The sequence below is a fragment of the Microbulbifer maximicatervae (SeqCode) genome, assembly GCF_052467815.1.
In genome coordinates, this window is the sequence record NZ_CP174326.1 from 7,501 (window position 1) to 122,843 (window position 115,343).

Consider the following 115,343-nt stretch of genomic DNA (forward strand, 5'->3'; position numbering starts at 1 on the left):
CGCGTCCCAGTGTGGTGATATTGCCGTCGTCATCCACCCCCTGGAAACCAGCCACAACAATGACCTTGCCTTCATCGAGATCGGTGCGCATTCGCTCCACATCGATACTTTGAATGCGAGCTTTGGTATGAGCATTGTCCGTAAGAATTTTTACCTGCCCACCAGTGTAGGAACAGGCGTCATAACCACGCTTCTTCAGGGCCATGCTCAAAAGGGCAATTGTGACTTGCTCTCCCGTGGAAACCAGAACATCCAACTCTCTGGGATCTGGCTTTTCCTGGATTTGATAAGCGAGATCAATCAGACGATTAGTTTCACCACTCATGGCAGACAAAACGACAACCATGTCATGTCCCTGAGCGCGAAATGCGGCGACTTTATCGGCCACAGCTTCAATTCGCTCAATGGAGCCAACTGAAGTCCCGCCATACTTCTGCACGAACAAACTCATAACTTACTGTGTTTCCTTAGCTCCACAATAAGTACGCTTCCTGCCCAACTCGTGCAGGCGCGCACTTAATCACCAAACCTCTGCGAAATCAACTCAACTACGAATTCAGACCACTAATTTGACAAAACTTAACTAGTTTAAGGATTGCTCAATCCAATTTGGCACTTCTTTCAGCATATTAGGGAGTGCGGACACATCGGTTCCACCACCCTGGGCCATATCTTTTCGACCGCCACCCTTGCCGCCCAGCTTCCCGGCAGCAAAGCGCATAAGGTCACCCGCAGAAAGCCGATCTGTCAGGTCTTGGGTAACTGCGGCAACCAAAGCCACCTTTTCGTCGCCCGGAGCCGCCAGCAACACTACGCCGCTGCCCAGCTTGTTCTTCATTTGATCCGCCAGATCTCTCAGTGATTTGGGGTCAGCTCCGTCAATAGAGGTTGCCAGCAATTTAAAGCCTGCCAGCTCAATGGCCTGAGCGGAAAGGTCTCCGCCAGCGCCACTGGCCAACTTGGTTTTTAACTGGGCAATCTCTTTTTCCAGTTTTCGATTGTTAAGCAGCAACTGTTCAACTTTGTCAGCCAAGGAGTCCGGACGCGCCTTAAGCAGAGTCGCTACATGCTCCAGACGCTGCTGTGCCTGATCAAACAGAGACATTGCGTGAGCGCCAGTAACCGCTTCGATTCGACGCTGGCCGGAAGCAATACCGCTTTCCCCAACAATGCGAATCAAACCAATATCACCAGTGCGCTTCACGTGAGTACCGCCACACAACTCAACGGAAAAAGCCTTGTCATCGGTTTTGCCCATGGAAAGTACACGCACAGTATCGCCGTACTTTTCGCCAAACAGAGCCATAGCGCCCATCGCTTTTGCAGACTCAATATCGGTTTCGTGAGTTTCAACTGGGGTATTTGCGCGAATTTGACTATTAACCAGGGATTCAATCGCGTGCAGCTGCTTTGCCGTTACAGCTTCGGGGTGGGAGAAGTCAAAGCGCAGGCGCTCCGAGTCCACCAGGGAGCCCTTCTGGGTAACATGCTCACCCAGCACTTTGCGCAAGGCGGCATGTAATAGATGGGTTGCAGAGTGATTCAGGGCGGTGGATTGACGAACATCTGCAGATACGACTGCCTCAAGGGTTTCGCCCACAGCGATGCCCCCCTTCAACACCTTACCAGTATGCAAATGGTGCGCGCTCTGCTTGGTGCAATCGCGCACTTCAAAGCGGGCAGCAGTGGAACTCAAATAGCCACTATCACCTACTTGACCACCGGACTCTGCGTAGAAGGGGGTCCGATCCAGAACAATTGCACCCTCTTCACCGTCTTCCAGGCGCTCAACCTGCTCACCACCTTTGACGATGGCTAACACTTTGCCTGCTGCCTCGGTCGCGCTGTAACCGAGAAACTCTGTAGCCCCTTCCAGTTCGAGGACGTCGGTATAGTCCTGTTTAAATTTACCGGCAGCGCGAGCTCTCTGGCGCTGGGCTTCCATAGCAGCTTCATATCCATCCATATCCAGGGATAGACCGCGCTCACGGGCAATATCCTGGGTTAGGTCTGTCGGGAAGCCGTAAGTATCATGCAGAGTAAATACCAACTCACCGGGGATCTCACTGCTTTCGAGGGAAGCCAGGGCATCCTCTAGCAGCGCCATTCCCTTATCCAGAGTCTTCGCAAACTGCTCTTCCTCTTTGCGCAGCGCATTCTCAATCACCTGCTGCTTTTCACGCAGCTCCGGGTATGCGTCACCCATCTGCTCGGCGAGCGCTTCTACCAGCTTGTAGAAGAAGATATCTTTGTGCCCAAGTTTGTGGCCATGGCGCACTGCGCGGCGAATAATGCGGCGAAGCACAAATCCACGGCCTTCGTTGGAAGGCATTACGCCATCGGCAATCAGGAATGAACAAGAGCGAATATGGTCGGCGATCACTCGCAAGGATTTCTCTTCCAGGTCGCTGCAGCCAACCACTTCTCCCGCAGCTTTCAGCAGCGCTTGGAACAAGTCAATTTCATAATTGGAGTGTACTCCCTGCATTACGGCGGCAATACGCTCCAGCCCCATGCCGGTATCCACTGAGGGTTTGGGCAGTGGGTGCAGTTCACCATCAGCGGTGCGCTCATACTGCATAAATACCAGGTTCCAGATCTCGATATAGCGATCGAGGTCGTCATTATCGGAACCGGGAGGGCCGCCGGGCACATCGGCACCGTGATCGTAGAAAATCTCAGAACTTGGACCGCAGGGCCCAGTATCACCCATCTGCCAGAAGTTATCCTCGTCGAGACGGGAGAAACGCTCGGCACTCACTCCCATTTCCTTCAGCCAAATATCAGCGGCTTCATCATCGCTGATATGTACGGTTACCCAAAGACGTTCCTCTGGCAAATTCAATACTTTGGTCAGGAACTCCCAGGCAAAGCGAATCGCTTCGCGCTTGAAGTAGTCGCCGAAGCTAAAGTTACCGAGCATTTCAAAAAACGTGTGGTGCCGTGCGGTGTAACCGACATTTTCAAGGTCGTTATGCTTGCCTCCTGCTCGTACACAGCGCTGTGAACTGGTGGCGCGATTGTAGGAACGCTTTTCCTGCCCCAGGAAGGTGTCCTTAAACTGCACCATGCCGGCATTGGTGAATAACAGCGTCGGGTCATTGCCCGGAACCAGGGAACTGGAGGGCACAATGGCATGACCCTGCTCAGCAAAATAATTCAGAAAGGCGTCGCGAATCTGTGCGCTTTTCATCCGGCGTAATTCCACTTCGTTAGTTGAGTTTTATTTGATTGGCGTCAGTGACACGGTGTCACTTCTGTTCCACTACTGTGCCAGCCCCTGTTCGGGCATTCTTTTTTGGGCAAGCAGGTGAACATGCAGGTGAAATACGGTTTGACCTGCGCTTCGACCGTTATTAACTACCAGTCGATAGCCCTCGAGCCCCAGCTTGCGCCCCAATTCTGCCGCCACCCACATCAGGTGGCCGAGCAGAGATTTATCCTCAGCCTGAGCCGCGGATAAATTCACTAGGGGTTTGCGTGGGATAATGAGGAGATGGGTCGGCGCTTGTGGCGCGCGATCCTCAATAACGACACATTGGTCGTCCTCGTAGATCATCTCAGCAGGGATATCTCCCGAGATAATTTGACTGAAAACGCTGGGTTCACCCATTGGTTTACTTTTCCAGCTTTTCCTCGGCTGTCAGCTGCCGCGCTTCAGATTCCAGCATTACCGGTATACCGTCCCGCACCGGATAGGCTAGACCACTGGCCTTGCAGACCAGCTCCTGTGTGTCCTCCCGGTATTCAAGCGGCGCTTTACTCACCGGACATACCAACAGGCTCAGCAACTTTTTATCCATGTTCCACCCCACTATTTTCCCTCGGTAATACTTCCGATGGGCAAAAATGACCGCGTATCATACAATGCTTCATAGGCTTTTACACGGTATTCGCCATAGCTTCTGCTGCGCCACCTGCTGGCTTTGCGCTTTTTTACCCTTATATGACAGAAGCAGTCTCTACTGAAACAGAATTGAGATGGCTAAGTAGCAGCTCCCGGGCTAAACGCCCCTCCTCTATTTCATTAAATACCTCGTGGTAAGACCTTGAGAAACAGTGCAACTGCTTGTTTTTTGACCCCACCTGTCCAAACCACTTGCGGCTGAGTTCCACATCGACAATATGGTCTGATTCCGGCAATAACAGAAGGCAAGGCGTGGATATCCCATCCAACCGGCCAGATAAAAACTCCCGCTCCTGCAAAAAAGTCTTAAACCAGCGCAGAGAGATGCTGTGATGCACAAGTTCATCACTGACATACCGCTTGACCACATCCGGACTACGAGATATCCACTGACTATTTATCTGGCTGGAAAGAGCCAACCCCGGAAGCCAGCGAGCCAAAAATAGCGCGAACCATAGCAGAAGGCCTTTTGGCTCACTTTTACCGCGAAAGCCCGGTGCGGAAAGATTTAAACTGTCGACAGATTTATATCGAATAGCACAGCCACAAGCGATAACAGCTCCCATACTGTGGCCAAGAAGATGCATCCCAAGCCCGGGGTTTCCACTTTTTACCAAAGAGATAAATTCATTTAGATCCTCACTATAAAGTGCAAAATCCTCAATATCCCCGCGCTTCCCATCCGACAATCCATGGCCATAATGATCTAAGGCATAGACACTGTACCCTGCTCGATTGAGATCTTCCGCCAGCTCACTGTAACGCCCACTGTGCTCGCCCAACCCGTGGGATATAACCACTACACCCACAGCTTCTTCTACCCACCAGCGCCGGTAATACAGCGTCACTCCCCTGGTGACAAACTCCATTGCAATCTCCTTATTGATTATTATTTTGCTAGCTAATCGCTATTCCAGGGTTTCGCGGTACCTGCCCAGCATGGCCAAATGATTCATGCGGGACCGTTTAAGTAGCGCTTCCTGGGCTGCTTCAACATTCTCCGGGCGCCCCTGCCAAGCAGCGAGTGCTGGCTCTTGTAGTGCGCGCCCATAGGAAAAGCTCAACTGCCAGGGGCCACCACCTTGCTGATTCATTGCATTAAGATTGGCCGTGGCCTCTTCTGGCCCCTGCCCCCCGGAAAGAAAGTTAATTCCCGGCACTGCTGCGGGGACCGTTCGCCGCAAGCTGCGCAGGGTATATTCGGCCACCTGCTCAGGGTCAGCCGTTTCCGCCCCCGCACCAGGGGTTACCATACTGGGCTTGAGCAACATCAGCTCCAGTATTACCCCGTGCTGGTGGAGTGCGTGGAACACAGAGTGCCAAACCCGCTCATTTACCGCCGCACTGCGCTCTATATCGTGCTCACCGTCCATCAGAACCTCTGGCTCGACAATAGGAACCACCCCTTCGGCCTGGCATACCGCTGCATAGCGGGCCAACATCTCAGCATTTGCGGTAAGCCCCAGGCGCGTGGGGTTGTGATGGCCAATAGGATAGACTTCGCGCCACTTGGCGAAGCGAGCTCCTTGCTTTTTATATTGCTGCAAGCGCTCAGACAACCCGTCCAGCCCGTAGGTGATCATATCCCCAGGCGCTCCAGGCAGAGGGCCCTTGCCCTTATCCACCTTAATGCCCGGCACTATCCCCTGTGACGCAGCCACCTCCGGCAAAGGCTGACCCTCAACATCTTTTTGCCCCAGGGTTTCCTCGAACAAAATAACGCCACTGATACATTCACCCAACCCCTTACAAGACAGCAGCGCGGCACGGTAGTCGCGCCGGTTTTTCTCGGTGGAATCCACTCCAATCGTGGCAAAGCGCTTGGCAATAGTGCCGCCACTCTCATCGGCAGCCAGGATGCCCCTTTGACCATCGACCAAAGTTGCTACAGTTTCCTCCAGCATATCGATATGTGACATCTCTACACCTCCCTTAGGTTATTACGCTAAGAGGATAGGCGGTCCAGCCTAAAAAGCTTTACAGGCTTTTACCGCCCTCCGCCAACCAGCCAACAACTGCTCCCTCTCCGCCTGAGTCATTGCCGGCATAAAGTCCCGTTCAATTTCCTGCAAACACTCCGGTAATTCCTTTGATCGCCAAGTTCCACTGCCAATACCAGCCAGCAACGCAGCACCAATAGCCGTCGATTCAATCTGCTGGGGCCGTTCAACACGCAAAGAGGAAATGTCCGCCTGGAATTGCATCAGGAAATTATTCGCGCAAGCACCCCCATCCACACGCATATGGGTAATCGGCAAGCCCAGGGCCTGCTCCATCAAGCGGGCCAGCTCATCACTCTGGTAAGCTATAGATTCCAAAGTGGCACGCACCACCTCAGCTCGACCAGCCCCCCGACTCAAGCCGCAAATAGTCCCCCGTGCCGATGGGTCCCAGTGCGGCGCACCCAACCCACTAAATGCAGGTACAAGATAAACGCCGCGGGTATGAGGAATACTCTGGGCGATAATTTCAGTATCCACCGCCTGCTGGATCATTCCCATCTCGTCGCGCAGCCACTGTATAGCGGAACCCGCCGTAAAAACTGAACCCTCTACGGCATAGGCCGGATTACCCTGGGCATCACAGGCCACTGTAGCCAGCAACCCCTGGGGAAGCTCCGGGCGATCCTCGCCGGCAAAAGCCAACATAAAGCAGCCGGTTCCATAGGTGTTTTTTATACTACCGGGCTCGGTACAACCCTGGCCAAACAGTGCTGCCTGCTGATCCCCGGCAACACCACAAATCGGAGCCGATGTGCCGAGAAAAGCATGGGGGTCTGTATCGGTAAAGTGGCCAGCCGACGGTAGAATTCTTGGAAGAATGGATTCAGGGCACTGGAAAAAATCCAGCAGCTCACTATCCCAGGCTTTATCTTTTATGTTGTACAGGAGGGTACGACTGGCATTTGTGTGATCGGTGAGATGGGCTTTGCCACCGCTCATTTTCCAGATCAACCAGCTATCTACGGTGCCGAAACACAGGTCGCCATTTTGAGCTCGGGTTAGTAAATCCGGGTTCCGGCGGAACAGCCAAGTCAACTTACTTGCGGAAAAGTAAGCATCCAGCAACAGGCCACTGCGCTCTCGCAACCAATCAGACCTGCCGAGTTCCCCCAACTCCCGGCATACCTCTGCCGAGCGCCGGCACTGCCACACAATCGCAGGGAAAACCGGCTCACCGGTATATCTATCCCAGACGATCGTGGTCTCACGCTGGTTGGTAATTCCCACGGCGGTGATATCCGATGCGCGAACACCTGCGCGCTGGAGTGCTGCGGCACAGACCCGGAGAGTTACCGACCAAATCTCTTCCGCATCCTGCTCAACCCAGCCAGGCTGGGGGTAATGATTGGGAATTTCCGAGTAACTGCGACCAATCAGGTGGCCCTTACCATCGAAGATAAAGGCTGTGGTACCGGTGGTGCCCTGGTCAATAGACAGGATCATAAAGTTCTCGCGCTTATTCTTTTAGTCTCTTTCTGTACCTGAAAATACGGCCGAAACCTATCGACCAGTCATTCAGGCAGTAGTCAGAGTATAAGCCCGATTAATTGCCGTCCAGCGCCCAGCTAATCGCATCCGTGGGGAAGCCCCGGTAAGCCAGGTATCGCTGGCGCCGCGCTCGCTCCTTCATCCACTGATCCCGTGGAAGCTCTGCGCTCATAGGGACCCGGTATTTTCTCTGAAGCATTTCCGCAGCTAACTCAAACCAATCCACTTCCAACTGATCCAGCGCCTGGGCAATTAGTTCACCGCGTACGCCGCGCTGCTGTAGCTCCTGGCGAATACGCATCGGCCCCTGACCGCGCTGGACACGGGAGCGGGCAAAAACTTCGGCAAAGCGTTGATCGGATTGATAGTTGAGTTCGTGTAGGCGCTCAAATAGCGTGTCGAAATCGGCGCTGGGGAATTTTGCCGCGAGCTTTTGCCTCAATTCATGGCGGGAGTGCTCGCGGCGGGTCAACAGCTCAAGCGCCGCGCTGAAAAGCGCTTGAGCTGGATCAACGGAAAAATCCGCTTTTGAGTACGGCATTTACTCTTCCGGTAATTCCGCAGCCTCTTCAGGGGTCGCAGGCACTAAATCACCGAGCAGCTGCGCACGCAACTGGCCTTCAATCTCGTTGCGAATATCGGGGTTATCGCGCAGGAACTTGGTAGCGTTCGCCTTGCCCTGGCCAATTTTGTCGCCCTTGTAGCTGTACCAGGCTCCGGCTTTATCCACCAGCCCCATCTTCACGCCGTAATCGACGACCTCACCAATCATGTTAATGCCTTCGCCATACATGATCTGGAACTCGGTCTGCTTAAACGGAGGAGCTACCTTGTTCTTAACCACTTTCACTCGGGTTTCGTTACCTACCACCTCATCGCCATCTTTAACGGAACCGATACGACGGATGTCCAAGCGCACAGAAGAGTAGAACTTGAGGGCATTACCACCAGTGGTGGTTTCAGGGCTGCCGAACATAACACCGATCTTCATGCGGATCTGGTTGATAAAGATCGCCAGGGTGTTGGTGTTCTTGATATTACCAGTGAGCTTACGCAGAGCCTGGGACATCAAACGAGCCTGCAAGCCCACGTGGGAATCACCCATCTCACCTTCGATCTCAGCGCGCGGGGTCAAGGCCGCAACGGAGTCTACTACCAGCACATCAACGGCACCGGAGCGCACTAGCATATCGGCAACTTCCAGCGCCTGCTCACCGGTATCCGGCTGGGATACGATCAGCTCATCGACGTTAACACCCAGTTTTTCAGCGTAGATAGGGTCGAGGGCGTGCTCTGCATCCACGAAAGCACAAGTGCCACCCTTGCGCTGGGCCTCGGCAATCACCTGCAAGGTGAGGGTGGTCTTACCGGAGGATTCTGGTCCATAGATTTCAACGATACGGCCACGCGGCAAGCCGCCTATACCCAGGGCCACATCCAAGCCGAGGGAGCCGGTGGAGATCGCAGGAATACGCTCGCGCTCCTTGTCTCCCATACGCATCACAGTGCCTTTACCGAACTGACGTTCAATCTGAGATAGCGCCGCCTTTAATGCCTTGTCTTTATTGGAATCCATGACCATTCCCGTATTTCTGAGCTGAATTGAGTGGTGGCAAGCTTAACGAAGGATTACTGTATAGGCAACCAGTAATTCCATATACTGAGTACCAGCTTCAGACTGAGTGAGCCTCACTTCAAAAAGAAGTCTGAAGCCGGGGCAAACGAACAAAGATTGACCCAGCGGACAAGTTCAAACCGGGTGCTCACGGACAACCTTTAACATTCCCTTCAGCGCCTCAATGACCGTCTGCGATTGCACCTCTGCCCGGTTACCACTGAACAGAAAACACTTCGCATCAATCTGCACTGGCTCTTGCCCCTCCGCATGGGCCCAGGCGATCCAAACTGTACCTACCGGCTTCTCGGCAGTGCCACCATCAGGCCCCGCGATACCACTGACCGCAACGGCGAGATTGGCATCCATCATCGCCAGAACCCCACAAGCCATCTGTCGAGCGACCGGCTCACTCACTGCCCCAAACTGCTTGAGATCATTGCTGTCGACACCCAGAACACCGTTCTTGATACGATTCGCATAGCTCACGATCGATCCATCAAACCAATTCGAAGCACCCGCTATAGAGGTAATAGCCGCCGCAATCGCACCACCGGTGCAAGATTCTGCCGACGTCACGCACCAATCTCTCTTTTCCAGCTCCCCGCCCAACTCTCTGGCAAGCTCAGTTATCTCTCTGTATTCCACCGTTTCTTCCTGTTCAACCGCTCCTGGGCCACAACCGAATATTACAGCACAGAAGCGGGCTCTTATTCTGGGTGCCGACCTGCAGCAAGCTTACAAATTCCATTTTAAGTAAGATGCCCCATACCGAATATACAACCGTCCTGCAGTGGTGAAGCCGCAAACCCTTAAAAAACTCAATCCACGCCGGCTGCACACCGGCGCCGACACCAAAAGATAAATCTCACGCTGTCGAAGCGCTCGCAAGCGGCGGCAGCACTCTAGAAAATAAAACTACCTATGGGAACCAGGCTGCCAATTCTAATTTCCGCCGCCGGCCCACCTTCAAATTAGAATTTAAATTTTAAAAGGGGTCTTAAATCAGCAAATAATTTCAGGCGGGCAATCCAATAAGCAACAACAAATTTAAAAATAAAAACGTAAACAATGTAAAAACACATTAATACGCACTGGCTGTCCCCAATTTCAAAGCAAAAAAATTTTGCATATGCGACAAGTTGGACCAGTCTTACGATAAAAAGCCCGGACTTTCTCTATGCAACAATCGGCTTTTTGTTAGTCTGTTACTGCTGTACTGAATATATAAATATCAAAATAAAAAGCAGATAAGTCCCCAAGCCCAACAAACATTAATCATCGTGGCAGATCACCGCCATTATAAAAACACAATGAAGTTGGCACCCCATAGATAATTAAAGAAAGACAAAATCATGAATTTGAAAAAATCAGCGATCACGGCTGCTATTGTAGGCGCCTGTGTGTCCTCACTTGCCAATTCAAAAACTTTGGTCTGGGAAGATAATTTCGACGGCGACAGTATTGATAAGTCCGTTTGGACTTACGATGTGGGCAACTCAGGCTGGGGTAACAATGAGCTGCAAACCTACACCGATGATAGCGCCAATGCCTATGTCGAAGATGGCAACCTTATTATTCAAGCACTGCAAAACGACGACGGCAGTTTTACTTCTGCCCGCCTGAAATCCCTGGGTCGTATGACTTATAAATACGGCACCATTGAAGCCCGCATTAAATTACCCGACCTGGATGCCGGATTGTGGCCCGCCTTCTGGCAGCTGGGTGGCGACTACGGCCAAGTGGGCTGGCCCGCTTGCGGCGAACTGGATATTCTTGAGGCAGGCATGGCAGATGCGCTCAACGCCGGCACGGTCAACTCAGAGGTTTCTGGCGCTTTTCATTGGCAGTATGAATCCGATGAAGGTATAAACTATACAGCGGACTACGGCCTATCAAAAAATCTAGTTGACGATTTCGGCCTCAGCACAGACCTTACCGAGGACTACCATATTTTCGGCATGACCTGGACCCCGGACAGCATCATTATGTGGGTCGACGACGAAGCCAATGAAATCATCAGCTTCAACACTGAACCCGAGGATAGACCCGAGACGCTAGATGAATTCCGCCAGCACAACTTCCTGATTCTAAACCTGGCGGTAGGTGGCAAATTCCCGGGGATTTATGCCAATAGCGACGTCACTGCCCCCATGCCCGCCAAAATGTATGTGGACTATGTTCGCATCTACGATAACGACGACAGCAGCTACAGCACAGAAATCTCCCTGGCTGAAGACACCGCCAAAACAGGTGATATCGGCGTATTTTCCGAGGGCAGCAACCTCTCCGAATCCCTGGAGCTTGGCACCGATACCGAGCTGTATGTCTGGAACCAAAACAGCATGTCAGCTACTGTCAGCGCCGAAGCTGCCGAGGGTGATGAGGCCCTGGAGTTTGATATTACCGCTGGTGAATGGTTCGGCATGGGCTTCTGGATGCACTATGACCTAAACCTAATGAACTACGAAAACGGTCATCTCAATTTCAAAATGAAAACCACCAGCAGCCAGACTATCGGCATTGGTATTTCCAGTACTGGTGGCGGAGATGCCTGGGTAGATCTGGTGGATGGTGATGATACCTACGGCCTGGAGCGCGATGGCGAATGGCATCAGGTCAGTATCCCCCTAAGCAAACTGGGAGTGGACTTCAACACTATCAGTCAGGCGTTTATGATTCGAGGTGATGCCGCCTCTGAAGATTTTGTTCTGTCCATTGACGATATCTACTTTAGCGAAAGTGTTGAAAAAACAGCCCCGACCGGTGTCTTTTCTCTCTACACCGAAACTACAGAGGCCAACTCAACTTTCACACTGGGAACTGATGGCAACCTGTATATTTGGGGCGATACCCTGCTGGAGGCCACTCAAACCCCATTCGAAGGTGAAGAGTCCCTCTCCTATTACTCCTCCGGGGCCGGCTGGTTTGGAATGGCATTTACTGCCGACAGCTACTACGATCTATCCGCCTTCGATAATGATACTGCAACGCTGAATTTCGCCCTGAAAACCAGCTCAGAAACCACCTTTAAAATTGGCATGAAGAGCGGTAGCGTCAGCGATATTGGGCAGCAGTGGATTGAATTTGCCAACGGCTCTGATCCTTACGAATTCGCGCGGGATGGCGAGTGGCACCAGGTATCAATCCCCGTTACTGATTTCAGTAGCGAGGTAGATATGTCAAATGTTATCCAGTTATTTGAGCTACTGGGTGTTGATGGAGATATCAGCGATATTGAGATTGACGACATCTATTTCTCTGGCGGAAGCTCAGACAGCGATAGCAATGGCAACTGCCGTCCTCACTCTCACAAGTGCCACCCTCATCATAAAGGGCACAACCATCGCCATAGAGACTGCAACCCACCCGCACGATGCGCACAGGGACCTCGCAGAAACTAAAAGTACAAGGGCGCTGCCAAATAGCAGCGCCCCTTTCTTTATTACACCACTCAATCTTTTTCACCAATATCAAAACCTGCCTTATTTGCCGACAGATATTACCTTTTAGGATATGACCCGGCGTAAGACAAAGCATAAAAACAATAAATCCAGATTAAATCGCTTACAATTTTATTCAATGCAGTAGGGCCGGAAAAAGAATTTCCACACAAAATATTTGCGAACAAAAACACAAAAAAGAATTTTTTCTTTTTGTAAAAAAATTACAAGAAATTATCTTTCCGATGTATGCGACAAGCAGGACCACAACTACGACGAGAGGCCTAAATTCACTTCCCTGTAGAACAATCGTTTTGCTAGGCTTTGCTCGTGGCCAGCACCCGATTTTCAAATGAATTGAAGGAAATTGCAATTTAAGTATCTAGCATTCACTAGATTTACAAATAGTATTTAACTGTGTCACACCATCACTATCAGGCATTTTATTCTTATAAATAATTAACAACGAAAGAAAATCATGATTATTAAAAAAACAGCGATAGCAGCCGCTATTGTCGGCACAATTGTGTCCTCAATGGCCAATTCAAAAACTCTGGTCTGGGAAGATAATTTTGACGGGGACACGATCGATACTTCCGTCTGGACCTACGACGTTGGCAACTCCGGCTGGGGCAACAACGAATTACAAAACTATACCGATGATAGCGACAACGCTTACATCGAAGATGGAAACCTAATTATTCAGGCCGTAGAGGAAAGTGACGGCAGCTTTAGCTCGGCACGCCTTAAATCCCTTGGCCGCCTAACCTACAAATATGGAACTATCGAAGCCCGTATTAAATTGCCAGATATGGACGCAGGCCTATGGCCGGCCTTCTGGCAGTTAGGCAGCGACTACGGCCAGGTTGGTTGGCCCGCGTGTGGTGAGCTGGATATTCTCGAAGGCGGTATGGCCGAAGCGCTTGAAGCTGGCATTGTAAACTCTGAAGTATCTGGGGCCTTCCACTGGTGGCACGAGTCCGATGATTACACAGGACAAGCAGACTATGGTGAATCCAAGAACCTGGTTGAAGATTTTGGCTCCAGTACCGACCTGACTGAGGATTACCATATCTTCGGTATGACCTGGACACCTGAAAGCATTGCTATGTGGGTAGACGATGAAACCAATGAGGTTATCAGCATTGGCACCGATGACCCTGCATTTGATGAATTCCAACAACATCACTTTTTAATTCTCAACCTCGCGGTTGGCGGCATATTCCCACAACTTTACGCCAATAGTGATATCACTGCGCCCATGCCAGCCAAGATGTATGTAGACTACGTGCGTATCTATGACAACGATGACAGCAGCTACAGCACTGAACTCTCCTTCGCAGCCGATACTGCGAAAAGTGGCAACCTTGGTGTCTACGGTGATAGTAGTGAATTTTCCGAATCCCTAACATTTGGCACTGACTCCGAGCTCTATGTTTGGAACAACATGGAAAGCCAGGACAGCAGTGACGCACTTGAATTTGAAGTGGGTACTGGCGAATGGTTCGGCATGGGTGTATGGATGCAGTACGACCTGAATTTGATGAACTATCAAAATGGTCACCTGAACTTCCTGATGAAAACGACCACCGAGCAGACCATCGGAATCGGCATTGCCAGCACCAGTGGTGGAGATGCCTGGGTAGACCTGAGCGTTGACGGAGACACTTTTGGACTTGAGCGCGATGGCGAGTGGCATGAAGTAAGCATTCCCCTAAGCAAATTCGGAGTGGACTTCAACACCATCAGCCAAGCAATTATGGTGCGTGGCGACGCACCATCAGAAGCCTTTACCCTATCCTTCGATGATATCTACTTTAGTGAAAGCGTCGATAAGACGGCACCAACAGGTACCTTCTCTATATACAGCGAAACTACCGAAGCCGACTCCACTTTCGAGCTGGGTACCGATGGTAATCTGTACATTTGGGGAGATACCCTAATTGAAACCTCCCCCTCCCCCTATGAAGGCTCTGAATCCCTATCCTACACATCATCCGGTGCAGGCTGGTTCGGCATGGCCTTTACCGCTGATTATTACTACGACCTATCAGCATTCGACCACGATACTGCCACACTCAACTTCGCCCTGAAGAGCAGCTCGACAACGACTTTCCAGATCGGCATGAAGAGCGGCAGCGTCGGTGATATTGGACAGAAGTGGATTGAGTTTACCAATGGCTCAGATCCCTACGGCTTTACCCGAGACGGTGAATGGCACCAGATATCCATCCCAGTATCCGACTTCAGTGATGAAGTTGACATGTCCGACGTTATCCAGCTATTTGAACTGCTAGGTGTAGATGGCGATATCAATGATATCGAGATCGACAATATCCACTTCGCTGGCGGTAACGGAAGTAGTGATGACTCTGGAAATGACTCAGATAGCGGCGACGATAGTGACAACAGCGAAGCCGGCGACCAAGACCTAACTGCCCAAGCTATCGTCACCGCCAGCAGTGAGGTCCAATCCATAGCTAATGCCGTTGATGGCAACAGCAGCACCCGCTGGGAAAGCGCCCATGGCGGTGACTCAGTGTGGGTACTTCTGGATCTGGGTGAAGCAGAAGCTCTGAACACCCTGACTATCGACTGGGAAACCGCCAACGCTGCAACCTATACGGTGGAAGGCAGTAACGACACAGCCTCTTGGACTACGCTGGCCAACTTTAGTGGCGGTACCGCCGGAGAGAGAACCGATGAACACGCCCTGAGTGGAAGCTATCGATATGTGCGCCTGTACTTCACTGAGCGCAGCACAAGCTATGGGTACTCCATCTGGGAACTGGGCTTAACTGGTGGCGACAGCCAAGATTCAAGTATCTCTGCAACCTCTGAACTGCAAAGTGCTGAACTGGCAATCGACGGAGACAGTAGCACCCGCTGGGAGAGTGCCCACGGTGTGGACAATGTCAGCCTGACTTATGATCTCGGCTCTGTGCAGTCCATTGGCACCCTCAATATCGACTGGGAAACTGCCAATGCGGCTGCCTACACTCTGCTCGGCAGTACCGATGGCAGCAACTGGACAACTGTTGAGTCATTTTCTGGAATGGGAACCGGTGAACGCACCGACGCAATCACCGTAGAGGGAAACTACCGTTACCTGAAGATTGACTGCACCGAACGCAATACTGTGTACGGCTACTCCATTTGGGAAATTAGCACTTACTAATTGCAGCTGGTAGTAGCAACCTGGGCAGCACTTTTACAGTGCTGCCCTGCCTATAATCTGTCCCTGAAAGAACTAAAATTCCAAAGCTAGAGGTGCTCCACACCTTTGCACAGTAATTCTTTCTAATTCAAATCCAACCCGAAAATAATAATCTTCCCAAGGCTAGCGGTAGACCATCGCTAGAATCGAGCGCCCCTGCTTCACGTAACTGCAGAATAAATCCCCAACAGGACCACTTAGCTCATTCAATTCAACCCTCTCAAACCCCAAAGAGGAGTAAAATGGCTCCAGGTGGTCGTAGGGAAATGTATAGGTGTCACTATCAAAACGTTCAGCAAGGAGCGTCAACAGCTGCCTTGCAACACCCTGCCCTTGATGATCTGGTGCAACAGCAACTCCGGCCAGGAGCTTAAAGCTCTCATAGCGCCGCAAATAACCGCAGGCAATCACTTCCCCCCGTTCACCGCGCACTATCCCGCAGTCCTCATGGCGCTTGGCTTTGCCACGAAATCCATACATGCGATAAAATTTGTTCGCTAGCGGAATCTCTATATCTGCCAGCCACTGAACACTATTAGAAGGCTGCGTTTTCGCCATAAACCTGCCCCTGTACCCCTGAAGTAGAAAAATGCCCAGAGAGACCTGTAGCACCTGCCAGCGCCCGCCCAATGTCTGCTACTGCAGTGCGTTGGTGAGCCTGGCTAATACCATAAAAGTGGTGATCATACAGCACCCACAAGAAGAGAAGCACCCGTTCAATACCGGGCGTATGGCGCACCTGTGTTTAAATAACAGCGAAATGCTTATCTCTGAAACCCTTCCGAATCAACAGTTGGAAAGGCTACTCGATACACCCAGCGCTCTACTCTATCCGTCACTATCATGGCTACCCCAAACACCCCAATTAGCTGAAGAGAATAATACCCCTAGCCACCAGAATCAGCTGGAAACGATTGAACAGCTAATTGTTATTGATGCGACTTGGAAAAAATCTAAAAAGATTCTTCACCTGAACCCCAAGCTACAACAGCTTCCAAGAGTCAATCTCAGTGGGGACTTGAAATCCAACTACGCAATTCGGAAAACCACCGTTGCGGATGGTCTGTCAACCATTGAAAGTATTGCCTTGGCTATGACTCGACTTGAAGATAAAAATGAGTATTCCAAGCTTCTGCAACCATTTGAAAAGATGATTAGCCTGCAACAGCAGAGCTATTCAGCAGAGCCAACTTAGGGCATTTGATACTCACAGTCAGTGAGGCCTCAAGCAAAGAACCTAAACAATTACTCCATCAGGAAATATCAAATTGGAAACCCCCTGATAGGTTAGCACGCACATAAAAATTGATAAGGCATACCGAATAATCGATCGATATCGTTCTTCATCAATCCTCGATTGAAGCTTAAATCCGATAACAAGTCCAAAATATGCAAACACGGTAATTGCAGATAACGACATCAACTCCAAATCATCAAAACCCAAGTAAACTGAAAGCACCGCAAGCTGTATCAGCTTGCCAATCAAGAAACAAATATTGGAAATAAGGATTACTTCCTTTGATGACTTGGCAACTTCTAATAAGTAAATCATCAGTAGAGGCGCAATCGCATTAGTTGCGCCACCAATCACCCCGGCCAAGCCGCCCATAGTGACAGGAAAAAGTACTGGCCGGCTGGAGAATTTGGATAGATAAACCCTTAAACGATTGGAAAACAGGTAGATCAAGATTGATACCGCCAGTAACAACTTGAGAATATCCGGATTTGCCCAGGTTAACAGCCATGTTCCGGTAAGGCTTCCAATAGACACCAATAGTATTACTAAACTATATTTAGAAAGATTAATCCTATAATCTCGGCACTTATAAAGACTGGATATAATTACCAAAAGCGACGGCAAGATGGTTAACACCACTGCCGTTTTCAAATCATAAGCAAGCGCCAGAATAGGCGTCGCAAGCATTGGGAAACCAAACCCCAATGCTCCGTGAGCCATACCTGCTACCAGAATAAGCAACAACCCAACTATAACTATCTCTATGACCACCCGTTAAGCAACCCTCGATATAGCAGGCATATTAAAACGTATTCGTTTAAGGTGCCTTTTCCTATCCTTTATTCCAGTTCTTGCGTGAAGGTATCGTCGATTATCCAACAACAATATCTGATTATTATTCAACCTAACCTTAAACATATTATGTGGCAACGATATTTTTAGCTCCAGCTCACGTAAAGCATCAAGCTCATCTGAAGAGCAATACTCACGCTCGATAATATCATACCTGTATCTGAAACCATGGCTCTCATCAATTAAGGATGCCTCTATAAACTCAGACGACTTGCGAAACTCTTCAGGAACACGCAGTTTAAACTTACTACTTGAAAGCACCTGGAAAGTTTTATCGGAGAGGCTCTCGATTATCCTGTCGGCACAGACAAGAATATTTTCTCCGCCTCCATGCATATCAGCGTGCACAACGAAGAGACCAAAGTAGCCAGGCATCTCCGATTCAAAAGCACCGTCATTGTGCAAGAAGAATTCTCTATCACTATGAGATATAGCCAATGCCTCATCACCTGTCTCACCACCAATCCTCACATCCCAAACCGTTCGCCCCATAGAATCATGCTCATGTACCAACCCAATGGTATTGACAATATCCTCCATCACTTCAGCAGAATCATCAGAAAATTTGAGATGGATAAGCGCAATCCCCTTTTTAAACAGGGCTATCTTATAACTTTCATACTCTATGTCCGAGCAGGACCCAAGTTCAAAGCAGCAGTAACTTGGGACTCTAAGTGGCATGGCATGCGATGAAAAATAGAGTGACGACATTTTCAGCTCCCTTGATGAACAATTCCTTTACGATTCCCACAATATGAACTTCTACCCACAAGATAAAAGGAGCAATCTTTATGCCAAATATCACACATGTACCAAACTCATACGTCTCGAACTTTAGTCCCTGATGGCGTTTAAAGCTCTTTTACATCGAAAAAGTAAATGTCCCCGTGGAAACTCTCTGAATCGCCTATCACAAAGTAACCCAGGCCACCCTAATAAGCCCCCTGTTTATTTCACAAAACAGCAACAATCCCCGGTTCAGGCCAAGATAACCTACCTCCAAGCAGATAAAATTTATCGTAGTACGGTAAAACCACAGCGAAATATCTTTACCATTTAATAAAATCACAACAAATCCCCCTTAAAAAAGAAAAGAAAGCATCGCAAGATAACAGCCAGTATCGGAGACAAGCATGCCCTATTAATTCCCCAACCAGGTGGAATAATAAAAAGTCAGGCGCTAACAATAAAATATATAAAGCGAACTAAGGTCCCACCTATAAGGACCAGTTCTGATTTCGAGCCAAGCCGAGGGGGAAAGTATGGAAGATTTAAAGACACGGGAGCCATTTAAATGCCGTTACCAAACAGCCCCCAAGGAAATATCTAAACAAACCCTCCCCGATGGTAGCCATATAAAGTTGAGCGCCACAACTAAAGTACTCGTCAATTATTCAGAGACACGCAGACGCATACGTCTATTAAATGGGGAGGCCCAAATAAGCATTTGTAAAGAGGTAACCTGGCCATTTATAGTAGAATCACGACAAGCATTGATCCGTACACATAAAGCCACTTTCAATATTGACCAGCGATATGGAATAACAGAAGTCACTGTTCTCGAAGGGAATATCACCGTCAGCCCAATAAGACAAAATAAAAATCGCGCCGAAATAAAGAAAGGGGAGATGCTCAAAGTAACTGAGCACAACACCGGTGCAATCAAAGATTTTGAGGTTTCCAGCTATAAGGATTGGGGAAGTGGATTTACAAAGGCTGATAACATCAGATTAACAGAACTTCTAATATCGCTAAATCGCTTTACAAATACACCACTTGTGACGAGAGACCAGAACACTAGTAGACTACTTGTTAGTGGAGTTTATGACCTGAATCATATAGAAGATACCGTCCTCTGTCTGAGCAAATCTTATAACCTGAAAGTCACAAAAGAAGAGTCTCACACAGTGTTAGAGCTGCTTCCAGAATAATAACCTAGCTTGTTAAATACCAACAAAAGTCGTCTTGTGTACCTAACAATAAAGATACTACCTAAGCAGCAGCAAAGAATACAGTCGACTCTTGAAAAAATGATTTCACAAGTTTTCTATTTTTCTTGATGCTCTGCAAATCTGCTTTTGCACGACTCAGTAGTGTCTCACCTTTTTTCAGCGGCCTCTTTGAAGTCCCTATATTTCTCATATGATTCCAGACCAACTCATCTGGATTTAGGTCTGGTGCATATGGCGGTAAGAACACCATTTCAAGCTTTCCATCCTGTGAATCGACATACTCCAATACCTTTTTCGATTTGTGTACTGGGTGCCCATCAACAATGAGAATCACTGGTCTTTTCTGACTTCTCTGGAAATTTTTGAAGCATTCTACGCACTTTTCTGCCGTGAACTTTCCACTATAAATATGATACCAGAAGCCACCTCTATTCGATAAAGCTGAGATCGCATTGATTGACTGTCTTTGACCACTCGTTTTTACCACTGGAGTTTTTCCTTTTTCTCCCCATGTCCTTTGGAGTGGATCGTCTGATCTGATACTAGCCTCGTCCAGCCAAAATATTTCTGCACCAGTTTTTTTCGCATAAGATTTAATCTTTGGATAGACTTCCTTTACCCATTTATTCACCGCCTTCTCATCTCTCTCGTAAGCTCTTCGTAGAGGCTTTTGTGGCGTCAGGCCCAGTCGATGTAGAAGTGTGCCGACACTAGAAACGCTAAGTTCAATTTTGAATCTCTCAAAAATCAAATCCGATACGATCTGACGTGTCCACAATCCGAAATCAAAGCCATATTGCCTTGGATCGCCACCAATAATCCATCGTTTGACTTCCTCTTCTTCAATAGCTGACAGTTTTCTACCGCGTCCAGGTCTAATTTTTGGAGATAGCGCTTCAATACCTTTCTCCCGAGCAGTCCTTAACCATGGGAAAATAGTTCTGCTCCCCAGCCCTAAGCTACGACTAACCTCCGCCGCAGATTCTCCATCAAATACTCGCTGAACAGCAATTTTACGTATGAGGTGCTGCTCCTCAGTACTAAGTTTTCTGGCATCGTATTTCATGCAGTTTATATTACCAGGGTGTACTGATTATTTCTGCCCCGCTAGTAAAACAGTACTTTTCTGTAATTCTACCAGCAAATACGGTCAATCTTAGGGGCTCAGTATTACTAAAAATACGTAGTTTGCTAGCCTAGTACCCTCAGCTGGCAAGGGGTACCAGGAATTCTCTTTCTGGTCCAGAGACTCCGAACCTTGCCAGCTTTTTTTATCACTTTGACTCAAAGTAAGTGACAGTAGAACCAAAGAAAAGACAGTAAATCCTACTCAACCGTGTCCTTATCTTCTTGCCTCAAATAACCAGCCGCATTTTCATCTTGAGCTAATTGTCCCTGTTCTGTCATTGGCAGAGCACGACTTTGCTGATTAATAGCATGAATATTCGAAGTGTTTTCCAAGTCTCTACTGCTTGTAATGGAGGCAATAGACTCTCTATCTTTCAAGAAACTAATTACGTCATCCCTGATTTCAGATAAGTCGCGTTCAGACTTATGCATTTCAAGTATATGCCTTGGATACTCCAAGTTTCTCATGCCAGAAGCCGCAAATGTACTTGAGACAACCCTGGTTACTATCACCCAAGGCGTAATCGAACTTCTGACTAGTACATTTTCAGAGCGAGTACTGTCATGTATTCCAGTGCCCGTTGAGATCTTAGATTCAGTGAATGTCCCTTCGCATTTAAAATACACCAATAGTGATTCAAACTGCATCTCAGCAAAGAAGATATGTGACGCATTGACCAACAATCGAGCAAATGTATTAAGAATAAATCCTATCAAAAGCAGGTGAATTAGCGTCATACAGAGAGCGCCACCTGCTGAAATATACTGTTCTAGCAGAGCTAAGCGGCCAGCTTCCCCCTCTAAGGCGCCAAACTCCTGCTTAATGGCTGTAATAGATTCCGGCTGAAAAAAGTGAATAACATCAATCAAAGAGTATGCCAGCCAAATAGCTAGCGCAGTAACAACGATATAAAGCGCATTACCTGCGAAAAGACTAATATCGCGAATCAGCCTGAATTTTTCACCCAAATCAACAGGACGAACCGTAGGTTGTACTTCCTGGATCATTTCCCCATTGAATGAACCTTTACCATCCACTTGCTCTTCAAGTTTTGGATCAAGCTCTCTGTAAATACGATTGGGCACTTCCTTATAACGACGATTTGCCATCACAAGGTTATCCAAGTTTATAAAGATTTCCTTCGGGTGAACCGATTCCTGCCAGTTATCCCTTAATTCAGAAACCTCAGTGACTGGGTTTGCTATTTCGCTTCTAAAGCGCAGCATATAGACAACAGCAAAACTACAAGCAGCGCCTACAAATATAACCCCAAGAATATACAAGAACGGGCTAAAGCTCGGTAAAGCCTCAGTCAATACACCGGACACACTGATTATTTCATCTAGGGAAGTAGTACCTTCCCCCTTAAAAGCCTCAACGCCTAAACTTAACCCCAATCCCAGTAACAGGGGCACCACAATCGAGAATAATATCGTTTTTGCAATACTTCCCCCCGTAAGGCTCGCTACACTTTTCTGGGCTTCCCGTGAAATACCTTTACTCGCAGAGTGCCATACAATCAATGTATAAAGTAAAGCGATGGCAGAGTACATCGGGAATAGCTTTTCTCCCATATCACCAGCAAAACCACTGAGACAAATAAAAGCGACAATGACATAAGAGAGCAAGACAGTTAATGTACTTACCCATGCGCCAAACTGTGCCTGAGCCATATTTCGAATGGGGTATGGCATATAAAGCAATTTAGGGAAGATACTGTGTAATACCCGAGCCAAGAAGCCCTTAGGCTCTAGAAAGGTTGGATTCTTCCGGCCAACTAACATCTCTTCTAAGCCGGAAGCGGTATAAGCCACTTCATTTTTCTCTTCTGATGCCGTACTCGTTTCAGATTTAGAATGGTTAAAAGCTAATGATACGGGATGATTTCGACCAACAAAGAAGCGCAATAAGGCCAAAATGCCGCCTGATAGAGCCCTGATACCGCCGACCAGTAGAATTGCCCCCACTACGACAAGCACCCAACCACTTACGGGGTCCGACTTCACTTGGCCAGCAGCGATAAACAGCAAGATTAGGGCAACAAGAAACTGAACTCCCCCCCTAATTGCGGTAACCCGGCCTTCTTTCTTAAAAGGGTTCTTCAGGCCCAAATCAATCGAGCCGTAATCAAACGCCATAGAGTATCCCCTTAGTACTGGTACTTATGCTTAACGCCTTAATCTGCTAAAAGAAGATGTACTTCTCAACTCAATGCAGCTTAAGGCTTTCCTGACTATTTTTCACTCACTTTCTATAAAGATACTTGCTATGCACTAGTAAGCTAATTGCAGCCCTCTATGTGTTGTATGTATTTCTGTATAACTGGGTATTCTTGAAGGCTTGGATAAGGAGTTATAGGCTGCTCGCATATGGCCTGTACAACGCCTAGCCGATAAGTTACCTATACCTGTTCCCACATAGAATCGAGTTAATTCTCTCCGGGGAGTTTGATCTGTTAAATGGCTGCACAGAGTTTAAGATTGCTCGAAAAACGTAATATGCATTTAGCGTATTGGAAACATCTTCCGGCACTCGCATAGTTGGAGCTGATATTAAATATGGCCAATTTTCATGAGAGGTAGGTACTAATACAGCTGATCCTATCGGGAATTCACCATGAAAGTCGGATTTGATCCGTGCTTGCACCCGATCCTCTACTTGAAAACCGAGCCTATCCCTAATTAGCAAATCCAACCCACCATCCATAATTCCGAAGCTATTAGCAGGGCTAACCATTGCGTCAGCTGATTTGGAAAAGAAATCTCCCTCAATAACACCTACAACTCCAAAATCTTCAAATACTTCGCTCCAAGCTTCCACAAGCTCCTTGGGCTTATCAATTAAATAGATTTAATCTGGCGGCATAGGTATCTCAACCTTCAAAAGAACAGAAACATGTAGCAATATATAATCAACAGTATCTACAGCTCATAATTCTCTCACCTGATAATCAACTGTAAAATCCTTTACCCATGTAATTCCAGAGCCACTCATAACTTCATTCCCAAGTTCTATATCGGCAATAAATAGCCCCTTAGGGATTAAACTATTTCGAACTGCGTAATTCAGTAATTCCAAACCAGGAATAGCGGCAATCATGGAAGGTTGCTTGGCCCTAAATGATACATACACCCAATTATTATCATTTACTCCCGACATATCCTTCCAATTCTTATGGTACCAAACCTCCCATACTGAATCATTAATTGATACCTCACTATGTTTTATCCCTGCAGGATTGAAATGTCCGTCAGTAAAATATGTCCAGATCATAATTTCAGCAGCTATTACTGAACGATTTGGTTCACGCCCCCTATAAGCTTCAGAAATTAACCACATCGTCGTAGCCGTATTATAATCCCCACTCGATTTGCTTTCTGTATGATGTGAAATGCCAAGCTTCGCCAGGCTGGATATCTTTAAGGGAAATGCATCATCAAACTTAGGTTCCGGCGCCCAAGGAGAAGACCCTATTTTTATTTGTGGTTGGGAATAAATTACCCGTCGATCTAAAGGCCAAGACCATGACCAACCAAATTGTAACTCACCCTCTACCAGTCTTTTCTCCAAACATTGGGACCAAGGATCATCTTCTGCAGCATATTTATTCCAGACATTATTATTCATTATACCCAGCTTGGTAGCTACATTATGAAAGTCTTCACAGCTAATAGTTGTAGTTTCTGGCTTTACCCAACCAGAACCATTACTAACTTTAGTAGCACAAGAAGCAGTCATAATAATAAAAAACACAATAAAAATCTCAAAACTCCACTTCCCAATAAGTTACCAAATAGCATTTTTACTCTTAAACTACCTAATTCTTTATTTTTGACAAGAAACAAAATATTTATCATCCAATATTAGCCCCAACATTCATGCTTTCGGCAACTGGTACATAACGTATATTGTTATGCCGCAATAGAGGAAAACAATATACGTTTATATACTTACTCTTGCCTAACTCTAATGTTGAAAATCCGTTCCACTCATGGATAAATTGAGCCCACCTTCGGCGGCCACCGAAGGCCTTGTTTGTCACACTTGGTTTGATTGCCAACTCATAACGGTCATTAATACCCAGGAGCGTGACGGACACTCACTAGGCATAGCTCAGATAACACAATGGGCAATGGGCCTCAAGCCAGACTAGCAAGTCAGAGATAGCTTATCTTATGAAACCTACAGAGATCAATATCGATATCGATATCGATATCAGCAGTAAACAACTCAATATTTATGTGAAACCTACTGGCCAATTCTTTAGTGTTGCCAATGATAAAAATTACATTAAGGGCGCCATTAAACAACGACAACCACTTAAACCTCAAAGAGCATTAATAGAGCCTATAGGAGGACTCGAGATAGAGTTTTTTGTGCCGCAGACAAAGCAGGATTACCTGTAGTTTTTTGCAATCGTTCTCAGATAAGAGGCTTTGCCAAATCCGCAGGACATTTTACCAAGGCTGGCAGGCTAGATACTATTGATATCACACAATTTGGCGAGAATATGAAAGCAAGACTATCAGCGCTTAAGCCAGAAAAAATCTGGGAGATCAGTGACTTACTAACTGTGAGAGGTCAGCGTTTAGATATGAGCACAATGCAAAAGAATCGGCTTCAGATTATTGTTGATTGCCAAAGGAGTCGGAAATGTATTGGCTTATACGCTAATTAGTGAACTTCCTGAGCTAGGAAAATTGAATCGTATAGAAATTGCCACACTTGTAGGTATCACCCCGATAAACCATGATAGCAGCAGCTTCCCGGGAAGGAGATATATTCGGGATGGAAGGCATCCTATACGCACGGTTCTGTTTGTTTCCATCACGTCGGCCATACAACATCACCCCAAGTTAAAGTCGATGTATAAGCGATTAGTCGACGCCGGAAAACCTAAAAAGCTTGATCTGATTACGTGCATGAGAAAGCAGATTACGATCCTGAATACGATCCTGAATACGATGGTGAAAAATAGCACCTACTGGGATGAAAGTATGGCTTAAAGACTTTACGAGCAACCATAGTCACTAGTTATGTGTTTTCAATACCTGCCCATGACTGGGCGCTTACTAACTTGACCTCTACAATAATCTCTTCAAATTCTGGAGAAAAGTCTTCAATATGAATAAAGTCATTGGGAATTTTATTACCTGATTCATCTTGAAGTATCAACTCCAGATCATCTCTCTTTTGATAATACTCATCATATTGCTCGCTGGTGAATAACTTAAAAACATTTTTTACTTTTTGATAGCCCGGACCTTGTATAAAACGCCCATGAACCATGCCCATACTTAAATCAGAATACTCCAGTCTCGATTGACCTATGTAAAAATCTTTTGAAAATATATAGTAATTCATATGTTCACATAACGCTCGCAGCTGCAGACGACTTGTAGCGACGAAGTAGTAGAAAGGCGTTCCGACAGTCTGCGTTTGATATGTATTTTATGTGTCCGCATAGATACTGGCCTCTCTGACACTCAATATTTCAGCTTTCTACCAGTTTTTATACTATGAACCTGTAGCTCACCGGTAAGAAGCCCATCCCTATTTTCTGCGCATTAAACTTCTGCGACTTTCTCGGCAGCACTAAATATTTCAACACCCACCTCTGACTCTATATCAGAGATGACGCCATACGACAAAGCCTGGTCGTTTTTTAAGCTCACTCAAGAAGGAAGTCAGTAAAAAGGTTCCCTCCCCTGCGTACCGGTCCATTATATCTTTCGATAAAGGTGTACCTACTTGAACTCTATTCATCTATCAAATCTTTGTTACACATTCCGTTGAGTGAAGGGGAGAAGCACCCAGTGCTTTGTCCCGCTTGCTCGACTTGTTATATGTAATTTTATATGGCTAGAGTGCAACGAACTTTCACCTTGGAAAGATTATTTTTTACAAAATAAAGAGTAATATGCCAATCTGTTTTTTCGGGGCATAATTCTTTACCAGCATCAGTAGAAGCTCCCTGATCCTACCCACCAACGACGGACACTCTCTTAAGCGATAAACTACGCAGCAGAGGTGCTCTATGACAAGATCAAATAAACCAACCAAAACCACTCGTAAACAGTACTCAGAGGAGTATAGAAAGGATGCCCTAGCACTTGCGCTCAAAGTTGGGGTAAGCGTTGCCGCTAAACAGCTTGGGTTACATCCTTCTCAGATTTACGGATGGCGAAGCAAGGCTAAGTTACATCAGAGCCGAGGGGATGCCGAGAGAGAGCTGGCCACAGAGAATGCTCGCCTTAAGCGGCAGCTGGCTGAGCAGGCAGAGGAGCTGGCGATCTTAAAAAAGGCCGCAGCGTACTTTGCAAAGAGCCTGAAATGAGGTACGCCTTCATGCAAATGCACAGGCATGAATTCAGCATAAAAGCGATGGCCAAGGTATTGAACGTATCTCGCAGTGGGTTTTACGACTGGGTGTCAAGATCGGCCGGCCAATCCAGGTACCAGCAGTACCGAATGCAGCTCGATAGCTTGGTACAGCAGCGCTTTATAGCCAGTAAAGAACGTAGTGGCTCTCCTCGCCTGACGAAGGAGTTGGCCAGTGAGGGGAGTAAATATAATCAAAAAACAATTGCTGCCAGCATGCGTCGACAGGGCCTACGGGCTAAAGCCGCCAAGAGATATAAAGCCACAACCTATTCAAAACATGGTCTGCCAGTAGCTCCAAATCTGCTCGAGCAGAACTTCAATGCTGAAGGGCCGAATCAGAAATGGGCTGGGGATATAACCTACCTGAGAACGGAAGAAGGTTGGTTATATCTGGCTGTAGTGATAGACCTATATAGTCGGCTAGTTATTGGTTGGGCGATGTCAGAAACGATGACAGCTACATTGGTCTGTGACGCTCTTCAAATGGCTTTATGGCGACGTAAGAAACCTACGAATGTTATCGTGCATACTGACAGGGGAAGCCAGTATTGCTCTAAAGATTATCAATCTTTGATTACAGCTTATGGTCTGCGGTGCAGCATGAGCGCCAAAGGTAATTGCTATGATAACGCTTGTGCAGAAACATTCTTTCACTCACTTAAGGTAGAAGCAATCCATGGTAACCGCTTTCCCACAAGGTGCCTCATGCGAGAGACCGTATTTGAGTATATAGAGATAGACTACAATCGAAATCGCTTACACAGCGCCAATGGCTATCTCAGCCCTGAGGCGTTTGAGGAACAACTAGTCGCTTAGTGGTGTGTCCGTTGTTGATGGGTAGGATCACCCCATCCACTAGAATCCATTAAGCACTCTCTTTGAATCCTACTCATTTCGTTTACTTTAATCCAGTTTTTCGGACATTCTTTTGAATTGAGCATTGGAGCAAAACTGCTTTTAATATTATTACTTAATGTTTCCGATTTTGTTGCTCCAATAACAAACGTCCCGACGGTTCCCTTTGTAATTTCTAAAATTTTTATTTCATCGCCAGGGAAGGGCTGAAGTAAAATCCAAGTCATGGCTGCAACAAGTAAAAGCAGTAAGAATTGCGCGATATTTTTCATTGCACATCACACTCGCAGCTGCAGATGACTTGTAGCGACGAAGGAGCGGGAAGGCGTTCCGACAGCTTGCGCTTGTTATATGTTTTATGTGCCCACATAGATACTAGCCTCTTTGACACTCAATATTTCAGCTTTCTCCCAGTTTTTCATACTATGAACCTGTAGCTCACCGGTAAGAACCCCATCTCTATTTTCTGCACAATGAACTTCTGCGATCTTCTCGGTAGCACTAAATATTTCAACACCCACCTCTGTAGTGGTCTAATCCTTCCGGACACTTCGTTAAGATGGTAAAACTACCTAGCGAGGTGAAGTATGACAACAAAAGGTACACGCCGGAAATTCAAGCCGGAGTTCAAGAAAGACGCCGTAGCTCTTGTCTCAGAACAAGGGTATTCGATTTCCAAGGCCGCAGAGGCTGTAGGAACCACTGCTAACAATCTGCGACGCTGGATAAAGGAGCTGGAGCAGGAAGAGAGCGGAGTAAGGTTGGATTCGGGCGAACGAGCTGAACTGGATCAACTGCGACGTGAAGTAAAGCAATTGCGGATGGAGAAGGAAATCCTAAAAAAGGCCAGCGCCTTCTTTGCGAAAGAAATGAAATAAAGTACGAATTTATTAAAAAGCAGCAAGGTAGCTTTCCAGTTAGAGTGCTCTGCCGAGTAATGCAAGTAAATAAGAGCAGCTATTACGAATGGTGTCGTCGTAGTGATAGCCCAATAGATGGCCAGATTTGGCAACTATGCCATCGATTGAAGGCCTTATTTGCAGAATCTCGTGAGAGTCTCGGAAGCCGTCGGTTAATGAAGCTGTTGCGCAAAGAAGGCTTTGAAATTGGGCGTTATCGAGTCCGCAAACTCATGAAAAAGCTCGGCTTGGTTGTAAAACAGAAGAAGCGATTTACACTAACCACAAATAGCAAGCACCAACTGCCAGTTGCTGAGAATCTTCTAAATAGGGATTTCTCACCGAGTGCTAAAAATCAAGTTTGGACTACGGATATTACCTATATCTGGACTTTGCAGGGTTGGTTATACCTAGCAGTGGTAATTGATCTTTATTCACGCCGGATTGTTGGCTGGCACTTAGACCGCCAGATGGAGACGGCCCTGGCAAGTCGTGCACTGGTTATGGCTATCAATTTGCGCACCCCAACAAAAGGTCTGCTGCATCACTCTGATCGAGGTAGCCAGTATGCCAGCCATAGCTACCAAGCGCTACTAAAGCAGCATGGAATGGTGTGCTCAATGAGCCGCAAGGGAAATTGTTGGGACAATGCACCTACTGAGCGTTTTTTTAGTAGCCTGAAGCGGGAATGGTTAACAGGAAACCTCTATCCGACAAGGGAGGGTGCGATAACAGACGTGAGGGCCTATATTGCGTATTACAATTCACGCAGGATACATACAACACTGGGGGACGTAACCCCTATCGAATTTGAAAAATGTGCTTAGGAAAGTGTCCGGTTGGAGTTGACCACAACACTCTGACTCTATATCAGAGATGACACAATACGATAAATGTGAGTCGCTTCCTTTAAGCTCATTCAAGAAGAAAGTCAGCAAAAAGGTTTCCTCCTCTGCGTACCGCTTAATTACTTCTTTCGATTGAGGTGTACCTACTTGAACTCTATTCATATCTCAAATCTTTCTTACACATAACGTTGAGTGAAAGGGCGAAGCACGCAGTACCTTGTCCTGCTTGCTCGACTTGTATGGTTGTTCTTGCCCGATTCTGATGTTGAAAATCCTTTTCGCTAACGGGTAAATTGAGACCCACCTTCGACGGCCACCGAAGGCCTTGTTTGTCACAGTTCGTTGCTGCGCCGGTTTATAAAGACCGTTAACAAGTAGGAACGTGACAGACACTCACTAGGCATAACTCGGATAGTCATGTGGGCCTCGAGCCCGAATAGCAAGGCGGAGATAGCTTATCTTATGGAACCTCAAGAGATCAATGTCGGTATCGATACCAGCAGTAAACAACTCGATATTTATGTGAGACCTACTGGCCAGTTCTTTAGTGTTGCCAATGATAAAAATGGCATTAAAGATGCCATTAAACAACTACAACCTCTTAAACCCCAAAGAGTATTAATAGAGTCTACGGGAAGGCTCGAGTTAGAGTTTGTTTGCGCCGCCGACAAAGCCGGATTACCTATTGTTGTTTGCAATCCTTCGCAGATAAGGAGCTTCGCTAAATCCGCAGGGCGCCTCGCCAAAACTGACAAGCTAGATGCAATGGATATTGCACATTTTGGTGAGGCCATTAAGCCAAGACTATCGGAGTTAAATCAGAAAAACTTAGAGAGATCAGTGACTTACTGGCTGTAAGAAGTCAGTGTTTAGAGATTAGTACAATGCAAAAGAATCGACTTCAGAGGATGCCGGAATCAGTACACAAGCCTATCCAGACCATTCTAAACACCATCAAGAAAGAGATACAAGATATCGACAAGCAACTGGATAAACTGGTTAACAGTGTGTCTGAGTGGCGGCAAAGGCGCGACTTATTGTTGAGTGCTAAAGGGGTCGGAAATGTATTGGCTTATACGTTGATGAGTGAACTTCCCGAGCCAGGAAAATTGAACCGTAAAGAAATCGCTGCACTTGTCGGTATCACTCCAATGAACCGTGATAGCGGCAGCTTCCGGGGAAAGGGATATATTCGGCGTGGAAGGCATCGTGTACGAACGGTTTTGTTTGTTTCCATTAAGTCGGCCATACAACATCATCCTAAATTAAAGCCGATGTACAAACGACTAGTCGACGCTGGCAAACCTAAAAAGGTCGCTCTGACTGCCTGCATGAGAAAGCAGATTACGATCCTGAATACGATGGTGAAAAATAACACCTACTGGGATGAAAGTATGGCTTAAAAACTTGACGAGCAACCATAGTCACTTGTTAAATTTTGCCTAGTTCCATATGTAACAAAGGGTATGGCTTTCCTTGACCATCTAGTGGAGAACGGCCTACTACATTGAAACCCAAATACTCATAGAAGCCTAGCGCTTGTTTATTTTGCTCATTAACATCGACTTTGGTAGCACCTTGATTTTTTATGGCGTCTTCCATTAAGTGGAGACCTATGCCTTTTCCCCTGGATTCTGGAGAGATAAAAAGCATTTCGACATTCCCTTCATGGACGCCACAGAAACCATGAATTTTTCCTTCATCATCTTTAGCACATTTCAAGTCCACAGCATCGAAATACTGCTCTAAAATCAGGGGCTTTAAAGTGACTATGTCTTCTTCCTGAAGAAAGTCATGAGTAGCTCGAACTGAGGCCTCCCAAATTTCTATCAGGGTTTCATAATCTTTCTTTTCTGACTTCTCAATTTTCATAGCCAAACTCCAATCGGAAATTTTACGCCAACATAAAGGGCGGCTGCGCAGCAGACGTCCAGCACGAAGTGCGCCTTTGATGTTTTTGTTAAGGGGTTATGACTTCATTTACTGTGCATTCTTCAACAGATTAATTGTGGTTTGTTTCGCTGTAAGCTCCGCCTCTAGCGCTGAAGTTACTTCTTGATACCTGCCTTGTTTAAGATTTTCAATGTGAAGGGATAGCAGTTTTAATTCCGCTTCCTCACTACGAATATCGGATTTTACCCAAGGGATATATATTTGGGAATAAAGATAGGTGGTGGTTGTAACGCCACCCACCAGCATCCCGAGAATGATAGCTGCTCCAGTTTTCATTGAGACCCTTAGCGCTGCCAACAACGGCAGACTTGTAGTTGTAATTTTTGTGCAATAATGGCGTAGCCATGCATAAAAAGCGCGGCTGTAAGGCTGTCCAAGCCACGAAGTGGCTGATGTTGCTTGGCCTTGTTACGTGTTTTCATAGGTCTTTAGTGCCTTGTACTCTTTAATTGATGAAGGCCAAAGAATGACTCTATAAATATCATCCGCGTCTTCCCATTCCTCGGTTATTGAATCGAGGCCTTTAGCTAATGAAAGTGCGGCATAGGCACCCGGTTTGATTTCTATCTTTGCTGCGTCAGGTAGATAGCCTGTACAACCGAACACTGCACAACTACCAGACTTGATAGTGAAGTAACCCATTGATGCATGATCCCACTCTTTTAGATCGATATTGGGCTCACTATCATAGATCTCTACTTCAACTGGCACATCAACATTGCGGAATGTCCCAACTGCGAGAGTATTTGTTAGTACTCCTAGTTTCAGTTCAAGCGCCTCTTCAGTCCATACTTCCGAAGTATCGTCATCTGCCGCAGTATCCATAAGATAGACCTGAAAGTAGTCAGCGAATAATTCAAACTTATAATTCTTCATCGGTGCTTCCGCGACACGTAACGCCAAGCCTGTGTTTTATACACATTATTTAAGTCCATTTAGAGTTTCTGCTGCCTCTATATAATGAAGTAGCTTGGTGTATCCCTGCCAAACGGTTTTAACTCCTGGCTCGCCATCCCCTTTACGCCCCAAAAAACCTCCTAAACCTGCCAACATACGGGTTATCTCCCTCATGCTTGGGGGTTCATTTGGTGGAGTAGTTTTATCTCGCATCATCCATATCATACGCCATTCTTTTTCAGAGTAGGCACTTGTACACGGTGCGTCAGGAACTCTTCGTGCATGCGTAGTTATCGAATGTAGCCGCCATCCAATAATCATATAGATCGCAATGCAGTTCAACATGCGCTGCTCTGTTCTAAAACGGTTACTTTCTATCTGGCATCCGCCTTTCACCACCCGAAAATAGGTTTCAATTTCCCACCGGCTTCGATACCACTCAATGATGACCCTTGCCTGCTTAAAGTCTTCAACTGGAAGATCAGTTAACAGCATCCACTCAATGCCTTTTTCACCCTCTGGTGGGTTTAATTCTTTAGCCAATACAGCATAGAGAGAAAGTGGTCGTTTAGATTTTCCTTTCCCAAGTAGCCGTATCTCAGTAGTGGATACACTGACTTTGGCTTTTCTTCCAGATTCACCATTCCGTTTGGGAATATCTACCGTGTATAGGCCAACAGATTTCTGCTCATTCATATGATCCCAAAGCAAAACCGTTTCTTCTCCATCGAGCTCTAAAGTGCGATTGGCCTTAGCTCGAACGATATAGCTCGCCCGCCGCTGTTCACTTTGATCTTCAGCCAGTTGAAACCACTCATGAATATCACCCTCTCTATCAGCAATACTCACAATTGTACTTTCAGGGCAGCGCTCCTGTATCTGACAAGCCGTTTCGTAATGGTCTAGCCAGCGTCGACTCTCCTTATTCTTTATCGACTTGGTATAACGGGAATTAGAGCTTGATTCCTTGTCTCTCTGCCACATACTACCCTCAACAACACCCAAGTTAACTCTTGATGGCGTTATAGCGATGGAGGTGTGCAAGAGTTGCTGATTGGTCTCTTTCCGCCTAAGTGTTCCCATCTCTTTACTTTCTAAGTCAGTGGCAAAATTTAGAAAGGTGGTATCTTGAGGGATAAGAACAACGGGCTGCGCCTTGATTCTCTCAAGAGTTGCCGATTTATGGCCGCTCATAATAGAATCAAAATTGACTTTATCATTTTCGATAAAGCGATAAGCCGCAAACGTTTCTGCCCAAGTTTTGTTTGCGCAGGGAATACTATTCTTTGGGTCGGAACTTAAATTACTGAGAATATTAGACAGGCGCTTATTCAAGCGTGTATCACCCATAACCTGATTTTTTATTTCGTCCATGACCCAGTCCTGCATAATTATCCAGCCAAATCTATAGTTCTTACTGGGTTAAACTGTAACTTATTGATTTATAAAGTAAAAATGAAAAAACTTATGTATAAAACTTAGCGCTTAGATAACCTGCACTGCAGGCGGTAAAAAAAATGACCTGGCATTGAATTTAGGCCGAACTAAAGAGGCCCATTCCTGCAGTGTCTGGTTCATCGCCATGTTGTACATTCCCGCCGGCGCTATCTTGCCGAGCCGCCCCCTTTATAAAGGAAATTCCTTTTTTCACCTTAGACCACACTCTGCCAGTCAACTTTGTAGATTCATGGCACTGCCCACACTCTACCACCAGATCTTGGATTTGCAATCCAGCTGGGAGTCGTTGATCTTTCATTAAACCCACTTGATTACTACATAGATCGTGCTTTTTCTTATTACACCCAGCATATAATCCATAACTCCGTACCATGTGTTTTCCTATTGGAGGTATGTGCTGCAAGACACGTCTTAAGAACTCTTCAGGCTTTAATCTTAGTCGCTTGCGTCGCTGGTCACGGTGATCAAAATAACGAAATTCCAGCCCCTTATGATCCACGTTTAATATCTGCTTTGGCTTCAGCGGGCCACCTTTGATATATCGTGAAAAATACAGAAGCACTCCTTGTCCATGCTCATATCGATCCTGAATACGAACTGACCATTCTTTGCGATAGCAAGCTTTAAAGAGAATATCAAACTGGCCAATGGGCCAACTGGGAGGGAGCTTGATTAACCCAGCACGATACTGCTCTAGTAACAGCGCTTGAAACTTTCCCCTATAAAGACTCTTAACCACTCGAACAGGTAATAAATACTCACCTGTTTCTTTCCACTTTTCCCTTAAAGTCAAACCACCAGCGGTTATCAAGCAGTGTATATGAGGGTGTAAAGTTAACTGTCTTCCCCAAGTATGCAGAGCCATAAGCATCCCGGGAGTTACTCCGTGATAGTCTTTACTCGCCATTAATTCAAACAGGGTTTCTTTACTCGACAAAAAGAGTATATCTGTAAGCTTCTCTTCGTTGTATTGCCATAACGGCAGATACTCATGAGGTATAGTAAAGACCACATGAAAATGTTCTGTATCAAATAATTTACGACGCTGCTGATCAACCCACTGGAGCTGTTTTCTGCCTGAGCAGAGCGGGCAACTTCTATGCCTACAAGAATGATGCTGTTCAGTGACATGGTTGTGCTTACAACGATAATAACTGCTTCCCATCGATTTTGTACGGCATTCTTGTATCGAGGAGATAGCCTTTAAATTTTTTAGTGGCTGCGCAGTTTTAGATAAATAACCACTGTACGCAGAAAATATATTTTGCAATACCCGGTTATGCATTTTCTAAAATGCCTCTTATAATTTAAAAGTGGCACCACTCCCGCGCAGCGGGTTTGTACAACGTTGCCAGCAAGGGCAGCCGAAGCGGAGCGTAGGCTGTCCAGCCCAGCCCCGAAGGGGTGGGCGAGCTTGACTGGCCTGGTTAATTTTCGGGGCTGGCCGAGGAGTTCTTGCCTGCCTCAATGTATGTTTCTATGTAATCTTCCGTTATACTGTGTGGATATGAGTTGACCATTAGATCAAGCATATCATAGAGCTTTGTATCTTTTGTTGCCGCAGACTCTGTAGCGAGCACTCTTTGAAGGCTGTTGTATGTATCCATGTTCTGGACAATGAACTTTTCGCCCCATTCATACATTTTTTCTTCTTCCCCCCGCCTCGCATATCCGAGAAGAAGAGCAATCATATTTGCTTCATCTACTGACCTTCCCGATGAAGCAAAAACTGCAGAAATTTCTACACCCCGCTTGAACCCCCGATGCTCGCCAACATAGTAAGCAGCAACGACTAAAAAAATCACTACAACAGATCTAATAATATTCTTGTAAGGCATGGCTACTCTTAGAAAATTAACGTTGCCAGCAAGGGCAGCCGAAGCGGAGCGTAGGCTGTCCAGCCCAGCCTCCGGCTGGGCGATCTTGCCTGGCCTGGTTATAGCTGGCGCGCACAGAACAACCTACTTGCTCTTTGCCAGCCAACGTTGGCTGGCCACTGCCCGATAAATTTACTTGGAAAAATACCATACTTTCCCCACCGGTTAACTAACTGACTGGCACTCTACAATGCTGCAGCTAGCTTGCAGAACTTGTTGGCTTTAAACGAAGGCACTTGAACGGAACTGCGGTGCCAACTTGCAGGAAAACTCTCTGAAGAAATGTGCTCAGGAAGAGATTGGTGCTTGCAGCAACTTCAAACCACCTAAAAAATGACCGCCACAATAATCGGGATAGGGAGGCACCTCACGATGCCTCTCCTCCCACACCACCAGGCATACGGGTCACGTACCATGGCGGTTCAATTCTATTCCCTTTCCTATCTGCCAATTCCGGCAGCCCCAAGTTCCTAAAGTATCTATTTGGCAATGCTCTGTAAAGGGCAGGACTTTTGCTTAGCCTCCATGGTCCATGCGCTGATTTGGCCGTGTTCCACGCTAAAAAGCGATCAACACCCAGCCTTCTTAATCTGCGGTAACCACTACGTCCCCATTGCTTCCATAAATAACATCGCAACTTCCGCCTTATCCACTTGTCCAGATCTTTCAGAGGGCTCAGTACTTCACTGATGTCAAAGTACGCTTTCCAACCAAGCAGGGACTTCTTTAACTCTTCTATGATCTGAGTAAACTTGCGGCCTCGTGTTCGGCGGGTGATCATTCTGATCTTTGCCTTCAATTTATTAACCGATGATTCTGATACCTTTATCCGGGCATCCTTCTTCAGCAGTCTAAATCCTAGAAAGCTCCGCTTCCAGAAGCGATCCTCTGCACTCTTCTCAGTATTTACTGTGAGCTTCAGCTTACATTTGATGAAATGCGTAAGGCTTACTTTTATCCGCTCTGCAGACCGACGACTTCCCACCAGAATTTGAAAATCATCGGCATATCGTACAAAACTGAGTTGCCGCTTGTGCAGCTCCCAGTCCAGTTCATTAAGCACAATATTCGCTAGAAGCGGAGATAACGGCCCACCTTGCGGGACGCCTTTTGTTGTAGCTATTACCTTGCCATCGACTACCGTTGGCGCTTTTAGGTATCGGTTTATCAATCCCAGCACATCAGCCGGTATTCCGCTTTGCTTCAGTGTTAGCATGAGCTTGTCATGATTCACTTCATCAAAGAAGGATTTCAAGTCCATATCGATCGTCCAGCGCTTTCCTTGCCGGACAAAGTTTTGGACCTGTCTAATCGCCTGGTGCGCTGATCGATTTGGTCTAAAACCAAAACTAAGAGCATGAAACTTTGGTTCCCATTGCTCACTGAGTATCTGTGCGATAGCTTGCTGGATCAACCTATCTTGCACAGTGGGTATACCCAATGGACGCAGACCTCCATTGCCTTTTGGTATAAAGACGCGTTTCACCGGTTGAGGACGATAGCTACTACTTAACACCTTTTGTCGGGTAGCAATCCAAGTCTGCTTAAGATGTTCCGGCAACTGTTTTACCGTCATACCATCGAGACCTGGCGCACCCTGGTTACGAGAAACTTGTTGTAATGCTCGAAACAGATTATTCCTATCTAGAATTCGCTGCATTAAAAGAGATGGGAAATTGGACAATGTATGATTAAGTTTCCAGTTTGATGTTCATCCAGAAAAAAATATTTTTTTTTCCTGGCAACTAAGTTACTTGTCAGATGCAGTCATCAAGCTCTGCATTAATAATACTGTCCAGAATTGTTCAGGCCTTCAGTAGCACGAAATCTACCTACAATGCCCTCTGCTGACTTCTATGGGTCGGTCAAAACCAATCTCTCAGTTTTCAGTTATTCCATTAACAACCCATAGACCTCCCAGGGTAAGACATTTAACTTTCTTCACGTAGATGCTGGATTTATAAAACGCAGGCCAGTTGTGGATGGAGAGCTTTATGGTCACGTGCCCACTGGCTCCACCTGCGTCACACCTCATATCCAGTTCTTGTTCATCACCCCGTGAATTTGCGTTGGGCTTCCTCCAGCCAATACCTCGCGATATTAACCTTGCCCTTTCGCTAACCTTCGGCTCCACGAATACCTGGTAAGAGGACTTTCACCTCTCTAGTTAAATGCCATGCCTGGCACACACGCCGTGATATGCGGCGGACTGCGCGAAGCGTAGGCCGTCTGGTGGAGCCCCATAGGGGCGGAATGAACATCATCACCTTGTTATGTTTTTACTACACATTTTAGCTTTACGATTTTTGAGAATTCTAAAACTTCGTATCCTGTACCGACTAAACTTAAAAGCATAAGAGTAACAAAAAAAACTAGCGAAAGAGCGGGAAATAATTTACCGAGAGCAAAGACCAATCCCAGCATTATTAGTGCAATCCAGCCAAAGTAGCGACGAAATTCACTTTTCTTTATATCAGGCAATAGAACGCTATTACATACTGGACATTTGTAGATAGCTGGATCGTCACCACGCTCACTTTCCTTTATTGCTACGCCACCACAATTGGGGCAACCTGTATCAATTTTCATAGAGCGATCCCTAGACATAACAGTTAATTCAAAAGAAGCGTCTTTATATCACCCTACTATATAATTCTACCCACTTCTTTCAAGATAACCTCAAAAATCCAATAATATCAAAAAGTTAAGAACTTTGGCATATTTCTCAACAGGTAGATATATAGCAGGCGCTATATATCTACCTGCTTTTTCTGCTCTTTATAACATTACCAACCCTATAAAAATCAAAGAGATAGATCGTCACTCCCAGAAATAGGAGAAGCTTCTCTTGAATTCTGATATTGACAGCAGGACAAAAGAGCAAATACTGTATATAAAAACAGTCTAAGGGCAATATCATGGACGACATTCGCCACAAAATCGCAGGTAAGCCTGAACGATTTATGGACAATCTGCGATTTCATATTCGAAAACAAGGACTATCGTACCGAACAGAGCAAACTTACACCCATTGGATTAAACGCTTCATTCATTTCAATAAAAAGAAGCACCCTAACGATATGGGAGCTGTTGAGATTGAGACGTTTCTCTCTCACCTTGCAGTTCAGGGTCTTTGCTCCGCAAATACACAGCGAATAGCTCTGAACGCTTTGATATATCTGTACAAGAGGTTCTTAGGTAGGGATATTCAGGCTCTGGACTTTAAACTGGCAAAACAACAAAAGTACTTGCCCGTGGTTTATAGCCGTAGAGAAATATCAGCAATTTTGGATCACCTTGAAGGCACCTACAGATTACAGGTTGAGCTAATGTACGGTAGCGGCCTTCGTAGCGCCGAACTGCTTTCTTTGCGTATAAAGGATATAGACTTCGACAGCAATAATATTTTTGTTCGAGGTGGTAAGGGGGATAAGGATCGCACTACGATATTACCTAACGGGTTAATTGTGCAGCTACATAGGCAGGTGGAGTCTGTTTCCCTATTACACCAACAAGATCTTTTGGCTGGTTTTGGTTCGGTTTATTTACCTAACGCTTTGGAAAGAAAGTATCCAAGTGCAAGCCAACAACTCGCTTGGCAATACCTTTTCCCTTCCAGCACCATCGGCCAATGTCCTCGCTCCGGTGAAAACAGAAGGCACCATATGCACGCGTCAACTTTAGCGCGCCAGGTTCGTATAGCTGTCAAGCTAGCGGGAGTCAACAAACCGGCTCGTTGCCATGCATTTCGCCATAGCTTTGCGACTCACTTGCTCGAAGCGGGTTATGACCTGCGCACGATTCAGGAACTGCTAGGGCATTCGGATGTTAGTACTACGGAAATTTATACCCATGTCGTAAATCGGGGAAATAAAGGCGTTTTAAGCCCCTCAGATCGACTGCGCAACATTAATAAAATTGAGGAGGCTGGAGCTAACTATTTTGTTGGGAGCAAAGTAGGGGAAATACAGGGGCTTGGCTTATCGGCTGCATCTTAGTAGCGCGGAGACCGGATACCGGCTTTCGCCGGTACCGCAATAGAAATGGCCGATCGAATTATCCCGGTGTTACATCGCCGTTTTGCGCGCGGTGGCGCAGTGCGTGATCGATCAGAACCAGGGCCATCATGGCCTCGGCGATAGGCGTTGCTCGAATACCAACACAGGGGTCGTGGCGGCCTTTGGTAACGACTTCAATGGGATTGCCGGAGCGGTCAACGCTGCGGCCGGGAATACGCAGACTGGAAGTCGGCTTCAGGGCGATATGGGCAATGATATCCTGGCCACTGGAAATACCACCCAACACACCACCGGCATTATTCGACAGGAACCCCTCTTCCGGAGTGATTTCATCTCGGTGCTCAGTGCCCTTCTGCTCCACGCTGTCAAAGCCAGCTCCAATTTCCACGCCTTTTACCGCGTTAATACTCATTAAGCCGTGGGCCAGATCTGCATCCAGGCGATCAAAAATAGGTTCACCCAGTCCAGCAGGAACGCCGCTGGCATGTACTGAGATACGCGCACCGATAGAGTTCCCCTCTTTGATCAGCTCCTGCATATAGGTCTCCATTTCGGGGACCCGATCGGCATCCGGGCTAAAGAAGGGGTTTTGCTCTACCTGGTCCCAATCCAGTTTTTGTACTTTGATCGGGCCCAATTGTGAGAGATAACCGCGCACTTCAATGCCGTATTTTTGTTTTAGCCATTTTTTGGCGATGGCCCCGGCGGCAACCCGCATGGCAGTTTCACGGGCGGAGGATCGGCCACCCCCACGGTAGTCGCGGATGCCGTATTTTTGCCAATAGGTGAAATCGGCATGGGCTGGCCTTACCTGTTCAGCGATATTGCTGTAGTCCTTGGAGCGCTGGTCGGTATTTTCAATTAACAAACCAATGGGCGTGCCGGTGGTTTTTCCCTCGAAAACACCGGAAAGGATTTTTACCTGGTCGGGTTCGCGGCGCTGGGTGGTATAACGGGAGGTGCCGGGCTTGCGGCGGTCCAGCTCTCGCTGAATTTCTTCTTCACTAATCTCCAGACCCGGAGGGCATCCATCGACGATACAGCCGAGCGCGGGGCCGTGGCTTTCGCCAAAGGTGGTGACACAAAACAGCTTGCCAAAGGTATTGCCCGACATAGACGACTTTTCCAGCTAGTAGGTGGTAAAACAGGATGGCCCACAATAGGGGCGCGCATTATAAATGATCTGCCCGCCCCAGTGCGCAGACTGGGGCAAAAAGCACAAGTGTCCGCAGAACCGGGCTTGTACCCATAACCCAGCAACCGAGATTGCCGGGGAGGCAAAAGGAATTATTCCTTTTCGAAGTAGGGTTGATAGGCGAGCAGTTCTTCCCGGCTGATTGCAAAGACACCGTGGCCACCATCCTCAAACTCGGGCCACATAAACGGCACCTCCGGGAAGGCTTTTTCCAGGGCTTCCCAGCTATTACCCACTTCGCAGATCAACAGGCCGTCGGGCTGTAAGTGGTTGGCAGCCTCGCGCAGCAGGCGGCGGGTAAAATCGAGACCGTCATCGCCAGAGCCCAGGGCTATATCCGGCTCCGCGTGGTATTCCTCAGGCATTTCGGCCAGATCGCGGGCATCCACATAGGGCGGGTTGCACACGATCAACTCATAACTCATACCGTGCAGGCCGGAAAATAGGTCCGACTGCACTGCGCGCACGCGTTCGTTCAACTCGTGACGATTGATATTGATCTGTGCCACTTCGATCGCGTCCTCGGAAATATCGCTCACATCGACACGCGCTTCCGGGAAGGCCTCGGCGCAGGCGATACCGATACAGCCGCTACCACAACAGAGGTCCAGAATCGCCAGGGGCTCAACATTGAGCCAGGGCTGGAAGTTGTGGCGAATCATCTCGCCAATCGGTGAACGGGGTACCAGTACCCGCTCGTCCACATAAAATGTCATATCGCAGAAATGCGCTTCCTTGGTCAGGTAGGCCGCCGGTACCCGCTCGCTAAAGCGCCGCTCCAGGATAGTGAGTACGTCGCGGCGCTCCTCCATGGTCAAACGGGCCTGGAGTATCTCCGGCTTACTGTAAGGGGGGAGATGCAGGGCGTGGGTTACCAGTAAAACGGCCTCGTCCCAGGCGTTGTCGGTGCCATGGCCGTAGTAGAGGTCGGCCTCATTGAATCGGCTGGTCCCCCAGCGGATATAGTCCAAAACCGTGGTCAGTTCGTGGAGGCTTGTTTCACGCCTTTCTATCATCAATCTATCCTTAAGTGCTTTGTATCTTGTCGGGGCCCACTGTCACCTGCGGGTGCCCTCTGTTGTTGCTTCAGAGGGGCCAATCAATGCCCGGGGAGTGTAGTTTGCTCACACCAAATAAGCGACGAGTAAGGTTAAGTGGCCATTTTACAGCTGCTGCCTAAAGGCCCTAAGCCATTTTTCCGCCCAACTTCCTCTGCCCTGCTAACAAAACAGCCTTCGCCAGTGGTCGTCAAATAACAGCTAACAGGCTTCTGGGGCCGCGTGGATCTTTACTCTCGGGTTACAAACGCTTAGGGTAGCGCACCCGCCCTTCGGGCTGAGATGTTGGAAAGAGCAGCATGAACGAACATTACGCGCGAATTATTGAAGCAATCGGCGAAGATCCGCAACGCCCTGGGCTCAAAGACACCCCGGAGCGCGCCGCCAAAGCCATGGAATACCTGACACGCGGCTATAAACAGACCGTGGAAGATGTAGTCAACGACGCGCTCTTCCCGTCCGACTGCAGCGAAATGGTGCTGGTTAAGGATATCGAACTCTACTCCCTGTGTGAGCACCACCTGCTGCCGTTTATCGGCCGCGCCCACGTAGCCTATATTCCCAATGGCAAGGTCGTTGGCCTGTCCAAGGTAGCACGCATTGTGGATATGTTTGCGCGCCGCCTGCAGATCCAGGAGCAGCTGACCGTAGAGATCGCCGAGACCCTGCAAAACGTTACCGGTGCTGCCGGTGTCGGCGTGATCATCGAAGCCAAGCATATGTGCATGATGATGCGCGGTGTGGAAAAACAGAACTCTGTGATGAAGACTTCGGCTATGCTCGGTACTTTCCGCAGCAACCAGGCCACCCGCAACGAGTTCCTCTCCCTGCTGCGCCAGTAAACGCCACAGGTACCCAGCGGCCGCCAGGGCCGCTTTGACCGAGGAGTGACCGCTATGCCTCACCTGATCATAGAGTATGCGAAAAATCTGGAAGAGAAGATTTCTATCGCTGCACTGGTCAGCTCGGCTCAGGAGGCGATGCACCGTTCCGGTTTATTCGCCTCTCACAATATCAAGACTCGCGCCAAGTCCTACGATCAGTTTATCGCTGGGGACAATGGCAACAGCTTTATCCACGCAGAGATCCGCTTGCTTGAAGGGCGCTCTACGCGGGAAAGGGAAGCATTGAGCTCGGCGGTTTTTAACAGCCTGTGCCAATTTGCCGAGGGAGTTCCCGCAGTCTCGGTAGAGGTGCGGGAGATGGATGCCAGCTGCTATTCCAAGCGGGTTCCCTTCTAAGCGGTTTCACCGCGCAAGAAAGGCCCAAACCACTCTGCAATCGCCCGGGCACCACTCTCCTCCAGGTGCAAGTGGTGGCTTCCGGGAATCTCACGTGCCTCAATACCCGGAAACTCTTGCAGCACAGGGCGCAGGCGCTTGAGCATATCTGCGATACCATCTTCAGCGAGAACCAGCTGCACCGGCATCTTCAATCGGGATAAGTAAGCTTTAATCTGTGGCTCATTGAGCTTGGCCGTGGAAGCCGCCATCAGCCTGGGATCATTACTCCACATATAACCACCCTCCACTTCCCGGGTGCCCCGCTCGGTCAATATCTGCGCTGCCCACTCAGTTAGCGGGAACATGCCATTTTTGCGCGCTTCGACCGCCTCTTCGAAGGTACCGTAAACCCTCAGCTTGCGCGTGCCATAACGGGCTCTCTGGGCAATAGCCTTGGCCAGGTTCTCCGGAGCTTTTTCATCTTCGGTGGAGGGGGGCACCAGGCCATCGATCAGTGCCAAGCGCTTTACCCGATCGGGAAAAGCACCAGCGGTAATCACCCCGGCAATAGCACCTCGGGAGTGCGCCACAATGGAGAACTTGCGCCAGCCCAGCGCGTGCACCGCCCCCAAAATATCTTCCGCCTCTTCCCAGATGTTGTAGTTGGCATCGAGTGAGCGGTGATAGCTGCGTCCGTGGCCCGGCATATCTATCGCTACCAGATTAATTCCGCTCAGCAGGGGAGCCAGCCGACTGAAGGTGGCACAGTTATCCAACCAGCCGTGAAGAGCAATTACCGGCTCTCCCGCCGGGTCGCCCCACTGGCGTGCGGCAATCGACTTGTGATCAAACTCAAGGGTGATTTCACGGGGAGTGATTTGATTTGTCGCCAAAGTGATATCCACCGGATAGTGACTAAAAACAGGTGGTGAAATGGTGCGGCCCACCAACAACATCCGCAATGACAGTTGTGATCAGCGCAATAGGGATTTACTGGCAGACACGACCGGAAAAATTACTCTGCGTGCTGCAACCACTCCAGGTCAGCGCAACCATTAGCCCATACATCCGCACTGACACAGGCGAGGCTGGAAGTGCCCATCGGGTGTTCATTACCGCTGCCACAGAGGCCATTGAGCAGGCTGCCCACCAGAGGCTGGTGACTAACCAGGAGAAGCGGGAAGGTATCCTGGGTTTGCAAATGGTCGAGCAGTTGCTGTGGGTGGGTATTGCCGATCAACAGCGGTTCGGTAATAACGGGCAACCCCAGTTGAGCGGCAGCAATCTCAGCGGTTTCCTGAGTGCGTACAAATGGGCTGGCCCAAATAGCCTTTACCGCCGCCAGTTCCTCGGCGCGCTTTTTACAAACCTGTGCAACCTGCCTGCGCCCGCGCTCTGTCAGGGCTCTCTCTGCATCATTGGCGAGCATGGGCTCGGCTTTACCGTGACGCAAAATAAACAGCTGCATGGGGCTTCCTCAAGGGTAGGTTGTTACTTTGTTGATATCTGCGGGAATATTCGTAGGGAGGGCAGCAGATATTTATCCGGTGCCCACGGATAAGGCACCGGATAAATTAGCGATAGGAAAAGCAATTAGTTCTTGTCGACAGGTTTGTCGGCGTCGTCGGCACTTTCCTCAACCAGCTCGGGCTTTTCACTGCTCTCGGGCTCGGAGCTACCCAGGATAATGGCATCCTCGGCTTCGTCTTCAGCCTTGTCCTTTTCACGCTTTACTTCTGTAGAAACCACTTCTGCAGAAACATCTTCGGCGCCCTCGTAACCGGACAAATCCTCTACTTCAGATTCAGGCCACTCGGCAAACGGGAAAGGCTTTTCGTCGGAGTTGTAGATCAGGAACTGGATCGCCTGGTAAACATAGGAGGCGAGCTGATCGCCAAAGCGACGCAGATTATCGTTGGATTTCCCGCTGATAATCGAAAACAGGAATTGCAGTATCACTACCGCCATCAGTAACCACGCGGCAACCTGAAGGCACACTGCAAACAGCACCATATAGATAAGGCGCACCCACTGGTTGCCGGAAGTAAGATTGCGCTTTAGATCGTCATTTTTCATATGAGGCTTCCATTTAAGGCTTGGCCGAGTAGGCCACATCAAAAGTTTGCGCGCCCGACATCAAATTACGAATCACCTCAGGAATCGGCCGCTGTTCAAATAATATGGCGTGAATCGCGGAAACCAAGGGCATGTAGACACCCATTTCGTCGGCTTTCTGTTTAATCAGACGAACCGTATTCACACCTTCGGCCACCTGACCGATTTCTGCGACAGCCTGATCGAGCGGCTTGCCTTTACCGACCATATACCCCACCCGGTAATTTCGGCTGAGATCTGAGGAACAGGTCAAAATCAAGTCGCCAACACCAGCTAGACCGATAAACGTCATGGGATCGGCACCCATCGCTTCGGCAAAACGCATCATTTCTGCCAGGGAGCGGGTGATCAATAAACTGATGGTATTTTGCCCGCGCTCCAGTGCCGCAGCCATACCAGTGACGATCGCGTAGATATTTTTTAGCGCACCGGCAAGCTCTACCCCAAACACATCGTTACTGGAATAAACCCGGAAAGTTTCCGAGTGCAGTGCCGATTGAATCGCTTTGCAAAGCGCCTCGTCTTCACTGGCCACCACCGTTGCAGTGTAGTGCCCCGCAACAATTTCTTTTGCAAAATTTGGTCCGCTCAAGACCCCAACGCGCATGCCGGTGGTTTCCTCGCGCAGGATATCGCTCATTAAGTGGAAGTTGTCGTGCTCGATTCCCTTGGTGGTTGAGATCAGCATGGTACCCGGCGCCAACAGCGGGGCCACTTTTTTTACCACTTCGCGAAAGGATTTACTGGGTATCGCCACAAAGACGATATTGCAGCCATCGACCGCTTGCTCCAGGTCGCTGGTAAGTTGCAATTCCGGGTGCAGGGGCACGCCGGGCAGGTATCTATGGTTTTCTCGAGTGTCGCGACACTCAGCCGCCGTCTCCGCATTGCGCATCCACTGGCGGGTATCGTGGCCGTTGCCCGCCACAATGTTAGCAATCGCGGTTCCGAAACTGCCGCCGCCCAATACGGCAATAGCGAGGGGGTTGGAAGTTTCTTTTTGCATTGTCACACCGATAAAGCTTCTTATAAGACTTGCGGATTATAGAGGCATGACCCGCTGAGCCCAATGGGGTCAATTTGTTTTAAACTTCTGCCAATTGTGCGAAACGGCACAGTAAATAACAAAAACGGCCCTCTGCCGTGACCAACCGATAAAATACCGTTCGATCCGGCAAGGGCCGCTTCTGGGGCCAGCAAAGCCTAAAACAACTCCGCTGGCCATCGCTTAGCACCAATCAATAGCGCTGACTTAGCCGTGCATTTCCAGCAGCAGCGTGTTCAGGCGGCGCACATAATCCGCCGGATCTGCCAACTGGTTACCGGCAGCCAGATTAGCCTGGTCCATCAGGATATTGGTGAGATCCGCAAAGCGATCTTCATCCGCCTCCTGGTCCAGACGCTGTACCAGTGGGTGGGACGGATTGATTTCAAAGATCGGCTTGGCATCTGGCAGGGCCTGGCCGGCCTGTTCCAGGATGCGGCGCATTTGCGGGCCCATATCCTGTTCGCTCACCACCAGACACGCTGGGGAGTCCACCAGGCGAGTGGTGGCGCGTACGGATTCAACGCGACCTTCCAGAACTTCCTGTACCCGCTCAACCAGGGCACCGGACTCCTGCTCAACTTTTTCGCGCTCAGCCTTGTCCTCATCGCTCTCGGCTTCACCCAGGTCCAGCGCACCTTTGGCCACGTCCTGGAACTGATTGCCGTCGAACTCGTTCATATGACCCACGAACCACTCGTCCACCTGATCGGTGAGCAGCAGCACTTCGATACCCTTCTTGCGGAATACTTCCAGGTAGGGGCTGGACTTGGCCGTAGCGAAGTTGTCGGCACACACGTAGTAGATCGCCTTTTGGCCATCCTTCATGCGACCCACATAGTCTTCCAGGGATTGATCCTGCTTCTCGGTATCGGTATGGGTGCTGGCGAAGCGTAGCAGCTTGGCAATTTTCTCTTTGTTGGAGAAATCTTCAGCCGGACCTTCTTTCAATACATTGCCGAACAGGTCCCAGAGCTTCTGGTACTCATCGCCATCTTTCTTCGCCAATTTATCCAGCATATCCAGAACACGCTTGGTCAGCGCGCTCTTGATCGCATCGGTATTGCGATCTTTTTGCAGGATTTCACGGGATACGTTCAGCGGCAGATCGTTGGAGTCCAGAACACCTTTCACGAAACGCAGGTACAGCGGCAGGAACTGCTCCGCATCGTCCATGATAAAAGTGCGCTGCACATACAGCTTGAGGCCGCGAGCCGCATCGCGCTGGTACAGATCAAACGGTGCGCGCGCAGGGATGTAAAGCAGGCTGGTGTAATCCTGCTTGCCCTCTACTCGGTTGTGGCTCCAGGTTAAGGGATCGTCGAAATCGTGGGAGATATGCTTGTAGAACTCCTTGTACTCCTCAGATTTCACTTCCGAGCGAGGACGAGTCCACAGGGCCTGGGCAGCGTTTACTGCTTCAAACTCAGGCGCTTTCTCTTCTTTCGGCTCTTCGCCCTCTTCCGCCGCCGGCATTTCCTCTTTCAACATTTCCACCGGAATGGCAATGTGATCAGAGTACTTTTTAATGATGGAACGCAGGCGCCAGTTATCGGCAAACTCTTTCGCTTCTTCTTTCAGGTGCAGAACCACCCGGGTACCGCGCTGGGGCCACTCTACAGTCTCTACGGAGTATTCCGCTTCACCGTGACACTCCCAGTGCACACCCTGGTCGGAATTCAAACCGGCGCGACGAGTGAATACGTCAACTTTGTCAGCGACGATAAAGGCGGAGTAAAAGCCCACACCGAACTGGCCGATCAGGTGCGCATCTTTTTTCTGGTCTCCGGTCAGCTGCTGCATAAATGCAGAGGTGCCGGAGCGAGCGATAGTACCGAGGTTTTCGATAACTTCATCACGGCTCATACCAATACCGTTATCGGTAATGGTGAGTGTGCCCTCTTCCTTGTCAAACTCGATGCGAATGCGCAGGTCTGCATCTTCACCCAGTAATTCGGGCTTGGACAGCGATTCAAAACGCAGCTTGTCGGCGGCATCAGAAGCGTTGGATACCAGCTCGCGCAGGAAAATCTCCTTATTGGAGTAGAGCGAGTGGATCATCAGGTGCAGTAGCTGCTTGGCTTCCGTCTGGAATCCATGGCTCTCTTTTTGGGCCTCAACGGTCATCTATTCGGTCTCCCCGTAAACGTCAATCGGAACAGGGAGCAAATATTGGGATCAGCCAGCAGGTTTCAAGGGGGGAGGGACAATCACTTACCAGTGGAGATCAGCGATCTCCACTGGTTTGAGCGGTAGCGAGATTGCCTTTGCCAGTAATATCGATCACGAAATTGGCTGTGAGATCTGAGATCACTCGGGACTCCGCATTCATCAGGATGGCAATACCCACTTTCAACTTTTCCGAATAGGCCACCGCCGCACGGAAGCCTGCAACCCAACCGCCGTGGTAAATAATACGGTCATCACCGATGGTGTAGAGGCGCCAGCCCAAGCCGTAGCCTGCATGAGACAGGTAATCTCTCCAGATACGATGGCGCATATGACGCTGGGTAGCGACTCGCTCAGTGGTCATATCGGCGATCACTTCCGGTGATAGCACCTTCGGGTAGTAGCCCATCTGCGCTTTCAGCCACTGGGCCATATCAGAGATACTGGCATTCACTCCCGCCGCCGGTGCAGCAAAGTAGTATTCCTTCTCCACCTTTACCGGGCGCCAGCCGCTGCCTGTTTGAATATGGGGTGCAGCACGGTTGTCGGAGGCCATAAAGCTCTCCCAGCCGACCGATGCGTTCTGCATTTTCAGCGGGACAAAAATTCGCTTTTTCAGCTGGCTGGCAAAGGAGACCCCAGTCGCCTCAAAAATCACATCCTCAATAAGGCTGAACAACACATTCTGGTAGCCGTAGCATTTTCCCGGCGTGCAGCGCGGATCGATATTGGCAAACTTGGGCAATATCTTGCTGAGAGGCTTGTTGTCCTCAAGGTAGTTGTCGTAGGCGTTGGGGGTCAGGCCCGAGGAATGGCTGAGCAGGTGCTCCACCTGAAGCTGGCGAGACAGTGAAGGCGTCTTAAAGCTCAGGTCCGGCACATAGTTGACCACCTTGTCATCCCATTTGAAGCGATCTTCATGCTCCAACATAGTGGCCATACTGGCAGCGAAGGTCTTGGATACCGAGGCCAGACGGAACACCGTGTCCTGATCCACCTTGCCGGATTTACCCCGGACCCTGACGCCATAGGTATCCATCGCGACCACCCGGTTGCCATCCACGATGACATAGGCGCCGCCGGGTATAGATTTACCCGCCATCATCTGTTTGAAGTATCGGCCAAACTGTTTGGCCCTGTCGTCTATATCAGCCGCTTGCGCAGGCAGGGACAGACTCCCCAGAATCACCAGGAAGAGAAAAAAACGTGCCATAGAGGCGCGCATGACGTAGACGATATTTGAAAGAATTGCAGGTCTCATAAGCAAATCGAGCCGCCAAAGCAATCCGGTAGTTGCAGATAAGACTAGCAGCCAGCGGGCAAAAACTCTATTTAGGCGCCACGCAGGACTGACTGCTGAATTCTAGTCTGCACTTTTCTCCGGCGCGGGGACGGCCATGCCAATCAGCGCAGGTCAGCGCAACAAGGCTTGTACAAACAAAAAAACCGCCTTGCGGCGGTTCTTCTTTTTGGGGTCCGGAGACCCCAGCGCAAAAAGCGTCTTACAGCTTCTCAGCGTTCTCGCTCAGGTAAGCCGCTACACCTTCCGGAGAAGCGTTCATACCTTTGTCGCCTTCCTGCCAGCCGGCGGGGCAAACTTCACCGTGCTCCTGGTGGAACGCCAGAGCGTCAACCATGCGCAGCATTTCGTCAACGTTACGGCCCAGCGGCAGATCGTTAACTACCTGGTGACGTACATTGCCTTCTTCGTCGATCAGGAAGGAACCGCGGAAAGCAACACCAGCGTCAGCTTCTACGTCGTACGCCTGGCAGATTTCGTGCTTAACGTCTGCAACCAGGGTGTACTTAACCGGGCCGATACCACCGTCGTTGACGGAGGTGTTACGCCATGCGTTGTGAGAGAACTGGGAATCGATGGATACACCGATTACCTCAACACCGCGCTTTTCAAACTCAGCGAAACGGTGGTCGAAAGCGATCAGCTCAGAAGGACATACGAAGGTGAAGTCCAGCGGGTAGAAGAAAACTACAGCCTTCTTACCTTTGATTGCTTCTTTCAGGTTAAAAGTATCGACGATCTCGCCGTTACCCAATACCGCTGCAGCGGTGAAATCCGGAGCCGGCTTGCCTACCAGAACTGCCATGAAAACCTCCTCAATCCAATGATGGGTTGTTGATGATACGTAGAGTGTTCAATTTATGAGCAACAGCTATAAATCGAATGGGAATTAATAGTGGGCCGCTATGATACACACCCACTTATTTCAGGCCCATAAATTTTTTAAATCAGGCTGATAGCAGAACGGCTATGCGTGAACTAACACCCAAAATAGGATGACCTACCCGCAAAAATGTACAAATAGCAAACAAAGAGGGTGAAATGCGATCATTCCGGAATCTTATTGACACTCATTCTCAATTGCAATAGGATTCCTACCTGACTACTATTGAGTAAGAGTTGAACAGAGCCACCGCCATGTATGTATGTATTTGTAAGGGCATAACTGACCGCCAGATTAAAGAGGCGATCTATGATGGCTCCACTTCGGTGAAGGCTTTGAGACGCCAGCTGGGCGTTTCTTCTCAATGTGGACGCTGTGCCGAGCAGACCAAGGAGATCATCGACGAGACCATGAGCGGTGGGATGGTGTCCTCTGCCAACAGCGGCCTCTTCTACTCCGCCAGCTGACCGCCCAAGATGGCCACCCTCCTCTAGTGGCCTCTTTACCACTTTCATCTCTCCGTAAAACCTTACGAGCCTGTATAAGACCCCCACTCAGATCGAACTTACTTACACCCATTGTCTTTGTCGCCGCTCTCAGCCTGAACATATATTGGCCAACCTTAGACAGCTATAAATCTCAACCTGAAAACACCCCCCGGCTTTACATACCCACCAAACTTTAGCCCTCCGAGTTACTTACCTCTCCGGTCTCTCAGCAATATCCTTTGGATCGGAAGAGCTGAACATTAAGAAAACCTGTTTTAGAGAGCTTCTAAATAATTCCGTGAGGTTTTTGGTTCTTACAGCGCAGAGCATGAATTGCCATGAAAGCCTGTAGGGTGGGTCTTGTTAGACAGGGTACTTGCAACGAAGCACCGAATATCTGCTGACTTCAGGAGCCCGAAAGTATCATGGATTTATTCAGACACCGCTTTGTTAATCCCTTTGTAATCCACGTGACATTCAACAGTGATCAACATCAATTCAGGACATGATTCCATCAACAAAAGATCCCCCAATCACTTTTATATCTCAGGTAGCCATTCAATGAGTCGGTCAGATGGCAAACCATCAAAAGATGGGGTCATTTAATTTATAAATAAAATTAATTATTCAAGCGCCATTCGAATACTGGAAAAGGTTTTGACTCAGCTTATGACTACAAGCGTTTCACCTGCATATATAAATAAGAAGCATTATTAATACCAAACGTGAAAACATTAGCCTCAACTAAAGTACGCAACCTATCAATAACAAGGGTTAATATTCGAAATAAATGACTTATTGCTGCATTGCTCACACAACCTAAATGATAATTATTTTCGTTGCCATTTTCGGCTAAATTTGCGTTAAAACCCTTGTTTTTCCTGCATTCCGCAAGAAAAATTATTTCTTGACTTGCCGCAAATCGCAACGCAAACTCAGCCCCGATTGCAGCTTAAACCCTAAAATAAAATTAGGTAAATCAGGCAGCCGCAGACTTTAGTGACTAATAAACTTTAGTAACTAAAAATATCAACTAATCTCTAGCGACTTACAAATAGGAACTCTCTGCGAACCTTATTGAGTTGGCAGGGCTTCAGGAGCACAGGCTATGAAAGGCGACCCCAAGGTAATTGAGCATTTAAATAAAGTACTGGGTAATGAACTGGTAGCTATTAACCAGTATTTCCTACACGCCCGCATGTACGATAACTGGGGTTTAAAAGAGCTGGGCAAACAGGAATATCATGAATCCATCGATGAAATGAAGCATGCCGATTGGCTGATCGAGCGCATTCTTTTCCTCGAAGGTATTCCAAACCTGCAGCACTTGGGCAAACTTCTGATCGGTGAAAATACCGAAGAGATGCTCAAATGCGACTTAAAAATTGAATCCAAGGCCATCCCCGACCTGCGTGAGGCCATCGCCTATTGCGAGTCCGTTCGGGATTACGGCAGCCGTGAATTGCTGGAGAAAATCCTCGAGTCTGAGGAAGAGCATGTAGATTGGCTGGAAACCCAGCTGGAGCTGATCGACAAAGTTGGCATTCAAAACTACCTGCAAACTCAAATGGAAACTGCAGCCGGCCACTCTGGCAAGTAGTTTAAGTCCTCTCACAGGCATAAAAAAACCGCAGTTTTCGCTGCGGTTTTTTTTGTTCCTACAATATGCCTGCCATCTATAGCGACAGACATATTGGAGCAAAAACGGAAATCAATCCTCGCCCTCGCTCTCCGCTGATGCCTCATCAATCAAGGTTTTCAGCTCACCGTTCTCGTGCATTTCCATAATGATGTCACAGCCACCGATCAGTTCGCCCTTAACCCACAGCTGGGGGAACGTCGGCCAGTTCGCGTACTTAGGCAGCTCAGCGCGGATGTCCGGGTTAGCCAGAATATCAACGTAGGCAAAGCGCTTACCGCAAGCCATCATCGCCTGGGAGGCCCGCATGGAAAAGCCGCACTGGGGGGCATTAGGGCTACCTTTCATATAAAGCAGAATGGTGTTATCAGCGATCTGCTGCTTGATGTTCTCCAGTGTATCCATAAGCGTGAAAAACCTCAGGTGGTCGAAGCAAAAAGTAAGTGTATAGGCACCATACCATCATCTGATATAGCGCGCCGGCATCCATTGTACCCCAGTGGGGCCGGCACACCATCCCCCTGATGAATGCAAGAACTGCAGACCTGAAACACTGCACACAATGTTGAAAATTCAGCCACCCAGGTAGCGCACAGTATATAAATGCTGTGTTAGTATTACCCCAATCAATATTAAGTGCAGATTAAAAGACTTAAACAGAATTTTCTGCGGAAAAGAGATAATCCAGACAGTCAATATCTAAGGAGATGCCTCAGTGGCCACCTCGACACTCATGCAAAACTATGGCGATCGAACCCTCACGCTAGTGCGGGGTGAAGGCAACTATGTGTGGGATGATCAGGGCCGACGATACCTGGATGCAATCTCTGGAATCGCCGTCTGCGGCCTTGGCCACTGCCACCCCAAAGTGACCCTAGCCCTACACGAGCAGATCCGAACCCTGTTACATGTATCCAATCTCTACAATATCCCGGCTCAGGAGAAACTGGCGGACAAGCTGGTACAGTTGTCTGGCATGGACAATGTCTTTTTCTCCAATTCCGGTGCTGAGGCCAATGAAGCAGCGATTAAATTAGCTCGCCGGCTAGGCAATAGCCGCAACATTGAAATCCCTCAAATCCTGGTAATGGAAGGCGCTTTCCACGGCCGTACCCTGGCCACCCTGACAGCAACCGGTAATGAAAAAATCCAAGAAGGCTTCGGTCCTCTGCCTGAGGGCTTCCTGCGTGTACCGTTTAATAACACCGCAACCATCGAAAAGCTCGCGGCTGAACGTAACGATATTGTCGCAATACTGGTAGAACCGATCCAGGGGGAGGGTGGTGTACGTATCCCCTCCCCCAACTACCTAAGTCAATTGCGAGAACTCTGCGATCAGCATGATTGGCTCCTGATGCTGGATGAAGTGCAGAGCGGGAACGGCCGCAGCGGCAAAATGTTTGCCTACCAGCATGAAGGAATAAAGCCCGATGTTGTGACAACCGCCAAAGGGCTCGGGAATGGCGTTCCCATCGGAGCCTGCCTGGCAAGGGGAGTTGCCGCACAGTTATTTTCTGCGGGCACCCACGGCTCCACTTTTGGCGGCAACCCTCTCGCCTGCAGCGCAGCCCTGACAGTTCTCGAAACACTGGAAAATGAATGGCTGGTAGAGCGTGCCGAGGTGTTAGGGCAACGCTTGCTTCATCAGCTGCAACAGCAGTTATCCGATTGCAACCAGGTTAAAGAGGTGCGCGGGCTGGGGCTGATGATCGGCATCGAATTACAGCAGCCCTGTGCCACACTGGTGGACAAAGCCCGCGAGCTCGGATTACTGATCAATGTTACAGCCGGCAATGTAGTTCGCCTGCTTCCCCCACTCACACTCAGCGACGACGAGTGCCATCAATTGGCAAACGATATCAGCTCACTGATTCACCAGTTTGCACTGCAAGCAGTCTGATGCAAAAAAAGGAGAACAGCTTATGGCGATCAGACATTTTCTTACCCTGACAGACTTGTCTTCGGAAGAGCTCAAGCAAATTATTGAGCGCGCGATCGAACTCAAAACACTGCGCACTCAAGGAATAAATACCGACCTTTTTCGCGGCAAAGTGCTGGGGATGATTTTTGAGAAATCCTCTACTCGCACCCGCGTTTCATTTGAGGCCGGTATGGCACAGATGGGCGGCAGCGCCCTCTTCCTATCTCCCCGCGATACTCAGTTAGGCCGTGGGGAGCCCGTTGAAGACAGCGCCCGAGTAATTTCCAGCATGGTGGATATGGTGATGATTCGCACCTTTGGCCACCAGGTACTGGAGCGCTTCTCCGAATATTCAAAGGTACCGGTGATTAATGCCCTCTCCGACAGCTACCACCCCTGCCAGCTGCTCGCAGATATCCAAACCTTTGTAGAGCACCGCGGCAGTCCAGAGGGCAAGGTGGTCGCCTGGGTTGGCGACGGCAACAATATGTGCCACTCCTATATTAATGCTGCCCGCCTGTGCAATTTTGAGCTGCGCATAGCCTGCCCGCCCGGCTACGAGCCCAACGCCAATATCCTCGCTTCGGCAAGTGATCGGGTCACCGTAGTACACGATCCAGTGGAGGCTGTGAAAGGGGCCGATTGGGTGGCTACCGATGTGTGGGCTTCCATGGGACAGGAAACTGAACAACAGATCCGCCTGAAAGCCTTCGAGAACTTCCTCGTGGACCACGAGCTGATGAGCCATGCCAATAGCGATGCCATCTTTATGCACTGCTTGCCCGCCCACCGTGGAGAGGAGGTGAGTGCCGAACTTTTAGAGGATGGCAACATCTCGGTGGTATGGGATGAGGCTGAAAACCGCCTTCATGCGCAAAAAGCCCTGATGGAATTCCTCCAAGACCACAGTCGATAAACCCTAAAAGGGTACAGCCACTCCTGCGGTTGTACCCTGCTACCTGTACTCACTCCCCTGCGCCTCTCCCCGACAATGTATAAAAGATGCGATTGGCGACAAAACAATCAAGAGATCGCTAAATTTAGCAATCGGCGCCAACGACTAATTTACAGCCAGCCAAGATGTCAGAATTAAATAAGCGTCAGTAAATTGAGCAATTGAGTACCACTTTGCTCAAAGAGCAGCCATTTGCAAATGGTTATTGCCGTTGTTAATTTACAGCGCTCGAGCTATTAAAAAAAATTGTAAGACACTGTACCCAGCGTTCTTCCCCGGCACCCACTCCTTTGCAGCCCAGGGCTGGCGGGCTCTGCCGCGAAAGTGGCTACTGACTCAGCACCTCTACCCACAATTTATCCACAAACAACTACATAGTTATTCGCCTTGAACTGACCCGCCTACCGCATTATCTTGTAGCGCACTCGAGGCCGACCCCCTATATATTGGGGTAGAGGCTTAAGAGCACCCCCATTTTGTGGGGCAAATTCCGGCGCATCACCACACTTTTTGGCAGTGGGCGTCAGGCGCTGCTTTTTTCAAAGCAGAATCAGAGGTAAGCGGGCGGAATGGAATTTCCGCCACAGGCAGCAGCTGGCAAACCTTTTCAGATAGCCAGTGACAAGCCGCCTGTTTCCAGTGTCCACAGCTGTGGATAAACACTGGCAATGCGAAGGACACGCTCCGCCATGCCACGCAGTCATGTGGCCGCCGTTCTTTTGAACGCACGCGGACAGACAACAGTACAAACCTTTCGGAGATTTACATGCACACAGAGACAGGGCGCTCTCAAGCCGTGCCTGCGGAAAAATCAGGCACCTCCAGCGACCAGGCGACTGGCGGCACGACTCTGGCCGCTACTGCACCGGGCCAGATCCGCGTAATCAAGCGCAATGGCACCGTTGTACCCTACGACGACAGCAAAATCGCCGTCGCCGTGACTAAAGCCTTCCTCGCTGTTGAAGGCGGCACCGCCGCTGCTTCCAGCCGTGTCCACGAGCAAGTTGAAGAGCTGGTCGGCCAGATCAGTGCCACTTTCAAACGCCGCATGCCCTCTGGCGGCACTATCCACATTGAAGAGATCCAGGACCAGGTAGAGCTGGCCCTGATGCGCGCCGGTGAACAAAAGGTTGCCCGCGACTACGTACTCTACCGCGAAGAACACGCCCGCCTGCGCGCAGAGAAAGAAAAAACTGCTCAAATTGCCGAGCAAGCCGTCGATGCCCACCCCAGCATCCGTGTAAAGCAGGACGATGGCAGCCTTGCACCTCTGGATATGGAGCGCCTGCGCACCGTTGTCAAAGAAGCCTGTGAAGGCCTCAAAGATGTCGACAGCGCGGCAATTCTTAACGAAGCCCTGAAAAACCTGTACGACGGTGTTTCCGAAAACGATATCAACACCGCACTGGTAATCACTGCGCGCACCTTGGTTGAGCAGGAGCCCAATTACACCTTCGCTACCGCCAGCCTGCTGCTGGACAAGCTGCGCTCCGAAGCTCTGCGCTTCCTCGGTGTTGCCGAGCGCGCCACCCAGCACGAGATGGAAAAGCTGTACGCCTCTACCCTGCCCACTTACGTGAAAAAGGGTATCGAGCTGGACCTGCTGGACCCGGCACTGGCCACCTTCGACCTGGAAAAACTCGGCGAAGCTCTAAAAGGCGAGCGCGATCACCAGTTCACTTATCTGGGCCTGCAGACTCTGTACGACCGCTACTTCCTGCACAGCGACGATATTCGTTTTGAGCTGCCGCAGATCTTCTTTATGCGTGTCGCCATGGGCCTCAGCATTAATGAAGAGAACAAAAACGAGCGCGCGGTAGAGTTCTACAACCTGTTGAGCTCTTTCGACTACATGAGTTCCACCCCGACCCTGTTCAACGCCGGCACCCTGCGCCCGCAGCTGTCCTCCTGCTACCTGACCACGGTACCGGACGACCTGCACGGCATTTACGGCGCGATCCGCGATAACGCCATGCTGTCCAAGTGGGCAGGCGGTCTCGGCAATGACTGGACGCCGGTGCGCTCCCTGGGTTCCTATATCAAAGGCACCAACGGCAAGTCCCAAGGTGTTGTGCCCTTCCTGAAAGTGGCCAATGACACCGCAGTAGCCGTCAACCAGGGCGGTAAACGCAAAGGCGCTGTCTGTGCCTACCTGGAAACCTGGCACCTGGATATCGAGGAATTCCTCGAGCTGCGCAAAAACACTGGTGACGACCGCCGCCGCACCCACGATATGAACACCGCTAACTGGGTCCCCGACCTGTTTATGAAGCGCGTGTTCGAAGACAAAGAGTGGACCCTGTTCTCCCCGGCCGATTGCCCGGACCTGCACGACCTGTTCGGCACCGCATTCGAAGAACGCTACAACCACTACGAGCAACTGGCTGCCGAAGGCAAGCTGCGTCTGTTCAAGAAGATCCGCGCACTAGACCTGTGGCGCAAGATGCTGGGCATGCTGTTCGAAACCGGCCACCCCTGGATCACCTTTAAAGACAGCTGCAACCTGCGCAGTCCGCAGCAGCACGCCGGTGTGGTTCACAGCTCCAACCTGTGCACCGAGATCACTCTCAACACTAAGGCCGACGACGAAATCGCCGTGTGTAACCTGGGCTCCGTCAACCTGGCTCAACACATTGGTGAAAATGGTGAACTCGACCGCACCAAGCTGGCCAATACCGTAAAAACTGCGGTGCGTATGCTCGATAACGTTATCGACATCAACTACTACGCGGTTGAAAGTGCACGCCAGTCCAACATGCGTCACCGTCCTGTGGGCATGGGCCTGATGGGCTTCCAGGACGCGCTGTACAAGGCCGGCATCGCCTATGCCAGCGACGAAGCCGTGGCCTTCGCCGATAACACCATGGAAGCGATCAGCTTCGAAGCCATCTCCGCTTCCAGCGACCTGGCAGCCGAGCGCGGCAAGTACCAGACCTACGAAGGCTCCCTGTGGAGCAAAGGTGTTCTGCCACTGGATTCCATCCAGATCCTGGCTGAGCAGCGCGGCCAGCAGTTTATCGAACAGGACACCAGCTCCACTCTGGACTGGGACGGCCTGCGCGAGAAAGTAAAAGCCCAAGGTATGCGTAACTCCAACGTAATGGCAATCGCTCCTACTGCGACCATTGCCAATATCACCGGAGTTTCCCAGTCGATCGAACCGACTTACCAAAACCTGTATGTGAAATCGAACCTGTCCGGCGAATTCACCGTAGTAAACCCCTACCTGGTACACGATCTGAAAGATCGCGGCCTGTGGGATCAGGTCATGGTTAACGACCTGAAATACTATGAAGGTTCTGTACAGAAAATCGATCGCGTACCGGAAGACCTGAAAGCGAAATACCGCACCGCGTTTGAAGTGGAGCCACGCTGGATCGTGGACGCTGCCAGCCGTCGCCAGAAGTGGATCGACCAGGCCCAGTCCCTGAACCTGTATATTGCCGGCGCCGACGGCAAGAAGCTGGACCTGACCTATCGCATGGCTTGGTTCCGTGGCCTGAAAACCACTTACTACCTGCGCGCACTGGCTGCCACTACCACAGAGAAATCTACGGTAAATAGTGGCACCCTGAACGCGGTAAGTGCACACGGCGGTAGCAACGGAGTGGCTGCGGCAGCACCTGCTGAGCAAGCTGCACCTGCACCGGCCGCAGTGCCTCAGGCCTGCTCACTGGACGACCCGGATTGCGAGGCCTGCCAGTAAAATTTAAGCCCCTTTTTTACAGGGGCTGCACTGACTCTCGGGGGAGAGCGTCGTAACCGCAAGTGCGGGCATGACCATGCGCAGCGACCCCGGTCCACCCATTATTTTAATAGTGGGTAATACCATAGGGACCGGGGATCGGCTGCGGCTTATTTTCCCGAGAAAACCCAGTGCAATTGCCAGCGAAAATTCAGTGCAAATAAATGCACAAAAGCGCAGCAAAAATTGATCTGGCACAGGATTTTCTGTGCCCAGGCGAGTTAAAAATACGAGCCTGTAATGAATTATTGCCGGTAAAAAAAATCACCGGTATGTCATCCCTGGTTACACACAATTAGTGAGTAATACACCAGGAAGATTTAAGAATTTTTTATCGAACTTTCGATAGTGAGACCGATCAAAAGGGCCAACTATGCTGAGCTGGGACGACATCGACACCAAGCCCCAACAACCTGAAAAAGCAACCGAACCGCGACCGACGCCGGAGGCCCAGGCAAAATCCGTGCAGGAGCCCAGCGCTTCCTACACAGCCGCTCCGGCGTCGCCTGCGGCCCAAAGCGGCTCCACTGCCGTTGATGCCGCCCGTGCCGCAGTTGCTAATATGGACCCGGCTCCCGGCCTGGAAGAACTGGAAATGGGTGCGGCCCGCATCCAGGTAGATGAAAAGCGCATTATTAATTGCCGCGCTGACCTCAACCAGTTGGTTCCCTTTAAATACGACTGGGCCTGGCAAAAATACCTGGACGGCTGCGCCAACCACTGGATGCCCCAAGAAATCAATATGAACAAAGACGTGTCCATGTGGAAAGACCCCAACGGTCTGACCGAGGACGAGCGTCGCATCGTAGAATACTCTCTGGGCTATTTCTCCACCGCAGACTCCCTGGTTGCTAACAACCTGGTATTGGCGATCTACCGTCATATCACCAACCCGGAGTGCCGCCAGTACCTGCTGCGTCAGTCTTTTGAAGAAGCCATTCACACCCACGCCTACCAGTACTGTGTAGAGTCCCTGGGTATGGACGAAGGTGAAGTCTTCAATATGTACCGCGAAGTGCCTGCGGTTGCCAAAAAAGCGGCCTGGAGCCTGTCCCACACCCAGGCCATCGGTGATCCCAACTTCAAAACCGGCACCGTTGAATCCGACCAGGAGCTGCTGCGCAACCTGATCGCCTTCTACGCTGTCACTGAGGGTATTTTCTTCTACTGTGGCTTCAGCCAGATCCTGTCCATGGGTCGCCGCAACAAAATGACCGGTGTTGCCGAGCAGTTCCAGTACATCCTGCGCGACGAGTCTATGCACCTGAACTTCGGCATTGACGTTATCAACCAGATTAAGCTGGAAAATCCACACTTGTGGACAGCGGAATTCCAGCAGGAAGTGACCCAGATGATTCTCGAGGGTATGGAGCTTGAAGTAGCCTATGCCCGCGACACCATGCCCCGCGGCGTACTCGGCATGAATGCGAATATGATGGAGGAGTACCTCCAGTTTATCGCCAACCGCCGCCTTAGCCAGCTGGGCCTGAAAGAGCAGTTCCCTGGCGCTCAGAACCCATTCCCGTGGATGTCTGAAATTATGGACCTGCGCAAAGAGAAAAACTTCTTTGAAACCCGTGTTATCGAATACCAAACCGGCGGCGCACTGCAGTGGTAAGCGCTTCCTGGTTAGCGAATTACTAAAAAGGAGAAAGTAGTCGCTCACAGGAAGAGAAGTATTGAAAACGGGCTTAATGCCCGTTTTTTTTATTTTGAGCATTCCAGTTTCCTCTTCACTCTAACCATAGACTTAAGTTCTATAGAAACTCTTTCTCTCCCCCTGCCGCTGACCATCTCGGCAAAGCATTTGGATAGCGGCTTGTATTCGCGCATAATGCCCCGCATTAATTGGTATAACAGCTATGCCTCTAGATGAGCAGGCCTTCAGTTATCCCTACTCGCCTATTACCTAGCTACAATGAATTGATATATGAGCACCCCAGATTTAAGTGAAATAACTAATCTCAGCTGTGAAGATCGCTACGAGTATTTTCTGAGCATAGCCGGAGAAGAGCGGGAGATCTGGATACTGATCGATAGCCAAAATTGCTTTCTTAAAATACACACCGATGAAGATGGTGGCTTTGAATATCTGCCAGTATGGCCAAGCGCTGAATTTGCCCAAGCCTATGCTGAGAATGAAACGGGCCTCACCCCTAAAAGCATTCCCTTACCACAGTTTTTAAAGAAGTGGCTTTCCGGCTTAAAAGGTGACGACATTGAAATAGGTGTATTTCCTGCGCCGGATAAAAGCGTATGGATTACTAGCTCAGAGGAACTAGAGATCGATCTACGGGAAGAGCTGAACAACTTCTAAATAGGCTATTCACGTTGAAGCTATCGCTTCAAAAATCCGACAAAGAAAGTTCAGCTCTATTGAATAAAAGTAAGATAACAGGGTAAACACCTGTTATCTTACTTGGGTAATATACAATTACAGATTCGCCGCCTGATATTTATATATACTATTCACTTGAGGCGCTGCAATGAAAACCAGGAATAAAATAAGTTTCGACGCCACCAAAAACTATAAGGAAGAGAAAGATATAAAGCCGGCCTTGCCCGCTTATAGCAGCGCAGTCGCCAGTGCAAAGCATTCGGAAAAGAAAAGCAAATAGTATCCGGTTGGATAACTTTCACGTCATCTAAATCTCCCCATAAGTCGATATCCGAACTCAAAGCAAAATCCAAAACTCTTCCTCTAGAGAGTAGGTAGATATTAACTCCCTGATCCAGAGACCACCAATCATGTAGGATAACTAACACTTTATCGAGAAATTGGTATTGAGCAACAATCTCTCTACCATAAACGGGTATAGCTCTTTGGTTGGGGCCATCAATTAATACGACTTTACTATTATCAATTGGATTAAGCTTGAAGTGATTCACCTCAGAGAGAAAAGCGTTCGTCACTATCCTACCCCCTTAAATTCCAGACCTCTAACTTTACTACAAACTTTTAATCCAAAATATAGCTCCCTGAATTAGCAGGGTATTTAAAAAATCTTAATATGTTCCCCTAATTGGGTAATGGTTATCAGGATTTCGGATAAACTCGATACCCACCAATAGCGTTTGCAAGTCAGGCCTCGCAAAAGGTGCATTGGAAATGTCGACTATTTGCAGCCTTCCAGATTCGTTGATGACAAAAACACCCGGTTCAGCAAAGGGCCTATCTGTTTCTTCAGGGGAGCGGGGTTTTGAAATATAGAGCCCAAGCTGCTGCATTTGGGGTATTGATAAACCGTAACCGACAGTAAATCCCGGCTGAATTGCTTCCATATGCAGAGAAGCTTTTTCCTCCGTATCGGCAGAGACAACAGCCACGTCAATACCCTCCGCATGATAGCGGGGTAGTAGTACACTCAAGACACGCAAATACTTGGTACATAGTGGGCAGTGCTTACCTCGGTAAACGACTACCATTTGCCAAGGGAAGCTACCTTCAGGCTTCCCCAGTACCAACTCACCTCCACCAAGTCGCTTTACTTCTATTGCAGGAAAATCGATACCAGCAGCAAGCTTTATATTGCTCATTAGCACTCCACTTGAGAATATAAGAAGAGATTTGGTCAACCAATGAATCCCATCGTTAGTATAGGAGACTCGATGAAAAAGCCCCTTATTCGTTTTCTATCAACGCTATTAGCAGCCGGACTGCTAAGTGGCTGCCCTGCTAACCACCAAAGTAACTCTTCCCCTGAAAGTCATTCCCAGCCTCTTGAGTTTTTGCCTGCCCTGAATGGGGACTACTTTAAGCTGGATTCAGCGATTATTGGGCGCCCCTACCATATCTATACTCGCCTGCCAGAGGGCTATAATCCAAACGAGGATACAACTTACCCGGTCATTTATCTCCTTGATGGGGATTCCCTATTCCCAATTTTGGCTACTAATCACCTGTTTATGCATTACGACGATTACGCCCCCGAGGCGATTATTGTAGGTATTGCTTACGGCTCATTTAAACCCGAGATCAATCATCGCAGTTTTGACTTTTCTCTACCCGGTGACAGTGACACACTTAAGTATGGCGGTGCGGCGCAGTTTCTCAACTTTCTAGAGCAGGAGCTCTTGCCAGTAGTTGAAAGCCGCTACGCGGTAAACCCTCAGCAACGGGTTCTCTTCGGTCAAAGTCGAGGGGGATATTTTGTGCTTTACACGGCATTTTCTAAGCCCGACTTATTTCAAGGCTTGATAGCTAGTAACGCCACCTTCCTACCACAACAGGAATTTTTCTACAGGGAACCTGTGCAAGCGACAAGAGAGGATCTGACTCTGGTAGTAACCAGCGGCTCTAATGATATGCCAAACCTGCGCAATGATGCACTCTCTTGGCATAAGCACTGGAAAGAACGAGGAAACACTCCCTGGCGCATTGCATTTACAACGATTCCAGACGGTACCCATGCGGCAAATAGTACTGACAGTTACCGTTTCGGCATCCATGAGATTTTTGCGGAAGAGATCGAAATATCTCGTATGAAAGCAGAGAACAATTTGCAAGTGATAGAGGATCACTAGAGCTAAAAATTAATAGCAGTAAATATTAGGTTCCCGCAAATTAAAAAGCCCGCGTAAAAGCGGGCTCTTTAAAACGATCAGCTAATTACTCTGTGCAGGCAGCAATACGACCAGCCGTATTTTTACCGGCACCACAGTTCAGGCCATCGGGGATACCGGTGTAGTCTGGGGCCATAATACCGCCGTTACGCTGAGCGTCATGATCGGTATAAATACTCGCCAGGTTATAGGAGCGCGCTGTTCCCTTGTTGTCATTATCGCAGGAGAAGATAGCACTCCCGTAAGCAACTCCCAGGAAAGTCTTATATTCCTTTAGGTTTGACCACAAGTTACGCTTGGCAGATCCAGAACAGTTCATCTGGGAAGCCAAGTTGATGTAACCATCGTCCTCACCGCTTAATAACAGGGAGCTAGCGCTCTCGATACCAGGGAAGCCCGCATAGCCACCAATAGTATAAACCGGCGCGGCCAGGTTGGTGCCAACATAGTTGCGTACAGCATAGACATCATTGGTCTGCAGGTAGCGTACGGCTGAACACTCACGACCGATAAACCAGTCATTGATCAAGTCTTCAATCCAACTACCATTACACAAACGGTCAACGCCCTCTGTGCCAGTTATTGCGCCACCAGTAGTAAAGATTGCTGCGATGCCACTGATGGCAGTTTCAAAATCCACTTCAACTGCGTAATCGTCATCCAGGCCGGCAACATTTACAGTTTCGGTTTTCGTTTTGCAGCTTTTCCAAAACCAGGAACCAGAACAAACTTCAGAGGTTTCGGTCACGGTGTTGGAATCATACTGGTTGTAGGCGCGGTTATAGTAGGGCGAACCCGGGATCGCATTACCAGCGAGATACATCATCTGGGTAGCGCCCTGACTGTGTGCAATCACATAGAAAGTATCATCGGCTGCACACTGGTTTTCGTGCTCAAAGTCATCGCCTTCCCCATTGCGAATGGCAATAATCTGCCGGGCAATTTCACCCGCTGTGCCGTCATGCCAATATGGCATCTCGCCTTCATCGGTAGAGTTATACCCAACTACACCATAATTACCGCCGTTTACACGCAACTGCTCAATAAAGTCACTACCCGTATACTCATCGAAGTACGCTTCACTCCAGTAATCCAAAGCTGGCTGCTCAAGATTCCCCTGGGAATCGGTTCGCTGTTTAATATGGCCCTCAGTACCATGGCCATGAACCAGGATGTAGCAATTATCTGCACTCGCTGAAGTCGACCCCAAGAGTCCAGCCAATAGTAGAGAGAAGCTCGCACCCAATCGCTGATAAAGTGTCATTGTGATGTCCTTTTATTTTGCTCGGGCTTGTTCCCAATTTTTAAATTGTCTTTTTATATTGCCGAGACTGTTTTATGGCTTGCGAAAGGTATCTGGTTAATTAGTGCCAAGAATATGACTAATAGCGCCACATAGATCTCCAGGGCGACAATGAAATTGACCAACTGGTCACGAAAGGCTTCTGAGCTTAATGCAGTGTGATCCATTTCTCAAAATCTCTAATTTCCCAAGCCTAAACCGTGTCAAGTGGACCAGAGAGAAAGTGAGTAATGCTTACACAAATTTGAGATATAGCCCCCCAAAATTGAAAGATTGATATATTTGGAGAAGGTAGGCTTCGTATAAAATTTGACTTACCCCATATAAATTAAAGGAAATTATTTAAGTCTCATTTTTTATGTTTATACATATATCAAGATAGGTAATTAAGAATAAGCTATCTACCCAAAATAAATACACATTATATTTCCAGTACAAATTTTGGCGCGGAAGTTACACACTTAGTAGAAATTTCGAGATATAAATATATGCAGCAATCACCTTTGGGTAGAGAACAATGGTAGCCACTAATATTCCAAAAATATGGAAAGCTTACTTCCATCCTGAAAAGTTAGCCGGCAACAACTAGAAACTGTGAGAGAAATTTATATTGAGCATATTATCCACAGTTTACATAAATATCAGCAACCAAGCCTAAAGAGGGAATAAAAAGTGATAGATTCAAAAACATTTTGGGACAAAACTGCAGCCCGATACGAGAAAAGCCCAATAAGAGATTTAGATGCCTACAAAAGGAAATTGGCTATAACACAAGGGTATTTTAAATCAAACTGGTCTGTACTTGAGTTTGGATGTGGTACCGGCAGCACAGCTATTCATCATTCACCACATGTGAACAACATTATTGCTACCGACATCTCTGACAAGATGCTGGAAATTGCCAAACAAAAAACGATAGATGCCTCAATAAAAAATATTATATTTCAGCAAGGAACGCTAGATACACTGGAGCTTAACAATGAGAGTTTCAATGCCATTTTAGGATTAAATATCCTACATCTACTGCAAGATATAGATACAGCAATAGCTAGAACCTATGAACTATTAAAGCCTGGAGGTATATTTGTTTCTAGCACAGTGTTACTCAAAAATAGCAATTGGAGACTTATATTGCCCATTATGCAGTTCTTAAAGTTAGCCCCTTATGTTAATCCGCTTGACAAGCAAGACTTATCAAATAAACTCACTCAAGCTGGGTTTAGCATTGAAAAAGAGTGGCAGCCAGGAAAAGGGTCGGTATTTTTTGTCGCGAAAAAACAAGCCTCACCCAATAAAACATCACCTTAAATAATACTTAAGCTCACGCCACTAAACTCCTATAAACACTAAACAACCTACAATAACCATCCACCTGAAACCCCCAAATTATTCGAGAGTTTCAAGCTCAACAAGCACAATTACTGGGATACTAATAATCCCTCAAATAAACTAATCACCAAGTAACTATGAATTACTTAAAGCTAATACCCATAAAGTCACTGGTTTTATCGCCATCCAAATCGGTACATACAACATTATCGTCCGTATACCTGACCACAATACTTCTATCTGAGGTAATAGCAGCCATCGTCATAGATAAAATTGAATTAAGCTGGCGATCGGTTGTTTCATCAGAAGTTTTGAAGATCCAATTTCCTTCTTCAAACTTCACCCAAACATTTTCGGCGTCAAGACCAAGCCAAACATGTTCAGGGGTAAAGGTACACTCAGTCCAAGCAAGTGCTGAATTGGAAAAACCAATCGCCGCTAAAAATAAAAAAATCTTTTTCATAACTAATGCTCACTCTAGCTGACAGAATATAAATATTCACTTGTAAATACAAAACTGTAAAGGTTCAAAACCCGGATGAGATTACACCAACAGTCACACCAAGTCACCCTTAAAACTATATTGTTCCTATATTAATCGCCACATGACTCAAAAGTGACAACCACCCTAATTGGTTAAGTCAAATACAGAGTAATCTTATATTTTTTGGCTGAAAAAAGAGGTGACGGTATCACCCTGACAACATAACAGGTCAACGTCTATACAGATCGAAAAAGGTACGGAAATCTTACCTCTAAATAGGACTATTTAACCAGTTAAGACATAAAAACCCCTAAAGCCATCATCAACAACCTGAGAAAAAAGATGAAGTAATACAAATGTATAAATTAGAACGTACATTATATCCTGTTGACCACAATGAACACTCAAAACTTGAACCAGAAAAATACACCATCCGCAGAGCGGATGGATTAATGCGAGCCAACATCATATAATAGTAAAGTCTCCCACCTTACTCTAACTATCTGTGTATTAAGATGCGCAAAATCAGAAGTTGCCGATAAAACTGTGGAATAGACAATTAACACAATCATACCAAAAGCAGGGACCAATATATATTATGAGATCTAAACTAGCAGCAATTCTAACAGCAGGTCTTCTAAGCACTCATAGCTATGCAGCAGAATACTCTGGGTGGACAACCATCGAACAGATTTCTCTTGGATGGGGCACTAAAAGAGTAAACCTAACACTAAAAGATGAAATGCCGGACCCACTTGATTGTAGCGATGCAGTGTACATGGTTCAGGCCGATGAAAGTGCACCAAATTTGGACCATATTCTTTCTATTGCCCTTAGCGCTCATACCGCAGGAAAAGAAGTAAATCTAATAATAGATGATTCAAACTGTTCAGCTGGAGGAAACATTAAATTACTTTCCATTCTAATTAGATAATCAACAGAATTTAATGTAAAAAATATCCAGATCAGAATAAGAATTTTTGTTTTAACAAAAGCTAATAAAAATTACTGATCTGGATTTATCAAATAAATATTAATGTTTGACAAGATTGAAGTCATCCAATAATGATCCATCATGCTTTCATTCTACTAGAGTTTATTATAACTTAGTATTTTATAAGGTGAGGCTACCCACACCAATCCAAACTATAAGTTGATCACAGATAAACGTCATGGGCCTATTATCCCTTAGAGGATTAAATTGGGCTCTATAAATTGGAGAGGTCAAAGCTAAGCCTTACTCTTTTTATTTGAATCTAGCAAATAAACACACTCCGATCACAATGACAATTAACCAGAAAACGATTTAAACCAAAAAGGAATAAGCGCACAGCAAGCTCGAATGAACACCCAAAAAACTACCACGTGTGGTTGGCGAGCGTATGTATGAACACGCTTAAGGGACTGCCCTTTCATTTAGATCTCAACTTGGTACTGGTGGAGTGGAGTGGCCAACATTTAGCCCCCCAGAAAATGCGGTGCTATTTTGAAGATATCTCCTCTACCTTCAAGCGGCTAGGCGTCTCACCAAAATACTGGCTCTACCTCAACCGAAACTTTGAAAGCCGATTTAAAATCTTGGTGGGATCCGCAGAAGCGGTGCGGAAAGCCTGCTCTCCGCTCGATAAACGCTGGGTACATGGACTGCGAGACTGCCAACAATTTCTTAGTCCTACACTCAGCTGAACCGCAAAACACCGATTTGCATTTATCGCCGAAGTACCAGCGCCCCAACCTGCCCCGCACTTTTTCACCTCTAAGATAACAACCTTATTTACGCCAGATCTCCGTCCACTTCGCTGTGAGTTGCCCAGCCGGCAGCCCTTTGGCACAGAAACTCTTAGTCAACGGCCACCTTCTAATCTATGGGTGTCCATTTCCTCTTTTAGAACGCCATTTCTTATCGTTAGATCCCTTCGCTCCACCGGCTCCGCCATGCGGCACTTTATTAGTTAGCACTTTGTTCACCGGGTTCTTCACTACTATGGATCTATCTGACTTCCTGAAGGCGTAAATACCCGGCCTTTGCCTAACTGGCTTCGCCGGACCCGACCCGTGCGGGACACGCACGAATCACCTACAGGATCTCCCGAGTTCCGCGCAAAAGACATCAGTACATGCATCAGGTCAGTTGACTCCGGAGACCGATGTAGATACTCGCAAGAAACGCATCTACCTCTGTTGCCTTCCCCATCACCCAACAAGGTCGGCGATCTCAAATCTTGTTTTCGGAGCTCAATACTGAGCCTGCACCTTCCCCTGTCAACGCTTAACCCTGGCCGTTACCGGACAACGCCCATGACTCGGGGCCTCAGCGGCTTGCTAAACCTTACCGGGTATAGGGCTTTCACCTCCAATCTTTTGCCGATTTATCTCGGCGCACTGGGTGTCCATTTCCTCCTCGGACGCTTCCTTTCTGCTAAACCCTGCTAATTCCCATGCAGTTTCCCAACGCTATCCTTCTGCTTTTTATTCAAATTCACCATTTCAAGCCCAAGTGGAACTCTCCACAACTTCATAGCGCTTAGCTCTTAACTAAGTTGCAATGGCCGCTAGAGATAGTCGCTAGCAATACTGCTAGCGCCTCTCCTTAATCTATGGGTATCAAGATTTGCAGACGTAGTTAATGTCTAGAAATCATACCTACCCTGGAAACCCATAGGTTAGTAAGTCTCCTACAATCTATGAGTGTCCTAGACTACTAGTTTTTTTGGAGCCCAACTAAACTTGTCTATTCCCTTTGCAACATTGCTGAACCAAATCAATTCAACTTCAAGCCAGTCACCTCAATAAAGTCGCTCAATACCACTTCACTTACCGGCTTACCCCATGCATCCTCACCTTTACCCAACTTAACAAGGCTCTCAACAGGCGGTAATTCAAGACCGAGGTTTTGTACAATACAAATGCATTTTTCCAAAAACATTCTAGGTTGTTCTGTGCTAGCGCCATACATATCAACGATCCCCACTTCTACGCAACATTCCACCAAACTATTGAATGTATCTTTAAAATTATGTGGGATGGCTTCATCAACCTCTACAGGAACAGGGTCACCTCTACCAGTAATCGCAATTTCTGTACCTGCCTGCTCCCAGTCAGGAAGGCTATTTGCCGTTGACATGGAAAGCAGATGCTTTATCAACTCAGTAATCGCACTATTAGTAACGCGAATGTGATCGCAAAATATTAGCAGACATAAAGCCGCATAAGCCTGCATTTGACGAACATTTAGATCCTTTTTCATCATTGCGTATATTTAACCCCTAACTGGTCTAAAACGCTTGAACAAGTATTACAAGGCGCTTTGGGTGTCCCATGAATTCCCGATGTGCTTCCAGCCCCACGAACATTCGAAACAGATACGGTTGCCCCATCCAAACTCCTACCCTTATTTAGGGCACGAGAAAGAGCATTAATTTCCGCACATTGGCCACCGTAGCAATTCGCTGGCGCGTTATCTAACGCATTTTGAACAGTAGAGTTTTCATACCCCCCCTGATTTCTACCTACAGTTACAGTTCCATCTTTATGTTTTATAACCGCTACTACATTCGGTCTTTGAGAAGATGGTAAACCTTGAGCTTTGTCTGCCAGCCTAGACGCTGGACTCTTTGCAACCTGCGTTAAAGAATCCCCAAGCTCCTCCGCATCATCCTCCAGCTTCTCTAAAGTTTTTGCTGCTTTTAATGGCTTAACAACAAAGAATATCGCAGCCGCGCCAGCCTGAGACAAGTTCCCAGCCGCCGCATGATCTATTGCTTGCAAGCCATCAGCAATAAACACCTCAAATATCGTGGTTGACCCAACATAGATAAATGCCCCTAAGAGCCCTCCTTGTTGAACACCATAATCCTGGATCTTCTGGAGGTTGCGCATGGCCGCGTCATAGGCGCCAAGATTATCGATCCAAAAACTTCCATTCTCAGGTGGATGACCAATCACTATGATTTCGCCATCATCAAGAACCCCTGGGTCATTGAAACGATGAGTAGACTGCTCACTATTACCAACTACATAGTAGCCACTGGGATCAACAAAGCTGAGCGGGTTGTTAAAGGTATAGGAATACCGGTTGAAGCTCTGGCTATTGTAAGGCGACTGGATAAACAGATCCGTGCTCATAAAGCGGCCAATGACTGGATCATAGACCCGCCCATTCATATGCACCAAAGAGAGCTGATCCAGCATTTCATGGCCGGTGTAACCCTTTGTGGTCGTTAGAGCCTCTGGATCACCAGCAGTTGGGTCGCCATCACTCCAATCATCCAGGCGGCGCAATCCAAATGGGCTGTAGGCTAACCGCTCCACCAAGTTGCCATCGGCATCGGTAATACTCTCTACAGACCCCAGGTGATCGAGGTGCATATAGAGTATTTGTGTATCGCCGGAATCAGCTTCACTGTGCAAAAGGTAGCTACCCAGGTAGCTCTTTTGGGTGGTGCCACTCTCCCCAACCACTACTTCATACTGGCCTCCCGCCAGGTAGTAAGTAGTTACTGAATCATTGACCTGCTTATAGCGAGCGCGGTCCGGACCATAACTGAAGTAGGTGCTATCTATACGGGTGGGCTTGTTAAATACATCGTACTCCGCAGCAACACCTGCCCGACTCGTCATATTGCCGTAAACGTCGTACTGGTATGAAAGACCGCCCGCTTCAGTTACCGCATGGACGCCAGCATTACCGCTACGCTCGTATTTAAGGGTGCCCACATCGGTACGGGAGGTCAGATTGCCCAGGTCATCATAACCGTAATTGATAACCCGACTGCCAGAGGAAAGGCCCGTGGTACTCGCTTTGGTCAGGCGGTTAAGGTCATCAAAAGTAAAGCTCTCGACAATCGCTTCCTGCGCTGAACCCGCACTGTCCTCTCTGCTGCTGGCCCGATTCAGCAGGTTGCCCATGCTGTCATACTGATAACTTAGGGATTGGATATTGCCGGTAACCGTACCCCCCAAGTTTCCATCTCCGGTAATAATTCCGGTTAACAAGCCACTGTCGCTATCGTAAATACTTTTACTGATCAGGCCATTACCGTACTGCTGATAAATCAGGTTGCCCCGCTCATCCTCAGTATCATCCGCCTGCCACAGCAAGGCTGGGGCACTGAGATCGGTAATATCGTAGGCGTACAGCGGGAAACCTTTGCTGTCATAGCTATGCTCAACAGCAAAGCCTCCAGGATAAATAACTGATTGCTCCCGACTGAAAGCATCGTAACTATAAGAAAAACTCTTTGTGCCCAGCCCAGTAATTGATGTCGATATCTGGTCAACTCGTGTCAGGCTGTCGTAATGATAGGATTCACTAAAGTCCGCCTTGGATTTACTGCTGAGCAGACCGTACTTGGTTGTATCGTAAACCCAGCTACTGGTCTCAGACGTATTATCTGCGGCAGTATCTATACGGGAGGTAACCCGGCCCAGTAAATCAAACTCCTGGGTAAAATACTTTTCATTACCCGTTCCCTTAGCCCAAGTCTGCCTGCGCAACTGACCCAGCCCATCGTATTCAAAGTTGAGCTGCCCCGAGTCGGGGTCTTGCATCTGAACTTTATTGCCAGACAAGTCGTAATCAATAGAAATCCGAGTATTTGAATCACCGTTAACTTCAGTTTGCACCAGGTTACCCTGGCTATCGTACTCATAGGAGATAGGCGTGCTATTGGCATCTACAACACGAACAACCTGCCCCAAACTATTTAAGTAGGTGTAGTGCTCTTGCTGGCTACTGCCTCCATCACCATCTTCTACCGTCACCGTACGCTTTATTTTTTGTGCGTAAGTGCTGTCACTACTGTAACTAATTACAAGGCTGCCACCTGCATCACGCTGCTTGGTCTCCATCCGTGACAGCTCGTCATAGGTATAAGTCGTCCAGGCCGTCGCTGAGCTTCCAGTAAAAGGCTCTGATTCACGGTAGACTTGGCCAGCCGTATTGTACTCAGTATCCACTTTAACGCTGCCGCCACTCATGGTGAGTTGCTCACTGCGCACCTCTCGCCCCAGCATGTCGTAGTAGACCGCTGAGGTCGGAGCGCCGAGATAGCCTGGCAAGGCATCATTAGTTATCTCAGAAATTACCGCATATACAGCGTCTGCAGGGCAAGACACCTCACCAGAGTCACAGAAATAACGGAAAATTTCTGTGTAGGTGCCATCTGCAGACTGCTCAACCTCAGCACGGCCAAATGCGTCATACAGCGTGGTTTGGGTCAACCCGTTGGCATCGGTAGTAGAGTTAACCAGGCCATACCGTGTGTCATAGGTTAAAGTGCCGGTATGGTCCAGTGCATTTTTTACAGTCTGGGGATAGAGCTGGTCCAGGAAATCACTGAGCGTTTCAATGGAGCGGCTACTTACATTGCCGCCATCGATATCGCCACCGGTAACCTTGGTATTAGTCACCAAGCCCTGGCTATTGCGTGTGTAAGTGGTTTGCAGCCAGTTATCCTCGCCCACAAACTCCTTACTGACCGCTACCGCAAGAGTATCCGGTTCTGCAGTGTAGGTATGGGTATAGGAACGCTGATCGGAGCTACTACCATTATTAGTAGTTACCGTACGGCTACCTACAAAGGAAATCAGCCAGTCACTTTCATTGGGGGAAACACTACTAACTGTTTTCTTAGTGCCCTCCACCCCGGTCACCGTACTGCCAGAGAGGCCTGCACCGGATGTTAAAGTAACCGTTAGCGGGTTTCCGTAGGCATCAAAACTGCTCTCTGCCTTGCTAACTTTTTGAGGAGAGGATGCACTACTCGTTGTTAAGCCGTATTCACGGGTAATACTATCGGCCAAATAGGGGAAGCGATCATTACTGCTATGTAGCTTATAGCTATTATCGATTATCTCTACCAGCTTGCCATTGGAGTTTTTAATCGTCTTGGAAGACAAAAATCCAGTGTAGGGAAACTCTTGCAAGTATTCGCTGGTTGTAACCAAATCGGAAACAGCATCTTCAACTATCTGCTCTTCAAAGCCCAAGAAACCACGACCGTATAGATCGCGCTTGAATCCCTTATAGTGATAATAACGATTTCTATCTCCTCCTAAGCCATCACTGGTTTCCGTTTGGTAAACCACATAGTGGCCACTGACATCATTAATAGCCGGAAAATCAGAGCCCTGTACACTGGTATATACGCTACCGCCATTCACTATACGACTAGATATCAGGGGGCTGTATGAAAATTCTACGCCGGCACCAAGACTGTTAGTGGCACTCTTTAAGAGATCAGTCCTACTCTCAGCTCCCATTAATAATTGAACAGGGTCTCCAGCTCCCCCAACCTCAGATGGAGCCGCCCTACTATAGTAAACATCTGCTTGGCCATCGCTATTGATATCAAATATCACTGGAGGATTATCTTCAGAGATATCGTAATCCAACAGGTGCTCCAGAATCCCACCAAAGGGGTCAACATCGAGCTCTACAAAAGTTGGAGTTGCCTGCCCCTGCGAATCGGTTACTTGTGTCGACAGCAATACTCTCCAGGCCGATCCATCCGCCTTCTGAGCGACAATATCCATTAACCCATCGCGGTTATAGTCCATCGGGAAGGACACCTGGTTTTGGTGATCACCAGTACTAATACCTGTGTCAATTTCATCACCAAATGTACCGCCTTCGTTTAAATAGATCCGCCAGCTACCGTTTGTTGCACCATCATCTGTAATTCGGACCAAGAAGTCTTGCAGTCCATCGCCATTAATATCGGTAAATATACCGTTATAGTTAGTGTCGTAATGCTTGTGTTTCGTCGTTTTTATATGCCACTTATTAGTCCTAAAAATTGACCGGTTTGTGCCTGACAACTCGGAGACCTGCACGATATCAACATCTTCACCATCACCGCGCGGTAAAATCGGTGTGGAGTCATATTCCAGAACTCCATCACCCTTGTTTCTAAGAATGTAGCGCCCACTACTGCTATGAACAGAAAGATCTAGCAGACCGTCATTATCTATATCAACAACCAAGGGGCTTCTTGTGCTGAAACGATCCGAACTCCCGTACATGGAGCCATCACCTTTATCAACAAAATTATCCCCGCCATCATCCCATTCAGCGTCATTCCTCAACCATACAGAACCACCAAACCCGATACGACTTAGGAAAAAGTCATCGCGACCATCACTATTAAAATCCGCAACTACCACAGTGGCCTGAGAGGACACCATATTGGCGCAACAGTCATCATCTTTAGGGAAAACCTTGGTAATTGTAGAGTTACCAGAACCATCGAGATCAAATCGGACTATATGTAACGCTAAATATGCTTGGCCTGTAGGAGCAACGGACCGATCCCCCAAAAGCATCCCGTACTCACTACCAAGCCTAATGGGCTGAACGATATCCCCATCATCGGTGCCCTCTGTAATGACACCATCTGACGTGGTAACCGCTGTAGAAGTAAAACAACCCTCCTCAGTCCCCCGAGCAACAAACCAACTATCACCCTTAAAAACAATGTCCTTAATACCATCATTATCGACATCCATAATCAAAGGAGATACAGAACGGAGGTAATCAGCTGGATCATTTTCACAGTGGCTAAAATCTGGGCTTTCAAAGCCCATTTCACCATCCTGCCAAGCAAAAGTAGTCGGTCGCGCGCAATCCTGGGTCACCCCATCATCACGATACCCACATTCGGTTATACCCGCCAGGCGATATCGATGAGTAATACCGCCACGCTCATAGTGCAGGTTATATTCCCGCACAGGGGTTCCACTGGTAGAGCTTGAGGGATTGGTAACACCAATATAGGTGGTTACTGATGTAAGAAGCTTGCTGGTGACGATACTGCCACCATCGTCATAACCCCAGGGGCGATCTGTCAGATAGCTGGCACTACCAGTCTCGCGATCTTCATATTCAAAACGCACAGCTGAATCGGGACTATAATCCACTCGCTGGGGATAAAACTCACCGGAAGAATTATCCTCGTAATAGGTAACCGTATAACTATTACCAAAACGGTCGGTTACTTTATTGACAGCCCAAGTGCCTATAGGACCGCTGGATTGGCCTGGGGCCTCCACCCGGCTATTTGAAGTATTACCAAATTCCAGAATCAGGCCACTGCGGGTCCAGGCTTTAAAATACTTGGGCCCATTACTTTGTGAGCCACTGGAAACTATCTTGGTAAATGTATCAATCTCAGTGCGGTACTCTGTACCGCTTGCCCAGTATTGGCTATTGGTTGCAGGATCACTGGCAGCGCTAACTGCAATCAGTTTTTTCCCGTCCAGACAAAGGCGCTCACTGGTGCTGTAACGCTCCACCCCCGACTGGGCAGACGTGCCCTCTGTTGCCAGAGTCGGCTTGCAGCGATGAATATAGGAAAGGCCGTTTAGTTGCCACCCCATTCCCAGCAAGCCGTTACCACTTTGACTGCTGTATCCTAAAGAGAGCTTAGGCTCTATCCCATTAATACCCACAGGGATCTCAAGGGGCATATTATATGAAGCTGTTCCGGTGGGCCCCACCCCGGCATTGCCTTTCGAAAGGGCAACAAAACTACTACTGCTATCCAGGTAAACCTTAAGCGCTGATAGCTCACCACTGCTATCACCGTAAGCTACTTCATGAACACTATCAGAGCCTTCAAGCAGCAGATCATCAATCCCGTCACCATCAACATCCGATACCGACACCGATGCCCGATTAGATGCAAATAAATTGCTATCCAAATAATCTGAGATAACAGGAGTATTCCCCGACAATAAAACCAGGCTGTCATCACTGGCGCTGGTGCCTTGCAGGAAATAGTCAGTATTACCATCCCCATCAAAATCGCCCGTCAAAAGTGATTGGCGTGCACTGGACCAATTGACACCATCCAGCGTTGACTGATTGGGAGAAGAGATTACGCTGTAAGTCCCATCACCGTTAGAGAGCAGTACAATTGCCTCGTACAACGAATCGGTAACAATAGGGGTAATTACATCTCCGTGAAGTAAGACATAATTAGGATTTGGTGACAGGTAGAGGTCATCATTACCATCTCCATCATAATCCCCAGTCAATACTTCATGGCCAACTCTTGTCCACTCGACATCATTGGCATTAGCTGCTCCAACGAAACCTGCAAAAGTAAAAAATAATGCTAATTTAAGGGGGGTTCGAAAATCGAAAAGACAACCCAATACCGATTTCATTTTTAACATGCTTCTTCATCCCCCAGAACGATGCTTTTGTAGGCTACTTACGTTTCTTTAGCGTAAGAATAAAGGTCAAGTTCTTATTGTTTTAAGTACGTAACCAGAAAGTGCCCCTAAACAACTGCACTTACAAACATTTCTAAAATGTAAAAAATTGCCGGAATACTATTCTGTAAAGAACATTTTTACAAGAAAAGCCTAAAACAACAAATAACAATTTGAGAAAAAGCACAAATGCAATAAAAGTCATATTTTCGCTTCATATATGCACTAGAATTTTTTCTAAGCACCCACAAGCAGAAAATCCACATTACCGCAAAATATGTCCGCAACAACTCAAAAAGAAGAGCGCCGCTTGACACCAAGGTGTGAATATGTGAGCAAATCAACAAAAGGAATAGCGACACCTAATGATAATTATGAGGCAAACAAAAAGGGAAATGGAGTTAGAAAGATAAATTTAGAGCACAATCAAGCGAAAAAAATGAGATGCCAAGAAAGTAAGCTCCAGAAAATCACGACTCAGCCCAAGCGAAAAGGGTATCAAAAGTCTGTAGAAAACTATTTACAATTATTAACAAGGGGGAGACATAGCTCCCCCAGCATTGTCAGTTCACGCTATTCGAATGATATACCATTGCCTGCCAAACATTTTGCTGACCACTCACATAGCTATCATGCGTTGGATTCTTGATATAAGTCCAAGCCACCTTTCCATCGCCTAAATACATAGGCTCATCCAAGCCACCCCAACCATAATTTGGCAATTCTACGGGCCCTTCAAGTACATTTAAATCTGCATCAATTTCCATTACATAGAAGGCCTTTGGTACTAACAATCGCTTAGAACCGTTATCGGCATAAATACGGTTATATGTGAGGTTGTCAGAAATACACTGAAATTTTGCATACCCAAATAAGTAACGTCCATTTTTTAAATCAATAAGTTGTGGATCACTGATTTGGCAATCATCATCCTCGACCAACCAATTAAAGCCCTGCCCCTCCATACTACCTGTAGAGCTGACCTTGGCGATGCCAATACGGGTTAATGAGCTGGAATCTAATGCATCACCAGAATAAAGTCCCTGCCTTGTTATTGTGGAGAAACTATCGTCATCTTCCCAGTAGTTATAACTCATGTAGGACAGGAAACAGTTTGTGGTGTCGTAATCTGCACAATCTTCATCGAACGGGCCTATCCCAGATGGATCAATACCGACTTCATCCTGGAGAAAACGATCCATATCCACATCTTCAATATATTTAGGCGAAACAACCAAAGAAAGGTTCGTATTGGCATCCACTGGTACAACAGTATGACCGCCACCATTAGATACCATCGCAGACGTTGAAGGAACGAAGTGATTAAAGCGTCCTTCTGTAGACGAACTGGAAGTTTCCATTTTCACGGCAATAGTTCCCAGCTGCCCATGAGTACTGCCAATCCAATCATTCCAATCACTGGTACAAATTGCACCGAACATTTCATTATCTGGATTATAGAACGAGCGAATATTTACAACGTGGCCATCACCGCAAGCCCAATACCAACCGCGATTATCTGTGCTACTCATATCCAGAGACCAATTATTACGATCAATAACCGTTAAGCCTGCCGAATAATGGGAACTCCCATTCCCGTCAAATACCCGCGCAGAAACTGAGAACCCGTAGCTACTACGACCTTGGCTGTCATCTTCAACATAAATCAGCTCTTGTGCGCCAAGATGAGTTCCACCATGCATTTTATTGACTACATAAGCATCGGGAACTTCATCCAAAGACTGATTTTCCCATTCCAAAAGCCAGATCTGCTCGTTATAACTGTAGCTGGCATCGCGAATATGCTGCAACAAATCATCAAAGTCACCAGAGGATAGGCTGGAAATAATATAATCCATCTCCTCCTGCATATCTGACCCTTTAATGGTGGTGAATGAAGGTGAGTCTCCAAAATCAGTATCAGGGAAGGTTGCCTCCAAGCCAGCAAGGAAATCATCAAAAGTCAGAGAGGGGTGCTCTGTAAAGAAATCAATATATTTACTGTGGTTGGTAGCAACCAAAAGACCAATTTCGTTCTCAATACGGGATTCAATGGTGTCAATATTATCTTCCATTTTCATCCAGGTTGAACCATATTGCTCAATAAGATCAGCCTCGACGTCATAGCGCTCATTGGCTTGATACTCGGTATTGCATAGAACTGCTACCGTGGAGCAATCGGAACTTACGGCTATGCCGTGGGATTCATAACACTGGTTTAACAGCGTAGCATTTCCTGTTGGCTCAAAACTGGAAGTATCTGGATCATACTGCAGCTCATAAACAGAACCGTGGGTCGTATCCGCAGCAGTGTCACCCTCTGACAAAGTAGTAGAAACAAACATCCTCGGAGTGTCAGTGTCTGTCGCACAGGTCGCAGTATAACTGCGAATCGGGATATCAATATCCTCTTCATCCTGCTCCCCGTCAGTACGCGCTATGTAGTGCGCCATCTGATAAACCTCACGAGCATTGTTCATTCCTTCTGGTAGGGTTACATCAATAGCGGTCAATGACGCAAACCCCAAATCAGTAAGTTCCACATCCCCAAGAACAACTGTGGTACCGACATTATCGGAAATCGGCGTATTATCATCGCCAGACGTATCCTCGCCACTACTACCTTGACCACTACTACCCTGACCACTACCGCTATCTGTAGAAGAACTACTTGAATCTGAAGAGGAACCTCCTCCCCCACCGCCACATGCGGCCAGCAATGCTGTTAAAGAAAGTGCCAATAACTTTTTATTTATTAGTAAGCCCATCAGTTCTGCCCAACTCGTATGTCACTAAAATAATTCATTACTACTTAATATCCTCGCCTGAATTTGTATCTCCACGCTAAGGACCGGCGTGAACTTTAGAGGAATGCAATCGATTGTCTGTGAACTGGTTCTGGGGGCCGCCTGGGGGCGATAAGTGGTAACTCCATAGCGATAAACGGTATTAAACTATCACCGAGTAAAGCGAATCTGCACGAATAAAAGTTGGCCAATTTTTTATAGCATACACTTTCATTCAACTGTTACAGCTGTAACGGTCTACCGAAACTGAGAAGTTTATAAAACTGATATAATCCCATTAATACACTATAAGCTGGTACTGAATCGGACCCTTATTTATTCACTGTGAAGAATGTCAACTACCATGGAACAGCAAGAGCTGGAGCAATAGAAGAGATTATCGTTACTGCTTCCAGAGCTAGAAATAGTAAGCTGAAATTAGCTTTTCAGAAGCATATAGAGAAACTGGGGTTAACTCCTTCGATGAAGTTCAGTATGAGGCTTCGTTATCGGTGGATTTTCAGGTTATGCCGGCAGACATGGAAGAATAGTGTTCGATCAAACCCTCTAATTGATAGAAGTCCAAGCAGGTACTTCTACCAACTAAATACCTCTGTTGTTTAGCCTACCGAAAGTGACAATATCTGGCTAATCTCATTTAAACTACGATTTGACTGGGATTGCCAAATTTCAATGGCTGCTTTTAATGCTGCCCAGTCTTTCTTGGAGGAGGGGGACTTGTCGACAACCCCTTCTCGAATAAGGGCTCGAATGGTATCACTCGCAAAAACCAAAGTATCAACTCCCATTCGTCTTAGAAATACTTGGGCAGTCTTACCACCAAGTCGATCGCCACCTTTACGTAGGTACAGAAGATTCTCAATATAGTTGTCTGTATTCCAGCTGGAAAAATACTGGCCCAAACTTCCATGCTCATTAGATAAATGCCAGAAGAAGTCTGCATTTCTCTGAATGGAGCGAGTTTTAGTCCAGTGCTTGATCATACCTTCCTGCCGCATTAGGTCATCTAGTGCCTCTTCAGGCAAGTAACGACAGAACGAAACATCAAAGCCATAAAAGATTTTCTCTATATCCGGCCACTTTTTTTCAACAACCTTCCAGCTAAAACCGGCTTGGAAAACAGCCCGGGATGCCGATGACAACCACTGGCTATCATGTATCTCTCTCAGGAACTGCGCAGGCTTGGGCTTAACCAGCTTCGACTGAAGTCCGTCTAACCCTCCAAATCGATCAATCACAGGTGCCTCAATGGCGGCGAACTCACGCATAATTCAGACCTTCCAGATAAATCCACCTTCATTCTACGCCTATAACTAGAAATTCAAAGTATTTAGTTTTTAGCGGAACACTAAAAAGTGTTGTACACGCTTAGCCTGCCCACACAATACGAAAAGCCAACAGGTTCTAGAGGTAAATATTTCAGATTGCTGTAAAAGAAAAGGACAGTTCAATTCTTCCAACAAATAAAGGGGAGCCGCCCCCCCTTTATTTACATGAGATTTAATTAAGGATGTAAAGAATAATTAGCCACCCATAATCAGACTTATATCGCTAAAATAAGCATAACGCATTTATTGCTTAACTTTCTTATCGATCTCTCCATTTTTGTAGCCAAGTAAATCGAGGTAAAATGCATACTGTAAAGCGGTCTCCTTATAGCGACGGAAACGACCCGAAGAGCCACCGTGACCTGCTTCCATATTGGTATTGAATAACAACTGATTTTCATCGGTCTTCAATTCGCGTAACTTTGCCACCCATTTCATTGGCTCAAAGTATTGCACCTGGGAATCATGTAGCCCAGTGGTTACCAACATATTGGGGTAATCCTGAGCTTTCACCTGGTCATAGGGAGAATAGGAAAGCATATATTCATAACTATCCTTATTATTAGGATTGCCCCACTCGTCATACTCATTAACAGTCAGGGGAATTGACTCATCAAGCATGGTAGTTACCACATCAACAAATGGCACCGCCGCAGTAACTCCCCGGTACAAATCCGGCTCCATATTGACTACCGCCCCCATCAACAGCCCCCCGGCACTACCACCTGAAGCAAAGATTTTATCAGGGGCGCCATATTTTAATTTTCCCAACGCCTTAGTAACGTCGATGAAATCAGTGAAAGTATTCTTTTTATTGAACATCTTTCCATCTTCGTACCAGGCACGCCCCAACTTTTGGCCGCCACGAATATGGGCAATAGCAAATACAAAACCTCGGTCAAGCAAGGACACCACTGAAGAACGGAACCAGGGATCAACGGTGCTGCCGTAAGAGCCATAGGCATATTGCAATAATGGATTAGAGCCATCTTTGTTGAATTTATCTTTACGATAAACCAAAGATACCGGCACTTTAACACCATCGCGTGCTGCTACCAGGATACCCTCGCTCTGATAGTGCTCTGGGTCAAAACCACCCAGAACTTTGTCTTGCTTAAGTAATTCCAACTCGCCACTATCCAGCTTGGCTTCATAAACACTATTTGGTGTCGTTAAACTCGAATAAGATACTCGAACACTCTCTGAATCCAAGTTTGGATTTGCACTCAAGCCCAATCTGTATACCGGATCATTAAAACCTACTTGGAGGTCCTTATTATTCTCTAAATTAATGATTCGGAGACCCGTTTGCCCCGCTTTTCGTTCTATTACTGCCAGATGATGATCAAATAAAGTGAAATCTTCCAGCAAAACCTTACTACTATGAGGTATGACTTCCTGCCAATTAGACTTATCTGTTGCGTCGTCCATGGCAACCTTCATAAGGCGGAAGTTTTCAGCTTGCCAGTTGGTCATGATATAAAAATCACTCCCTAACTTTAACGCTGAATACTCGTGATCCTCTTCCCGGGGATATAAGGGAGTAAAATCAGCAAGAGGAGTGTTCGCATCCAGGATTGACTGGCCACTGCTAGTTGTAGAACTGTGGTGAATGCGTATCAGCTCTCCATCCCAGGATTTGGAAATCCACGTATAGAAAGCCTTATCTATCTCTTCGTAAACAACAACATCTTCACTCTGCGGCGTGCCCAGCTTATGGCGCATTACTTGATAGCCGAGCAGAGTTTGATGGTCCTTATTGATATAGAAGACAGTTTGGTTATCGTTTGCCCAAACGGCAACTGGTGAAGCATTCTCCAATTTATCTGGCAGCATCTCACCAGTCTTTAAGTCCTTGAAGCGAATCGTGTAAACACGGCGCCCAACACTATCTTCAGGATATGCTACCAATTGATTACTGGGAGAAACCGCCAGGCGCCCTACACTAAAGTAGCCGTGGCCTTCAGCCAGCACATTCACATCCAGCATAACCTCTTCAGGTGCTTTCTGGGTCCCTTTACGTCGCGCGTGGATCGCGTATTCTTTCTCAGGAAGATAGCGGCTGTAATACCAGTAGCCATTATAATAAACGGGAACCGTTGATTTATCTTTCTCCAGGCGGCCAGTCATTTCCTCAAAGAGTAATTCCTGTAACTCTTCAGTGTGGTGCATTACCAAATCGGTATAAGCATTTTCTGCTTCCAGATGAGCAATAACATCTGGCGCCTTACGTTCATCGTCGCGCATCCAGTAGTAATTATCGATGCGCTCATGGCCATGCATAACCATTTTGTGTGGTACTTTCATTGCTACAGGAGCAGAGGTTTGCTCACTAAACAAGGTTTTTTCCTCTACAGCTTGGTTGCTCTTCTCTTCGCCACACCCTGTTAAACCAAGGGTGAGCAACAGTGTTGCTGTGGTTTTATTCATCGAACTCTATCTCTCCTATCTATTTTTCTTTTATCCATTCGCCTGCTTATTCACATCTCACACTGGCTATGATGGAGACAAACACTATCCAGCCAGGATTAACCAGCTCATCCCTGCTATTATCAGCGATGCTGTCACACTGAGTATCGCGCCCTCTCGAACCATATCCTGTATACGTACTTTACCGGTTCCATACGCAATCGCATTAGGCGCAGTAGCCACAGGCAGCATAAATGCACAACTGGCACTCATCGCCGCAGGTATCATCAGTACCATGGGCTCAAAACCCGCTGAAGTGGCAGCTACAGCTAAAATTGGCATAAGTAGAGTTGCCGTAGCTGTATTGCTGGTTATCTCTGTCAAGAAGGTCACACTAAGGCATAGAATGACCAACAACAACCACAGTGGCATCGCCGTCAGGAAAGAAAGACCGTTACCGAGCATATCGCTCAGTCCAGAACTGGAAAAACCTTTTGCTAGCGCTATGCCGCCGGCAAACAGTAACAGCATGCCCCAGGGAATTGTCTCTGCCGTCTGCCAATCCAGCAAGCGCCCTCCCTTACCGTTAGGCACTAGAAACATAGCGACAACGGCTGCTAGAGCCACGGTTCCATCACCGGCGGCATCAATACCTATCAATTCGCTCCAACCACCAAACGGTGCATTGCGAGTAACCCACAGGAGAATTGCCACACCGAAAACCATTAAGGTTCGCTTCTCCTCTTGCCTCCACTCTCCCACTTGAGGGGGCTCAATATCATTTTTCAGATGCACATGACGGGTCAGCCAGAGGGCCATTATAGGCAGCGTCACCAAAGCAACTGGGACTCCTATTTTCATCCAGCCCAGGAAGCTAAACTCTCGTCCGGTTACTTCCTCGTATATTCCCATAAAAATAACATTGGGTGGCGTGCCCAGAGGAGTACCTACCCCACCCAGGCTTGCGGCATAGGCAATACCCAGGATCAGGGCAATACTTAAGCGCTCGTTGTCAATCTTACTGAGAATCGCCAGAGCTATAGGCAGCATCATCAATGTGGTAGCAGTATTGGAAATCCACATGCTCAAGAAGCCTGCCGCCAACATAAATCCGAGCACCAGCCTGCGGCCGCTGGAGACCCCCACAATACGCAACATATACAGGGCAAGGCGCTCGTGGGCCCCACTTTTCTCCAGGGCCTTGGACAAAATAAAGGCCCCCATCAGCAACAGAATGACATGACTTCCCAAGGAAGCTGCCACCTCCCGATGGTCCGCTACTCCAAATAGAGGCAAGAGGACAAAAGGCACCAGTGACGTTGCGGGGATTGGCAGTGCCTCCGTTATCCACCAAATCACTGTTAACAAGGTAATTGCAGCAGTTACTGCTGGTAGATACTGCATTCCCAACGCTGATAAAAAGAAATAGAAGGCCACAGCAAAAAGAGGACCCAGAACTATAAAGCGCTGCCGCGCGATTGACATACCTGCCCCCAACTACTCAAGGGTTTAATTTTTATAAGTTTGAATCTTGGGAGGGGTATAAACTCCTCGATCAAGATGGCCGATAAAAATACAAGAAACTGGTCCTTTTGCGCAGCTCTTTTTATTCCTAGAATAAAATTCCCTCATGGAATTGGGTGTTACACCGTTGAATCCCTTAAATAACTGATGTTCAGTGATCAAATAGCAATCTATGTAACTGAAGGCATTGCGAGCAGTAGGGTATGTAATCACTTACGCGCACCCAAAAATATGGACATAACTGACTATCAAGACTGAAAAAGTAGCCCTTTGTACCATCACTTTTGTACATCTCTCTGGCATCCGTCAAACTATCGCCCACAATAGCTAGTAGTAGAATGAGGGCGGAAAGGAATCATGAGCAATATACCCAACACTGTGGAAGTCCTGGAGAAGCTCCGCTGGAATGCTCACCTGTGCAAACACAGCCACTTCCGAGCCTCCATGAAGGGGCGCAATTTGCATGTGCTTTGCGGGGTGCCCATCGTTGTCGTCAACCTGTTCCTCGGTTCGCTTTTCTTCTCCCTGATCAATGCAGAGCTGCCTGATTGGACCAAGTGGAGTGGTGCGGCGCTGGCCCTGCTGGCCGCGCTATTGGGCGGCGTGCAAACTTTCTTCAATTTTAAGAAAAACTATGAGGGACATCGGCAGGTAGGCAACGAGTACCTGGCAATCGCCAGGGAGTGTGAGCGGCTGATTGCCCTTTACTTCGACGATATCCTGGATCTTGAGCATCTATCCAAGAAGATCTCAGAACTGAATACACGCTACAGTGAAATCAACCAGCGAGCAGAAGAGTTTATTGTCTCAGATAAGGTATACAGGCAAGCGGTGCATATCCAGAATCAAAAGGCCAACCGAGAGCCCTCTCTGGTAGAGCAGATGCGTAATCGCCAGGCTGCTGCGCAAAGAGTCGCCGAGGAGGCTCTCGAAATCGCAGAGAGCAGCCACTAACTACCCCATCAATACCGCAGTACTTTCCTGGGGAAGTGGTAACTTCCCCACTTCCTATAGTAACAAACCGAAAAATGCAGACAGATCACAGTAGTCATCAACCCAGCACAGACACTTACCCATTATGCTATTTAGCCACCGATATCGGTACACCGAGCAATGTCGGCGGCCTATTTCGTATCGCAGATGCACTCGGCGTAGAGAAAATTTATTTAACTGGTGAAAGCCTGGTTCCACCTAATTCCAAAATTCGGAAAGTTTCCCGGTCTACAGAAAAGTACGTTCCCTACGAATATCATTCATCTGCAGTCAATATCGCGCAAACCTTAAAAAATAAGGGCTATCGATTAATTTGCCTGGAGATTGCCTCAAATAGCGTCGAACTCAAAGATACCCCCGTTTCCAAAGGGAATAAAATATGTTTGGTATTGGGTTCTGAAAAGGATGGGGTCAACCCCGAACTTCTGGAACTGGCAGATGCTGTGGTACACATACCTATGCAGGGTATCAATTCCTCAATGAATGTTACTTCCGCCTGCGCTATAGCGACCTATGCTTTGCTAGAAAAAATTTAATCGGGCACTTTGACCATTATGTTTTTCTGATTAACATAGTCGGGATCACCGCCCAACCTTTTATTGCAGTTCAATCCATTAATTGCCTGGATCTCCGCATTGCTCAAATTAAAATCAGATAATAAGAAGTTATTGCGAATGTGATCCAGGCTTTCCGCCTTGGGAATAACTATGCGATGCTGCTGGATATTCCACTTAAGGATAACCTGCCCCGAAGTCACCCCGTGATTTTGCGCAATATCCACAATTACTGGATCTATGAGAGGTTTTTCATGAGCCTCGACACCGCTCCATGTAGATCCCGACCCCAAAGGAGACCAGCTGCAAATCGCAATTTTATGGAACTGGCAATAATCTACTAAAGGCTGCTGAGTGAAATAGGGATGCAGTTCAATTTGATTACAAACAGGGCGCACTTCCGAGAAAGTCGCCAGTTGTTCAATATCAGATTTACGAAAGTTTGATACCCCCAGGGCCCGCACTTTTTTCTGCTGGTAAAGCGCCTCCATTGCACCCCAGGTCTCCCGGGTATAGGCCGGCATAGGCCAATGGATCAGATATAGATCCAAGTATTCCAGCTGCAATCGCTCCAGGCTACGGGCAAATGCATCGTGAGTTTTATTGGTTCCCTGCTCCGTATCCCAAACTTTACTGGTAATAAAAAGCTCTTCCCTCGCTAGGCCGGATTCTTTGATCGCTCTTCCCAGAGCTCGCTCATTTCCGTAGACCGATCCTGTGTCAAAATGACGGTATCCCACAGACATGGCTTTCAAAATAACTTCTGTTACATACTCATCATCCTGCTGCCAGCTGCCAATCGCAGCCATTCCCATACCGAGCTGAGGTATCTCTACACCGTTATTCAATTCGAGAAAATACATAATCAATATCCTTTCAGACTACTGAGCGGTAAATCAGCAAGGACCAAGAGGGAATATAACCGGGGTCACATTTATTTCGCTGAGTGTAGGCCGTACAGAAGTCAACGCGTAGAAAACAGCGAACTCACGCCAACTCCTGACTGCTAATCACTCACCATGCAATAAAAAGAAACTAATTTGCTAAGTTCAGTGAATATAAGCGATTATTTTGGAGGAAGTGAGCCCGCAAATACCGCTCCACGACTGACCCAGTTATCCAAATCCTCTGCGACAGCATCTTCTTCCACATACACCATGCCTTTTAAGGGGCGCCCGGTGTAATCCATAGGCCGGGTATAGCGTTCGGCCAACGCAGTTTGATACTCATCGGGCCCAACCCGGACCATCAACTCCTCTCCAACAACCCCACAGGCCATATTGCCATTCAACATAAAAGCGAGACCTCCAAACATCTGCTTTTCACTGAGGCCTTCATTTCCCTGAAGTAATTTGCGCACTTTTTCAGCCAGAGTTTCGCTGTACGCCATAGTTTTCTCCTTAATCACTTTTACCAGGCAGGAATACCCCCTCAGAAACTGCTTTTTTCTGAAAAGGTTAAAAACGATGAAATTTGAAAAGAATCGAGCGGAATTAAATGTGAACCCTAATCCCAGCAAGACATTGGATGGAGCAATGAGCAAGTAAACTGCAAATACAACAGATAACTGCACCATAGCAAATACGTTATTTCGAATAATCGTTTAAGTATAGCAGTGGGTGAAGTTTCTACTTTAAGGAAGAGAAAAAATACGCCAAGAAATGGAAGGGCTGAAAAATATTACAGAAATATTTCTGTTTTTGCTAAAGATTGTGGTGCCCTGAAACGGCCACCACAATCTTTACGCGTACCTCGGCAGGCAAAGCCGAGGGAATGGCCTGTCTTAGTCGACAAACACCCGCGCGTTGCGGAACAAGCGCATCCAGCCGGAATCCTCTTTCCACTCATCTGGATGCCAGCTATTGCTGACAGCTCGAGCAACACGCTCAGGATGCGGCATCATAATAGTCACGCGGCCATCCTCAGAACTCAGGGAGGTAATACCGTTTACCGAGCCGTTGGGGTTGGCCGGATAAGTTTGGGTAATTTCCCCTTTGTTATTCAGGTAGCGCATCGCGATAGTGCCGGAAGCTTCACACTTCTCCAGCGCCTGCTGGTCAGCAAACTCCACTCGCCCCTCACCATGAGCAACGGCAACCGGCATGTAAGTACCCGCCATACCTTTAAACAACACGGAAGGTGAGTCCTCAATGCCCACCAGTGCGAAGCGCGCTTCATACTGCTCAGAGAGGTTGCGCACAAAGCGCGGCCAGTGATCAGCACCTGGAATCAGCTCTTTGATCACTGAGAACATCTGGCAACCGTTACACACCCCCAAGCCGAAGGTATCGTTGCGATTGAAGAAGCCCTCAAACTGATCGCGGGCACGATCGTTAAACAGGATGGTTTTAGCCCACCCCTCACCAGCACCTAGTACGTCTCCGTAAGAGAAGCCACCACAGCCCACCAAACCTTTGAACTCATCCAACGCTACACGGCCAGACAGGATGTCACTCATATGTACGTCGACAGCGTTAAAGCCAGCGCGGTGGAAAGAGTGCGCCATTTCCACTTGGCTGTTCACACCCTGCTCTCGCAGTACAGCAACTTTCGGGCGAACACCTTTAGCGATATAGGGTGCGCTGATATCGTCGTTGATATCGAACGTGAGGTTTACTGTCAGGCCCGGGTCTTCTTTGGCGATTGCAGCAAATTCCTGCTCGGCGCACTCGGCGTTATCGCGCAGGGATTGGATACGGAAGCTGGTCTCTGACCAGATCTGCTGCAATTCAGCGCGAGAGCGCTTGAAGATTTCAACACCGTTATTGGTGATGCACAGGTGTTCGTTATTGTTCAGGTAACCGATCTTGTGGGTGGGTACACCCACAGCGGCAAAGCGCTGTACCAGCATATCCGCTTCACAGGCGGGAACCTGCAATACCGCACCCAACTCTTCACTGAACAGCGCCGCAATCGGGTCTTCACCCAATTCGTAGATTTCCACATCCATACCCACGCGGCCGGCAAAGCCCATTTCCGCCAAGGTTGTAAACAGACCGCCGTCAGCGCGGTCGTGGTAGGCCATGATCAGGTCTTCATTCAGAGCCTGCTGTACCACCTCGAAGAAACCTTTCAGCTTCTTGGCATCGTCCAGGTCTGCGGGCTTGTCACCCAGCTCGTTGTAGACCTGCGCCAGACAGGAGCCGCCCAAGCGATTTTTGCCGGCACCCAGATCGATAAACAGTAACTCACTCTCACCTTTATCGGTGCGCAGCTGCGGTGTCACTGTCTTGCGGACATCAGTTACCGGAGTAAAGGCAGAAATTACCAGAGACAGCGGTGCAGTAACCGATTTCTGCTCGCCCTCTTCCTCCCAGGCAGTGCGCATAGACATGGAGTCTTTGCCCACCGGGATGGTAATGCCCAATTCAGGACACAACTCCATACCCACCGCTTCTACGGTTCGATAAAGTTTTTCCTCTTCACCCGGATGGCCCGCTGCACACATCCAGTTGGCGGAGAGTTTGATATCGGACAGTTGCTTCACTGGGGTACAGGCGATATTGGTAATTGCCTCACCCACTGCCAGGCGGCCCGAGGCCGGTGCATCCAGCAATGCCACCGGGGTGCGCTCACCCATAGACATGGCTTCGCCGGCGTAGCTGTCATAGGCAACGGTAGTTACCGCGCAATCGGCCACCGGCACCTGCCAGGGACCGACCATCTGATCGCGGGAAACCTGACCGGTTACAGTGCGGTCACCGATAGTGATCAGGAAGCTCTTGCTAGCCACTGTGGGCAGGCGCAGCACCCGCTCAGCCGCTTCATTCAGGTCGATATCTGCTGTGGAAAATGCCTTATTTTCCACCTGGCGAGTTTCTGCTTCACGGTGCATGCGCGGCGGCTTGCCAAACAACACCGACATCGGCAGGTCCACAGGCTTGGATTCAAACTTCTTGTCATTTAACAGCAGGTGCTTGTCTTCGGTAGCTTCACCGACAACGGCGTAAGGCGCGCGCTCGCGCTCACAGATTTTCTCGAAGCGCTCCAGGTCTTCCGGCATAACCGCCAGTACATAGCGCTCCTGGGATTCGTTACACCAGATTTCCAGCGGGCTCATACCCGGCTCATCACAGGGCACATTGCGCAGTTCAAAATTACCGCCGGTACCGCCATCTTTCACTAGCTCGGGGAAAGCATTGGACAAACCGCCCGCACCCACATCGTGGATAAAGGCAATGGGATTGCTCTCACCCAGCTGCCAACACTGGTCGATCACCTCTTGGCAGCGACGCTCGATTTCCGGATTTTGGCGCTGTACTGAAGCGAAATCCAGATCTTCAGAACTGGAGCCGCTGGCCATACTGGAGGCTGCACCGCCACCGAGGCCAATCAACATGGCCGGGCCACCCAGCACTACCAGTTTGGCGCCAGGGGAAAACTCGGGCTTGTCTACATGCTCTTCGCGGATATTGCCGTAACCACCAGCCAACATGATCGGCTTGTGATAGCCGCGACGCTCGCCATCGAAATTTTCTTCAAAGGTACGGAAGTAACCGCAGATATTCGGGCGGCCAAACTCATTATTAAATGCTGCACCACCGATCGGGCCTTCGATCATAATATCCAGAGCGGTAACAATACGCTCAGGCTTGCCATAGTTGGCTTCCCAAGGCTGCTCCCAGCCGGGAATGCGCAAATTGGAAACCGTAAAACCGGTCAGGCCCACTTTCGGTTTGGAGCCACGGCCAACTGCACCTTCGTCACGAATTTCACCACCGGCCCCGGTACCAGCACCGGAGAAAGGAGCAATCGCGGTAGGATGATTGTGGGTTTCCACTTTCATCAGCAGATGAATGGCTTCAGTGCTGAAACCGTATTCCTTGCTGTCAGGATCCGGGTAGAAACGCCCCGCTTCGCTACCAGTAACGACGGCTGCATTATCCGCATAGGCGGACAACACATTGTCCCCCCCCTTCTGGTAGGTATTCTTGATCATGCCGAACAGGGAGTGCGGCATTTCTTCGCCGTCGATGGTCCAGGAGGCATTGAAGATCTTGTGGCGGCAGTGCTCGGAGTTTGCCTGGGCAAACATCATCAGCTCTACATCTGTGGGATTGCGCTCCAGCTCTTGGAAACTGGTGAGCAGGTAATCAATCTCATCTTCGGCCAAGGCCAAGCCCAAGGTGACATTGGCATCTTCCAGAGCTTCGCGACCGCCCTCGAGAATATCCACACCGCGCAACGGGCGCGGCGCTTCTTCCACAAATAATTGCTCAGCTTGAGCAAAATCGGTGAATACCGCTTCAACCATACGATCGTGTAAGCGGGAGGCCAGCACAAGGCGTTCAGCTTCAGTTAACTCGACACCGGTAACGTAGTAGGCGATGCCACGCTCCAGGCGATGAACTTTGTTCAGGCCAGTGTTATGCGCAATATCAGTAGCCTTGGAAGACCAGGGAGAAATTGTGCCCGGACGCGGCACTACCAGGATCAACTCGCCTTTCGGCTCGTGCTTTTCCTCGGTTGGGCCGTATTGGAGCAGTCGCTCCAGCAGGGCCATCTCCTGGTTATCCAGTGAGTCGCTGTCTGCAAAGTGAACGAACTCAGCGTAGAGATCGTCGATGGTCGGTTGCAGCGCGCGCAGTTGATTGAGCAGGTTTTTATGGCGGAATTTCGACAGTGCAGGAGCACCACGCAGAACTAACATTGCGGGAGATAGCCTCTTGTCTAAATGAGAAAGATTGCGCGAATGGGATTTCGCACAAGGCCCCGGAAATTTGAGAGGCGCAATTGTACCTGAAGCATCGCTACTCCAACACACCCGCCCGACACTTGGATACACATGAACTAATTAGTGATCTGAATGTTCAAAAGACCAGCAGAATTACCTGCAAATAAATCAGTTTTGCGCCAAAGTTAGGGCTACCTACCTAAGTCTGTAATGCTTTGCAAGCGTGCAGATCACAGTGTTCAAAAGACAAACTGGGCAGATTGTCGTCAAATAATGTAAAATTGGCGGACTGCGTCAAATTTTGCCCTCGTATTTGAGAGCGAAATCGACATACAGGGCCTTAGGCACAACAGCAAATAAACCAACGGACTAGCTAGAGGGGACAGCCTATGATGATGAAAAGCCGTATGCTGCGCTACGTCCGCCGTGTGTGCAAAGGGATCGCCCTGTCCTGCTGTGCCTCCCTGCTGGTTGCCAGTAAAGCACCGAATACTCTCGAGCGTGTCAAAGCCTCCGGTGAATTGGTTGTACTTTCACAAAATGGCCCCACCACTTATTACGAAGACGCCTCCGGCAACCCGACCGGCTTTGAATACGGCATGCTGCGTGCATTTGCTGAAGAGCTGGGGGTGAAATTGGTAATTCGCGACGTGCACGATCTGGACGAAATGTTCAATCAGCTGCGCGACCCGGAGGGTGGTGCGCACTTCGCGGCTGCCGGCCTCACGGTAACTCCAGAGCGTCGCGAACAAGTCCGCTTTACCCCATCCTATTTTGAGATTCGCCAACAGGTTATCTACCGAGTTGGCGAACAGCGGCCGCGCAAAACTAGCGATCTCGAAGGAAAAAAGGTCGCCGTCATTGCCGGTAGTGCTCACGCAGAAGAAATGAAGAAACTCTCCGCCCGCTATACCGAGCTGGACTGGGAGGAAGTCTCTGACGTGGACGCCATGGAATTAGTGGAGATGGTACAGGAAGGAAAATACAATTATGCAATTGTAGATTCCAACGCCTACGCAGTTCACCGTGGCCTCTACCCCAATACTGCGATTGCCTTTAACCTCACCCAATTTCAACCGGTTTCCTGGGCCTTCCCGCAAAGTGATGACGACAGCCTCTATCGCAGTGCACGCCGCTTTATGTTGCGCGCCAATACCAATGGCATGATTGCCCAGTTGCGGGAAGAATTTTTCGGCCACGTCAGCGACCTAAATGTGGGCGGCGCCAAGGCCTTCGCCAAGCGCAGCCGTGAGCGCCTGCCCCAGTGGCGCGGCACCATGCAAAAGGTTGCCGGCCAATATGATCTCGATTGGCACTTACTCGCGGCCCTCAGCTACCAGGAATCCTATTGGAATCCGCGCGCCCGCTCTCGCACCGGTGTACGAGGCCTGATGATGCTGACCCTGAACACTGCAAAAGATCTCGGTGTAAACCGCCTAAACCCCGAAGAGAGCATTGAGGGTGGTGCCCGCTATATCGTACAAATCCGCAACAAACTGCCGAATCGCATTCGCGAGCCCGACAGAACCTGGATGGCTCTGGCTGCCTACAACGTAGGCTATGGCCACCTTGAAGATGCCCGAGTACTGACAGAGCGAATGGGCGGCAATCCGGATCTGTGGCCCGATGTGCGCGAACACCTGCCCCTTCTGGCCAAGCGCCAGTATTACAAAACTACCAAGCACGGCTATGCCCGGGGCTGGGAGCCGGTAACCTATGTACAGAATATCCGCCACTACCAAGCCCTGCTGAGCTGGAGTAGCCGCATTGAGGAACAGCGCCTGGCTGCAGCCAATGATGATAACGGTGGAATACTTGCCGAGAACAGCCCAGTTAAATCCGAAGCCAGCGCCGCCCCTGCTCTCTGATCCCCTTCTAGGCCAGCTTAGCCTGGCCGAAGAAAGCCCCAAATATCTCCACCTTAATCTATATTCATCTGGTCCCGGTTAGAGTGCCTGAGCGATGGATAATCCAAATACAGTAAGAGAGATTGAGCAGTTTATGGACTACCTCGTGCAGGCCGGGGTGTACTGCAAAGAAGACGAACTGGAAAGTGTCTACCACCGGGAAATGCAGGTCTTCCTACTAGACCCTTCGGATCGGGTCACAGTGGCAGACAAAACAGCCTTCATCAATATGTTTAAGGCCAAGCGTGACGCGGGTGAACTGCCTCTCAACGGCTGGAAAAAAATTCACCACATAGTGGCAAATGAAAACAGTGCTTTAGTGATCTTCTCGCGAAAAAACAATTTGGCTGGCCAGGAGCAACTGTTAAAACTGGCGATCGATTTGGTGTATGAAGATGGGCGCTGGCAGGTCACGCGGGAAGTTATATTCCTAGAGCCAGCACTTCCTGGTTCAAGCTAGAAATACCCCTTACTCTCGATTGCTTTTAATCTGCTTCCCGAAAATCTGCCAGACTCCTCGAAAGAGTTCTAGGTAAAAACTGCAAATCCTCAGGGTCATCAATATCTACAAGCACATCCAATTGCTGACACTGCATATCACATTCCTGTAATCGCGCCAGGGTTTGCTGGGCAACGACTTCAGTACTCCAACATATATCTTCAAACAAGCGAGAATGCAGCTGCCTCAAGCCCAATAGGGTGTAGCCACCATCATTTGCGGGATACATAACGGAGTCTGTATGCACTAGTGCCATAGCTGCAGCTCGGAGTCTTTCTGCATTTAATGCAGGGCAATCTGTCCCCAACAAAAAGAGCCCCTGACCATCGGCATAAGAACTTTTCGCAGCCCGCCACAAGCGCTGACCGAGATCACCTTCTGACTGGCTGTAAAGCGTTACCCCCTGAGGCAACTTGAACTCCTGCCAGAAAGGGTGCCGGGAGTTAGGCGCAACATGCAGCTCGACAGGGCCCAGATCCGCCTTCACCGCTTCTGCCAATGTACCCTGCAATAACTGTAGTGCGAGAGCAGCTGCGCCCTTCTCTCCCAAAGTAGGAATTAGCCGAGTTTTTGCATACCCTGGCAATGGAGCCTTGGCCATCACTACAAGACGCATGGGCGGCAATAGAAAACTACTCATAGCGCTTTGCCAAACTCTCTGCTGATACGCCCCGCCAGTAATCAAAACGCAATCGCCACATCAATAAAATGGTTCTCAATACGCCGTACTTTTCCCAGCGACGCCCTGAGGTTTCTACTTTTTCCCGAGAACAATAGGGCCAGTAATAACTGCGCAAACGGCGACTCAGCTCAATATCTTCCATCAACGGCTGCGCAGGAAATCCACCGATGGCTTCGAACAAACCACGGTGTACAAAAATGGCCTGATCCCCTGTAGCAATACCACTAAAACGAGATCGAAAATTAACCAGGGAGGCAATTAATGGAAACCAAAAACTGCTCCCGACAATTTGAATATCAAAACGCCCCCAGTGGGTATTCTTCTTTTCGAGGTTTGAGATAGATTTAAGGGCCCCTGCAGGCAGGCGGCTATCAGCATGTAAAAACAATAGCCACCGACCTTTAGCCATTAATGCACCGGTATTCATCTGTACTGCTCTTCCCCGAGCCGCGTGGACCAACTGCAAACCAGACTGCTCTAGTACCTCTAAACTACCATCGGTACTGCCGCCATCTACGACAATAACTTCACAACCTTCCTGCACTTTCAAATGCTGCAAGTGCTCCAGTAAAGAGGTTATTTGCTCCTTTTCATTTAATAGAGGGACTATCACACTGAATTGCATTAGTTGCGCCTCCAGCGGTTAAAAACCTCTAAGAAACGTAAAATAGCTGTTGGTGCGTGAGCACGTTTCCAATTGCCCGCAACAAATTTATTGGCTTCACTCATAGTGGGATAGATATGAATCGTTGAGAGAATCTTATTCAATCCCAGCCCATATTTCATCGCCAAAATAAACTCCGCAATTAATTCCGCTGCATTCTCACCGACAATGGAAACACCGAGTATTTTATCTTTCCCCGGCACCGTAAGTACTTTCACAAAACCCCGGCGCGCACCATCGACAATCGCTCGATCTAAATGTTCGAGATCGTAGCGGGTTATCTCGTAATTAACATTCTGTTTACGAGCGGCCTCCTCAGAAAGGCCAACACTGGCCACCTCAGGATCGACAAATACAGCACTGGGAACTAATGAATAATCTACGGCAAACTTTTTGAGATCACCAAAAAGTGCATTCACCGCTGCATACCAGGCTTGGTGGGAGGCCATATGGGTAAACTGATAAGGTCCGGCAACATCCCCTGCAGCAAGAATATGGGGATAGGTTGTACGCAGGTATCCATCCAATTGAAGCCTGCCACTTTCCTGCAAGCCCAAGTTTTCAAGCCCAAGACCTGCCAATTTCGCTTTTCTACCCAGCGCCAGAATTACTTCATCAAACTCCAACCTAACCTTATTGCCCTTATTCTGAACAATTAGGGTTCCACCGTTTCGTTCAGGACTACCCTCAAATTCAACGGCTTCATGATCTGTTAATATTTCTACACCATCGCGGGTGAGCGCCTCAGTTACGGCTGCGGATACTTCCGTATCAAGCTCCGGTAATATAGTATCGGATCTCTCCACCAAGACGACTTGCGAACCGAGCCGGACCAATGCTTGTGCCAGCTCACAACCTATTGCCCCGCCACCTAACAACACCAGTCGGCGGGGCGGAGCTTGTAGCTGGGTAAAGCGATCCCACAAGGTATCGCTTGTGAGGTAATTCACTTGATCGAGTCCGGGAAACGGCGGGGCACTCGGCTCAGCGCCGGTAGCCAATACAATAGCTCTCGCCGTCAGTATTTGCTCTCCCCCACCGTTTAGACAGGTCTTCACCGTCCAGGGGTCTACCAACTCTGCGGTTCCCTGTAGTACTTCAACCCCAAGCTCGGTATAGCGCTCAACACTATCGTTGGGCTCGATTGCTTGAATTGATTCTCTGACATGCTGCATAACCCGGGGAAAATCAATTACGGGCTCTTGAAGAATAACGCCAAACTCACTTGCACATCGCGCCCTATGGGCCTGCCGCGCGCACATAATCAATGCTTTGCTGGGTACACAGCCGGTATTGAGACAATCACCACCCATTTTACCCGCTTCGATCAGAGTAACTTTTGCTTTAACCGCCGCAGAGATATAAGCCGTGACCAAGCCCGCCGCACCACCACCAATAACAATTAAGTTACGATCAAACTTCTTAGGTTTCTGCATAAATCGATCACCCGGCCTGACGCCTGCGCTTAAGCCAGTTGAGCGCATATTTTGCAATTAAGGGAAACACACCCAATAGAACAAAAGACAATAACAGTGGCAAAGATAAAATATCCTTGAGATTTTCCACTCTCATCAACTGGGTGCCGGCATTTACGTAAACTATCGTACCCGCCAGCATTCCGAGCTGGCTAACCCAGTAGAAAGTCCAGGCTTTAATATGGGTGAGCCCCATCAGGATATTAATTAAGAAAAAAGGGAAAGCCGGCACCAATCGCAGCGCAAAAAGGTAAAATGCCCCCTCCCGCTCAACTCCCTTATTGACGACTTGAAGCCGCTCTGAGAAACGCCCCTGAATATAGTCCCGGAATAAATATCGAGCCATTAAAAAGGCCAGGGTGGCACCGATACTGGAAGCAAACGAAACGATTACAGTACCCCAGAAAAGACCGAACAATGCGCCGGCTGCAATAGTTAGAATTGCTGCCCCGGGAAGTGATAAGCCAGTCACCAAAATATAGAAGACCAGAAACAAAAACCCGACTAAAAGCGGCGACGACATCTGCCAGCGCTTAAAGTCCTCCGCTCCATCCTTTAACTTTTCCAGGCTCAACCAGTGGTGCAGATCAAGCACGTAGAAAGCCACCACCAATACGACAATAGCGGCTACCAGCAGGATTTTTTTACTCATCGTTTTCAGGTTCCATCTGCCTTAACAGAAAGCTAGAGAGCCCCACCACAACTACTTCCCTGCCCAGCTGTACAACCGTAACAGTGATCTGCAACGCAAATTGCCGCCCCCTTTAGATCTATCTCGATTAAATCTCGCAAATGTAATCGGCCGGGAATAGGCATGTTGAGTTGTTGGTTAAAATCGCAATCAAATAGGTTTCCCTGCCAATCGACACTAACCAAGCTACGACACATAACATCAGCGAGATTATCCGCACTGTAACTGTCTTTAAGTAGCGCCATATAATCGTGAAACTGCCCCTTGGAAACCAACATGGAACCAAAACGCTTGATTGGCATATTGGCGAGAGCGAACAAATGATTAAATTTAATGGAGAAGTGGTTCGCCAACTCTCTTCGGTAGTCCGCCTCCAAAGCACTTTGCTCCGGGGGTAAAAAGGGTCCCTGGGGGTTATAGACCAAGTTGAGCTCTAGGCCACTGCCGGGCTTGCCGTAGCCCAATGTATTTAATTTTTGTAGCGCGGCAATACTCTTATCGAATACCCCTTTACCTCGTTGCTTATCAACATTATCGATTGAGTAACACGGCAGGGAGGCAACGACCTCAACCTGGTTTTCAGCGAGGAATTCTGCGGTATCTTCCTGGCCCGGCTCAAAAAGAACTGTCAGGTTGCAGCGATCTATTACATGTACTCCTCGCTCACGCGCCCCTCTTACAAGGGATCGAAAGCCCCAGTGCAATTCCGGGGCCCCACCAGTCACATCCAGCACACGGGGTTTACGGACCGTGAGAACCTCCAATAACAGCGCCAAATTTTCGTCCGACATCATCTCGGTTCGATTAGGCCCAGCATTGACGTGGCAGTGTAAACAGCGCTGATTACAACGGTAGCCAATATTAACCTGCAAGGTCTCAATGGCCCCCCGGTGCAGAGAGGGGAAGTCCGATAGCTCCAGCAGGGGTAAGGTCTCACGCATCGATATCACTGCTCCATTTCTTCAAGCTCTGATTCTGTCGGAGCAAGCAGTGGTTTTATTACAGCTTGTGTCTCCTCAGGCATAGCTTCGAGCGGAGTCACCAGACCGCTCAACAGTGCTGTATGAGCGGAGGACTCCGGTTGCTCAGCGCCTAAAATACGTATAGCTTCCATCGCAATCTGCTGCGCGCGCGCGGCATTTTGCTGAAGATTAGCAATCGCTATCTCTGCGGTTACCGCCTCCTCACGAGGGTGCCAACAATCGTAGTCAGTAGCCATGGCCAGCGTGGCATAGGCAATTTGTGCCTCCCGGGCCAACTTGGCCTCAGGCATATTGGTCATACCGATGACCGACGCCCCCATACTGCGATACCAGTGGGACTCGGCACGGGTGGAAAACTGGGGGCCCTCGATACAGATATAACTGCCGCCCCGGTGTAACTCAATTGGCTGCTCTGCCTGGGTCAGCGTGAAAGCACGCGCCAAACTATCAGCGACAGCAGGGCATACAGGATCGGCCATGGACACATGGGCAACCGCACCATCTCCAAAAAAGGTACTTTGCCGCCGGCGAGTCATATCAATGAACTGATCGGGGATTAACATATCCAGCGGCCGTACCTCTTCCTGTAGGGAGCCCACAGCTGAGAGAGATAGGATGTAGCGCACGCCCAGCTGGCGCAGGGCATGGATATTTGCCTGATAAGGTACTTGGGAAGGGACCAGGTGATGATTGCGACCATGACGGGCCAGGAAAGCTACTGGCACACCTGCGAGCTTACCGCCGACAATGGCATCCGAAGTCCTGCCAAAGGGAGTGTCGATATGGACCTCCTCCACCTCAGTCAACCCCGGCATATCGTACAGACCACTACCTCCAATCACCCCAATCAATGCCCTGGTCATATCCGCTCCTAAACAGTTGGTTTTCGGCAGTATAGGAGTGGGGGCAAGTCGTGTATATCACCAGCGACGATAAAGGAAACTTAGAAAAGCCGTGGCATCTCTATTACCTATACCCTGGCCGCTAAAATTTTACAGGTAAGCTAGAGTTATTCTTCAGAATTTAGATCAATAGAACGTCACGATTTACAGCTTACGATAATGAATTTCTATCCACCACATTAAGAGCTGACAGTTAATAATCATCGACACAGAAAAGGCAATATTCTCCTAGCAAAACCCAGAAAATCCTTTTCTTAATTGATAGATATGAAATTGAATTTTAAAGAGGCCACTACAGCTCAGCCCGACACCATGTAGCAACATAAAAAAGGGAGCAAAAAACTCCCTTATTTTTATTCCAAAAAAAATAATCGCATCGCACCCTAGTTCTTTCGGCTACATCAAAGGCCCGGCAAAAGATCTCGGCAGAGTCTGACGCTTGCCATCATAGAGATAAGAAAGCATATCCAAATCCCCAGCACTGGGATTCCAGGTAGAACTATTCACCTGATTGGCCGATATTTTACAGCCTCCCTCACGAGTGTTTTTTACAATCCCCAGTGCCCTTGCCTGGTCGTCATACATCATGATTGAATTTCCATCAAAAGCAGAATTGTGTGTTAAAAACCGGGTGAGAGTTTGCACCCGAGTTTGCTTTTGCAAGGAGTCCAGTGTGTTCTTCACTGACAGAGGTGCATCGGCACGCATGTGTTCGTGGGCCAAACCCAGTGTATGACCGATTTCATGGGGAAGGGAGGCAATCGCAGCTCTATTGGATTTCCAATCTACACCACAATATTGATCGGTTTTATTGGTAAACCCTACTGTCGCACTACTGCGGTCGTCCTTAATGGTAACCACTCCACGGCCTGCCGCTCCAACCTCCAGGAACTTAATCGCTGCAAATCTGAACTTTCGATAAATGCAAATTTCCCAATGAGATATAGCCTTTTTTACCGAATTAACATAACCGGAATCTAAATTGGAAGGCACGTAATATTTCACCACACCATTCGGCCAAACCCCACCTACCTCTTCATTTCTATCCAAAGAAAATCCACCAAAGTCTATCTTATAGGATATTTTTCGAATATTTTTATCTATAGCTAGCCCCATGCTGACGCACCTCCTGAAAAGTTATTTTCGCTGCCATAACGAGAACCAACACTGCCGCACCAAATTCGGCAAGTCAAAATTCACCCCACAGAAAGAGAAAACAAAAAGAGGGAAGAGATCACAAAAAACCTTTTCCTAACACCAAAACCAAAATCGATTTCTGTAATAAAAAATATTCAAATATTTTCAGCAAACAACCAAAAGAACCAGGAACTACAAGAAAAACCTTACAAAACGCAGACTTACGTGGCTTATAGATAGAAGTAAAAAAATGAAGAGAGAATGAAAATCAACTTTCAGCGAAAAAAAGAAAACTTAACAACAGATAAAACTGTAAACACCATGAAAATGTAAAGATAGGTAAAACTATTTACTGGGGGAGCCCAGCGCAACCCTGCCTAATCTGACCCGACTTTATACAGCCATAAAAAAAGCCACCCAATGGGTGGCTTTTTTGAAAACTAAAAGTTGGCAATTACTTACCAGCCAGTAATTTCCTTCAGAGCGTCGCCGATCTGAGCCAGGGAGCGCACGGTTTTAACACCAGCGTCTTCCAGAGCAGCGAACTTCTCGTCAGCGGTGCCTTTACCACCGGAGATAATCGCGCCCGCGTGACCCATACGCTTGCCGGGAGGAGCAGTTACACCAGCGATGTAGGAAACTACAGGCTTGGTAACATTTTCCTTGATGTAAGCAGCTGCTTCTTCTTCAGCAGTGCCACCGATCTCACCGATCATAACGATTGCTTCGGTCTGCGGATCGTTCTGGAACATTTCCAGGATATCGATGAAGTTGGAACCCGGGATGGGGTCACCACCGATGCCCACACAGGTGGACTGGCCAAAGCCGTAGTCGGTGGTTTGCTTAACCGCTTCATAGGTCAGGGTACCGGAACGGGAAACGATGCCCACTTTACCTGGCTTGTGGATGTGACCTGGCATAATACCAATCTTGCACTCACCCGGAGTGATAACACCCGGGCAGTTCGGGCCGATCAGGCGCACGCCCAGCTCATCGCACTTCACTTTAGCGTCGAGCATATCCAGAGTCGGGATACCTTCGGTGATACAAACAATCAGCTTGATACCAGCGTTGGCCGCTTCCAGGATGGAATCCTTACAGAAAGGCGCAGGTACGTAGATTACGGAAGCTTCAGCGCCGGTCTTCTCTACCGCTTCTTTAACGGTGTCGAATACTGGCAGGCCCAGGTGAGTCTGGCCGCCTTTACCCGGAGTTACACCACCAACCATCTTGGTGCCGTAAGCAATCGCTTGCTCGGAGTGGAAAGTACCCTGGGAGCCGGTGAAGCCCTGGCAGATTACTTTAGTGTCTTTGTTAATCAATACTGACATGATTATTTACCCTCCGCAGCTTTAACCACTTGCTGAGCCGCATCGGTCAGACTGGTAGCCGCGATAATGTTCAGGCCACTGTCGCTCAGAACCTTGGCGCCCAGATCTGCGTTGTTACCTTCCAGGCGTACAACAACCGGTACTTTAACGCCAACTTCTTTTACTGCGCCCACAACGCCTTCGGCGATCATGTCACAGCGAACGATACCACCGAAGATGTTGATCAGTACGGCTTTTACGTTCTCGTCAGACAGGATGATCTTGAACGCTTCAACAACGCGCTCTTTGGTCGCGCCGCCGCCAACGTCCAGGAAGTTAGCTGGCTTGCCGCCGTGCAGGTTTACGATGTCCATGGTACCCATGGCCAGACCAGCACCATTTACCATGCAGCCGATGTTGCCATCGAGAGCTACGTAGTTCAGGTCGAACTTGGCAGCGTGCGCTTCACGGGAATCTTCCTGGGAAGGATCGTGCATTTCGCGCAGGTCAGCGTGGCGGTACAGCGCGTTGCTGTCGATTACCACTTTGGCGTCCAGGCAGTGCAGGTTGCCTTCGGTGGTGATTACCAGCGGGTTGATTTCCAGCAGGGCCAGATCTTTTTCCTGGAACATTTTTGCCAGGCCGAGGAAGATCTTGGTGAACTGCTTAACCTGAGTCGGGTTCAGGCCCAGTTTGAAAGCCAGCTCGCGCGCCTGGTAAGGCTGAGCGCCTACCAGTGGATCGATGGTGGCTTTCAGGATTTTTTCTGGAGTCTCTTCCGCTACTTTCTCGATCTCAACGCCGCCTTCGGTGGAAGCCATGAAAACAATACGACGGGTGGAGCGGTCAACAACGGCGCCAAGGTACAGTTCTTGATCGATGTCAGTGCAGCTTTCAACCAGGATACGGGAAACCGGCTGGCCATTTTCGTCTGTTTGATAAGTTACCAGACGCTCGCCCAGCCACTTCTTGGCAAACTCTTCAATCTCTGCCTTGGAATCTACCAGCTTTACACCGCCAGCCTTACCGCGGCCACCAGCGTGTACCTGGGCCTTTACTACCCACTTATCACCGCCAATTTCGTCAGCCGCTGCTGCTGCCGCTGCCGGGGTTTCCGCTGCAATGCCTTTGGAAACCGGCAATCCGTATTCCGCAAACAGTTGTTTGCCCTGATACTCATGCAAGTTCATAGTCAATACCAATTCACATATAAAATGTGTTTACTAATTGCAGATCACTCTGCACCTGAAAGAGAAATTTAAAATTTCCGTCGTTGCAAATTTCAAATTCCACAAATGAAACCGGGGCGCTAATTAATCAATAATTAGTGCCCCGAAATCGAAAAATATTCTTACTTGCGCTTCTTGCGATTTACGGTGTGAATCGCATGGCCGTTCACGCCCAGCGCCGCTTCTTTCACAGTTTCGGAAAGAGTCGGGTGCGCAAATACCGTCATACCGATGTCTTCAGCGCTGGAGCCGAATTCCATCGCGATCGCCACTTGCTGAACCAGGTCTGCGGCAGACGGGCCAACAATATGGGCACCCAGTACCCGGTCAGTTTCCGCGTGAGCAATGATTTTCACAAAGCCCTGGGTATCGTTGGCGGCCATAGCGCGGCCGTTGATAGCAAACGGGAAGCTGCCTACGTTGTAGGGCTCGCCATCGGCCTTCACCTGCTCTTCGGTACGACCAACCGCAGCGATTTCCGGGTGAGTGTAAATAACGTTGGGGATCACGTCGTAGTTCATCATCGGCTTCTGGCCAGCGATGCGCTCGGCAACCACAACACCTTCTTCTGAGGCCTTGTGTGCCAGCATTGGGCCGCGCACCACGTCACCAATCGCCCATACGCCCGGTGCAGAAGTCATGCACAGGTCGTTGACATAGATGAATCCACGCTCGTCCATCTTCACACCGGCATCTTCAGACAGAAGGCCTTCGGTGTAAGGACGACGACCAACGCAAACGATCAGCTTGTCGAAAGTTTCCTGGTGCTCTTTACCATCTTTGTCCTGGTAAGTAACAACCACTTCTTCGCCTTTCACTTCGGAGCCGGTTACGCGGCAAGCGAGGCGAATATCCAGGCCCTGCTTCTTGAAGATTTTCTGGGACTCTTTGGCAACCTGTTGGTCCATGATCGCCAGGAATTTATCCATCGCTTCCAGAACAATCACTTCGGAGCCCAGGCGGTTCCATACAGAACCCAGCTCCAGACCGATAACACCGGCACCGATAACACCCAAACGCTTTGGAGCTTCAGAGAATTCCAGAGCACCGGTGGAATCGACAATAATTTTGTTGTCTACCGGAGCGGGCGGAATATTTACCGGTACAGAACCGGAAGCCAGAATGACGTTTTCGGCTTCGTAGACGGTGCTGTTGCCTTCGTCGTCGGTCACTTCCACTTTCTTGTTCGCCAGCAGTTTGCCGGTGCCGAAAATGGAGGTCACTTTATTGGCGGTGAACAGACCTGCTACACCACCGGTCAGTTTCTTAACGATCTCGCCTTTACGCTCGATCATCTTGCTCACATCCATCTTGACCTTGCCGACTTCAATGCCGTGCACGTCGAGAGCATCTTTGGCTTCGTGGTATTTCCAGGAGCTGTCCAGCAGTGCCTTGGAAGGAATACAGCCAACGTTCAGGCAGGTACCGCCATTTACGTATTTACCTTCCTTGTTTTTCCACTTTTCGATACAAGCCGTTTTCAAGCCCAACTGAGCGGCACGGATGGCAGCGACATAACCACCAGGACCGGAGCCAATTACGATTACGTCAAATTTTTCGGACATGATCAGTTCCAGATATTTCTAATGCAGTGTGATCGAGGGGGCCCGCAGGCCCCAAGACTTATTGTTTAAACTTCGAGCAAGATACGCGCTGGATCTTCGATCATTTCCTTGATCGCTACCAGGAAGCCAACCGCTTCCTTACCGTCGATCAGACGGTGGTCATAGGACAGCGCCAGGTACATCATCGGCAGGATTTCCACCTTGCCATTTACCGCCATCGGGCGCTCCTGGATTTTGTGCATACCCAGAATTGCAGTTTGCGGTGGGTTCAGAATCGGAGTGGACAGCAGGGAACCGAATACACCACCGTTGGTGATGGTGAAGGTACCGCCAGTCATCTCTTCGATAGACAGTTTGCCATCGCGGGCGCGAACACCCAGATCGCGGATATTGTTTTCCATATCCGCCAGGCCCATGTTCTCCGCGTTGCGCAGAATCGGCACAACCAGGCCTTTCGGAGAGGAAACCGCTACACCGATATCCTGGTAACCGTGGTAAACGATATCGTTGCCGTCGATAGACGCATTCACTGCGGTGTAACGCTTCAGCGCTTCTACTGCAGCTTTTACGAAGAAGCCCATAAAGCCCAGGCGAGTGCCGTTGTGGGTCTTCTCAAACAGGTCTTTGTAGTTCTTGCGCAGGTCCATAATCGGCTTCATGTTCACCTCGTTAAAGGTGGTGAGCATGGCGGTGGACTGGGAAGCGTCCAGCAGGCGCTCAGCGATACGCTTGCGCATACGGGTCATAGGAACACGCTTCTCTACGCGCTCACCCGGAGCAACCGCAACTTCAGCAACTGCAGCGGCAGGTACAGCAGCGGCAGCCGGCGCAGTGCCCGCTTTCATTACGTCTTCCTTGAGAACGCGACCACCCTTGCCAGTGCCTTCAACACCCGCCAGGTCTACGCCCTTCTCAGCAGCCATTTTCTTGGCAGATGGCATGGCAATTTTGTCGCCAGCCACAGGAGCTGCGGCTTCGGCAGCCGGAGCTTCTGCTTTTTCTTCCGCCGGGGCAGCAGCTGCGCCAGCGCCCGCTTCAAACTTGGCAATCACCTCATTGGAGAGAACGGTATCGCCCTCACCCTTGATGATTTCAGTCAGGGCACCATCGGCAGGTGCAACAACTTCCAGCACAACTTTATCGGTTTCGATATCCACGATCAGTTCATCGCGGGACACAGCTTCACCGGGTTGTTTATGCCAGGTGGCGACAGTTCCGTCCTGAACTGATTCAGGGAAAGTTGGCGCTTTAATCTCGATCGTCATTTTTTCTGTTTCCTGAGATTGACTCTTCACTTATTACTGCCGCCGGTTATTTGACGGTCAGCGCCTCGTTGATGAACTTATTCTGTTCTTCAAGGTGCGTGGACATATAGCCCGCCGCAGGTGCTGCGGATGGGGCGCGGCCCACATATTCCAGATCCAGCTTCGGATGGGTTTCCGACAACAGGCGACGCAAGTGGTGCTGGCTGGAGTACCAGGCGCCCTGGTTCATGGGCTCTTCCTGACACCAGGCAACACTCTTGATCTTCTTGAATGCGGAAACCGCTTCCACAAACTCTTCGTCCGGGAATGGGTACAGCTGCTCGATTCGTACGAACGCCACATCTTCCTGTTCGCGCTCCATACGGGCTTCCAGCAGGTGGTAGTAAACCTTGCCGGAACACAGAACCACGCGCTTCACTTTGTCAGGATCTACACCCTGGTCCTGGATCACGTTGTGGAAGCGACCTTCTGCCAGCTCTTCCAGGCTGGAGGTGGCCAACTTGTGACGTAGAATCCACTTTGGACTCATAATCACCAGAGGACGGCGCATTGGGCGCACCGCCTGGCGACGCAGCAGGTGGAAGATCTGTGCCGGGGTAGTGGCATTACACACCTGGATATTGTGCTCCGCACACAGCTGCATAAAGCGCTCAAGGCGCGCAGAGGAGTGCTCTGGGCCCTGGCCTTCGTAGCCGTGCGGCAACAGCATTACCAGGCCGCACATACGGCCCCACTTGTGCTCACCGGAAGTGATGAACTGGTCGATCACAACCTGGGCACCGTTGGCGAAGTCACCAAACTGGGCTTCCCACACCACCAGGGACTTTGGTGTCGTGGTGGCGTAGCCGTATTCAAACGCCAACACCGCCTCTTCGGACAGCAGCGAGTCGTAGATATAGAAAGGCGGCTGGTCTTCAAACATGTGCTGCAAAGGCACGTAGCTCTGACCGTCTTTCTGGCTGTGAACCACCGCGTGGCGGTGGGAGAAGGTACCGCGACCCACGTCTTCACCGGTAAAGCGGACCATAAAGCCCTCTTCCAGCAGAGTACCGTAAGCCAGGGTTTCCGCCATGCCCCAGTTCAGAGGCAGGGCGCCACCGGCCATTTTGCGGCGGTCTTCATAAATTTTGGAGACCTGGCGCTGCATTACCACGCCATCGGGCACGTTGGTCATGCGAGTGGCGACATCCTGCAGCTTCGGCAGCGCGTAGCCGGTATCTGCAGGCACCTGCCAGTCGTGGCCCAGGTAGGGGCTCCAGTCCACAAACATGGAGGAGTCCGGCTTCTTCACAAGACCGGTAGCAACGTCTTCACCGGCATCCAGCTTGTCGCGGTAATCGTTGGCTAGCTTGTCTGCGGCAACCTTGTCCAGGATGCCCTCGCCCACCAGCTTCTCGGAATAGAGCGTGCGGGTAGTCTTGTGCTTGCGGATAGTCTGGTACATCAGCGGCTGGGTACCAGAGGGGTCATCGGTCTCGTTGTGGCCGCGACGACGGTAGCAGACCAGGTCGATAACGATATCTTTCTTAAATTCGTAGCGGTAGTCCACCGCCAACAGCGCGGCCAATACGACCATTTCCGGGTCGTCGCCATTTACGTGCAGCACCGGCGCATCGATCATCTTAGCGGGATCGGTGGAGTACTCGGTGGAGCGGGCATCTTCGCGCTTGCTGGTGGTAAAGCCCACTTGGTTGTTCAGTACGATGTGCACAGTACCGCCGGTGTAGTAACCGCGGGTCTGGGACATCTGCAGGGTTTCCTGCACCACACCCTGGCCGGCAAAAGCTGCGTCGCCATGGATGTTGATCGGCATTACTTTCTCACCGGTCGCATCTTTGCGGCGATCCTGGCGGGCGCGTACGGAACCCACTACCACGGGCGCACTGATTTCCAGGTGCGACGGGTTAAAGGCCAGGGCCAGATGCACTTCACCACCGGGAGTCATCACGTTAGAGGAGAAGCCCTGGTGGTACTTCACGTCACCGGAAGTATCGAGGGTCTTCTTGCCTTCAAACTCCTGGAACAGATCTGCCGGGTTTTTACCGAGGATATTAACCAGGGTATTCAGGCGGCCGCGGTGGGCCATACCGATCACCACTTCCTTCACCCCGTAGGTGCCGGAGCGACGGATCAGAGCGTCCATCATCGGGATCAGGCTCTCACCACCCTCTACACCAAAGCGCTTGGTGCCGGGGTACTTGGAGTCCAGGTGGCGCTCCAGGCCTTCAGCGGCGGAAAGGCGCTGCAGGATTTCAATCTGGATATCGGTGCCGAAGTTGGCTTTGGACTGGCTGCGCTCAAGGCGCTGCTGAAACCACTGCTGCTCTTCCAGGTTGGAGAGATGCATGATCTCCGCACCCAGATTGCCACAGTAGGTATTCTCCAAACCCTCGACGATTTCACGCAGGGTCGCCTCTTCTTTACCGAGGAACAGGCTACCGGTATTAAAGGTGGTATCAAAATCACCTTCTGTCAGACCGTGGTAGCTCAGTTGCAGGTCGGGCACTTGTTCGCGAGCCATCAAACCCAGGGGGTCGAGGGTCGCTTTTTTGTGGCCGCGATGGCGGTAGGAATCGATCAGTTGCAGAACTTTAATCTGCTTGCGCTCGTGCTCAATATTGGCAGAGCCGGCCGCACCGGGAGCGGCCACCGGACGCGCGCGGTGTTTGCTGAGCAGCTCAAAGTGCTGGCGAACAGCGGCGTGGGAAACATCGCTGCTGCCCTCAACGCGGGGGAGGCTATCGAAATAATTGCGCCACTCCTCGGGGACACCGTTGGGGTCGTGCAGATAGGTCTCGTAAAGCTCCTCCACGTAGGCAGCATTGCCCCCGGAGATATGGGAGCTACGCCACAGCTGCTCCATGGTACTTTCGTGCATGTTGATGCCTACCTCAATTGCAGTGTGCTTATCTTCTCTTGAGCCACTGCGCTTTCCTTTCACTCACAAAAGGGGAGGCGCACAAAGCCACCTCCCCTTTTCAGTTTTTTACCGGTTAGAACCGGCTTTTTGTCGTTTGCTTGGCACCCTACCTGGCACCGGGTTCGCAGAGCGCGAACCCCAGCGGGCCGATAACCGGCCGCAGCATCCCCTACACGGCGCGGGTCAGCAGCATATTGCGGATATGGCCGATCGCGCGCGTCGGATTCAGTCCTTTCGGGCAAACATTGACACAGTTTTGAATACCGTGACAACGGAATACGCTGAAGGGGTCATCCAGATTTGACAGGCGCTCATCAGTAGCCAGGTCGCGGCTATCTGCCAGGAAGCGGTAAGCCTGCAACAAACCAGCTGGGCCGATAAACTTGTCCGGATTCCACCAGAAAGACGGACAGGAAGTGGAACAGCAGGCGCACAGGATACACTCGTACAGACCGTCAAGCTTTTCGCGATCTTCCGGAGACTGCAGACGCTCGATGGCCGGAGCCGGGGTATCGTTTTGCAGGTACGGTTCAATCTTCTTGTACTGCTCGTAGAACTGCTCCATATCCACAACCAGGTCGCGGATAACAGGCAGGCCCGGCAGCGGACGCAGAACCAGTTTACCCTTGGGGGCAGCTTCAGACAGTGGCGTAGTGCACGCCAGACCATTGCGACCGGAAATGTTCATACCGTCAGAGCCACAAACGCCCTCACGGCAGGAACGACGGAAAGACAAGGTCTGATCTTCGGCTTTCAGCAGTTCCAGAACGTCCAACACCATCAGGTCCTTGCCCTTGGTGTCCAGTTCATAGTCCTGCATATAAGGCGCTTTGTCGGTTTCCGGGTTGTAACGGTAAATGCTTACTTTCAACATACTCTATTCCGCTCCCGAATCAGTAAGTCCGAGCTTTCGGTTCAAAGGCTTCCATAGTGTTAGGCGCGAAGTTTACTGCACGCTTGCCAACACGTTTTTCCGTGGGGAAATACATAGAGTGGCACAGCCAGTTTTCATCATCGCGCTCCTGGAAGTCCTCACGGGCGTGAGCACCACGGCTCTCAGTACGGGTCTCTGCAGCAACTGCAGTGGCCTCGGCAACTTCCAGTAAGTTTTGCAGCTCCAGCGCTTCAACACGGGCGGTGTTAAACGCGCGGCTCTTGTCTTCGAGGCGCACATTTTCAATACGCTCGCGCAGATCTGCAAGCTTCTTCACACCTTCGGCCATAAAGTCGCCGCGACGGAATACGCCGAAGTGGTTCTGCATCACGCCCTGCAGCTCTTTGCGCAGGTCGGCAGCCTTCTCACCCTTCTCATTGGTTTCCAGGTGATTCAAGCGAGCCATAGCGGCTTCGAGATCAGACTCGGAAGCTTCGCGGTGCTCGATACCTTCGCGCAGGGACTTCTCAATAAACAGGCCGGAAGCGCGACCGAATACCACCAGGTCCAGCAGGGAGTTACCGCCTAAGCGGTTGGCTCCGTGTACGGACACACAGGCAACTTCGCCACAGGCGTAGAAGCCATCAACAATCTGATCGTTACCCGCAGCGTCCTGGGTCAGAGCCTGACCGTGAACGTTGGTGGGAATACCACCCATCATATAGTGACAGGTAGGTACTACCGGGATCGGCACCTTAACTGGGTCGGCGTGAGCGAAGGTCTTGGACAATTCACAGATACCGGGCAGACGGCTGTTGAGCAGCTCTTCACCCAGGTGATCAAGCTTCAGGAATACGTGATCGCCTTCCGGGCCACAGCCGCGGCCGTCGAGAATCTCGAGAACCATAGAGCGAGCCACAACGTCGCGGGAAGCGAGGTCTTTGGCGTTGGGCGCATAGCGCTCCATAAAACGCTCACCATCTTTATTGATCAGGTAGCCACCCTCACCGCGACAACCTTCGGTCACGAGTACACCGGCACCGTAAATACCAGTGGGGTGGAACTGCCACATCTCAATATCCTGGACCGGCATGCCAGCACGCAGGGCCATACCGACACCGTCACCGGTATTGATGTGCGCGTTGGTGGTGGAAGCGAAGATACGACCGGCACCGCCGGTAGCGAATACAGTCGCTTTGGATTTGATATAAACCACTTCGCCATCTTCGATGCACATGGCGATCACACCCACAACAGCACCGTCCTGGTTCTTCACCAGGTCAATCGCAAACCATTCGTTCAGGAATTCGGTTTTGTGCTTAACGTTGTTTTGATAGAGGGTGTGCAGCAGTGCATGGCCGGTACGGTCAGCAGCAGCACAAGTACGTGCAGCCTGGCCACCGCGGCCGAAATCTTTAGACTGACCGCCGAAGGGGCGCTGATAAATACGACCTTCCTCAGTACGGGAGAAAGGCAGGCCCATGTGCTCCAGCTCAAATACCGCTTCTGGACCTACGGAACACATATATTCAATAGCGTCCTGGTCACCGATATAGTCGGAACCCTTAACGGTATCGTACATATGCCAGCGCCAATCATCGTTGGGATCTGAACTGGCAATTGCACAGGTAATGCCACCCTGGGCAGATACTGTGTGAGAACGAGTCGGGAATACCTTGGTAATAACCGCAGTTTTATAGCCGGACTGAGCCATTTGCAGGGCAGCGCGCATACCGGCACCGCCTCCACCAATTACAATCCCGTCAAATGAAATAGTACGCATGTTCGCCATTGCTTATACACCCCAAAGAATTTCAATGCCCCACACCGCGTATAACACGGCAACGGCAGCCAGAATCACTTCTACGAACAAGCGCAGAACAGTGGCTTTACCGCCCATCATCCGGTTGGTGATGTAGTCAGTTACCACGGACCAGAGGCCAATCCAGGCGTGAATAATGGTGGACAGCAAGGCAACCAGGCTGAAAACACGCATCCAGCGCTGGGCGAACAGTTCGGACCAGGCCTGGTAGCTGAAGTCCTTACTAAAAAAGATAAAACCCACTATAAAGAGGGTATAGGCGAGCAATATTACCGCAGTGACTCTCTGGTAGAGCCAATCGAAAGTACCGCTACGGCCAAAGCTTGTTACTGTTTTTACCACAACCATACTCCCGCCAGAAGAATAAGGATTACAGCCAGCACCAGCACTGACACAGCGCTGCGACGGCCGCCTTCGAGACTTTCACCTACTCCCATATCCATAAACAGATGACGAACACCTGCCAGAATGTGGTAGATAAGTGCCGCCAGCGATGCCCAGAGAATGAGCTTGGCAGGGATACTGTTAAATACCGCTGCAATTTCGGCGAATCCCTGCTCGGATTCCAAACTGACATCGAGCATCCACAGCAGTAGTGCAACAACAACGAAGAGCACTACACCGGAAATACGATGCAAAATGGAAACCACAGCGGTAGCGGGAAGCTTTATAGTGGAAATGTCTAAATTGACAGGTCTGTTTTTGTTCACAGGAAAAACACCTTGTTGCCCTGAACGACCGGGCGCCCGTTAGCTTTTCAATGGAGGGACGAGCTGCTTGCTAATTACTTTGCACTCGATCTGATTAAGCCTTATACAAAGTAGCCGTACCATGGCGCAAGCCGCGCGGATTATAGGCATTCACTAGTCAAAACACAACGAACGCCTGCGATTACACTGGGTTCCCACTACTATCACGCAGTAAATCGGGAACTGCGGGATTTCCTTAGACATTACTGTGTATTATCTAGACAAATAATCTACTAGTGCGAGGCGGAACCGGATATCCTGCCGCCAATAGACTGGCCGTCCACTCCTTTTGGTTTGACAATTTGCGGCGCGGCACTTAAGTTTGGCCCCGCTCAAAAGGCCGCCAGCACCCGAAAATAGCGGGAAAAGGCCGGCAAAAGAACATTTTTAGGAGTCCGCAATGTCCGATAAAAAAGCGCACCTCACAGTCGATGGTATCGACGGCGCTCTTGAGATGCCCGTTCGCTCCGGCACCCTCGGCCCCGATGTGATCGATGTCGGCGGTCTGACCGGCAAAGGCTTATTCACTTACGACCCGGGCTTCGTATCTACCGCCTCTTGTGATTCCAAGATCACCTTTATTGATGGCGGCAAAGGCCAACTGCTGCACCGCGGCTACCCCATCGAGCAACTGGCAGAAAAATCCGACTATCTGGAAACCTGCTACCTGCTGATGAATGGCGAACTGCCGAATGCAGAAGAAAAGAAGAAGTATGTAGACACTATTATGTCTCACACCATGGTTCATGAATCCCTGGTGAATTTCTTTAAAGGCTTCCGTTACGATGCCCACCCAATGGCAATGATGTGCGGCGTAGTGGGTGCCCTCGCCTCCTTCTATCACGACTCTTTGGATATCACCAACCCAGAGCACCGCGAGATTTCCGCCCACCGCCTGATTGCCAAGATGCCAACTCTGGCTGCCATGTGCTACAAGCACTCCCAAGGCATGCCCTTCATGTATCCGGACAATAGCCTCAGCTACTCCGAGAACTTCCTACACATGATGTTTGGCAATCCCTGTGAGCCCAGCAAGATAGACCCGATTGTCGCCAAGGCAATGGATATCATCTTCCTGCTGCACGCCGACCACGAGCAGAATGCGTCCACCTCCACTGTTCGCCTGGCCGGCTCTTCTGGCGCCAACCCCTTCGCCTGCATCTCTTCCGGCATTGCCACTTTGTGGGGACCCGCTCACGGCGGCGCTAATGAAGCGGTACTGAACATGCTGCAGGAAATTGGCGATGAAAGCCGCATAGACGAATTCGTACAGCGCGCCAAGGATAAAAATGACCCCTTCCGCCTGATGGGCTTCGGTCACCGCGTCTACAAGAACTTTGACCCTCGCTCTCGCGTAATGCAAGGCATCTGCGATGAAGTTCTGGGTGCTATGGGTGCGGAAAATGATCCTCTACTGAAGATCGCCAAGAAACTGGAGAAAATCGCCCTCGAGGACGACTACTTCGTAGAGAAGAAACTCTACCCGAATGTAGATTTTTACTCCGGCATTATTATGAAGGCTATTGGTATTCCCACCGATATGTTCACTGTAATTTTCGCCACTGGCCGCACCTCAGGCTGGATCGCACATTGGAATGAAATGATTTCCAACCCGTACAAAATTGGCCGCCCTCGCCAACTGTATACTGGCTATCCGCAGCGCGATTATGTACCGCTCGAGCAACGCTAACGCTAGCCTCCAGCAAAAAACCCG

At 48.9% G+C, this 115,343-nt stretch carries 95 protein-coding genes and 2 pseudogenes (1 of these 97 running past the window's edge); 29 read left to right on the forward strand and 68 right to left on the reverse strand.

All coding sequences use genetic code 11. The annotated features are described in order from the left end of the window. From ACJJIW_RS00040 to ACJJIW_RS00085, 10 genes are all read right to left on the reverse strand, one after another. Nucleotides 1-451: the beginning of an aspartate kinase gene (locus ACJJIW_RS00040; RefSeq protein ID WP_444936403.1), read on the reverse strand. The gene continues 782 nt to the left of window position 1, outside the view; the window shows 451 of its 1,233 coding nt (coding positions 1-451); the start codon lies at nt 449-451; its stop codon lies off the left edge, out of view. A 132-nt stretch (nt 452-583) separates the two neighbouring features. Beyond that, nucleotides 584-3,193 carry an alanine--tRNA ligase gene (alaS, locus tag ACJJIW_RS00045; RefSeq protein ID WP_444936404.1) on the reverse strand — a complete coding sequence of 870 codons (2,610 nt, stop codon included), beginning with the start codon at nt 3,191-3,193 and terminating at the stop codon, nt 584-586. Nucleotides 3,194-3,265: 72 nt separating this feature from the next. Next, on the reverse strand, nt 3,266-3,613 hold the full coding sequence (locus tag ACJJIW_RS00050; protein ID WP_444936405.1) for a histidine triad nucleotide-binding protein: 348 nt from the start codon (nt 3,611-3,613) through the stop codon (nt 3,266-3,268). 4 nt (nt 3,614-3,617) lie between these two features. Beyond that, nucleotides 3,618-3,803, reverse strand: coding sequence for a Trm112 family protein (locus tag ACJJIW_RS00055; protein ID WP_108734085.1), 186 nt, complete (start codon nt 3,801-3,803; stop codon nt 3,618-3,620). Between the two features lie 139 nt (nt 3,804-3,942). Next, the gene (locus ACJJIW_RS00060) at nt 3,943-4,776 is read right to left on the reverse strand and encodes an alpha/beta hydrolase (protein ID WP_444936406.1); all 834 of its coding nucleotides are present in this window, start codon (nt 4,774-4,776) and stop codon (nt 3,943-3,945) included. A 39-nt stretch (nt 4,777-4,815) separates the two neighbouring features. Beyond that, nucleotides 4,816-5,826, reverse strand: coding sequence for a class I fructose-bisphosphate aldolase (locus tag ACJJIW_RS00065; RefSeq protein ID WP_444936407.1), 1,011 nt, complete (start codon nt 5,824-5,826; stop codon nt 4,816-4,818). Nucleotides 5,827-5,874: 48 nt separating this feature from the next. Next, the gene (glpK, locus tag ACJJIW_RS00070) at nt 5,875-7,353 is read right to left on the reverse strand and encodes a glycerol kinase GlpK (protein WP_444936408.1); all 1,479 of its coding nucleotides are present in this window, start codon (nt 7,351-7,353) and stop codon (nt 5,875-5,877) included. A 100-nt stretch (nt 7,354-7,453) separates the two neighbouring features. Continuing rightward, nucleotides 7,454-7,939 (reverse strand): regulatory protein RecX, encoded by a 486-nt coding sequence (locus tag ACJJIW_RS00075; protein ID WP_282933753.1) that lies wholly within the window; start codon nt 7,937-7,939, stop codon nt 7,454-7,456. Beyond that, nucleotides 7,940-8,974: a recombinase RecA gene (gene recA, locus ACJJIW_RS00080; RefSeq protein WP_282933754.1), complete on the reverse strand. Its 1,035-nt coding sequence runs from the start codon at nt 8,972-8,974 to the stop codon at nt 7,940-7,942. A gap of 174 nt (nt 8,975-9,148) precedes the next feature. Continuing rightward, nucleotides 9,149-9,661 (reverse strand): CinA family protein, encoded by a 513-nt coding sequence (locus ACJJIW_RS00085; protein WP_444936409.1) that lies wholly within the window; start codon nt 9,659-9,661, stop codon nt 9,149-9,151. A 707-nt stretch (nt 9,662-10,368) separates the two neighbouring features. Between ACJJIW_RS00085 and ACJJIW_RS00090 the strand changes: the two genes are divergently transcribed. Both ACJJIW_RS00090 and ACJJIW_RS00095 read left to right on the forward strand, forming a co-directional pair. Beyond that, nucleotides 10,369-12,417: a glycoside hydrolase family 16 protein gene (locus tag ACJJIW_RS00090; RefSeq protein WP_444936410.1), complete on the forward strand. Its 2,049-nt coding sequence runs from the start codon at nt 10,369-10,371 to the stop codon at nt 12,415-12,417. Between the two features lie 517 nt (nt 12,418-12,934). Next, nucleotides 12,935-15,634, forward strand: a complete 2,700-nt coding sequence (locus ACJJIW_RS00095; protein WP_444936411.1) for a discoidin domain-containing protein — start codon at nt 12,935-12,937, stop codon at nt 15,632-15,634. A gap of 162 nt (nt 15,635-15,796) precedes the next feature. Here the strand turns inward: ACJJIW_RS00095 and ACJJIW_RS00100 are convergent, their stop codons facing one another. Then, nucleotides 15,797-16,231, reverse strand: coding sequence for a GNAT family N-acetyltransferase (locus tag ACJJIW_RS00100; protein ID WP_444936412.1), 435 nt, complete (start codon nt 16,229-16,231; stop codon nt 15,797-15,799). Between the two features lie 31 nt (nt 16,232-16,262). Between ACJJIW_RS00100 and ACJJIW_RS00105 the strand changes: the two genes are divergently transcribed. After that, nucleotides 16,263-16,868 carry a tRNA-uridine aminocarboxypropyltransferase gene (locus ACJJIW_RS00105; protein WP_444936413.1) on the forward strand — a complete coding sequence of 202 codons (606 nt, stop codon included), beginning with the start codon at nt 16,263-16,265 and terminating at the stop codon, nt 16,866-16,868. 42 nt (nt 16,869-16,910) lie between these two features. Here ACJJIW_RS00105 and ACJJIW_RS00110 read toward each other — a convergent pair whose 3' ends face one another. Then, nucleotides 16,911-17,681 carry a sulfite exporter TauE/SafE family protein gene (locus ACJJIW_RS00110; protein ID WP_444936414.1) on the reverse strand — a complete coding sequence of 257 codons (771 nt, stop codon included), beginning with the start codon at nt 17,679-17,681 and terminating at the stop codon, nt 16,911-16,913. Between the two features lie 3 nt (nt 17,682-17,684). Next, the gene (locus tag ACJJIW_RS00115) at nt 17,685-18,473 is read right to left on the reverse strand and encodes a TauD/TfdA family dioxygenase (protein ID WP_282933761.1); all 789 of its coding nucleotides are present in this window, start codon (nt 18,471-18,473) and stop codon (nt 17,685-17,687) included. Between the two features lie 551 nt (nt 18,474-19,024). Between ACJJIW_RS00115 and ACJJIW_RS00120 the strand changes: the two genes are divergently transcribed. Further along, a complete protein-coding gene (locus tag ACJJIW_RS00120; protein ID WP_444936415.1) occupies nt 19,025-19,693 on the forward strand; it encodes a FecR family protein in 669 nt (222 codons plus the stop codon). A gap of 61 nt (nt 19,694-19,754) precedes the next feature. Here the strand turns inward: ACJJIW_RS00120 and ACJJIW_RS00125 are convergent, their stop codons facing one another. The 4 genes from ACJJIW_RS00125 to ACJJIW_RS00140 form a co-directional block, all read right to left on the reverse strand. Beyond that, entirely contained in the window at nt 19,755-20,780 is a 1,026-nt protein-coding gene (locus ACJJIW_RS00125) for an IS630 family transposase (RefSeq protein ID WP_444936416.1), read from the reverse strand. 260 nt (nt 20,781-21,040) lie between these two features. Then, nucleotides 21,041-22,981, reverse strand: coding sequence for a hypothetical protein (locus ACJJIW_RS00130; protein WP_444936417.1), 1,941 nt, complete (start codon nt 22,979-22,981; stop codon nt 21,041-21,043). A gap of 259 nt (nt 22,982-23,240) precedes the next feature. Further along, the gene (locus ACJJIW_RS00135; protein WP_444936418.1) at nt 23,241-23,663 is read right to left on the reverse strand and encodes a macro domain-containing protein; all 423 of its coding nucleotides are present in this window, start codon (nt 23,661-23,663) and stop codon (nt 23,241-23,243) included. A gap of 108 nt (nt 23,664-23,771) precedes the next feature. Then, entirely contained in the window at nt 23,772-24,596 is an 825-nt protein-coding gene (locus tag ACJJIW_RS00140) for a GH12 family glycosyl hydrolase domain-containing protein (protein ID WP_444936419.1), read from the reverse strand. A gap of 422 nt (nt 24,597-25,018) precedes the next feature. Between ACJJIW_RS00140 and ACJJIW_RS00145 the strand changes: the two genes are divergently transcribed. From ACJJIW_RS00145 to ACJJIW_RS00155, 3 genes and pseudogenes are all read left to right on the forward strand, one after another. Then, nucleotides 25,019-25,249 carry a hypothetical protein gene (locus ACJJIW_RS00145; RefSeq protein WP_444936420.1) on the forward strand — a complete coding sequence of 77 codons (231 nt, stop codon included), beginning with the start codon at nt 25,019-25,021 and terminating at the stop codon, nt 25,247-25,249. Between the two features lie 225 nt (nt 25,250-25,474). Beyond that, nucleotides 25,475-25,705 (forward strand): annotated as a pseudogene (locus tag ACJJIW_RS00150) (transposase); the annotation flags it as partial. A gap of 6 nt (nt 25,706-25,711) precedes the next feature. Next, nucleotides 25,712-25,849, forward strand: a pseudogene (locus tag ACJJIW_RS00155) (IS110 family transposase); the annotation flags it as partial. Between the two features lie 28 nt (nt 25,850-25,877). Here the strand turns inward: ACJJIW_RS00155 and ACJJIW_RS00160 are convergent. Continuing rightward, nucleotides 25,878-26,207 carry a hypothetical protein gene (locus ACJJIW_RS00160; protein WP_444936421.1) on the reverse strand — a complete coding sequence of 110 codons (330 nt, stop codon included), beginning with the start codon at nt 26,205-26,207 and terminating at the stop codon, nt 25,878-25,880. Between the two features lie 673 nt (nt 26,208-26,880). On the opposite strand from ACJJIW_RS00160, the gene ACJJIW_RS00165 reads away from it, so the two are divergent. Then, a protein-coding gene (locus ACJJIW_RS00165) for an IS3 family transposase (protein WP_282932943.1) occupies nt 26,881-28,043 on the forward strand; the annotation gives its coding sequence in 2 pieces (ribosomal slippage) (nt 26,881-27,139 and nt 27,139-28,043; 1,164 coding nt in all). Here ACJJIW_RS00165 and ACJJIW_RS00170 read toward each other — a convergent pair. After that, nucleotides 28,040-28,354, reverse strand: coding sequence for a hypothetical protein (locus ACJJIW_RS00170; RefSeq protein WP_444936422.1), 315 nt, complete (start codon nt 28,352-28,354; stop codon nt 28,040-28,042). The two genes, ACJJIW_RS00165 and ACJJIW_RS00170, sit on opposite strands and share 4 nt — an antisense overlap. Nucleotides 28,355-28,669: 315 nt before the next feature. On the opposite strand from ACJJIW_RS00170, the gene ACJJIW_RS00175 reads away from it, so the two are divergent. From ACJJIW_RS00175 to ACJJIW_RS00185, 3 genes are all read left to right on the forward strand, one after another. Beyond that, a protein-coding gene (locus tag ACJJIW_RS00175; RefSeq protein WP_282932108.1) for an IS3 family transposase occupies nt 28,670-29,808 on the forward strand; the annotation gives its coding sequence in 2 pieces (ribosomal slippage) (nt 28,670-28,919 and nt 28,919-29,808; 1,140 coding nt in all). A gap of 483 nt (nt 29,809-30,291) precedes the next feature. Beyond that, nucleotides 30,292-30,687, forward strand: a complete 396-nt coding sequence (locus ACJJIW_RS00180) for an IS110 family transposase (protein ID WP_444936423.1) — start codon at nt 30,292-30,294, stop codon at nt 30,685-30,687. 26 nt (nt 30,688-30,713) lie between these two features. Further along, a complete protein-coding gene (locus ACJJIW_RS00185; RefSeq protein ID WP_444936424.1) occupies nt 30,714-31,232 on the forward strand; it encodes a transposase in 519 nt (172 codons plus the stop codon). A 28-nt stretch (nt 31,233-31,260) separates the two neighbouring features. Here the strand turns inward: ACJJIW_RS00185 and ACJJIW_RS00190 are convergent, their stop codons facing one another. The 9 genes from ACJJIW_RS00190 to ACJJIW_RS00230 form a co-directional block, all read right to left on the reverse strand. After that, nucleotides 31,261-31,701 (reverse strand): acetyltransferase, encoded by a 441-nt coding sequence (locus ACJJIW_RS00190; RefSeq protein WP_444936425.1) that lies wholly within the window; start codon nt 31,699-31,701, stop codon nt 31,261-31,263. 108 nt (nt 31,702-31,809) lie between these two features. Beyond that, complete coding sequence (locus ACJJIW_RS00195) at nt 31,810-32,058, reverse strand: hypothetical protein (RefSeq protein ID WP_444893108.1); 249 nt, start codon at nt 32,056-32,058, stop codon at nt 31,810-31,812. A gap of 8 nt (nt 32,059-32,066) precedes the next feature. Next, nucleotides 32,067-32,204 (reverse strand): hypothetical protein, encoded by a 138-nt coding sequence (locus ACJJIW_RS00200; protein ID WP_444936426.1) that lies wholly within the window; start codon nt 32,202-32,204, stop codon nt 32,067-32,069. Continuing rightward, complete coding sequence (locus tag ACJJIW_RS00205) at nt 32,191-32,658, reverse strand: hypothetical protein (RefSeq protein ID WP_444936427.1); 468 nt, start codon at nt 32,656-32,658, stop codon at nt 32,191-32,193. The genes ACJJIW_RS00200 and ACJJIW_RS00205 overlap by 14 nt, the downstream gene beginning before the upstream one ends. Nucleotides 32,659-32,703: 45 nt before the next feature. Continuing rightward, nucleotides 32,704-34,068, reverse strand: a complete 1,365-nt coding sequence (locus ACJJIW_RS00210; protein ID WP_502867290.1) for an IS4 family transposase — start codon at nt 34,066-34,068, stop codon at nt 32,704-32,706. A gap of 145 nt (nt 34,069-34,213) precedes the next feature. Next, nucleotides 34,214-35,422: an IS91 family transposase gene (locus ACJJIW_RS00215; protein WP_444936428.1), complete on the reverse strand. Its 1,209-nt coding sequence runs from the start codon at nt 35,420-35,422 to the stop codon at nt 34,214-34,216. Between the two features lie 142 nt (nt 35,423-35,564). Beyond that, complete coding sequence (locus ACJJIW_RS00220; protein WP_444936429.1) at nt 35,565-35,975, reverse strand: hypothetical protein; 411 nt, start codon at nt 35,973-35,975, stop codon at nt 35,565-35,567. Between the two features lie 406 nt (nt 35,976-36,381). Then, the gene (gene ltrA / locus ACJJIW_RS00225) at nt 36,382-37,674 is read right to left on the reverse strand and encodes a group II intron reverse transcriptase/maturase (RefSeq protein WP_444935372.1); all 1,293 of its coding nucleotides are present in this window, start codon (nt 37,672-37,674) and stop codon (nt 36,382-36,384) included. Nucleotides 37,675-38,285: 611 nt separating this feature from the next. Further along, on the reverse strand, nt 38,286-38,603 hold the full coding sequence (locus ACJJIW_RS00230; RefSeq protein WP_444893097.1) for a hypothetical protein: 318 nt from the start codon (nt 38,601-38,603) through the stop codon (nt 38,286-38,288). Between the two features lie 329 nt (nt 38,604-38,932). Between ACJJIW_RS00230 and ACJJIW_RS00235 the strand changes: the two genes are divergently transcribed. After that, entirely contained in the window at nt 38,933-40,012 is a 1,080-nt protein-coding gene (locus ACJJIW_RS00235; RefSeq protein ID WP_444936430.1) for an integron integrase, read from the forward strand. 58 nt (nt 40,013-40,070) lie between these two features. Here the strand turns inward: ACJJIW_RS00235 and aroC are convergent, their stop codons facing one another. Together aroC and prmB are read right to left on the reverse strand one after the other, a co-directional pair. Beyond that, entirely contained in the window at nt 40,071-41,147 is a 1,077-nt protein-coding gene (gene aroC, locus ACJJIW_RS00240) for a chorismate synthase (protein ID WP_444907557.1), read from the reverse strand. 173 nt (nt 41,148-41,320) lie between these two features. Further along, complete coding sequence (gene prmB / locus ACJJIW_RS00245) at nt 41,321-42,244, reverse strand: 50S ribosomal protein L3 N(5)-glutamine methyltransferase (RefSeq protein WP_444936431.1); 924 nt, start codon at nt 42,242-42,244, stop codon at nt 41,321-41,323. A 341-nt stretch (nt 42,245-42,585) separates the two neighbouring features. On the opposite strand from prmB, the gene folE reads away from it, so the two are divergent. After that, nucleotides 42,586-43,128, forward strand: coding sequence for a GTP cyclohydrolase I FolE (gene folE / locus ACJJIW_RS00250; protein ID WP_282933775.1), 543 nt, complete (start codon nt 42,586-42,588; stop codon nt 43,126-43,128). Between the two features lie 54 nt (nt 43,129-43,182). Beyond that, entirely contained in the window at nt 43,183-43,527 is a 345-nt protein-coding gene (locus ACJJIW_RS00255) for a 5-carboxymethyl-2-hydroxymuconate Delta-isomerase (protein WP_444896455.1), read from the forward strand. Here the strand turns inward: ACJJIW_RS00255 and ACJJIW_RS00260 are convergent. The 7 genes from ACJJIW_RS00260 to ACJJIW_RS00290 form a co-directional block, all read right to left on the reverse strand. Beyond that, the gene (locus ACJJIW_RS00260; RefSeq protein ID WP_444936432.1) at nt 43,524-44,456 is read right to left on the reverse strand and encodes an alpha/beta fold hydrolase; all 933 of its coding nucleotides are present in this window, start codon (nt 44,454-44,456) and stop codon (nt 43,524-43,526) included. The two genes, ACJJIW_RS00255 and ACJJIW_RS00260, sit on opposite strands and share 4 nt — an antisense overlap. A gap of 68 nt (nt 44,457-44,524) precedes the next feature. After that, nucleotides 44,525-44,977 carry a phosphohistidine phosphatase SixA gene (gene sixA, locus ACJJIW_RS00265; RefSeq protein WP_282933778.1) on the reverse strand — a complete coding sequence of 151 codons (453 nt, stop codon included), beginning with the start codon at nt 44,975-44,977 and terminating at the stop codon, nt 44,525-44,527. 125 nt (nt 44,978-45,102) lie between these two features. Then, nucleotides 45,103-45,585: a DUF4389 domain-containing protein gene (locus ACJJIW_RS00270; protein ID WP_282933779.1), complete on the reverse strand. Its 483-nt coding sequence runs from the start codon at nt 45,583-45,585 to the stop codon at nt 45,103-45,105. Nucleotides 45,586-45,598: 13 nt separating this feature from the next. Then, a complete protein-coding gene (locus ACJJIW_RS00275) occupies nt 45,599-46,630 on the reverse strand; it encodes an NAD(P)H-dependent glycerol-3-phosphate dehydrogenase (RefSeq protein WP_444893085.1) in 1,032 nt (343 codons plus the stop codon). Nucleotides 46,631-46,876: 246 nt separating this feature from the next. Continuing rightward, nucleotides 46,877-48,796: a molecular chaperone HtpG gene (gene htpG, locus ACJJIW_RS00280; protein WP_444936433.1), complete on the reverse strand. Its 1,920-nt coding sequence runs from the start codon at nt 48,794-48,796 to the stop codon at nt 46,877-46,879. 100 nt (nt 48,797-48,896) lie between these two features. Next, nucleotides 48,897-50,099, reverse strand: a complete 1,203-nt coding sequence (locus tag ACJJIW_RS00285; RefSeq protein WP_413662955.1) for a serine hydrolase domain-containing protein — start codon at nt 50,097-50,099, stop codon at nt 48,897-48,899. Between the two features lie 241 nt (nt 50,100-50,340). Continuing rightward, the gene (locus ACJJIW_RS00290) at nt 50,341-50,943 is read right to left on the reverse strand and encodes a peroxiredoxin (protein ID WP_143730920.1); all 603 of its coding nucleotides are present in this window, start codon (nt 50,941-50,943) and stop codon (nt 50,341-50,343) included. Between the two features lie 314 nt (nt 50,944-51,257). Between ACJJIW_RS00290 and ACJJIW_RS00295 the strand changes: the two genes are divergently transcribed. Then, nucleotides 51,258-51,488 (forward strand): bacterioferritin-associated ferredoxin, encoded by a 231-nt coding sequence (locus ACJJIW_RS00295; RefSeq protein WP_444893084.1) that lies wholly within the window; start codon nt 51,258-51,260, stop codon nt 51,486-51,488. Between the two features lie 694 nt (nt 51,489-52,182). On the opposite strand, the gene ACJJIW_RS00300 is transcribed toward ACJJIW_RS00295, so the two are convergent. Continuing rightward, on the reverse strand, nt 52,183-52,437 hold the full coding sequence (locus ACJJIW_RS00300; protein WP_282933783.1) for a hypothetical protein: 255 nt from the start codon (nt 52,435-52,437) through the stop codon (nt 52,183-52,185). A 180-nt stretch (nt 52,438-52,617) separates the two neighbouring features. Between ACJJIW_RS00300 and bfr the strand changes: the two genes are divergently transcribed. Continuing rightward, nucleotides 52,618-53,109: a bacterioferritin gene (gene bfr, locus ACJJIW_RS00305; protein ID WP_020412720.1), complete on the forward strand. Its 492-nt coding sequence runs from the start codon at nt 52,618-52,620 to the stop codon at nt 53,107-53,109. A 111-nt stretch (nt 53,110-53,220) separates the two neighbouring features. On the opposite strand, the gene grxD is transcribed toward bfr, so the two are convergent. Next, the gene (gene grxD, locus ACJJIW_RS00310; RefSeq protein ID WP_282933784.1) at nt 53,221-53,553 is read right to left on the reverse strand and encodes a Grx4 family monothiol glutaredoxin; all 333 of its coding nucleotides are present in this window, start codon (nt 53,551-53,553) and stop codon (nt 53,221-53,223) included. A gap of 310 nt (nt 53,554-53,863) precedes the next feature. Here grxD and ACJJIW_RS00315 point away from each other — a divergent pair, with 310 nt between their 5' ends. From ACJJIW_RS00315 to ACJJIW_RS00335, 5 genes are all read left to right on the forward strand, one after another. Then, on the forward strand, nt 53,864-55,048 hold the full coding sequence (locus tag ACJJIW_RS00315) for an aspartate aminotransferase family protein (protein ID WP_444936434.1): 1,185 nt from the start codon (nt 53,864-53,866) through the stop codon (nt 55,046-55,048). A gap of 22 nt (nt 55,049-55,070) precedes the next feature. Beyond that, nucleotides 55,071-55,985 carry an ornithine carbamoyltransferase gene (gene argF / locus ACJJIW_RS00320; RefSeq protein WP_282933786.1) on the forward strand — a complete coding sequence of 305 codons (915 nt, stop codon included), beginning with the start codon at nt 55,071-55,073 and terminating at the stop codon, nt 55,983-55,985. An 805-nt stretch (nt 55,986-56,790) separates the two neighbouring features. Next, nucleotides 56,791-59,730: a ribonucleoside-diphosphate reductase subunit alpha gene (locus tag ACJJIW_RS00325; protein ID WP_282933787.1), complete on the forward strand. Its 2,940-nt coding sequence runs from the start codon at nt 56,791-56,793 to the stop codon at nt 59,728-59,730. A gap of 412 nt (nt 59,731-60,142) precedes the next feature. After that, nucleotides 60,143-61,387: a ribonucleotide-diphosphate reductase subunit beta gene (locus ACJJIW_RS00330; RefSeq protein WP_108734126.1), complete on the forward strand. Its 1,245-nt coding sequence runs from the start codon at nt 60,143-60,145 to the stop codon at nt 61,385-61,387. A gap of 312 nt (nt 61,388-61,699) precedes the next feature. After that, nucleotides 61,700-62,086: a DUF2750 domain-containing protein gene (locus tag ACJJIW_RS00335; RefSeq protein WP_444914449.1), complete on the forward strand. Its 387-nt coding sequence runs from the start codon at nt 61,700-61,702 to the stop codon at nt 62,084-62,086. Nucleotides 62,087-62,238: 152 nt separating this feature from the next. On the opposite strand, the gene ACJJIW_RS00340 is transcribed toward ACJJIW_RS00335, so the two are convergent. Next, nucleotides 62,239-62,682 carry a hypothetical protein gene (locus tag ACJJIW_RS00340; RefSeq protein WP_444896442.1) on the reverse strand — a complete coding sequence of 148 codons (444 nt, stop codon included), beginning with the start codon at nt 62,680-62,682 and terminating at the stop codon, nt 62,239-62,241. 93 nt (nt 62,683-62,775) lie between these two features. Beyond that, nucleotides 62,776-63,306 (reverse strand): redoxin domain-containing protein, encoded by a 531-nt coding sequence (locus ACJJIW_RS00345; protein ID WP_444936435.1) that lies wholly within the window; start codon nt 63,304-63,306, stop codon nt 62,776-62,778. 72 nt (nt 63,307-63,378) lie between these two features. Here ACJJIW_RS00345 and ACJJIW_RS00350 point away from each other — a divergent pair, with 72 nt between their 5' ends. After that, nucleotides 63,379-64,293 carry an alpha/beta hydrolase gene (locus ACJJIW_RS00350; RefSeq protein ID WP_444936436.1) on the forward strand — a complete coding sequence of 305 codons (915 nt, stop codon included), beginning with the start codon at nt 63,379-63,381 and terminating at the stop codon, nt 64,291-64,293. An 85-nt stretch (nt 64,294-64,378) separates the two neighbouring features. Here the strand turns inward: ACJJIW_RS00350 and ACJJIW_RS00355 are convergent, their stop codons facing one another. Beyond that, entirely contained in the window at nt 64,379-65,596 is a 1,218-nt protein-coding gene (locus ACJJIW_RS00355; protein WP_282933792.1) for a hypothetical protein, read from the reverse strand. Between the two features lie 711 nt (nt 65,597-66,307). Here ACJJIW_RS00355 and ACJJIW_RS00360 point away from each other — a divergent pair. Next, on the forward strand, nt 66,308-66,943 hold the full coding sequence (locus ACJJIW_RS00360; RefSeq protein ID WP_444936437.1) for a class I SAM-dependent methyltransferase: 636 nt from the start codon (nt 66,308-66,310) through the stop codon (nt 66,941-66,943). 163 nt (nt 66,944-67,106) lie between these two features. Here the strand turns inward: ACJJIW_RS00360 and ACJJIW_RS00365 are convergent, their stop codons facing one another. Beyond that, complete coding sequence (locus ACJJIW_RS00365) at nt 67,107-67,427, reverse strand: hypothetical protein (protein WP_444936438.1); 321 nt, start codon at nt 67,425-67,427, stop codon at nt 67,107-67,109. A 619-nt stretch (nt 67,428-68,046) separates the two neighbouring features. Here ACJJIW_RS00365 and ACJJIW_RS00370 point away from each other — a divergent pair. Continuing rightward, complete coding sequence (locus ACJJIW_RS00370; protein ID WP_282933795.1) at nt 68,047-68,382, forward strand: hypothetical protein; 336 nt, start codon at nt 68,047-68,049, stop codon at nt 68,380-68,382. A gap of 1,827 nt (nt 68,383-70,209) precedes the next feature. Here the strand turns inward: ACJJIW_RS00370 and ACJJIW_RS00375 are convergent. From ACJJIW_RS00375 to ACJJIW_RS00400, 6 genes are all read right to left on the reverse strand, one after another. Beyond that, a complete protein-coding gene (locus ACJJIW_RS00375; RefSeq protein WP_444936439.1) occupies nt 70,210-70,698 on the reverse strand; it encodes a hypothetical protein in 489 nt (162 codons plus the stop codon). Next, complete coding sequence (locus ACJJIW_RS00380; protein ID WP_444936440.1) at nt 70,695-77,627, reverse strand: FG-GAP-like repeat-containing protein; 6,933 nt, start codon at nt 77,625-77,627, stop codon at nt 70,695-70,697. The genes ACJJIW_RS00375 and ACJJIW_RS00380 overlap by 4 nt, the downstream gene beginning before the upstream one ends. Nucleotides 77,628-78,229: 602 nt before the next feature. Beyond that, nucleotides 78,230-80,434 (reverse strand): hypothetical protein, encoded by a 2,205-nt coding sequence (locus ACJJIW_RS00385; RefSeq protein WP_444936441.1) that lies wholly within the window; start codon nt 80,432-80,434, stop codon nt 78,230-78,232. 638 nt (nt 80,435-81,072) lie between these two features. Next, entirely contained in the window at nt 81,073-81,741 is a 669-nt protein-coding gene (locus ACJJIW_RS00390) for a DNA-3-methyladenine glycosylase I (RefSeq protein ID WP_444893072.1), read from the reverse strand. A 303-nt stretch (nt 81,742-82,044) separates the two neighbouring features. Continuing rightward, nucleotides 82,045-84,231: a S9 family peptidase gene (locus ACJJIW_RS00395; RefSeq protein WP_444936442.1), complete on the reverse strand. Its 2,187-nt coding sequence runs from the start codon at nt 84,229-84,231 to the stop codon at nt 82,045-82,047. An 84-nt stretch (nt 84,232-84,315) separates the two neighbouring features. Then, nucleotides 84,316-85,695: an SLC13 family permease gene (locus ACJJIW_RS00400; protein WP_413662969.1), complete on the reverse strand. Its 1,380-nt coding sequence runs from the start codon at nt 85,693-85,695 to the stop codon at nt 84,316-84,318. 396 nt (nt 85,696-86,091) lie between these two features. Here ACJJIW_RS00400 and ACJJIW_RS00405 point away from each other — a divergent pair, with 396 nt between their 5' ends. Then, nucleotides 86,092-86,688, forward strand: coding sequence for an SLATT domain-containing protein (locus ACJJIW_RS00405; RefSeq protein WP_282933804.1), 597 nt, complete (start codon nt 86,092-86,094; stop codon nt 86,686-86,688). Nucleotides 86,689-86,762: 74 nt separating this feature from the next. After that, nucleotides 86,763-87,263, forward strand: a complete 501-nt coding sequence (locus tag ACJJIW_RS00410) for a TrmH family RNA methyltransferase (RefSeq protein ID WP_282933805.1) — start codon at nt 86,763-86,765, stop codon at nt 87,261-87,263. On the opposite strand, the gene ACJJIW_RS00415 is transcribed toward ACJJIW_RS00410, so the two are convergent. The 3 genes from ACJJIW_RS00415 to purL all read right to left on the reverse strand — a co-directional run bounded on the left by ACJJIW_RS00415 (nt 87,260) and on the right by purL (nt 92,931). Then, complete coding sequence (locus tag ACJJIW_RS00415; protein ID WP_282933806.1) at nt 87,260-88,144, reverse strand: aldo/keto reductase; 885 nt, start codon at nt 88,142-88,144, stop codon at nt 87,260-87,262. The two genes, ACJJIW_RS00410 and ACJJIW_RS00415, sit on opposite strands and share 4 nt — an antisense overlap. Before the next feature lie 203 nt (nt 88,145-88,347). After that, a complete protein-coding gene (locus tag ACJJIW_RS00420; RefSeq protein WP_282933807.1) occupies nt 88,348-88,671 on the reverse strand; it encodes a TfoX/Sxy family protein in 324 nt (107 codons plus the stop codon). A 393-nt stretch (nt 88,672-89,064) separates the two neighbouring features. Then, entirely contained in the window at nt 89,065-92,931 is a 3,867-nt protein-coding gene (purL, locus tag ACJJIW_RS00425; RefSeq protein WP_444936443.1) for a phosphoribosylformylglycinamidine synthase, read from the reverse strand. 413 nt (nt 92,932-93,344) lie between these two features. On the opposite strand from purL, the gene mltF reads away from it, so the two are divergent. Together mltF and ACJJIW_RS00435 are read left to right on the forward strand one after the other, a co-directional pair. Then, complete coding sequence (gene mltF, locus ACJJIW_RS00430; RefSeq protein ID WP_444936444.1) at nt 93,345-94,823, forward strand: membrane-bound lytic murein transglycosylase MltF; 1,479 nt, start codon at nt 93,345-93,347, stop codon at nt 94,821-94,823. 94 nt (nt 94,824-94,917) lie between these two features. After that, nucleotides 94,918-95,322, forward strand: coding sequence for a hypothetical protein (locus ACJJIW_RS00435; RefSeq protein ID WP_444936445.1), 405 nt, complete (start codon nt 94,918-94,920; stop codon nt 95,320-95,322). Nucleotides 95,323-95,347: 25 nt separating this feature from the next. Here the strand turns inward: ACJJIW_RS00435 and ACJJIW_RS00440 are convergent, their stop codons facing one another. From ACJJIW_RS00440 to sdhC, 16 genes are all read right to left on the reverse strand, one after another. Next, nucleotides 95,348-96,001 carry a TIGR04282 family arsenosugar biosynthesis glycosyltransferase gene (locus ACJJIW_RS00440; protein WP_282933811.1) on the reverse strand — a complete coding sequence of 218 codons (654 nt, stop codon included), beginning with the start codon at nt 95,999-96,001 and terminating at the stop codon, nt 95,348-95,350. Beyond that, a complete protein-coding gene (locus ACJJIW_RS00445; RefSeq protein WP_444936446.1) occupies nt 95,994-96,668 on the reverse strand; it encodes a TIGR04283 family arsenosugar biosynthesis glycosyltransferase in 675 nt (224 codons plus the stop codon). Before ACJJIW_RS00445 ends, ACJJIW_RS00440 begins: the two co-directional genes overlap by 8 nt. After that, entirely contained in the window at nt 96,668-98,143 is a 1,476-nt protein-coding gene (locus ACJJIW_RS00450) for a dihydrolipoyl dehydrogenase family protein (protein ID WP_444936447.1), read from the reverse strand. Before ACJJIW_RS00450 ends, ACJJIW_RS00445 begins: the two co-directional genes overlap by 1 nt. A gap of 7 nt (nt 98,144-98,150) precedes the next feature. After that, entirely contained in the window at nt 98,151-98,834 is a 684-nt protein-coding gene (locus ACJJIW_RS00455) for a TVP38/TMEM64 family protein (RefSeq protein ID WP_444936448.1), read from the reverse strand. A 32-nt stretch (nt 98,835-98,866) separates the two neighbouring features. Next, a complete protein-coding gene (gene arsS, locus ACJJIW_RS00460; protein WP_444936449.1) occupies nt 98,867-99,814 on the reverse strand; it encodes an arsenosugar biosynthesis radical SAM (seleno)protein ArsS in 948 nt (315 codons plus the stop codon). A 5-nt stretch (nt 99,815-99,819) separates the two neighbouring features. Continuing rightward, complete coding sequence (mtnP, locus tag ACJJIW_RS00465; protein WP_444936450.1) at nt 99,820-100,719, reverse strand: S-methyl-5'-thioadenosine phosphorylase; 900 nt, start codon at nt 100,717-100,719, stop codon at nt 99,820-99,822. Nucleotides 100,720-101,154: 435 nt separating this feature from the next. Then, entirely contained in the window at nt 101,155-101,874 is a 720-nt protein-coding gene (locus ACJJIW_RS00470; protein WP_444936451.1) for a M12 family metallopeptidase, read from the reverse strand. A 479-nt stretch (nt 101,875-102,353) separates the two neighbouring features. Continuing rightward, nucleotides 102,354-103,226 carry a succinate--CoA ligase subunit alpha gene (gene sucD, locus ACJJIW_RS00475; protein ID WP_108734154.1) on the reverse strand — a complete coding sequence of 291 codons (873 nt, stop codon included), beginning with the start codon at nt 103,224-103,226 and terminating at the stop codon, nt 102,354-102,356. A gap of 2 nt (nt 103,227-103,228) precedes the next feature. Then, complete coding sequence (gene sucC / locus ACJJIW_RS00480; RefSeq protein WP_282933818.1) at nt 103,229-104,395, reverse strand: ADP-forming succinate--CoA ligase subunit beta; 1,167 nt, start codon at nt 104,393-104,395, stop codon at nt 103,229-103,231. Between the two features lie 161 nt (nt 104,396-104,556). Continuing rightward, complete coding sequence (gene lpdA, locus ACJJIW_RS00485; protein WP_444936452.1) at nt 104,557-105,999, reverse strand: dihydrolipoyl dehydrogenase; 1,443 nt, start codon at nt 105,997-105,999, stop codon at nt 104,557-104,559. Nucleotides 106,000-106,064: 65 nt separating this feature from the next. Next, nucleotides 106,065-107,264: a 2-oxoglutarate dehydrogenase complex dihydrolipoyllysine-residue succinyltransferase gene (odhB, locus tag ACJJIW_RS00490; RefSeq protein WP_444936453.1), complete on the reverse strand. Its 1,200-nt coding sequence runs from the start codon at nt 107,262-107,264 to the stop codon at nt 106,065-106,067. Between the two features lie 46 nt (nt 107,265-107,310). Continuing rightward, nucleotides 107,311-110,142 (reverse strand): 2-oxoglutarate dehydrogenase E1 component, encoded by a 2,832-nt coding sequence (locus ACJJIW_RS00495; protein WP_282933821.1) that lies wholly within the window; start codon nt 110,140-110,142, stop codon nt 107,311-107,313. Between the two features lie 211 nt (nt 110,143-110,353). Next, entirely contained in the window at nt 110,354-111,058 is a 705-nt protein-coding gene (locus ACJJIW_RS00500; protein WP_282933822.1) for a succinate dehydrogenase iron-sulfur subunit, read from the reverse strand. A gap of 19 nt (nt 111,059-111,077) precedes the next feature. After that, nucleotides 111,078-112,850, reverse strand: a complete 1,773-nt coding sequence (gene sdhA / locus ACJJIW_RS00505; RefSeq protein ID WP_282933823.1) for a succinate dehydrogenase flavoprotein subunit — start codon at nt 112,848-112,850, stop codon at nt 111,078-111,080. Nucleotides 112,851-112,853: 3 nt separating this feature from the next. Then, nucleotides 112,854-113,222, reverse strand: coding sequence for a succinate dehydrogenase, hydrophobic membrane anchor protein (gene sdhD / locus ACJJIW_RS00510; protein ID WP_444936454.1), 369 nt, complete (start codon nt 113,220-113,222; stop codon nt 112,854-112,856). Then, nucleotides 113,216-113,590 (reverse strand): succinate dehydrogenase, cytochrome b556 subunit, encoded by a 375-nt coding sequence (gene sdhC, locus ACJJIW_RS00515; RefSeq protein WP_282933825.1) that lies wholly within the window; start codon nt 113,588-113,590, stop codon nt 113,216-113,218. The genes sdhD and sdhC overlap by 7 nt, the downstream gene beginning before the upstream one ends. Nucleotides 113,591-114,029: 439 nt before the next feature. On the opposite strand from sdhC, the gene gltA reads away from it, so the two are divergent. Continuing rightward, nucleotides 114,030-115,319 (forward strand): citrate synthase, encoded by a 1,290-nt coding sequence (gene gltA / locus ACJJIW_RS00520; protein ID WP_282933826.1) that lies wholly within the window; start codon nt 114,030-114,032, stop codon nt 115,317-115,319. Nucleotides 115,320-115,343: the final 24 nt, after the last annotated feature.

Bases quoted from the DNA above. Each gene is read 5' to 3' on its own strand.
- ACJJIW_RS00255 (WP_444896455.1), top strand. From the start codon at position 43,183: ATGCCTCACCTGATCATAGAGTATGCGAAAAATCTGGAAGAGAAGATT.
- ACJJIW_RS00270 (WP_282933779.1), bottom strand. From the start codon at position 45,585: ATGAAAAATGACGATCTAAAGCGCAATCTTACTTCCGGCAACCAGTGG.
- ACJJIW_RS00495 (WP_282933821.1), bottom strand. From the start codon at position 110,142: ATGCACGAAAGTACCATGGAGCAGCTGTGGCGTAGCTCCCATATCTCC.
- ACJJIW_RS00325 (WP_282933787.1), top strand. From the start codon at position 56,791: ATGCACACAGAGACAGGGCGCTCTCAAGCCGTGCCTGCGGAAAAATCA.
- ACJJIW_RS00420 (WP_282933807.1), bottom strand. From the start codon at position 88,671: ATGGCGTACAGCGAAACTCTGGCTGAAAAAGTGCGCAAATTACTTCAG.
- alaS (WP_444936404.1), bottom strand. From the start codon at position 3,193: ATGAAAAGCGCACAGATTCGCGACGCCTTTCTGAATTATTTTGCTGAG.
- ACJJIW_RS00415 (WP_282933806.1), bottom strand. From the start codon at position 88,144: ATGTATTTTCTCGAATTGAATAACGGTGTAGAGATACCTCAGCTCGGT.
- ACJJIW_RS00130 (WP_444936417.1), bottom strand. From the start codon at position 22,981: ATGGCGTTTGATTACGGCTCGATTGATTTGGGCCTGAAGAACCCTTTT.
- ACJJIW_RS00105 (WP_444936413.1), top strand. From the start codon at position 16,263: ATGCCCAGAGAGACCTGTAGCACCTGCCAGCGCCCGCCCAATGTCTGC.
- ACJJIW_RS00445 (WP_444936446.1), bottom strand. From the start codon at position 96,668: ATGCAATTCAGTGTGATAGTCCCTCTATTAAATGAAAAGGAGCAAATA.
- ACJJIW_RS00470 (WP_444936451.1), bottom strand. From the start codon at position 101,874: ATGGGGCTAGCTATAGATAAAAATATTCGAAAAATATCCTATAAGATA.
- ACJJIW_RS00275 (WP_444893085.1), bottom strand. From the start codon at position 46,630: ATGCAAAAAGAAACTTCCAACCCCCTCGCTATTGCCGTATTGGGCGGC.
- ACJJIW_RS00090 (WP_444936410.1), top strand. From the start codon at position 10,369: ATGAATTTGAAAAAATCAGCGATCACGGCTGCTATTGTAGGCGCCTGT.
- ACJJIW_RS00410 (WP_282933805.1), top strand. From the start codon at position 86,763: ATGCAGACAGATCACAGTAGTCATCAACCCAGCACAGACACTTACCCA.
- ACJJIW_RS00345 (WP_444936435.1), bottom strand. From the start codon at position 63,306: ATGAGCAATATAAAGCTTGCTGCTGGTATCGATTTTCCTGCAATAGAA.
- recA (WP_282933754.1), bottom strand. From the start codon at position 8,974: ATGGATTCCAATAAAGACAAGGCATTAAAGGCGGCGCTATCTCAGATT.
- ACJJIW_RS00290 (WP_143730920.1), bottom strand. From the start codon at position 50,943: ATGGCAGTTCTGGTAGGCAAGCCGGCTCCGGATTTCACCGCTGCAGCG.
- ACJJIW_RS00050 (WP_444936405.1), bottom strand. From the start codon at position 3,613: ATGGGTGAACCCAGCGTTTTCAGTCAAATTATCTCGGGAGATATCCCT.
- ACJJIW_RS00500 (WP_282933822.1), bottom strand. From the start codon at position 111,058: ATGTTGAAAGTAAGCATTTACCGTTACAACCCGGAAACCGACAAAGCG.
- ACJJIW_RS00185 (WP_444936424.1), top strand. From the start codon at position 30,714: ATGCAAAAGAATCGACTTCAGAGGATGCCGGAATCAGTACACAAGCCT.
- ACJJIW_RS00385 (WP_444936441.1), bottom strand. From the start codon at position 80,434: ATGGGCTTACTAATAAATAAAAAGTTATTGGCACTTTCTTTAACAGCA.
- bfr (WP_020412720.1), top strand. From the start codon at position 52,618: ATGAAAGGCGACCCCAAGGTAATTGAGCATTTAAATAAAGTACTGGGT.
- ACJJIW_RS00215 (WP_444936428.1), bottom strand. From the start codon at position 35,422: ATGCATAACCGGGTATTGCAAAATATATTTTCTGCGTACAGTGGTTAT.
- ACJJIW_RS00190 (WP_444936425.1), bottom strand. From the start codon at position 31,701: ATGAAAATTGAGAAGTCAGAAAAGAAAGATTATGAAACCCTGATAGAA.
- sucD (WP_108734154.1), bottom strand. From the start codon at position 103,226: ATGTCAGTATTGATTAACAAAGACACTAAAGTAATCTGCCAGGGCTTC.
- ACJJIW_RS00380 (WP_444936440.1), bottom strand. From the start codon at position 77,627: ATGTTAAAAATGAAATCGGTATTGGGTTGTCTTTTCGATTTTCGAACC.
- lpdA (WP_444936452.1), bottom strand. From the start codon at position 105,999: ATGTCCGAAAAATTTGACGTAATCGTAATTGGCTCCGGTCCTGGTGGT.
- aroC (WP_444907557.1), bottom strand. From the start codon at position 41,147: ATGTCGGGCAATACCTTTGGCAAGCTGTTTTGTGTCACCACCTTTGGC.
- grxD (WP_282933784.1), bottom strand. From the start codon at position 53,553: ATGGATACACTGGAGAACATCAAGCAGCAGATCGCTGATAACACCATT.
- purL (WP_444936443.1), bottom strand. From the start codon at position 92,931: ATGTTAGTTCTGCGTGGTGCTCCTGCACTGTCGAAATTCCGCCATAAA.
- ACJJIW_RS00195 (WP_444893108.1), bottom strand. From the start codon at position 32,058: ATGAAAACTGGAGCAGCTATCATTCTCGGGATGCTGGTGGGTGGCGTT.
- ACJJIW_RS00065 (WP_444936407.1), bottom strand. From the start codon at position 5,826: ATGTCACATATCGATATGCTGGAGGAAACTGTAGCAACTTTGGTCGAT.
- ACJJIW_RS00115 (WP_282933761.1), bottom strand. From the start codon at position 18,473: ATGTCGTCACTCTATTTTTCATCGCATGCCATGCCACTTAGAGTCCCA.
- ACJJIW_RS00390 (WP_444893072.1), bottom strand. From the start codon at position 81,741: ATGCGTGAGTTCGCCGCCATTGAGGCACCTGTGATTGATCGATTTGGA.
- ACJJIW_RS00125 (WP_444936416.1), bottom strand. From the start codon at position 20,780: ATGAAATACGATGCCAGAAAACTTAGTACTGAGGAGCAGCACCTCATA.
- ACJJIW_RS00370 (WP_282933795.1), top strand. From the start codon at position 68,047: ATGAGATCTAAACTAGCAGCAATTCTAACAGCAGGTCTTCTAAGCACT.
- ACJJIW_RS00335 (WP_444914449.1), top strand. From the start codon at position 61,700: ATGAGCACCCCAGATTTAAGTGAAATAACTAATCTCAGCTGTGAAGAT.
- sixA (WP_282933778.1), bottom strand. From the start codon at position 44,977: ATGCAGCTGTTTATTTTGCGTCACGGTAAAGCCGAGCCCATGCTCGCC.
- ACJJIW_RS00455 (WP_444936448.1), bottom strand. From the start codon at position 98,834: ATGAGTAAAAAAATCCTGCTGGTAGCCGCTATTGTCGTATTGGTGGTG.
- arsS (WP_444936449.1), bottom strand. From the start codon at position 99,814: ATGCGTGAGACCTTACCCCTGCTGGAGCTATCGGACTTCCCCTCTCTG.
- odhB (WP_444936453.1), bottom strand. From the start codon at position 107,264: ATGACGATCGAGATTAAAGCGCCAACTTTCCCTGAATCAGTTCAGGAC.
- ACJJIW_RS00200 (WP_444936426.1), bottom strand. From the start codon at position 32,204: ATGAAAACACGTAACAAGGCCAAGCAACATCAGCCACTTCGTGGCTTG.
- ACJJIW_RS00330 (WP_108734126.1), top strand. From the start codon at position 60,143: ATGCTGAGCTGGGACGACATCGACACCAAGCCCCAACAACCTGAAAAA.
- gltA (WP_282933826.1), top strand. From the start codon at position 114,030: ATGTCCGATAAAAAAGCGCACCTCACAGTCGATGGTATCGACGGCGCT.
- ACJJIW_RS00095 (WP_444936411.1), top strand. From the start codon at position 12,935: ATGATTATTAAAAAAACAGCGATAGCAGCCGCTATTGTCGGCACAATT.
- ACJJIW_RS00075 (WP_282933753.1), bottom strand. From the start codon at position 7,939: ATGCCGTACTCAAAAGCGGATTTTTCCGTTGATCCAGCTCAAGCGCTT.
- ACJJIW_RS00440 (WP_282933811.1), bottom strand. From the start codon at position 96,001: ATGAGTAGTTTTCTATTGCCGCCCATGCGTCTTGTAGTGATGGCCAAG.
- ACJJIW_RS00145 (WP_444936420.1), top strand. From the start codon at position 25,019: ATGAAACCTACAGAGATCAATATCGATATCGATATCGATATCAGCAGT.
- ACJJIW_RS00400 (WP_413662969.1), bottom strand. From the start codon at position 85,695: ATGTCAATCGCGCGGCAGCGCTTTATAGTTCTGGGTCCTCTTTTTGCT.
- ACJJIW_RS00375 (WP_444936439.1), bottom strand. From the start codon at position 70,698: ATGATGAAAAAGGATCTAAATGTTCGTCAAATGCAGGCTTATGCGGCT.
- htpG (WP_444936433.1), bottom strand. From the start codon at position 48,796: ATGACCGTTGAGGCCCAAAAAGAGAGCCATGGATTCCAGACGGAAGCC.
- ACJJIW_RS00355 (WP_282933792.1), bottom strand. From the start codon at position 65,596: ATGACACTTTATCAGCGATTGGGTGCGAGCTTCTCTCTACTATTGGCT.
- ACJJIW_RS00450 (WP_444936447.1), bottom strand. From the start codon at position 98,143: ATGCAGAAACCTAAGAAGTTTGATCGTAACTTAATTGTTATTGGTGGT.
- ACJJIW_RS00180 (WP_444936423.1), top strand. From the start codon at position 30,292: ATGGAACCTCAAGAGATCAATGTCGGTATCGATACCAGCAGTAAACAA.
- ACJJIW_RS00160 (WP_444936421.1), bottom strand. From the start codon at position 26,207: ATGAATTACTATATATTTTCAAAAGATTTTTACATAGGTCAATCGAGA.
- mltF (WP_444936444.1), top strand. From the start codon at position 93,345: ATGATGATGAAAAGCCGTATGCTGCGCTACGTCCGCCGTGTGTGCAAA.
- ACJJIW_RS00205 (WP_444936427.1), bottom strand. From the start codon at position 32,658: ATGAAGAATTATAAGTTTGAATTATTCGCTGACTACTTTCAGGTCTAT.
- ACJJIW_RS00120 (WP_444936415.1), top strand. From the start codon at position 19,025: ATGGAAGATTTAAAGACACGGGAGCCATTTAAATGCCGTTACCAAACA.
- folE (WP_282933775.1), top strand. From the start codon at position 42,586: ATGAACGAACATTACGCGCGAATTATTGAAGCAATCGGCGAAGATCCG.
- ACJJIW_RS00230 (WP_444893097.1), bottom strand. From the start codon at position 38,603: ATGAAAATTGATACAGGTTGCCCCAATTGTGGTGGCGTAGCAATAAAG.
- ACJJIW_RS00060 (WP_444936406.1), bottom strand. From the start codon at position 4,776: ATGGAGTTTGTCACCAGGGGAGTGACGCTGTATTACCGGCGCTGGTGG.
- ACJJIW_RS00395 (WP_444936442.1), bottom strand. From the start codon at position 84,231: ATGAATAAAACCACAGCAACACTGTTGCTCACCCTTGGTTTAACAGGG.
- prmB (WP_444936431.1), bottom strand. From the start codon at position 42,244: ATGATAGAAAGGCGTGAAACAAGCCTCCACGAACTGACCACGGTTTTG.
- ACJJIW_RS00285 (WP_413662955.1), bottom strand. From the start codon at position 50,099: ATGAGACCTGCAATTCTTTCAAATATCGTCTACGTCATGCGCGCCTCT.
- ACJJIW_RS00405 (WP_282933804.1), top strand. From the start codon at position 86,092: ATGAGCAATATACCCAACACTGTGGAAGTCCTGGAGAAGCTCCGCTGG.
- argF (WP_282933786.1), top strand. From the start codon at position 55,071: ATGGCGATCAGACATTTTCTTACCCTGACAGACTTGTCTTCGGAAGAG.
- ACJJIW_RS00055 (WP_108734085.1), bottom strand. From the start codon at position 3,803: ATGGATAAAAAGTTGCTGAGCCTGTTGGTATGTCCGGTGAGTAAAGCG.
- ACJJIW_RS00170 (WP_444936422.1), bottom strand. From the start codon at position 28,354: ATGAAAAATATCGCGCAATTCTTACTGCTTTTACTTGTTGCAGCCATG.
- sucC (WP_282933818.1), bottom strand. From the start codon at position 104,395: ATGAACTTGCATGAGTATCAGGGCAAACAACTGTTTGCGGAATACGGA.
- ACJJIW_RS00350 (WP_444936436.1), top strand. From the start codon at position 63,379: ATGAAAAAGCCCCTTATTCGTTTTCTATCAACGCTATTAGCAGCCGGA.
- ACJJIW_RS00210 (WP_502867290.1), bottom strand. From the start codon at position 34,068: ATGCAGGACTGGGTCATGGACGAAATAAAAAATCAGGTTATGGGTGAT.
- ACJJIW_RS00435 (WP_444936445.1), top strand. From the start codon at position 94,918: ATGGATAATCCAAATACAGTAAGAGAGATTGAGCAGTTTATGGACTAC.
- sdhA (WP_282933823.1), bottom strand. From the start codon at position 112,850: ATGGCGAACATGCGTACTATTTCATTTGACGGGATTGTAATTGGTGGA.
- mtnP (WP_444936450.1), bottom strand. From the start codon at position 100,719: ATGACCAGGGCATTGATTGGGGTGATTGGAGGTAGTGGTCTGTACGAT.
- ACJJIW_RS00235 (WP_444936430.1), top strand. From the start codon at position 38,933: ATGGACGACATTCGCCACAAAATCGCAGGTAAGCCTGAACGATTTATG.
- ltrA (WP_444935372.1), bottom strand. From the start codon at position 37,674: ATGCAGCGAATTCTAGATAGGAATAATCTGTTTCGAGCATTACAACAA.
- ACJJIW_RS00220 (WP_444936429.1), bottom strand. From the start codon at position 35,975: ATGCCTTACAAGAATATTATTAGATCTGTTGTAGTGATTTTTTTAGTC.
- ACJJIW_RS00365 (WP_444936438.1), bottom strand. From the start codon at position 67,427: ATGAAAAAGATTTTTTTATTTTTAGCGGCGATTGGTTTTTCCAATTCA.
- ACJJIW_RS00100 (WP_444936412.1), bottom strand. From the start codon at position 16,231: ATGGCGAAAACGCAGCCTTCTAATAGTGTTCAGTGGCTGGCAGATATA.
- glpK (WP_444936408.1), bottom strand. From the start codon at position 7,353: ATGATCCTGTCTATTGACCAGGGCACCACCGGTACCACAGCCTTTATC.